General features: G+C 47.5%; 106 protein-coding genes, 12 tRNA genes and 1 other annotated feature. Of the genes, 17 read left to right on the top strand and 101 right to left on the bottom strand.

Going from position 1 to position 115,343, the window contains the following annotated elements:
• Positions 1 to 217 precede the first annotated feature (217 nt).
• The 29 genes from BM184_RS09200 to BM184_RS09060 all read right to left on the bottom strand — a co-directional run bounded on the left by BM184_RS09200 (position 218) and on the right by BM184_RS09060 (position 27,496).
• Positions 218 to 1,162 carry a cell division protein FtsQ/DivIB gene (locus BM184_RS09200; RefSeq protein ID WP_177208610.1) on the bottom strand — a complete coding sequence of 315 codons (945 nt, stop codon included), beginning with the start codon at positions 1,160 to 1,162 and terminating at the stop codon, positions 218 to 220.
• A gap of 17 nt (positions 1,163 to 1,179) precedes the next feature.
• Complete coding sequence (gene murG, locus BM184_RS09195) at positions 1,180 to 2,280, bottom strand: undecaprenyldiphospho-muramoylpentapeptide beta-N-acetylglucosaminyltransferase (RefSeq protein WP_086943372.1); 1,101 nt, start codon at positions 2,278 to 2,280, stop codon at positions 1,180 to 1,182.
• A gap of 15 nt (positions 2,281 to 2,295) precedes the next feature.
• Positions 2,296 to 3,684 carry a UDP-N-acetylmuramoyl-L-alanine--D-glutamate ligase gene (gene murD / locus BM184_RS09190; RefSeq protein WP_086943373.1) on the bottom strand — a complete coding sequence of 463 codons (1,389 nt, stop codon included), beginning with the start codon at positions 3,682 to 3,684 and terminating at the stop codon, positions 2,296 to 2,298.
• A gap of 18 nt (positions 3,685 to 3,702) precedes the next feature.
• On the bottom strand, positions 3,703 to 4,668 hold the full coding sequence (gene mraY, locus BM184_RS09185) for a phospho-N-acetylmuramoyl-pentapeptide-transferase (protein WP_086943374.1): 966 nt from the start codon (positions 4,666 to 4,668) through the stop codon (positions 3,703 to 3,705).
• A 66-nt stretch (positions 4,669 to 4,734) separates the two neighbouring features.
• A complete protein-coding gene (locus BM184_RS09180) occupies positions 4,735 to 6,894 on the bottom strand; it encodes a penicillin-binding protein (RefSeq protein WP_086943375.1) in 2,160 nt (719 codons plus the stop codon).
• Positions 6,891 to 7,271: a septum formation initiator family protein gene (locus BM184_RS09175; RefSeq protein ID WP_086943376.1), complete on the bottom strand. Its 381-nt coding sequence runs from the start codon at positions 7,269 to 7,271 to the stop codon at positions 6,891 to 6,893. Before BM184_RS09175 ends, BM184_RS09180 begins: the two co-directional genes overlap by 4 nt.
• A 95-nt stretch (positions 7,272 to 7,366) precedes the next feature.
• Positions 7,367 to 8,317 carry a 16S rRNA (cytosine(1402)-N(4))-methyltransferase RsmH gene (gene rsmH, locus BM184_RS09170; RefSeq protein WP_086943377.1) on the bottom strand — a complete coding sequence of 317 codons (951 nt, stop codon included), beginning with the start codon at positions 8,315 to 8,317 and terminating at the stop codon, positions 7,367 to 7,369.
• Between the two features lie 8 nt (positions 8,318 to 8,325).
• Complete coding sequence (mraZ, locus tag BM184_RS09165; RefSeq protein WP_086943378.1) at positions 8,326 to 8,757, bottom strand: division/cell wall cluster transcriptional repressor MraZ; 432 nt, start codon at positions 8,755 to 8,757, stop codon at positions 8,326 to 8,328.
• Positions 8,758 to 9,011: 254 nt separating this feature from the next.
• Positions 9,012 to 10,055 carry a glycosyltransferase gene (locus BM184_RS09160; protein ID WP_086943379.1) on the bottom strand — a complete coding sequence of 348 codons (1,044 nt, stop codon included), beginning with the start codon at positions 10,053 to 10,055 and terminating at the stop codon, positions 9,012 to 9,014.
• 33 nt (positions 10,056 to 10,088) lie between these two features.
• A complete protein-coding gene (locus tag BM184_RS09155) occupies positions 10,089 to 10,466 on the bottom strand; it encodes a DUF3397 family protein (protein WP_086943380.1) in 378 nt (125 codons plus the stop codon).
• A gap of 149 nt (positions 10,467 to 10,615) precedes the next feature.
• A complete protein-coding gene (gene rpmF, locus BM184_RS09150; protein WP_086943381.1) occupies positions 10,616 to 10,795 on the bottom strand; it encodes a 50S ribosomal protein L32 in 180 nt (59 codons plus the stop codon).
• Between the two features lie 59 nt (positions 10,796 to 10,854).
• Positions 10,855 to 11,412, bottom strand: coding sequence for a YceD family protein (locus tag BM184_RS09145; RefSeq protein ID WP_177208609.1), 558 nt, complete (start codon positions 11,410 to 11,412; stop codon positions 10,855 to 10,857).
• Positions 11,413 to 11,506: 94 nt separating this feature from the next.
• Complete coding sequence (locus BM184_RS09140; protein ID WP_086943383.1) at positions 11,507 to 12,211, bottom strand: aspartate/glutamate racemase family protein; 705 nt, start codon at positions 12,209 to 12,211, stop codon at positions 11,507 to 11,509.
• Positions 12,212 to 12,252: 41 nt separating this feature from the next.
• Positions 12,253 to 13,470 (bottom strand): carboxylate--amine ligase, encoded by a 1,218-nt coding sequence (locus BM184_RS09135; RefSeq protein ID WP_086943384.1) that lies wholly within the window; start codon positions 13,468 to 13,470, stop codon positions 12,253 to 12,255.
• A gap of 142 nt (positions 13,471 to 13,612) precedes the next feature.
• The gene (locus tag BM184_RS09130; protein WP_086943385.1) at positions 13,613 to 14,830 is read right to left on the bottom strand and encodes a nucleotidyltransferase; all 1,218 of its coding nucleotides are present in this window, start codon (positions 14,828 to 14,830) and stop codon (positions 13,613 to 13,615) included.
• Positions 14,831 to 14,884: 54 nt separating this feature from the next.
• Positions 14,885 to 15,628, bottom strand: a complete 744-nt coding sequence (locus BM184_RS09125) for a class I SAM-dependent DNA methyltransferase (protein WP_086943386.1) — start codon at positions 15,626 to 15,628, stop codon at positions 14,885 to 14,887.
• Positions 15,625 to 15,990, bottom strand: a complete 366-nt coding sequence (rsfS, locus tag BM184_RS09120) for a ribosome silencing factor (RefSeq protein ID WP_086943387.1) — start codon at positions 15,988 to 15,990, stop codon at positions 15,625 to 15,627. The genes BM184_RS09125 and rsfS overlap by 4 nt, the downstream gene beginning before the upstream one ends.
• Positions 15,990 to 16,604, bottom strand: coding sequence for a bis(5'-nucleosyl)-tetraphosphatase (symmetrical) YqeK (yqeK, locus tag BM184_RS09115; RefSeq protein WP_086943388.1), 615 nt, complete (start codon positions 16,602 to 16,604; stop codon positions 15,990 to 15,992). The genes rsfS and yqeK overlap by 1 nt, the downstream gene beginning before the upstream one ends.
• Entirely contained in the window at positions 16,591 to 17,217 is a 627-nt protein-coding gene (locus tag BM184_RS09110) for a nicotinate-nucleotide adenylyltransferase (RefSeq protein WP_086943465.1), read from the bottom strand. Before BM184_RS09110 ends, yqeK begins: the two co-directional genes overlap by 14 nt.
• A gap of 77 nt (positions 17,218 to 17,294) precedes the next feature.
• The gene (gene yhbY / locus BM184_RS09105) at positions 17,295 to 17,606 is read right to left on the bottom strand and encodes a ribosome assembly RNA-binding protein YhbY (RefSeq protein ID WP_086943389.1); all 312 of its coding nucleotides are present in this window, start codon (positions 17,604 to 17,606) and stop codon (positions 17,295 to 17,297) included.
• Positions 17,607 to 17,836: 230 nt separating this feature from the next.
• Complete coding sequence (gene yqeH, locus BM184_RS09100; protein WP_086943390.1) at positions 17,837 to 18,964, bottom strand: ribosome biogenesis GTPase YqeH; 1,128 nt, start codon at positions 18,962 to 18,964, stop codon at positions 17,837 to 17,839.
• On the bottom strand, positions 18,957 to 19,484 hold the full coding sequence (locus tag BM184_RS09095) for a YqeG family HAD IIIA-type phosphatase (protein ID WP_086943391.1): 528 nt from the start codon (positions 19,482 to 19,484) through the stop codon (positions 18,957 to 18,959). Before BM184_RS09095 ends, yqeH begins: the two co-directional genes overlap by 8 nt.
• 739 nt (positions 19,485 to 20,223) lie before the next feature.
• The gene (gene thrB / locus BM184_RS09090; protein WP_086943392.1) at positions 20,224 to 21,093 is read right to left on the bottom strand and encodes a homoserine kinase; all 870 of its coding nucleotides are present in this window, start codon (positions 21,091 to 21,093) and stop codon (positions 20,224 to 20,226) included.
• A gap of 82 nt (positions 21,094 to 21,175) precedes the next feature.
• Positions 21,176 to 22,465: a homoserine dehydrogenase gene (locus BM184_RS09085; protein WP_086943393.1), complete on the bottom strand. Its 1,290-nt coding sequence runs from the start codon at positions 22,463 to 22,465 to the stop codon at positions 21,176 to 21,178.
• A 189-nt stretch (positions 22,466 to 22,654) separates the two neighbouring features.
• Positions 22,655 to 22,885 (bottom strand): YkuJ family protein, encoded by a 231-nt coding sequence (locus BM184_RS09080; RefSeq protein ID WP_068559993.1) that lies wholly within the window; start codon positions 22,883 to 22,885, stop codon positions 22,655 to 22,657.
• A 195-nt stretch (positions 22,886 to 23,080) separates the two neighbouring features.
• A complete protein-coding gene (locus tag BM184_RS09075; RefSeq protein WP_086943394.1) occupies positions 23,081 to 23,947 on the bottom strand; it encodes an NAD(P)-dependent oxidoreductase in 867 nt (288 codons plus the stop codon).
• A 119-nt stretch (positions 23,948 to 24,066) separates the two neighbouring features.
• Positions 24,067 to 25,224: a glycosyltransferase gene (locus BM184_RS09070; RefSeq protein WP_245830750.1), complete on the bottom strand. Its 1,158-nt coding sequence runs from the start codon at positions 25,222 to 25,224 to the stop codon at positions 24,067 to 24,069.
• Positions 25,225 to 25,497: 273 nt separating this feature from the next.
• Positions 25,498 to 27,228 carry a phosphoenolpyruvate--protein phosphotransferase gene (ptsP, locus tag BM184_RS09065; protein WP_086943396.1) on the bottom strand — a complete coding sequence of 577 codons (1,731 nt, stop codon included), beginning with the start codon at positions 27,226 to 27,228 and terminating at the stop codon, positions 25,498 to 25,500.
• A 1-nt stretch (position 27,229) separates the two neighbouring features.
• Positions 27,230 to 27,496, bottom strand: coding sequence for a phosphocarrier protein HPr (locus BM184_RS09060; RefSeq protein WP_068559983.1), 267 nt, complete (start codon positions 27,494 to 27,496; stop codon positions 27,230 to 27,232).
• Between the two features lie 396 nt (positions 27,497 to 27,892).
• Between BM184_RS09060 and BM184_RS09055 the strand changes: the two genes are divergently transcribed.
• Positions 27,893 to 30,097, top strand: coding sequence for an ATP-dependent Clp protease ATP-binding subunit (locus BM184_RS09055; protein ID WP_086943397.1), 2,205 nt, complete (start codon positions 27,893 to 27,895; stop codon positions 30,095 to 30,097).
• Positions 30,098 to 30,258: 161 nt separating this feature from the next.
• Complete coding sequence (locus BM184_RS09050) at positions 30,259 to 30,534, top strand: DUF1827 family protein (protein ID WP_068623254.1); 276 nt, start codon at positions 30,259 to 30,261, stop codon at positions 30,532 to 30,534.
• 96 nt (positions 30,535 to 30,630) lie between these two features.
• Here BM184_RS09050 and BM184_RS09045 read toward each other — a convergent pair whose 3' ends face one another.
• The 5 genes from BM184_RS09045 to BM184_RS09020 all read right to left on the bottom strand — a co-directional run bounded on the left by BM184_RS09045 (position 30,631) and on the right by BM184_RS09020 (position 38,023).
• The gene (locus BM184_RS09045; RefSeq protein ID WP_086943398.1) at positions 30,631 to 32,208 is read right to left on the bottom strand and encodes a peptide chain release factor 3; all 1,578 of its coding nucleotides are present in this window, start codon (positions 32,206 to 32,208) and stop codon (positions 30,631 to 30,633) included.
• 532 nt (positions 32,209 to 32,740) lie between these two features.
• Complete coding sequence (locus BM184_RS09035; protein ID WP_086943400.1) at positions 32,741 to 34,141, bottom strand: hemolysin family protein; 1,401 nt, start codon at positions 34,139 to 34,141, stop codon at positions 32,741 to 32,743.
• Positions 34,142 to 34,316: 175 nt separating this feature from the next.
• On the bottom strand, positions 34,317 to 35,675 hold the full coding sequence (locus BM184_RS09030; protein WP_086943401.1) for an FAD-dependent oxidoreductase: 1,359 nt from the start codon (positions 35,673 to 35,675) through the stop codon (positions 34,317 to 34,319).
• A 180-nt stretch (positions 35,676 to 35,855) separates the two neighbouring features.
• Positions 35,856 to 36,959 (bottom strand): AI-2E family transporter, encoded by a 1,104-nt coding sequence (locus tag BM184_RS09025; RefSeq protein WP_086943402.1) that lies wholly within the window; start codon positions 36,957 to 36,959, stop codon positions 35,856 to 35,858.
• Positions 36,947 to 38,023 (bottom strand): M42 family metallopeptidase, encoded by a 1,077-nt coding sequence (locus tag BM184_RS09020; RefSeq protein WP_086943403.1) that lies wholly within the window; start codon positions 38,021 to 38,023, stop codon positions 36,947 to 36,949. Before BM184_RS09020 ends, BM184_RS09025 begins: the two co-directional genes overlap by 13 nt.
• Positions 38,024 to 38,178: 155 nt before the next feature.
• On the opposite strand from BM184_RS09020, the gene BM184_RS09015 reads away from it, so the two are divergent.
• The gene (locus BM184_RS09015) at positions 38,179 to 38,613 is read left to right on the top strand and encodes a GNAT family N-acetyltransferase (RefSeq protein ID WP_245830752.1); all 435 of its coding nucleotides are present in this window, start codon (positions 38,179 to 38,181) and stop codon (positions 38,611 to 38,613) included.
• Positions 38,614 to 38,683: 70 nt separating this feature from the next.
• On the opposite strand, the gene mgtE is transcribed toward BM184_RS09015, so the two are convergent.
• From mgtE to BM184_RS08985, 6 genes are all read right to left on the bottom strand, one after another.
• A complete protein-coding gene (mgtE, locus tag BM184_RS09010) occupies positions 38,684 to 40,054 on the bottom strand; it encodes a magnesium transporter (RefSeq protein WP_245830754.1) in 1,371 nt (456 codons plus the stop codon).
• The gene (locus BM184_RS09005) at positions 40,035 to 40,922 is read right to left on the bottom strand and encodes an RluA family pseudouridine synthase (RefSeq protein WP_375152991.1); all 888 of its coding nucleotides are present in this window, start codon (positions 40,920 to 40,922) and stop codon (positions 40,035 to 40,037) included. Before BM184_RS09005 ends, mgtE begins: the two co-directional genes overlap by 20 nt.
• A 43-nt stretch (positions 40,923 to 40,965) precedes the next feature.
• A complete protein-coding gene (locus tag BM184_RS15285) occupies positions 40,966 to 41,121 on the bottom strand; it encodes a hypothetical protein (protein WP_177208608.1) in 156 nt (51 codons plus the stop codon).
• Positions 41,122 to 41,225: 104 nt separating this feature from the next.
• Complete coding sequence (locus BM184_RS08995; protein ID WP_086943408.1) at positions 41,226 to 42,179, bottom strand: NAD(P)-dependent oxidoreductase; 954 nt, start codon at positions 42,177 to 42,179, stop codon at positions 41,226 to 41,228.
• A 2-nt stretch (positions 42,180 to 42,181) separates the two neighbouring features.
• The gene (locus BM184_RS08990; protein ID WP_086943409.1) at positions 42,182 to 43,012 is read right to left on the bottom strand and encodes an NAD kinase; all 831 of its coding nucleotides are present in this window, start codon (positions 43,010 to 43,012) and stop codon (positions 42,182 to 42,184) included.
• 23 nt (positions 43,013 to 43,035) lie between these two features.
• On the bottom strand, positions 43,036 to 43,677 hold the full coding sequence (locus BM184_RS08985; protein WP_086943410.1) for a GTP pyrophosphokinase: 642 nt from the start codon (positions 43,675 to 43,677) through the stop codon (positions 43,036 to 43,038).
• 293 nt (positions 43,678 to 43,970) lie between these two features.
• On the opposite strand from BM184_RS08985, the gene BM184_RS08980 reads away from it, so the two are divergent.
• Together BM184_RS08980 and BM184_RS08975 are read left to right on the top strand one after the other, a co-directional pair.
• Positions 43,971 to 44,564: a CYTH domain-containing protein gene (locus tag BM184_RS08980; RefSeq protein WP_177208607.1), complete on the top strand. Its 594-nt coding sequence runs from the start codon at positions 43,971 to 43,973 to the stop codon at positions 44,562 to 44,564.
• Between the two features lie 361 nt (positions 44,565 to 44,925).
• Positions 44,926 to 45,624, top strand: coding sequence for a DsbA family protein (locus tag BM184_RS08975; protein WP_086943412.1), 699 nt, complete (start codon positions 44,926 to 44,928; stop codon positions 45,622 to 45,624).
• A gap of 81 nt (positions 45,625 to 45,705) precedes the next feature.
• Here BM184_RS08975 and pepF read toward each other — a convergent pair whose 3' ends face one another.
• The 4 genes from pepF to spxA all read right to left on the bottom strand — a co-directional run bounded on the left by pepF (position 45,706) and on the right by spxA (position 50,139).
• Positions 45,706 to 47,523 carry an oligoendopeptidase F gene (pepF, locus tag BM184_RS08970; protein WP_086943413.1) on the bottom strand — a complete coding sequence of 606 codons (1,818 nt, stop codon included), beginning with the start codon at positions 47,521 to 47,523 and terminating at the stop codon, positions 45,706 to 45,708.
• An 83-nt stretch (positions 47,524 to 47,606) separates the two neighbouring features.
• Positions 47,607 to 48,773 (bottom strand): competence protein CoiA, encoded by a 1,167-nt coding sequence (locus BM184_RS08965; protein WP_177208606.1) that lies wholly within the window; start codon positions 48,771 to 48,773, stop codon positions 47,607 to 47,609.
• A gap of 87 nt (positions 48,774 to 48,860) precedes the next feature.
• The gene (locus tag BM184_RS08960; RefSeq protein WP_310793420.1) at positions 48,861 to 49,523 is read right to left on the bottom strand and encodes an adaptor protein MecA; all 663 of its coding nucleotides are present in this window, start codon (positions 49,521 to 49,523) and stop codon (positions 48,861 to 48,863) included.
• 217 nt (positions 49,524 to 49,740) lie between these two features.
• A complete protein-coding gene (gene spxA / locus BM184_RS08955; RefSeq protein WP_068559948.1) occupies positions 49,741 to 50,139 on the bottom strand; it encodes a transcriptional regulator SpxA in 399 nt (132 codons plus the stop codon).
• Between the two features lie 389 nt (positions 50,140 to 50,528).
• Between spxA and trpS the strand changes: the two genes are divergently transcribed.
• Positions 50,529 to 51,521 carry a tryptophan--tRNA ligase gene (trpS, locus tag BM184_RS08950; protein WP_086943415.1) on the top strand — a complete coding sequence of 331 codons (993 nt, stop codon included), beginning with the start codon at positions 50,529 to 50,531 and terminating at the stop codon, positions 51,519 to 51,521.
• 332 nt (positions 51,522 to 51,853) lie between these two features.
• Here trpS and BM184_RS08945 read toward each other — a convergent pair whose 3' ends face one another.
• From BM184_RS08945 to pepA, 25 genes are all read right to left on the bottom strand, one after another.
• On the bottom strand, positions 51,854 to 52,861 hold the full coding sequence (locus BM184_RS08945) for a lipoate--protein ligase (protein ID WP_086943416.1): 1,008 nt from the start codon (positions 52,859 to 52,861) through the stop codon (positions 51,854 to 51,856).
• Positions 52,862 to 52,922: 61 nt separating this feature from the next.
• A complete protein-coding gene (locus BM184_RS08940) occupies positions 52,923 to 53,663 on the bottom strand; it encodes an MBL fold metallo-hydrolase (RefSeq protein ID WP_086943417.1) in 741 nt (246 codons plus the stop codon).
• A 238-nt stretch (positions 53,664 to 53,901) separates the two neighbouring features.
• The gene (gene hemG, locus BM184_RS08935; protein WP_086943418.1) at positions 53,902 to 55,332 is read right to left on the bottom strand and encodes a protoporphyrinogen oxidase; all 1,431 of its coding nucleotides are present in this window, start codon (positions 55,330 to 55,332) and stop codon (positions 53,902 to 53,904) included.
• 118 nt (positions 55,333 to 55,450) lie between these two features.
• Complete coding sequence (locus BM184_RS08930) at positions 55,451 to 56,536, bottom strand: M42 family metallopeptidase (RefSeq protein ID WP_086943419.1); 1,086 nt, start codon at positions 56,534 to 56,536, stop codon at positions 55,451 to 55,453.
• Between the two features lie 110 nt (positions 56,537 to 56,646).
• Positions 56,647 to 57,006 carry a 50S ribosomal protein L20 gene (gene rplT / locus BM184_RS08925; protein ID WP_086943420.1) on the bottom strand — a complete coding sequence of 120 codons (360 nt, stop codon included), beginning with the start codon at positions 57,004 to 57,006 and terminating at the stop codon, positions 56,647 to 56,649.
• A 56-nt stretch (positions 57,007 to 57,062) separates the two neighbouring features.
• Positions 57,063 to 57,263: a 50S ribosomal protein L35 gene (gene rpmI / locus BM184_RS08920; RefSeq protein ID WP_068559934.1), complete on the bottom strand. Its 201-nt coding sequence runs from the start codon at positions 57,261 to 57,263 to the stop codon at positions 57,063 to 57,065.
• A 30-nt stretch (positions 57,264 to 57,293) separates the two neighbouring features.
• Positions 57,294 to 57,797: a translation initiation factor IF-3 gene (gene infC / locus BM184_RS08915; RefSeq protein WP_086943421.1), complete on the bottom strand. Its 504-nt coding sequence runs from the start codon at positions 57,795 to 57,797 to the stop codon at positions 57,294 to 57,296.
• Positions 57,798 to 57,841: 44 nt separating this feature from the next.
• Positions 57,842 to 57,973: a sequence feature (ribosomal protein L20 leader region), on the bottom strand.
• An 85-nt stretch (positions 57,974 to 58,058) separates the two neighbouring features.
• Complete coding sequence (folK, locus tag BM184_RS08910) at positions 58,059 to 58,559, bottom strand: 2-amino-4-hydroxy-6-hydroxymethyldihydropteridine diphosphokinase (protein WP_086943422.1); 501 nt, start codon at positions 58,557 to 58,559, stop codon at positions 58,059 to 58,061.
• A gap of 4 nt (positions 58,560 to 58,563) precedes the next feature.
• Complete coding sequence (gene folB, locus BM184_RS08905; protein ID WP_068559928.1) at positions 58,564 to 58,932, bottom strand: dihydroneopterin aldolase; 369 nt, start codon at positions 58,930 to 58,932, stop codon at positions 58,564 to 58,566.
• Positions 58,925 to 59,758, bottom strand: coding sequence for a dihydropteroate synthase (gene folP, locus BM184_RS08900; protein ID WP_245830756.1), 834 nt, complete (start codon positions 59,756 to 59,758; stop codon positions 58,925 to 58,927). The genes folB and folP overlap by 8 nt, the downstream gene beginning before the upstream one ends.
• A 31-nt stretch (positions 59,759 to 59,789) precedes the next feature.
• Positions 59,790 to 60,347: a GTP cyclohydrolase I FolE gene (folE, locus tag BM184_RS08895; protein ID WP_086943423.1), complete on the bottom strand. Its 558-nt coding sequence runs from the start codon at positions 60,345 to 60,347 to the stop codon at positions 59,790 to 59,792.
• An 18-nt stretch (positions 60,348 to 60,365) separates the two neighbouring features.
• Positions 60,366 to 61,556, bottom strand: a complete 1,191-nt coding sequence (locus tag BM184_RS08890; protein ID WP_086943424.1) for an amidohydrolase — start codon at positions 61,554 to 61,556, stop codon at positions 60,366 to 60,368.
• Positions 61,557 to 61,714: 158 nt separating this feature from the next.
• Positions 61,715 to 63,649, bottom strand: a complete 1,935-nt coding sequence (gene thrS, locus BM184_RS08885; protein ID WP_086943425.1) for a threonine--tRNA ligase — start codon at positions 63,647 to 63,649, stop codon at positions 61,715 to 61,717.
• Positions 63,650 to 64,246: 597 nt separating this feature from the next.
• Positions 64,247 to 65,173, bottom strand: coding sequence for a primosomal protein DnaI (gene dnaI, locus BM184_RS08880; RefSeq protein ID WP_086943426.1), 927 nt, complete (start codon positions 65,171 to 65,173; stop codon positions 64,247 to 64,249).
• The gene (locus BM184_RS08875) at positions 65,173 to 66,606 is read right to left on the bottom strand and encodes a replication initiation and membrane attachment family protein (protein ID WP_086943427.1); all 1,434 of its coding nucleotides are present in this window, start codon (positions 66,604 to 66,606) and stop codon (positions 65,173 to 65,175) included. Before BM184_RS08875 ends, dnaI begins: the two co-directional genes overlap by 1 nt.
• On the bottom strand, positions 66,606 to 67,148 hold the full coding sequence (gene nrdR / locus BM184_RS08870) for a transcriptional regulator NrdR (RefSeq protein WP_086943428.1): 543 nt from the start codon (positions 67,146 to 67,148) through the stop codon (positions 66,606 to 66,608). The genes BM184_RS08875 and nrdR overlap by 1 nt, the downstream gene beginning before the upstream one ends.
• A 95-nt stretch (positions 67,149 to 67,243) precedes the next feature.
• Complete coding sequence (gene coaE / locus BM184_RS08865) at positions 67,244 to 67,843, bottom strand: dephospho-CoA kinase (RefSeq protein WP_086943429.1); 600 nt, start codon at positions 67,841 to 67,843, stop codon at positions 67,244 to 67,246.
• A gap of 6 nt (positions 67,844 to 67,849) precedes the next feature.
• The gene (gene mutM, locus BM184_RS08860) at positions 67,850 to 68,734 is read right to left on the bottom strand and encodes a DNA-formamidopyrimidine glycosylase (protein WP_086943430.1); all 885 of its coding nucleotides are present in this window, start codon (positions 68,732 to 68,734) and stop codon (positions 67,850 to 67,852) included.
• Between the two features lie 36 nt (positions 68,735 to 68,770).
• Positions 68,771 to 71,422 (bottom strand): DNA polymerase I, encoded by a 2,652-nt coding sequence (gene polA, locus BM184_RS08855; RefSeq protein WP_086943431.1) that lies wholly within the window; start codon positions 71,420 to 71,422, stop codon positions 68,771 to 68,773.
• Between the two features lie 21 nt (positions 71,423 to 71,443).
• Positions 71,444 to 71,989 (bottom strand): MaoC/PaaZ C-terminal domain-containing protein, encoded by a 546-nt coding sequence (locus BM184_RS08850; RefSeq protein WP_086943432.1) that lies wholly within the window; start codon positions 71,987 to 71,989, stop codon positions 71,444 to 71,446.
• Between the two features lie 414 nt (positions 71,990 to 72,403).
• Entirely contained in the window at positions 72,404 to 73,735 is a 1,332-nt protein-coding gene (gene murC / locus BM184_RS08845) for a UDP-N-acetylmuramate--L-alanine ligase (protein ID WP_086943433.1), read from the bottom strand.
• 238 nt (positions 73,736 to 73,973) lie between these two features.
• Positions 73,974 to 74,669 carry a hypothetical protein gene (locus BM184_RS08840; protein ID WP_086943434.1) on the bottom strand — a complete coding sequence of 232 codons (696 nt, stop codon included), beginning with the start codon at positions 74,667 to 74,669 and terminating at the stop codon, positions 73,974 to 73,976.
• Positions 74,670 to 74,770: 101 nt separating this feature from the next.
• Positions 74,771 to 75,385, bottom strand: coding sequence for a YtpR family tRNA-binding protein (gene ytpR, locus BM184_RS08835; RefSeq protein ID WP_086943435.1), 615 nt, complete (start codon positions 75,383 to 75,385; stop codon positions 74,771 to 74,773).
• Between the two features lie 53 nt (positions 75,386 to 75,438).
• On the bottom strand, positions 75,439 to 75,750 hold the full coding sequence (locus BM184_RS08830; RefSeq protein WP_086943436.1) for a thioredoxin family protein: 312 nt from the start codon (positions 75,748 to 75,750) through the stop codon (positions 75,439 to 75,441).
• Between the two features lie 14 nt (positions 75,751 to 75,764).
• A complete protein-coding gene (pepA, locus tag BM184_RS08825; protein ID WP_086943468.1) occupies positions 75,765 to 76,841 on the bottom strand; it encodes a glutamyl aminopeptidase in 1,077 nt (358 codons plus the stop codon).
• Between the two features lie 255 nt (positions 76,842 to 77,096).
• On the opposite strand from pepA, the gene BM184_RS08820 reads away from it, so the two are divergent.
• Positions 77,097 to 77,447: a PepSY domain-containing protein gene (locus tag BM184_RS08820; protein WP_245830758.1), complete on the top strand. Its 351-nt coding sequence runs from the start codon at positions 77,097 to 77,099 to the stop codon at positions 77,445 to 77,447.
• 450 nt (positions 77,448 to 77,897) lie between these two features.
• On the opposite strand, the gene trmB is transcribed toward BM184_RS08820, so the two are convergent.
• The 4 genes from trmB to BM184_RS08800 form a co-directional block, all read right to left on the bottom strand.
• Positions 77,898 to 78,563: a tRNA (guanosine(46)-N7)-methyltransferase TrmB gene (gene trmB / locus BM184_RS08815; RefSeq protein WP_086943437.1), complete on the bottom strand. Its 666-nt coding sequence runs from the start codon at positions 78,561 to 78,563 to the stop codon at positions 77,898 to 77,900.
• 72 nt (positions 78,564 to 78,635) lie between these two features.
• The gene (locus tag BM184_RS08810) at positions 78,636 to 79,433 is read right to left on the bottom strand and encodes a phosphotransferase family protein (RefSeq protein WP_086943438.1); all 798 of its coding nucleotides are present in this window, start codon (positions 79,431 to 79,433) and stop codon (positions 78,636 to 78,638) included.
• 445 nt (positions 79,434 to 79,878) lie between these two features.
• A complete protein-coding gene (locus BM184_RS08805) occupies positions 79,879 to 81,111 on the bottom strand; it encodes an ABC transporter permease (protein ID WP_086943439.1) in 1,233 nt (410 codons plus the stop codon).
• The gene (locus BM184_RS08800) at positions 81,108 to 81,845 is read right to left on the bottom strand and encodes an ABC transporter ATP-binding protein (protein WP_086943440.1); all 738 of its coding nucleotides are present in this window, start codon (positions 81,843 to 81,845) and stop codon (positions 81,108 to 81,110) included. The genes BM184_RS08805 and BM184_RS08800 overlap by 4 nt, the downstream gene beginning before the upstream one ends.
• Positions 81,846 to 82,018: 173 nt before the next feature.
• Here BM184_RS08800 and BM184_RS08795 point away from each other — a divergent pair, with 173 nt between their 5' ends.
• Positions 82,019 to 82,453, top strand: coding sequence for an HIT family protein (locus tag BM184_RS08795; RefSeq protein WP_086943441.1), 435 nt, complete (start codon positions 82,019 to 82,021; stop codon positions 82,451 to 82,453).
• 2 nt (positions 82,454 to 82,455) lie between these two features.
• Entirely contained in the window at positions 82,456 to 82,836 is a 381-nt protein-coding gene (locus tag BM184_RS08790; RefSeq protein WP_086943442.1) for a YtxH domain-containing protein, read from the top strand.
• Positions 82,837 to 82,940: 104 nt separating this feature from the next.
• Here BM184_RS08790 and BM184_RS08785 read toward each other — a convergent pair whose 3' ends face one another.
• Positions 82,941 to 83,369: a MarR family winged helix-turn-helix transcriptional regulator gene (locus tag BM184_RS08785; RefSeq protein ID WP_218151014.1), complete on the bottom strand. Its 429-nt coding sequence runs from the start codon at positions 83,367 to 83,369 to the stop codon at positions 82,941 to 82,943.
• A gap of 271 nt (positions 83,370 to 83,640) precedes the next feature.
• Here BM184_RS08785 and BM184_RS08780 point away from each other — a divergent pair, with 271 nt between their 5' ends.
• Positions 83,641 to 84,612, top strand: coding sequence for a peptidylprolyl isomerase (locus tag BM184_RS08780; RefSeq protein WP_086943443.1), 972 nt, complete (start codon positions 83,641 to 83,643; stop codon positions 84,610 to 84,612).
• Positions 84,613 to 84,674: 62 nt separating this feature from the next.
• Here BM184_RS08780 and BM184_RS08775 read toward each other — a convergent pair whose 3' ends face one another.
• From BM184_RS08775 to BM184_RS08755, 5 genes are all read right to left on the bottom strand, one after another.
• Positions 84,675 to 85,643: a 3'-5' exoribonuclease YhaM family protein gene (locus BM184_RS08775; RefSeq protein ID WP_086943444.1), complete on the bottom strand. Its 969-nt coding sequence runs from the start codon at positions 85,641 to 85,643 to the stop codon at positions 84,675 to 84,677.
• Between the two features lie 21 nt (positions 85,644 to 85,664).
• Positions 85,665 to 88,487 (bottom strand): ATP-binding protein, encoded by a 2,823-nt coding sequence (locus BM184_RS08770; RefSeq protein WP_177208605.1) that lies wholly within the window; start codon positions 88,485 to 88,487, stop codon positions 85,665 to 85,667.
• On the bottom strand, positions 88,468 to 89,730 hold the full coding sequence (locus BM184_RS08765; protein WP_177208604.1) for a metallophosphoesterase family protein: 1,263 nt from the start codon (positions 89,728 to 89,730) through the stop codon (positions 88,468 to 88,470). The genes BM184_RS08770 and BM184_RS08765 overlap by 20 nt, the downstream gene beginning before the upstream one ends.
• Before the next feature lie 213 nt (positions 89,731 to 89,943).
• On the bottom strand, positions 89,944 to 90,294 hold the full coding sequence (locus BM184_RS08760) for a YlbF family regulator (protein ID WP_086943447.1): 351 nt from the start codon (positions 90,292 to 90,294) through the stop codon (positions 89,944 to 89,946).
• Between the two features lie 636 nt (positions 90,295 to 90,930).
• Positions 90,931 to 93,012 carry a PBP1A family penicillin-binding protein gene (locus BM184_RS08755; protein ID WP_409373511.1) on the bottom strand — a complete coding sequence of 694 codons (2,082 nt, stop codon included), beginning with the start codon at positions 93,010 to 93,012 and terminating at the stop codon, positions 90,931 to 90,933.
• A 476-nt stretch (positions 93,013 to 93,488) separates the two neighbouring features.
• Here BM184_RS08755 and BM184_RS08750 point away from each other — a divergent pair, with 476 nt between their 5' ends.
• The gene (locus BM184_RS08750; RefSeq protein WP_086943449.1) at positions 93,489 to 94,859 is read left to right on the top strand and encodes a hemolysin family protein; all 1,371 of its coding nucleotides are present in this window, start codon (positions 93,489 to 93,491) and stop codon (positions 94,857 to 94,859) included.
• 71 nt (positions 94,860 to 94,930) lie between these two features.
• On the opposite strand, the gene BM184_RS08745 is transcribed toward BM184_RS08750, so the two are convergent.
• The 4 genes from BM184_RS08745 to BM184_RS08730 all read right to left on the bottom strand — a co-directional run bounded on the left by BM184_RS08745 (position 94,931) and on the right by BM184_RS08730 (position 99,395).
• Positions 94,931 to 96,463, bottom strand: a complete 1,533-nt coding sequence (locus tag BM184_RS08745) for a phosphohexomutase domain-containing protein (protein ID WP_375152992.1) — start codon at positions 96,461 to 96,463, stop codon at positions 94,931 to 94,933.
• A 126-nt stretch (positions 96,464 to 96,589) separates the two neighbouring features.
• Positions 96,590 to 97,099, bottom strand: a complete 510-nt coding sequence (gene trmL, locus BM184_RS08740; protein WP_086943451.1) for a tRNA (uridine(34)/cytosine(34)/5-carboxymethylaminomethyluridine(34)-2'-O)-methyltransferase TrmL — start codon at positions 97,097 to 97,099, stop codon at positions 96,590 to 96,592.
• Between the two features lie 26 nt (positions 97,100 to 97,125).
• Positions 97,126 to 98,283: a tRNA epoxyqueuosine(34) reductase QueG gene (gene queG, locus BM184_RS08735; protein ID WP_086943452.1), complete on the bottom strand. Its 1,158-nt coding sequence runs from the start codon at positions 98,281 to 98,283 to the stop codon at positions 97,126 to 97,128.
• 254 nt (positions 98,284 to 98,537) lie between these two features.
• On the bottom strand, positions 98,538 to 99,395 hold the full coding sequence (locus BM184_RS08730) for a methyltransferase domain-containing protein (protein ID WP_086943453.1): 858 nt from the start codon (positions 99,393 to 99,395) through the stop codon (positions 98,538 to 98,540).
• A 226-nt stretch (positions 99,396 to 99,621) separates the two neighbouring features.
• Here BM184_RS08730 and BM184_RS08725 point away from each other — a divergent pair, with 226 nt between their 5' ends.
• The 3 genes from BM184_RS08725 (at position 99,622) to BM184_RS08715 (ending at position 103,315) form a co-directional block, all read left to right on the top strand.
• A complete protein-coding gene (locus BM184_RS08725; protein WP_086943454.1) occupies positions 99,622 to 100,032 on the top strand; it encodes an Hsp20/alpha crystallin family protein in 411 nt (136 codons plus the stop codon).
• A 144-nt stretch (positions 100,033 to 100,176) separates the two neighbouring features.
• Entirely contained in the window at positions 100,177 to 100,656 is a 480-nt protein-coding gene (locus tag BM184_RS08720; protein ID WP_245830760.1) for an RrF2 family transcriptional regulator, read from the top strand.
• Between the two features lie 19 nt (positions 100,657 to 100,675).
• The gene (locus BM184_RS08715) at positions 100,676 to 103,315 is read left to right on the top strand and encodes a YhgE/Pip domain-containing protein (RefSeq protein ID WP_086943456.1); all 2,640 of its coding nucleotides are present in this window, start codon (positions 100,676 to 100,678) and stop codon (positions 103,313 to 103,315) included.
• 283 nt (positions 103,316 to 103,598) lie between these two features.
• Here the strand turns inward: BM184_RS08715 and BM184_RS08710 are convergent, their stop codons facing one another.
• On the bottom strand, positions 103,599 to 105,047 hold the full coding sequence (locus BM184_RS08710; RefSeq protein WP_086943457.1) for a glycoside hydrolase family 1 protein: 1,449 nt from the start codon (positions 105,045 to 105,047) through the stop codon (positions 103,599 to 103,601).
• 176 nt (positions 105,048 to 105,223) lie between these two features.
• Between BM184_RS08710 and BM184_RS08705 the strand changes: the two genes are divergently transcribed.
• Together BM184_RS08705 and BM184_RS08700 are read left to right on the top strand one after the other, a co-directional pair.
• The gene (locus tag BM184_RS08705; protein WP_086943458.1) at positions 105,224 to 105,577 is read left to right on the top strand and encodes a MerR family transcriptional regulator; all 354 of its coding nucleotides are present in this window, start codon (positions 105,224 to 105,226) and stop codon (positions 105,575 to 105,577) included.
• A gap of 35 nt (positions 105,578 to 105,612) precedes the next feature.
• A complete protein-coding gene (locus BM184_RS08700; protein WP_245830762.1) occupies positions 105,613 to 107,379 on the top strand; it encodes a 1-deoxy-D-xylulose-5-phosphate synthase in 1,767 nt (588 codons plus the stop codon).
• Positions 107,380 to 107,550: 171 nt separating this feature from the next.
• On the opposite strand, the gene BM184_RS08695 is transcribed toward BM184_RS08700, so the two are convergent.
• The 4 genes from BM184_RS08695 to BM184_RS08680 form a co-directional block, all read right to left on the bottom strand.
• On the bottom strand, positions 107,551 to 108,288 hold the full coding sequence (locus BM184_RS08695; protein WP_086943459.1) for an SDR family oxidoreductase: 738 nt from the start codon (positions 108,286 to 108,288) through the stop codon (positions 107,551 to 107,553).
• Between the two features lie 154 nt (positions 108,289 to 108,442).
• On the bottom strand, positions 108,443 to 108,820 hold the full coding sequence (locus BM184_RS08690; RefSeq protein ID WP_086943460.1) for a MerR family transcriptional regulator: 378 nt from the start codon (positions 108,818 to 108,820) through the stop codon (positions 108,443 to 108,445).
• A gap of 152 nt (positions 108,821 to 108,972) precedes the next feature.
• Entirely contained in the window at positions 108,973 to 110,442 is a 1,470-nt protein-coding gene (locus tag BM184_RS08685) for a 6-phospho-beta-glucosidase (RefSeq protein ID WP_086943461.1), read from the bottom strand.
• Positions 110,443 to 110,460: 18 nt separating this feature from the next.
• Positions 110,461 to 112,335, bottom strand: a complete 1,875-nt coding sequence (locus BM184_RS08680) for a beta-glucoside-specific PTS transporter subunit IIABC (protein WP_086943462.1) — start codon at positions 112,333 to 112,335, stop codon at positions 110,461 to 110,463.
• 253 nt (positions 112,336 to 112,588) lie between these two features.
• On the opposite strand from BM184_RS08680, the gene BM184_RS08675 reads away from it, so the two are divergent.
• Positions 112,589 to 113,473, top strand: a complete 885-nt coding sequence (locus BM184_RS08675) for a MurR/RpiR family transcriptional regulator (protein ID WP_086943463.1) — start codon at positions 112,589 to 112,591, stop codon at positions 113,471 to 113,473.
• Between the two features lie 115 nt (positions 113,474 to 113,588).
• On the opposite strand, the gene BM184_RS08670 is transcribed toward BM184_RS08675, so the two are convergent.
• The 13 genes from BM184_RS08670 to BM184_RS08610 form a co-directional block, all read right to left on the bottom strand.
• Positions 113,589 to 114,083, bottom strand: coding sequence for a GNAT family N-acetyltransferase (locus tag BM184_RS08670; RefSeq protein WP_086943464.1), 495 nt, complete (start codon positions 114,081 to 114,083; stop codon positions 113,589 to 113,591).
• Between the two features lie 117 nt (positions 114,084 to 114,200).
• Positions 114,201 to 114,284, bottom strand: a tRNA-Leu gene (locus tag BM184_RS08665).
• Between the two features lie 38 nt (positions 114,285 to 114,322).
• Positions 114,323 to 114,393, bottom strand: a tRNA-Cys gene (locus tag BM184_RS08660).
• 22 nt (positions 114,394 to 114,415) lie between these two features.
• Positions 114,416 to 114,487: transfer RNA gene (locus tag BM184_RS08655), tRNA-Gln, on the bottom strand.
• A gap of 8 nt (positions 114,488 to 114,495) precedes the next feature.
• Positions 114,496 to 114,568 (bottom strand) — tRNA-His (locus tag BM184_RS08650).
• 20 nt (positions 114,569 to 114,588) lie between these two features.
• Positions 114,589 to 114,659: transfer RNA gene (locus BM184_RS08645), tRNA-Trp, on the bottom strand.
• 24 nt (positions 114,660 to 114,683) lie between these two features.
• A tRNA-Tyr gene (locus tag BM184_RS08640) sits at positions 114,684 to 114,764 on the bottom strand.
• A gap of 13 nt (positions 114,765 to 114,777) precedes the next feature.
• Positions 114,778 to 114,850, bottom strand: a tRNA-Phe gene (locus BM184_RS08635).
• Between the two features lie 17 nt (positions 114,851 to 114,867).
• A tRNA-Asp gene (locus tag BM184_RS08630) sits at positions 114,868 to 114,940 on the bottom strand.
• A gap of 2 nt (positions 114,941 to 114,942) precedes the next feature.
• Positions 114,943 to 115,015 (bottom strand) — tRNA-Val (locus BM184_RS08625).
• A 16-nt stretch (positions 115,016 to 115,031) separates the two neighbouring features.
• Positions 115,032 to 115,103: transfer RNA gene (locus tag BM184_RS08620), tRNA-Glu, on the bottom strand.
• A 24-nt stretch (positions 115,104 to 115,127) separates the two neighbouring features.
• Positions 115,128 to 115,216, bottom strand: a tRNA-Ser gene (locus BM184_RS08615).
• Between the two features lie 52 nt (positions 115,217 to 115,268).
• Positions 115,269 to 115,342, bottom strand: a tRNA-Asn gene (locus BM184_RS08610).
• Position 115,343: the final 1 nt, after the last annotated feature.

The raw sequence follows: 115,343 nt of genomic DNA, 5'->3' as shown, positions 1-115,343 counted from the left end.
TGTAAACATCCGCATTGTTCCGAAAAAACTGTCGGTTACTGATACGTGATGCCAGAAAGCTATACCTTATCATTTTATCATAATAATTCTTCATTTACGAAGATTTTTACAAATAATTCTATCAGATGGAAGTCTGACAAAAGTTATTCAATCCCTCAACAATGATTGGAATCATTGTTCAAGGATTGACTGCAAGTCAATCCTAATCTCTTTCAACTCATTCGGTTGGAGTGGCGGAATCTGCCGAAGCGGACGTTTCCTCTTCCGTCGCTTGCGCGAAGGGTGTGAAGTAGACACCCACTTCAAGATCGACGGTCCCTTTCGTCTCGCCCAATTGGCTCACGATGTCAGGGTAGTACAGGATCTTCTCGGCAAATGATGGCAAGATCGCCTTCACTTCATTCCCATCATTCATGTATACCGTGATTGCATATGGATTTTCTTCCGTGCCGGTATATTTGATTTCAGAAATGCTGTTCTGGACACTGTCCGTCAATTGCATGTATTGTTCGAGCAGGTCATCCAGATTCTGGTTCATTTCAAAGCTCGTGATGATCGGGTTATTGCCGATCGGGACCTTCAGTTGCGTCTCTGCCACTGTGCCATTCTCCAGAACATTGTAGTAGTAGCCGTCCGAGTAAACATAGGCAATGGTTTCGTGTTCCGTTACATGGATCGTGATATCGTTCATGCCTCGCAGCGTCACTTCCGCTGTTTTGACTTGGGGCAAAGCACTAGTGAGGTACGCATGGATTCTTTCGTCATTCCAGACGACACCCAATGCGGTCAGTTTCCCGGTGATTTGGCTGGCATCGATGATGCTTTGTTCCGGAACAGCTTCGGCGCCTTCCACATAGATGTCCTTGACTTTTCCGTAAGGGGAGATCAAAAAACTGCTGCCGATCACCCCAACCAAGAAAATGCCGTACCAAGCAAAATACCCTGGTTGCTTATCGGTTTTGGTGGATTCAGGAAGATGTTTGCTTGTTTTCAGCTTCGCTTTTTTCTCTACCGGCAAGCCTTGCATGCCTGTGTTTTTTGGGGTTTTCTGCTTTAACTGAGCCTTTTTTTGCCTTTCCAATTCAGCAGTTGCACGCTGCCAGGGAGTCCCTTCCGACGAACTTTTACTCTTCAGCTTCTGCCGGATTTTTCCGAAAACCATCTGGCTCCCCCCCTTTCTCATTTATTCAAAGTCAAGATGACATCGATGATCCGGTCTGATGCATCCGTTATGCCCATCTGTTTGGCTTGGAGAGCCATTTCCTTGCGTACCGTTTCATTGATCATCAGCTTGTCGATGGCTTCAAACAATGATTGTGCCTGCAGGTCTTTCTCGAGAATCATTTCGGCAGCCCCGTTCTTCACTAGGCTTTCGGCATTTTTTTGCTGATGGTTGTTTGTGACATAAGGACTCGGGATCAGGATGCTCGGCAAACCCAAAGCCATCACTTCCGTCAGTGTGGTTGCCCCACTGCGCGATACAATCAAGTCGGTACGCTTGAATAATTTCGGCATATCATGGATGTACGGCACAATCCGGACATTGTCCAAACGGTCCGTCAGCGCGCTGATTTCTTTCTCCACCGCATTGTAGTGGACATCTCCGGTAGCCAGCAGCACTTGATATGGCTTGTTTTTGAAGAACGGGTAGGCGGCCACGAAAGATTCATTCAATTTCCTGGCTCCCCGGCTGCCTCCAAAAATCAAAACGGTCGGCAGCTCTTCCTTCAATCCGTAGTCCTTCAGGTCGGCACTTTCCTTCAATGAGGCTACTTCCTGCGCCCGGGGATTGCCCGTGAACACAATCTTCTCCGGATAGGCGGAGAAGTCACCGCGGGCATCCTCAAAACAAATGCAGATGCGGTCCACGACTCTGCTCAAAAATTTATTTGTGACGCCTGCGACTGAATTTTGCTCGTGGATGATGGTCGGAACGCCCAGTTTGGAGGCCGCATACAGGACGGGGGCGCAAACATAGCCGCCCGTCCCGATTACGACATCCGGCCCGAATTCCTTAATGATTTTCTTCGAGTCAGAAATGCTCTTGATCATCAAGTAGACTGTCTTTAGGTTCTGAAGCGATAGACTCCGGCGCAGCCCTTGGATCTTGACGGATTTGAAGGCGACGCCGGCTTTTGGTACGATTGTGCTTTCCAAACCGCGGTCCGTTCCCACGTAAAGGAATTCACTGTCGGGATATTTTTCTTTGATTCGGTTCATCAGGGCCAACGCCGGGTAGATGTGCCCGCCTGTTCCCCCACCGGATAATACTATTTTCATAAGCACATAGGTTCTCTAGAAAGAACCATCCTCCTCACTCGTGGCTTTGACCAAGGAATGGACAGCATCCGTGAACGTTTTGCCGCGCACTTCAAAATTTTTGTACTGATCCCAGCTCGCGCAGGCCGGAGACAACAGAATCGTGTCACCTTCTTCGCTGTACTGGTAACTGATCGGAACTGCACTTGCGACATTGTCAGTCATCACGATTTCTTTGATGCCGGCTTTCTCGCCTGCATCCTTCAATTTTTCGGCAGTTTCCCCGAAGACGATCAACGTCTTCACATTTTCAAGAAAGGGGACGAGCTCATCGAAGGTATTCCCACGGTCCAGTCCGCCTGCCAACAGGACGACCGGAGTCCGGAAGCTGCTCAGAGCTGTTTTGGTTGCGAGAATATTCGTTGCTTTCGAATCGTTGTAGAATTTCCTTCCGTTCAGATCGGCTACAAATTGGATCCGGTGCTCGACACCGTAAAAGAGATGGAAAGCTGATACGATAGACTCATTGGCTACACTGGACAGTTTCGCTACAGCGATCGCGGCCAGCGCGTTTTCGATATTGTGTTCGCCAGGAACCCTCAAGTCGGAAATATCCATCACTTTTTCGCCCTTGAAATACAGCGAACCTTCTGATGCATAGGCTCCATCCTTCAGAATCTGTGTGCGCGAAAAAGGCACGATTTGTGCTTTTGAATATTGGGACATTTCACGCAATTCCGGCTGATCCCAATTCAAAACGAGATGATCGACGGCTGTTTGGTTCTCGGTTATGCGCCACTTCGCTTTGACATATTCTTCGCGGTCGCCGTGATAATCCAGATGCGCTTCCGTGATGTTCGTGATGACGGCAATGGCAGGTCGCATCGCCTCGATCCCCATCAATTGGAAACTCGACAATTCCATCACGACATCGTCGTCTGCAGTCGCTACACGCGCCACTGCCGATGCAGGTACGCCGATGTTGCCGGCTTTGTAGGCTTTCCCTATTTTTCTGCCCGCATTCAACAGTTCCGTAATCATCGTCGTGGTCGTGGTCTTTCCGTTCGTGCCTGTCACGCCGATCAGTCGGCCTTCGAGGATTTCCGCTGCCAATTCTACCTCGGTCAATACGGGAATGCCTAATTCAAGTGCACGTTTGACCATCGGATTGTTGTACGGGATGCCCGGATTCTTGACCATGAACGAAAAAGATTCGTCCAGCAGCTCAATCGGATGTGAGCCGGCGATCACTTTGATGCCGGATGAAATCAACTCCTTTGCATCCGGATTGTCGTTCAATTCCTTTGCGTCATTGACTGTGACCATTGCGCCGAGTTCCAGGAGCAGTTTGGCCGCATTCATTCCGCTGAGCGCCAAGCCCAGTACCAATACTTTTTTATTTTCGAATCGATTATTTGTTTTCATGTGTTTCTCTCCCTTCACTTAGACGAGCAGCCACAAGGCTAAGATTGCAGAAACCAAACCAACCGCCCAGAAAGTCAGGACGACGCGCCATTCGCTCCACCCGCTCATTTCGAAGTGGTGGTGGATCGGAGACATCTTGAAGATGCGTTTGCCGCGTAACTTGAAGGAACCGACCTGCAGCATGACGCTGGCCGTTTCGATGACGAAAACAAGACCGATCAGCAGCAAGGACCATTCCAGATGCAACGCCAACGAAACAACGGCGAGTCCTGCACCCAACGCCAATGAGCCGACGTCGCCCATAAAGATCTTCGCCGGTTTTTTATTGAAAAAGAAGAAGCCGATAAGACCGCCCACAATCGCGATGCAAAACAGCAATACTTCCAGTTGTCCCTGACGGTATGCCAGTATGCCGTATGCAGTGTAGGCGATGCCTGCCGTGCCGGCGACCAATCCGTCCAATCCATCGGTCAAGTTAACCGCATTCGAAAAACCGGTGATCCAGATGATCGTGAAGGCAGCAAACACCAACCAGTTGTGGATTTGTCCAAAGAAAGGGATCGAGATCAAAGGATCCGAACCCGACAAGAAGAACAGTGCAACGAAGACGAAAGACCCTACCAATTGCGAAATGAACTTTTGCTTGGAGGTCAGTCCTTCATTTTGTTTTTTGAATATTTTCAGGAAATCATCCAAAAAACCGATAGCTGCAAAAAACAACAGCACGAACAGCAACATAGCCAGTTTAACGGTGAGGACATCCTTCCAGATTGCTGTCCCGATAACGGTAAGGATCGCAGCGATGATGAACACGACTCCTCCCATCGTCGGTGTGCCGCTTTTGACTTGATGCCACTTCGGTCCTTCTTCCCTGGTGACCTGTCCGAATTGTTTCACTTTAAAATAGCCGATGAAGATTGGCATCATGCTGATTGTGATGGCGAAGCTGATCGATAAAGGCAACAGCATTTCTGTCCAATGCATATGATTTCCTCCTAATAGGTGTTTTACATTTTTGATTTATTGATTGTGAGTGTTGGATCCGAACGCTTATTCCAAAATGATCTTGACTTCCGTGGCAGCGTTCAGGATGGAGCCCGTCTCGAGACTCTGGAAAACCACATAGCCTTCCCCTTCAAAAGTAAAGTTGATGCCTGCGATTTCTGCTACTTTCATGACATCGTCTTTTGACCAACCGTAGACATCAGGCATCGTCATCGCACCTTCTGTCATGAGGATCGTCTTCTGGTTCGTGATTGTCTGTGTCCCGGCGTATGGGTATTGTTGGACGATCCGGCCGCCGCTGCCGATGATTGCTGTATCATTATAGCCGACAGCAGTCAGGGCCGCCAAAGCCTCATCTTTGGACAAATTTGTAACTTCCGGCATCGAGGTTTGATTGATATCCCCGGTGACTTCCGTATTCAGGTTGTCATATTCGATTGCCCTTGTCATGAATGGGTTGAATATTTCCGACAGGTACTTTGAGCCATTCAGGCTGTCCAAGTTTGCAGGCCGTTTCATTGTCAAATACAGGATGTAGCTGGGATCATCCGCCGGCGCGAATCCGACTACCGAGTAAAGATAATTGGAATAGCCAGTGTAATATTCGCCAGTTGTGGAATTAACCACTTCCGCCGTACCCGTTTTGGCAGCGATCTCTGTTCCTTCGACCTGGTAAGCCTGACCGGATCCATTCTCGTTATAGACGACTTCTTTCAGGTAGGTCAGGACCGTTTGGGCGGTTTCCGCCGTAATCGGAGATCCCGCTTCTTGCGGCTCGACAACGGTGACCTCACCCGTATTCGGATCTTCTGTGCGATCCAGATAGTTCAGTTTCATCATGGTGCCTTCATTTGCGATTGCTGTAAAAGCTTGCATCAGTTGGAAAGGCGTAACCGTCACCCCTTGTCCGAATGCCGTATTCGCCTTTTCCAGCGGATAAGTATAGCTGTAATTCCCCGTTGCTTCATTTTCAAGTCCTGAATCGGTTGATTGGCCGATACCGAATGCCTTCATGTAGGATTCCCACACGTCGTAACCCATCGCTTGCACCAGCTTCACGAAGGCCACGTTACTTGAGCGGGCCAACCCTTCAAGATAGGTGATATTGCCCCAACCATCCTTATTGTAGTCACGGATGGTTCCGCCTTCCACTTCCACACTTCCGGAAGCGTAGGTCGCAAACGGGCTGAATACCCCCTCGTTCACGGCCGCCGCCAAAGTCAAAATTTTGAAAGTGGAACCCGGTTCATAGGTATCCTCCACCAACAGATTCTGCCATTGCGCATCGATGCCCTCTTTGGTCGTGGCGTTGAATGTGGGCCGCTGGGAAGCCGCAAGGATTGCGCCGGTTTCCGGATCGACCAACATCGCTGTCATCGATTCCGGTTCAGCCTCTGCATACACTTGCGACATCAGGCTTTCCAGATAGATCTGCAGGCGACTGTCCAGCGTCAGGTAAAGATCATCGCCTTCGACAGGCTCCTCTTCCTGGATCTGCGTGCCTGGAATCAGGTAGCCGTTGGAGTCCTCTTGATAGGTGACTTCACCATCGCTGCCGTCCAAATCATCATCATACAGGGATTCTATCCCCATCATACCGACCAGTTTCTTTTCTTCGTTTGTGTCTGCTTCCTCATCGCTGGCTGAACTTTGCGCAAAGCCGACAAGATGGGAAGCAAAAATCCCATTCGGATAAAGCCTTGAAGGTGTTTCCTCGAACGTGATCCCCGGAAGTCCCTCCGCTTCAATGCTGGATTTAGTCGCATAATTCAGGTTGGTTCCTGCGCTTCCGAATTCGACTTGCTTCAAATCCTCTTGGTTCAGGATGGTCAGAATCTCTTCTTTGCTCATGCTGATGTATTGCGCCAGAGCTTCAGCTGTTTTTTCCTTGTCGACGATATGATTCGGATTTTCTGTATCCTCACTCCATTCATCGGTCAAAACGGCCACTAACGAATAAGAAGTAGCATCCAAGGCAATGGGATTACCACCTATGTCATAGATGGTACCTCTTTTTGCGGCAAGGATACTACTTCTGGTATATAAGTTATTAACATGCTCGCTTAGATTCTCGCCATTTACCTTCTTGGTGATCATGATCATAGAAAAACGAAAAATAAATACAAGAAATAGTAAACCTGTCAAACCAACCATGATGCGAGTCATTTTTTTTCGGTTATTTTGTGGATTAGCTGTTTTTTTCATCGCGTAACATTCCTAACGTTTGCTTCATTCATTTCCAGACCAAGTTCTTTCGCTATCTCGATGATGCGGTCGTATCTTGAAAGCTCTTGGACTTCTTGCTCCAAGTTTTGATTTTCCAGACCGATCGCAACGCTATCATTTTGTAAGTCCTGCAACGCTCTGTTCTGATTGGAGAGGGTCACTTGTGTAGCCAGAGATAGCAGCAATACGACCAAAGCACTCAAGATAGTGATGGTGATGGCAAATTTTTCAATTTTTACATATTTATCTCTAACGGCTTTGTAGCCTTTCGGTTCAGGCTGGCCTTTTTTAGGTTCTGTCAATTCTTTTGGCAGCGTCGGTTCTGCAATCGCCGCCCTATATTCAGGTAATGCCACTTAATCCTCTCCTTCCCCGCAATAAATTGTGCAGCTACGGCATAATTTATTGGTTCCGACTGATGATCTTTAGTTACAGAGCTGCTGTGCTCCTGTTATTTCTTGACTCTTTCGATGACACGCAATTTTGCACTTTGGGAGCGCGAATTTTCACTCAATTCCGCTTCATTGGGCAAGATTGGTTTTCGGCTGATCAGCTTGTAGTCCGCTTCATATTCCTCGGGAAGAATAGGCAACAAAGGTAAAGTTTCCTCTTTCGAGCTGGCTTCTTTGAAAAGGACTTTAACGATCCGGTCCTCCAAGGACTGGAAGGAAATGACGCTCATGCGCCCTCCTACGTTCAGCATCTTCAAGCCATCCTCTATCGAATCTTCAATAGCGGACAATTCGTCGTTGACGGCGATGCGCAAAGCTTGAAAAATGCGCTTAGCCGGGTGCCCGCCTTTTCTTCTGGCCGGTGCCGGGATGCAGTCTTTGATGATTTCGACCAGTTCACCGGTCGTCTCAATCGGTTGGGTTTCTCTGATGTTTTCGATTTTTCGGGCAATCTGTTTTGAAAATTTCTCTTCACCATAGCGATAAAAAATCTTCACTAATTCAGCAAAAGGCCACTCGTTCACAATGACGCGGGCCGTCAGTTCCTGCTCTTGGTCCATGCGCATGTCGAGAGGTGCATCATAGCGGTAACTGAACCCTCGTTCAGCTTGGTCCAATTGTGGGGAAGACACTCCCAAATCGTACAGGATGCCGTCTACGCCATAAACGCCACGGTTTTCCAGTTCTTCTTTGATATTCCGAAAATTAGCCTTGATGAGTGTCACCATGCCCTTTTCGATATAAGTCCCCAACATCGCTTCAGCATTTTCGATAGCGATACGGTCCTGGTCAAAGGCATACAGATGCCCATTCTCATTTAGTTTTGATAAAATCACGCTGCTATGTCCGGCACCACCTAAAGTGCAATCGACATAGATGCCATCCGGTTTGATGTTCAAACCATCGATGGACTCCTTTAACAACACGCTATAATGTTCAAATTTTTCCATTTCTGCACCTACAATCCAAAGTCAATCATCGTTTCAGCAATATCTTCGAAGTTTTCGGCAGCCTCATCAGCAAATTCTTCCCACTTCTCATTGCTCCATATTTCAATACGGTCGGCTACTCCGACAATACGACATTCTTTTTCAATTTTCGCATAATCCAATAATGTTTGAGGGATATTGATGCGCCCTTGTTTATCCAATTCAGCTTCCATAGCGGCTGAATAGAAGAAACGGGTAAAAGCACGCGCATCTTTTTTGGCAAGGGGCAGCTGTTTTAATTTTTCCTGGAGCAGCTCCCATTGGCTTAACGGATAGCCGAACAAACAGCCGTCCAATCCACGGGTGATGATGAACGTATCGCCTAATTCCTCACGAAATTTTGCGGGCATTATCAATCTGCCTTTAGCATCTATATTGTGTTTGAATTCGCCCATCAACATAAAGACACTCGCCCCCACCTTCAAATATGTTTTCAGTCTACCACATCCCCCCACTTTCTACCACATTTTCCCGAACAATTCATAAAAAAAACAAATTGATTTCGATTATTTATCGAAATCAATTTGTTTTCAGTTATCATCTATCTTTTTGTCTGGCTCAAGGATGGGACATCACAAGCACCAAGCAGAATAAGCTCGGTTCCGATCAGCTGCTTTTGACAAATTTATTGAAAGTGGGGATTTCTCCCAAAAAATCATTTTGTTTGCGGAGCCGAATTCCGCTTGTTTTCGGACTTATGCAACTGGATGGCCGTTTCGTAAGCGCTCCTCAATTCAGAACCGATGCAGCTGAGATCCTTCTGGCGGATACGCTCCTGTCCTGCGGCCTTCAGAGAAGGCAGGTCGCCTTCCAAAATGCCGCTGATCAACCTTCGGAAATCGTCATTCGTCTTGCCTTTGTAGACATGCTTGCCATCGACCAAGTCATCCTCATAAATCGGTATATCCCGGATCAGGATCTCCTGTCCCATGGCGAGTGCCTCCAGAAGAACGATTCCTTCCGTTTCCTCGTAAGTTGGGAAGAAAAACAAATCAGCACCACAGTATGCGTTCCTGAGCTCATCAGGAGTCACATAACCGGCAAATTGCAGATTGGGTAATTTTGTCTCCACGGCTTCACGGATTTCCCGCGGAACTTGGTGGAGGTTCAAGTACCCGAACCAGATGAACTGGTAAGCAGGCATCGCTTTGGCTAAGGCGACAAAATCAAGGATGCCTTTCCGTTTGATGTAAAGGCCTACAGACATGACGACTTTGTCCGCTGCCTTATACCCGTACTTCTGTCGGAAAGACGCACCCATCTCCGCAGTCGCTTGGTAAAACGACAAATCGATTCCGTTCGAAATCGGTATGATCGGCTGTTCCAAACCTGCCTGCTGCAGCAATTGCTTGGAATAAGGGGTAGGCGTCAAGACCACATCGCCATGGCTGTAGCAGTGCAGAATCCACTTGCTGAACAGCGGTGCAACCGCATTGGAGAAGATAAAGGAATTCCGGAAGTCCTCCTTTGTGGAGTGGGCATGATAAACGATTGGTTTCCCCTGCTTTTTGACTTTATGCAACAAACGATAGGACTGCCCGAAGTAGGTATTGATGTGCATCAGATCAAAATCATCTCTGTAGTCTGTCGTAAAAGATATCCCTTCCAGTGCGAGCGCTTTTTTCTGGTGCTCGATTGCTCTGCCTAAACCGGATTTCCCGATGTATTTCATGCCTTCAGAGTACAATAATACTTTCATGATTTCGTGCCACCTCGTTCTTCAATTTTCGGACTATCCTCTTATGAGGAAATAAATGCGCAACAGCACCAACATGTAATAAAAAAGCAGCGCCATCAAAAACAGTATTTTTATGAAATAACGATAAAACCGCTTCGGCTGGTGGACCTTTCTGCGTTTGTCGAAATACAGCGTCTGCAGCAGGCCGACGACGCAGGCCGCCAGCAAAAAATGCGGCAACAGCGAAAAAGTCAGACTGTAGACACTCAGCAGATGGATGCCTACGAACAAAAACGGCAAGACGACATCCGCAACCGTCAGTTGGATAATTTGTTTGTACCTGAGATACGGCCTAAAATATTTATTGATCAGAATGATTTCTAAAATCGGAAAAACATACAAAAGAATTTCAAAATAATGGAAGTTTTGCATTCCAACGCTCCTTTACGAAAATATGGCGTCCATGCCGCATAAACACATTTTACCTCATTCCGGAAAATTATGCCTCCTGAAAAATGAAAACAAAAAAAGCCAGCAGAAAATTCATTCTGCTGACTGGAATTGCGGATGGCATTTCATGATTAGCTTTGTTTTTCGATAATTACTTCTCCATCATATTGTCCGCATGATGCGCAAACGTGGTGGCTCTTTTTCAATTCGCCACAGTTAGGGCATGCGTTCAAGCCTGGAATCGATAACTTGAAGTGCGTACGTCTTTTTGCTTTTCTCGCTTTAGATGTTCTTCTTTTAGGTACTGCCATTTCCTTACACCTCCCTGTATTAATCGCTGTATTTATTTAAAAAATCAGCGTCAAAAATTTCACTCTGTTTTTTCTTCGTCTTCTAACAGGGCCTTCAGACCAGCTAATCGCGGATCGATCTGATCGGTTTTTTCCTCTTGTCTCTTTCTTGCGAAAGATTCTTCGGAAACAACTTCCCATTCAGCGCCACTAGGCATTTCCTCAGACACCATCTCTTCCGGCGTGAAGACTTGTAGAGGCAGATTCAGCAGAATGTTGTCCTCGATAGCGGGGACCAGATTCACTTCATCGCCTTCAAGCGGCAGCACGACTTCCGCAGGTTTATCCTGCTCGAGATAGAGTGATTCACTTTCAGTGTACACTTCTTCGATTGCTATTTGCAAGGGTACATCAACTAATTCCAACGACCTTGACGAAGGCAGGGTAATCGTTAAATCGATTCGGAAATTGGCAAGCACAGAATGATTTTCGTATAATAAGAAACCTTCCGCCTTAATCGGCGACACTGCCTGGATTTCATTATTTCTTTGCATCAATGAACTTTCCCGGTCTATCGTCCGAGAGAAATAGTACGGTTCACCACGATGTTCTTGTAATTCTTTTAATGGCCACTTCATTTCCATCACCCCTAAAATAACAAATTGAATTATACTAGTGAAAAAAACCTTTGTCAATGTATTTTCCTTTACATCCAAAAAGGAAAACGTTTTTTTACGCTTTTAATTCTTTGGCCAACGCAATCGTTTTGTCCAAAAGCACCTTTTCCGCGTCGACGACCGGATAGCGTTGTTCTTCGTCCTCACTGTTCATCAACGAAACTTCCGTGCAACCCAACAGCACAATGTCCGCACCGCAATTTTTGAAATCTTCCAAAATTTCGTAATACAAAGGGAAAAATAAATGCGATCTCTCTTTGATGTAATAATAAATCATTTTATTGATCTTGTCTTGTAATTCTCTGTCCGGCAATACCACTTGGTAGCCTTTCTCAATAAGTCGATTTTCGTAGATGCGGCTCTGATGCGTTCCCTCTGTGGCAAATAATCCGACTTTTTTTGCGCCCTCATAATGTTCCGCAATATAGTCGACCGTAAGATCGATCATATTCAAAATCGGAATATCCGTTTCCTTTTGAATATCATCGAAGAAATAATGGATAGTATTGCAGGGCATGATGATGAATTCCGGCTGAAGAAGATTCAACATATGAACATCTTCTATCACTGCTTCCACTGGATTCGGTTTGGTCGGATCCAAAATATATTCCGTACGATCTGGAATATCAGCGTGATTCATCAGAATGTAATTGAAATAATCCTGGTCGTTTTCGGGGAAATGACGCTTATTCATTTCAACAAGAAAGTTGGTCGTCGCCAGCGTTCCCATTCCTCCAAGAATACCAAAAAATTTTTTCATACTTTCTCATCCCTCGTTTCCCGTTTGTTTCTTGATTCAGCTCATTCCTCTGGCGGATGCTCTCTGAATTTTTTGTAATAATTGAATTTGGAAGCCAACACATAGAATTTTCTTTTTGGGCTGACTTCAAAAGGCGCATCCAAAGGGTGCACTACTTTCCCATCCTTGTACAGCTCTTTTACTTTTTTCCTCAACACGTCGGACTCGATGTATTTCAGCAAAAGATTTTTTGGTGTCATAGTGAATAAGGCTTCATTCGTGTTGATGGTCACCCCAAGTTTTTTCTTGGCGATGTAATCTTCAACATAGTATTTCGCGACATTATTCCCGCTGGCGGTAACATAATAGTTGCTGACGCCAAGACGCCCGTTCAATTCAAAGAAAACATAGTCATCTTTGCGCTTATCGTACTTCACGTCAAAATTGGAGAAACCATAAAACTCGGTTTCCGCAATCAACTTTTGAACGGAAGCAACAATCTTCTGCTCTTCCCTGGCCCAGATCGTCAGGTGGTTTCCGATGGCGGATGGCGTATGGTCTTCCAGGAGGATGTGCCCGAACGCAATCAGCTTGATTTCCTTGTCCCGAGGCGATGTGTAGACCGTTACGACGCCAAGATAAGTATCATCGCCGGGCACGTATTCCTGCAGGATCAGGTTGTCCGTATAGCCGTTGTCACGCACTAAATGGTAGATGCGTTCAAGATCTTTCTCATCCCGTCCGATGAAGACTTTTTCTTTGCCTTCAAAATGAAGCCCCTGGTACATGATGGCATTCGAAGGCTTAATGATGATCGGAAATTCAAACGGCAAATCAAGTGAAAATTCATCCATGACTAGAGTCTTCGGATATGGAACGCCTGCTTTTTCACAGATGGCGTAAAAACTTTCCTTATTGGTCGCCCGCAGGAAAACGGGTTCATCCACGTACGGAATGATCCAATCATCACCGAAGCGGTTTTTCGTTCGGATCAGCAGTTCCGCATAGCGATCGTCTGCCCCGAAGATGATTTTTTTCATATTCGGATAGTCGCGGCCGATTTGTTGGATGGTTTCAAAAAAATGATCCAGGTCATCGATTCCCGGTTGGATGTAATGCTTGATGATGCGGGAATTGCCGATAGGACCTATGATCATCGGGCTGATGATATTCGTTTTAACTTGGTACGCTTCATAGAAAGCTCTCGCCAAACTATAGGCTCCTCTGTTCCCCCCTACGATTACGGGAACGAAACTGACGGAGTTGGCTTCTTCGCTCATTTGATTGTCCTCCTTAGTGCCTAAAACCGAATATTAAAGGCTCTAGCATCTATTAACCTATCCATTATATTTCTTTGGTTGTGGCCCGTCAAACGCTTCTTGCGATTTTTCATTAAAGTTTTCATTAAATTCCGGAAACGTCTTATTTCGGATTCTGCAGACCGTTTCGGATATAAACGGGCGAGCGGGTGAAATTTTGCTCTTCCAAAACCTGTACGGCGCCCAATCGATAGATGCGGTCACTCCGGATTTCCAGTTTCAGATCCGCCGTATGTGGTTCACGCACTTTCGTGACGATCGGGATTTCCGTGTTTTTTTTCAATTGATTCAGATAGCGTCTTCCGGCTTCCGTAAATCCGAGTAACCGGATGGCATCCGCTTTTTCCTGGAAGGAATGCGCTTCTTCCTTGGTAATACCCAACAAAATATAGGTGCAGACACGCTGCAGCCTGGCCCATGTCCAACGCTTGGTCTTCATGCGCTGAATGAAAGCCATAAAATCAGGTGCATCCTCGGCTTCCTTTTTCAGCCTGTATTCCAGGCCCTCTTCAACTTGATAGATGTTCCGGAGTTCCGCATGCGAAAGCAACATAAGCTGATACTGCAGCATCGACCAGTAAGGTTCCCACTCAAGCAGAGGACGCCTCTCCAGCGCCTCTAACGTCTCTTCCGGCACAAACCTGCCCATGCCATTCCCTTCGCTTTGCTTTCCGTGGTGGAGCGCCCATTCGCGAATGGCGGTCCCACTTGCAAATTCTTGTCCGAAAGAATCGCTGTCGTTGTGTCCGGCGCCTCTCCTGAGCACGATGGCCGTTTCCATCGGTTCGGGGAATTGTTCATTTTCTTTGACATAAGCCAACCCGAGCTGATTGTTGGGTGTTGAAAAGGAAATGGCAGAACCTTGTGGGCGCAGGACCTCGGCAATGGCCGTTTCCAATTGCGCAGCATAGGTTCTGCCATCATTTCGGTAAGTCTGAAAAATCCGATCGATTTCCGATCCGTGTTCGCGCAATAAGCGGCTGTGCGAAATGAAATCTTCCGCTGTTCCTTCTTCAGCCCCGAATGCAAAAGCATCGCACTGCATCGCCTGCAACAAGCGGATGCCTGCCTTTGCGAACAGATCCGCGGCCTGCACACTCCCCAATACGGGCATCTCCACAACAATATCCGCGCCGTTCCGCAATGCGATTTCCGCACGCGTCCATTTATCCAACAGAGCGGGCGCACCCCTTTGGACAAAATTGCCGCTCATTGCGACAACCATGACATCGCTTTGGGTCATCCGCTTGGCTTCCGACAATTGATAGCGGTGTCCGTTGTGGAAAGGATTATATTCTGCGATTACTCCACAGGCTTTCATCGAAGCGCCCCCTTTGATTCATTTATGATTGCGCGGATTTTTGCCTCGGCTTGCTTAAGCTTTTTTGCAGGCAAAAAACCAGCGCGGACTGTCATCGCGCACTTCAGACTCACCGAATTCCGCAGTAGCCGTCACATCGACAAATCCGGCCGCTTCAAGCAGCCGCTTATAGACTTCCAACGGATACGTGCGTTCGCGATGGTATTCCGAATAGCGTTCAAACAATTCCGGATTCTTCTGGGATCCAACGAAGAAAGTCAAATCATGCTCGACACTGTTCGTGGCATCGCCGGCAAAACTTTCCCAGAGGAAGGCTCCTTCTTCATCCTGGTAGATGTACTGATATCCCGGAAAAACGTTGTTCACTTGATGCATCGAGTGGACGTCGAACAAAAAAATACCGCCGGGACCGAGATTCCGGATGACGCTTTGAAAGACTTCAGCCACTTCAGCTTCTTCAGACATGTAGCAAAGTGAATCAGAGAAGCACGTCACCACATCAAAATCCCCCATCGGCTCCAAGGAACGCATGTCCCCCACGGCCAAAGAAAGCGTGACGCCTTCTTCCTGCATGCGATTGTAAGCAAGCGAAAGCATTTCGTCGGATAGGTCGACCCCTGTTACCTGATGACCCTTTTTCGCCAACTCCACTGCAATCTTCCCTGTCCCGCAAGCCAGTTCCATGATGTTAAGACCGGATTTCCCGGCTGTATATTTTTCAACATAAAGAAGCCAGCTGTCGTAGACAGACTGGTCCATTATTTCATCATAGTAATGGGCAAAGATGTCGTAGCTCATTGCTCAGTGACCATCCCTGAGATGTCGACCATAGGCGCATCGCTCCATAATTTTTCGATGTTGTAATAGCCGCGTTCCTCATGGTTGAATACATGCACGATGACGTCGTTCAGATCGATCAATGTCCACTTGCCTGAATCTTTGCCTTCAACGTTTTTGATTTCGCCTTTGTTTTTGTGCACGTTCTCCACGATCGCTTCAACGATTGCAGCGACTTGCTTTTCATTACGGCCGTTCATGACGACAAAGTAATCACCGATCGATGTCAACCCGCGTACATCCAATGCCATGATATCCTGAGCCAATTTGTCATCTGCAGCTTTAACCACTACTTCCAATAATTCTTCACTTGTTAATTTCATTATGATTTCCCCACTTTTCTTTGGATCCAACTGTTGTAGACATAGATCGTGCCGGGATAAATCGGCAGTTCTTTCTTCACCAGATGGATGATTGTTTTTTCTATTTTAAAATAAGCTGCCTCATCCAGGCTGATTCCCGCCAGTCTTCTGGCTTCATCAACACCCTTGAACGTGCGGCCTGATTCGATGTAATCGGCTATGAACAGGACTTTCCCGATCAGGCTCATCGTCTCGCCGCCGATTGTATGCTGGCGGATCGCGTCAAGGATAGCCTCATCCGTGATCCCGAATACCGTTTCCGCATAATAAGCGCCGACAGGCCCATGCATGATTTCGCTGCCGTAACCGGTCATTTCACTGTCCATCCCTTGGGACAGGACGATTTCCTTCATGATTTTTGCATCATGCTCTTTGGAAAAGTCGTGTAGGAGAGCGGCCAACGAGCACGCTTCCACGGATGCACCATATTTTTCCGCCAATTCGATGGAACAGGCTTCAACCCGCAGCACATGTTGGAACCGCGATGGCTTCATCTGTTTTTCCACTTCCGCCAAAATCGCTTTCCGCGTCCAATCTGTATAGCTTCCTGTGTATGCAAGATCAGTCTTCGTCATCGAGATAGAGTCCTTCTTTCAAAATGTAATCTTTGACATCCTCTTTAACCAAATAACGGATTGAGCGGCCGGTTTTGACCATCTTGCGGATTTCAGTCGAGCTGATGTCGATCAACGGCGCATCGACCCAGATGATCGGATAGATGCTTTCCCTTCCGTATCCTGGCCTGGCGACGCCTACGAACTGCACAAGTTGCACCAATTCATCGATGTTTTTCCACTTCGGCAAGTATTCAACCATGTCCCCGCCGATGATGAAATAATAATCGGTATCCGGATGCATGGCCGTCAATAATTTCATCGTATCGATCGTAAAGCTTTTGCCGCCCCGCGCCAACTCGATGGTTTCGATATCGAACAACGGATTGCCCGAAATGGACAGCCGCACCATCGTCTCGCGATGCTTCGCCGAAATCGACTCTTTTTCATCGATATGAGGAGGTTCGGCATCGGGCATGAAATATATCTTATCCAAGCCGAGTTGTTCCCCAACCTGCTGCGCGACGATCAGATGGCCTAAATGCGGCGGACTGAAGGTCCCGCCCATGATGCCGATGCGTTTCCGGTCCTGGAATGCGATCTGCGTCTCGACCTCTGTTTCTTCTATAATCATATAATCCGTTTGTCCGATCAAATTTAAAGTTGTGATCAATTTTTTCTCACCTCAATAAAATATGGATTGGCCTGCCTTTAGATTTTTTCAACGACAGTCGAATAACGACGGTTCTTTTCTTTAGAGGACGGTTTGAACAACACCAGCGTGCGGCCGATCTGTTGGACGACGATCGCTTGCAGTTTTTCTTCGATCGTTGCAGCGACATCTTCCGTTTCCTCATCCGTGTTCTGCAGAAGAGCGATCTTCAGCAGTTCCCTTTTTTCCAATGCTTCCCCGATTTGGTAAAGCATCTCTTCGTTCAATCCACCTTTACCAACTTGGAAGAGCGGATTCATATGGTGCGCTTCTTTTTTCAAATATTGTTTTTGTTTGCCTCTTAATTCCATTTGACACCTCAGTCTTATTATTCTAAGAAAATATATTTTTTTCAAAAGTGCATCACCGTTGGTGTTTTATTTATTCCCAAAGTAATTCTGCACCTCATATGATGGCTAGCGATCCAAGCCTGCCTCTCGGAAATTAGATAAATCTGACCCATTGCGCTCTACGATGCTCATTCAGGGGCAGATTTCCTAAATTTCTTTCGAGGCAGAGCGGGCTTGTACCGCTTTTCTACTTAAATGATCGGTTTGCGCATTACTGCATCTACGCCTTGCGGTACCCATGCTGCGACTTTGCCTGGTTTGCGGACAGTGATCCATCCCAATCCGGAAAATACGATATCAGACGGTACTTTGACATTGAATTCACGTCTGACCAACGGCGGGAAATTTTCCGCGTCTTCCGCAGACGGCGGTTGCAGCAAGCCACCCAGATGTTTTTCATAGAATTCATCCGCTTTTTCCAATTTGGTGCGGTGAATTTTCAAGTCATTTGCGAAATAGCAAGTGAAGGACGATTTTTCCCCACTGATGAAATCAAAACGCGATGCCCCGCCCAAGAACAGCGTCTGTTCCGGGTTCAACTGATAAGTGATCGGTTTGATTTCGTGTTGCGGCGCTACGAGCTTCAATTCTTTCGGGCTCAGGACATGCGCCATTTGATGGTGATGGATGATTCCCGGCGTATCGATGAGGAAATGCCCATCGTCCAACGGAATACGGATCTGATCCAAAGTGGTGCCCGGGAATTGGGAAGTCGTGATGACATCTTCCTTGTTGCCAGTAGCGGCCCGGATGATCTGGTTCATGACAGTGGATTTACCTACGTTCGTAACCCCTACGACATAAACATCTTTGCCATCCCGCAGCTCCTCGATGGTTTCCAACAGTTCATCGATGGACGTCGCTTTCTTGCCGCTTACCAGCACGACGTCAACCGGACGCAAGCCTACAGACTGCACTTGCTCCGTCAACCATTGCTTCACACGGGACAATTTGACCGACTTCGGCAAAACATCCACTTTATTTCCGACCACCAACACTTTATTTTTGCCCGCAAAGCGATGCAAGCCGGGGATCATGCTGCCGTATACGTCAAACAAATCGATGACGTTGACGATCAAAGCATCCTCCATCGAGATGGTGTTCAGCATCGCCAAAAATTCATCATCCGTGACGGACACTTTTTCCATCTGATTATAGTGGCGCAATCTGAAACAACGTTGGCAGTATAATTGCCCGGACTCCAATCCCTTTTGCAGAGCGGCCGCCGGGGTATAACCTCGTTCGGTCGGATCCTCGGTCTGGATTTTCGCCCCACAACCGATGCAATAGAGATCTTCTGTTAATTCTTCTTTAGTCAAGTGATTTCCTCCATATCATTCCTGGATCATTTTTTAACAAACGTTTCAGCAGCTTTCTTTCAAAGAATCTGTTTATGCGCGTATTCCATCCGTCCGAATTGATGATCGGCATTACCCACACACTCTTGACTCCCGCTCGATTCGCGCCAAAAACATCCGTAAGCAACTGATCGCCAACCATCAGGCATTGATCCAACGGAAGCTGAAGCTGTTCAGCCGCCTTGATGTACCCACGGCGGGAAGGCTTCATCGACCTTGGCACATAAGCCAATTGCAGCTTATCCGCGATTATCTTGATGCGTTTATCACTATTGTTGGAAATGATGACCACAGGTACCGCATTTTCTTTCATCAAGGCGATCCAATCTTTCAATTCCTGTGTCCCTTCCGGATTATTCCAGGCGATCAAGGTATTGTCCAGATCGGTCAGGACACCTTTGATGTTGTTCTTTTCAAGTTGTTCCGGAGTAATGTGATAGATGGACTCAACCATCCATGTCGGTTTGAATTTATTTAACATAATGTCTCCTCATCAAAAAAATAAGAGGACGGGAAAAAGCAACAACGTCACTTTTCAAGCAGAACCCGAGAGAAATCCCCCAAGTCGCGCCCCAAAACCGAAAAACTGCACGGCACTCAATCCGAAACAAGCATCCTGTACCCCGCAAAAAAGTTTTGACCCAGCCTCACTACTATCCAATTGTATATTATAACCCCATTCCAGTAACATTATAAAGCATAAACCAAAAAATACAAGAGCGCGATGATTCGCGGTTAGACATCCGGACGTTGGAGCAAGCGGATGACGTTCACCTCTTTTGTGGACGACAGCCGCTTGCGAAACGGAAGTGGTGTCTGCGAATCAGAGCGCGTTTAAGAAGGCGCGATGCTATGCGGGAGAGTGTGGGGTAGCACTGTGGTCGCAAGCGCCCAAGTACTCTGATGTCACAGTGCGACATCAGAGGGCCACACTGCGAGCTGTTTAACTAATAAAATGATGCGACACATTATGCGATTGAAATCGCAAGAGCCATGACAAACCCCGGGTAGAAATCGAGCACTAAGAGGACTAACACTAAACGGACGCTTTTTGTCCGTGTGTGGTAGTCAGCTTAGGCACAGATTTCTGGGATTCAGAACACGTTTGATATGGCGCTATTGTGCGCTATGCCCTCGGCAGCTTGAGAGCACTAAGCGGAACCCCCTGCGGGCACCCAGCTAAAAACAAAAAACCCAAGGATTTCTCCTCGGGCCCACTATCATTTGATTACTTGCACACCATTTTTTTCAACATGCAGCAGCTTGACTTCACTGTCTTTTACAGCGGCTTTGGCCGCGGCAACGAACGCCTCTGCCTTTTCAGGATGGATCATCGTGAGGATCGTCGTGCCGGCACCACTCAGGTAAGTACCGTACGCGCCCATCTCATGTCCCAATTCCCGGACTTGGCTCAACTCAGGAACCAACGTGCCCCGATAAGGCTCATGGAAGACATCCTGCTCCATCAATGCGCCCGCTTTTTCGATGTCACCCGAAAAAACAGCCGCCACTAGCATATTCGAGATGCTGCTGCCTTTGACAGCTTCCTTGAACGGAAGCGAGTCCGGCAAAACGGCCCTGCTCTCCTTCGTCAGCAATTCCTTTTCCGGAATCGTCACTACCAAGGCAACCTCTGGGAAACTCGCCTTCGTCCAATACACTTTGGAATCCAGGACGGTCCCGACCGTAAAATCCCCTGTGATTGCAGGCGTCACATTATCGGGATGGCCTTCGATGCGCGTAGCGATTTGAATTTTATCATCAATGCTCAATTGCAGATCTGCGCATTGATTGGCCAACTCGATCCCTGCAACGATGGCAGCCGAACTGCTGCCCAATCCTCTGGCGGCAGGCACTTCACTCGTCATCGTGATTTTCCTCGGTGCCATATTCGGGGCCAAAGACAATGCAGTCTCAATAATCAGATTCGTTTTATCAGTCGGAATCCCCGCTCCTAAATCATGGAGAATTTCCCACTCGTCGGCCTCTTCTTTTACAGTCAAGGTCAAATATAATGATACGGCCAATCCCAGGGAATCGAAGCCTGGTCCCAAATTGGCGGAAGTTGCCGGTACACGGATATCAAACATCCTACTAATCAATCCTTTCCAAAAGAACGATGGTTCATCATTTCTTGATCTTTAATGTATTCGAGATACGAAAGTAGTCCGATCAATGTTCCAATACTTTGAAATGGACCTTCAATTTCATATCATCATTATCTTCCATCGCCTGGATGATTTCATTTTCTTGCGCTTTCGACATCGGATGCGTAACGATAACAATGATCGCTTTACCGTTCGCCAATGGCTCTTGGATGATTTTATCAAAGCTGACTTCTGCAGTGGCAAAGATTTTTGCCAATTCCAAAAACTGGCCTGCACGATCAGTAACTTCCAAACGCATGAATACAGGATTGATGACCTGCTCAGGCTTCGCGATTCGAGTCTCTATCTCATATTCGTTAAAGATGTTCCCAGTTGTTCCCAAAAGGATGTTCTTAGCGATATTCATCACATCGCTGACAACGGCTGTTGCAGTAGGCAACTCACCAGCTCCGGCTCCGTAGAACATCGTCTCCCCAAGAGCTTCCCCGGCGACAAAGACAGCATTCATTTCATTGTTGACGCTGGCCAAAGGATGCGATTCCGGAACAAATACCGGTCCGACTTCCACATTGACGCTGTCGTCGATTTTTTCGGCAGTACCGATCAGCTTGATTTTGTAGCCTAAACGATTCGCCAACTTGATGTCGTTGATGGAAACGTTGCGGATACCCGCCACTGCTACATCATCCAAAGTCACATCGTTCGTTCCGAATGCAAGGCGAGCCAAAATGACCATTTTGCGTGCTGCATCCAATCCATCGACATCGCTTGTCGGATTTTTCTCGGCAAATCCCAATTCCTGAGCCAATGTCAAGGCTTCATCGTAAGAATAGCCTTCTTTGTCCATTTTCGTCATCATGAAGTTGGTCGTACCATTCACGATCCCCATAACTTTTTGGATATTGTCGGAAGCGAAACTTTCCGTGATGGCACGCAAGATCGGAACGCCGCCAGCAACAGCTGCTTCATACAAGAAATCGCATTTGTTCGCTTTCGCCAGAGTGACCAATTCTTTGCCATGCAAAGCCACAAGGTCTTTGTTCGCTGAAACGACATGCTTTCCAGCCGCTAAAGCTTTGGAGATGTAATCTTTTGCCGCCGGAACATATCCGATCAATTCTACGATGATTGAAATTTCTTCGTCATTCAAAATATCATCAAAATTATCTGTGCAATGCACAGACTCGCCAAAGAAAGCTTTGCATTTATCAATATCGCGGTCCAGAACCGTTTTGATGATTACTTCCTGTCCGACGACTTGATTGATTTTATTTTGGTGGCCACCTATGATGCGGGCAACGCCAGTCCCTATCGTTCCTAGTCCTAATAAACCTACGTAAATCTTGTTTGCCATTATTCCACCTCTTCAATTATTTCCTTATTACACAGTATACTGAAAGTTGCGGAATTACTCTACATAAAAATTAAAAACTTTTAATGATTGCCACTTTATTCCCATAAAAATGAAAAGGACAAAAAAAGGCAGCGGAAAAATGAGCCGGCTCATTTTCCCGCTGCCTTAGTTCATGCAAGGATGGATGAATTAATCTTGTAATAATTCGTAAATTTCGATGGCAACTAAATCAAGATCATCAAATTGATAAGTTTGGTTTGAATCGTGTTCTTCCAATTCAAAACTTTCCGTATCGCGATTGTATTTAACGACGCAACGTTCTACGCCTTCTTTTTCAAAACGACGGATTTCGACATCACCATTGTCTTCCATCATTACTTCTAGGCGACGAAGGATCGCTGAGAGCTGTGAAGGTTTCATGATATTTCCCCTTTCAAGACTAACTTCTTATTTATTCTAGCATTTTTTTTCTGAGTGCGCATCAATTTACTGTAATTTATGCAAGAAAAACAATATTTGAGTATTGCGCCACTATGATTGCGGAAAACCTGCCGAAACGATGCATCATATTAAGAGTTTCCAGGAATCTGGTGGCCTCAAGGTCTCAATTTCAGCTTATTCTCCCCACCAAAGCTTCACCAACGCTTGCGTACCATCATCAGCAAAACCTTTGCCCGCTAATTGTTCGTACAGCAGTGCTGCCTGCCTTGTAGCCGGCAAATCAATACCCATCTTATCCGCTTCATCCAGTGCGATCTTCAGGTCTTTGACAAAATGTTTGACGAAGAAACCTGCGCTGTAATCTTCTTTCAGGATTCGAGGGGCATAATTCGTCAAAGACCAGTTCGCGGCACTGCCGGAACCGACTTGTTCGATCACGCGTTCCAAATCCAATCCCGCCGCCTTCGAATAAACGAGCAATTCCGTCATACCGGTCATCGTACCGGCCACCATGATCTGGTTAGCCATTTTTGTGTGCTGGCCGCTGCCGGCTGGACCTTGCAGCATCACCTTGCTCGAAAAAACCGACAAGACTTCTTTTGCGGCATCAAAGGCTTCTTCATCTCCGCCGACCATCGTCGTGAGCGTTCCGTTTCGAGCACCCTTGTCGCCCCCTGATACCGGAGCATCCAGCGCCCGGATCCCTCTCTCTTTCCCGAAAGCATATATTTTTTCTGCCAAAGTCGGCGTACTTGTCGTCATATCAACAAGGATATGGTGGTCATCCGCTTCAGAAAAAATTCCAGTCTCCCCAAAATAGGTTTCTTCAACGTCCGTCGGATAGCCCACCATCGTGATGACGATATCTGATTGCGCCGTCACGTCGCCAGGCGTATCGCACCATTTCGCGCCTTCAGCGATTACCGCATCCGCCCTGCTTTTCGTCCGATTATAGACGTGGACAGCATAACCTGCATTCAAGAGATGTCTGATCATGGATGAGCCCATGACGCCCGTTCCGATAAAACCAATTTTTTCCATTTATAAATCCGCCCCTTCCAAAAGCTATGTTAACAGTATACCGTACGTATTACACAGATAAAAACAAAAAAGCGCCGGGGAACAGATTATCCAAGCAATCTGTTCCCCGGCATTCAAGCTCAACGTTTGATTTTTTCCAAGAGATTCACTCTCAATTTCACTTCTTCGCGCGGCTGCGATTCATAAATGTCGATACTTGTTTGATAATAGCTCAATACTGCCTCCGCAAACGTTTTTGATGAAATTTCCTGCATCAGCCCATCCCATACTTCTTGATTTGTCGCAACATCCGAGCTGTGATAAAAATCCGCATAGGCGATGATGGTCTTGCCGATTTTGCCATCCTCGTCGAACAACATCCCCAGGCTGTCTTCTTTAATCAGACCGGATAAGTAGTCATTCCGTTTAGCGATGACTGGACACCCGTTAACAATCGATTCCAGATAAGTCAAGCCTTGCGTTTCCGAGTCTGAAGCATTGATATAAATGTCTGCCATCTGATAATATTCGCTCACATCTTCATTTCTGACTTCTCCGACAAAAATGACGTTTCCGGCCAAGCCCATTTCCGACACCAGCGTCTCCAACTCGTGGCGCATCGGTCCGTCACCCACGAAAATAAGCTTCGCGGACGGGTAGGCTTCCACGACCTCAGGGAAAGCATGAACGAGTTTATCCAGGTTTTTTTCCGAGGACAGCCTGCTCAGGGAGAGCAACACCAGTTCGGAATCCGAAATGCCCAATTCTTCGCGTTTCTTGGCTTTGATGCCGTCAATCCGATCCGGTATCTGAACACCCGTTGGGATGACGCGAATTTCCTTATAGATGTTGTAGGAGGCCAATTTCTCTTTCATTTGCTGACTCGGAGCAATGATGCCCATCGTTCGGTTGCAGAAGTAGCGGGAAGCAATTTTTACCGCTTTGGGCTTCACCACTCTTCCGTTAGCGATGTAATGCAGATATTTTTCGTACATGGTGTGGTAGGTGTGCACTGTCGGAATCTGCAACATATAACCGACAAATTTGCCCGTCAACCCCAAGCTGAACTCCGTATGTGTATGCACAATATCTATCTTCTGTTTCTTCGCTTCCTTCAGCGCTTTGTTCATTCCTTTGACCGCAATCCTGCGATCTTTGAAAGATAAGAACGGGATACTGGTCAAACGGATTATATTTTTTTCATCTTCATCAGCTTTTGGGTCAGTGGTGGTAAAAATGATGACCTCATGACCTTCTGCCTCCAATTCCTCTTTCAAAGTGCGGATTGATGTTGACACCCCGCTCACTTGAGGAAAATACGAATCTGTAAACATGCCTATTCTCATGACTTCACCTCGAAAAAATCCCATTAAATTTATAATTGCTCAACATATCCAGTATATAGAACATTCTGATATTTGTCACTCATCCCGCAGACCTACTTTCAAAATATATTTTCACGAAGCGGCTTCCACAAATATAGGGGTCTGCAATCATAATTGGCTTGAAATCGCAGGCACGCAAAAAGACCAGGCATGCAAGCATGCCCGGTCTTTTGTGCCTGAATCGGCTTAAACTAACTTAGCTTTCATTTCTTCAACTAATGCAATAACTTCTTCGACAGTCGTGCATTCATTGATCGCTTTGTCCGCTAATGTTTCCATTTCTTTGGAATCCAGACGTTTCATCAAGCTGCGTGTTTTCAGGACGCTGGATGCGCTCATGGAGAACTCATCCAAACCAAGACCTACCAACAACGGAACCGCTGTTTGGTCACCGGCCATCTCGCCACACATGCCAGTCCATTTGCCTTCAGCATGAGAAGCATCGATAACATGCTTGATCAGCGTAAGGATAGCTGGGTTGTATGGTTGATACAAGTAAGAAACTTGTTGGTTCATGCGGTCTGCCGCCATTGTGTATTGGATCAAGTCATTTGTTCCGATACTGAAGAAATCTACTTCTTTAGCGAATTGATGAGCTAATACAGCAGCTGCCGGGATTTCGATCATGATACCTACTTGGATATCATCAGCAACTTCTACGCCATCGGCCAATAGATTCGCTTTTTCTTCATCCAACATCGCTTTTGCTGCTCTGAATTCGTTCAGAGTTGAAATCATCGGGAACATGATGCGTAATTTACCGTAAACGGAAGCACGCAACAATGCACGCAATTGTGTACGGAACATCTCTGGCTCAGCCAAACAAATACGGATTGCACGGTAACCCAAGAATGGGTTCATTTCTTTCGGCAATTCCAAGTAAGGCAGTTCTTTGTCCCCACCGATGTCCATTGTACGAACAACGACAGGTTTGCCTTCCATGCCTTCCAAAACAGCTTTATAAGCATCGAATTGCTCATCTTCTGTCGGGAAGTCCGAAGAATCCATGTACAGAAATTCAGTACGGTACAGACCTACCGCTTCAGCGCCGTTAGCGATAACGCCGTCCAAATCTTTAGGCGTTCCGATGTTGGCTGCCAATTCGATATGTTTACCGTCTGCAGTCACTGTATCTGCATTCTTCAGTTTGTGCCATTCCGCTTGCATAGCAGAAAACTCTTCAGCTTTCTTTTTGTATGCAGCTAATGTCTCTTCATCAGGGTTGATGTAGACGTCGCCGTCCAAACCATCCAAAATGATGATATCGCCGTCTTTGACGATTTGTGTGATCTCTTTTGAACCTACGATTGCAGGAATTTCCAAAGAGCGAGCCATGATTGCGCTGTGGGATGTGCGTCCACCGATATCGGTAACGAATCCTTTTACAAAATCACGGTTCAATTGAGCAGTGTCACTAGGAGTCAAATCTTTGGCAACGACGATCACTTCTTCTGTGATTGTCGATGGGTTAGGGATTTTGACGCCCAACAAGTGGCTCAATACACGCTCCGTAACGTCGCGGATATCCGCTGCGCGCTCTTGCATGTATGGGTTGTCTTCCATCGCTTCGAACATACCGATGAACATGCCGGCAACATCAGAAAGTGCTGATTCAGCATTGACACCGTTGTCACGAATGTTGGCGTTCATTGATCCGATCATTTCTGGATCGGATAATACCATTAAATGTGCATCAAAAACTTGTGCTTCTTCTTCGCCAAGTGATACTGCCGCTTTGTCTCTGATTGCACTTACCTCTGATTTAGCGGTTTCAAAGCTTTCCAAAAGGCGAGCAACTTCGCCTTCTGAATCTTCCACTTTACGCTTCTCAAAGGACAGATCCGGCTCAGTAAGCAAATATGCTTTCGCAATTGCAATACCATCACTAGCTGCTATTCCTTGTAAGTGGTTTTTCATATTACTCTGCTAGCCCTTCTTTTACCATTGTTTCAGTGATTCCAGCCATAGCGTCAGCTTCGTCCGGACCTTCTGCAGTGATGACAACATCAGCGCCTTGGCCTACGCCTAATGACATTACACCCATGATTGATTTTAAGTTAACAGATTTACCTTTGTATTCTAAATTAATATCAGAATTGAATTTGCTTGCAGTTTGCACCAATAAAGTTGCTGGACGTGCGTGAATCCCTGTTTCTGCGATTACGTGATATTCTTTTCTTTCCATAGTCATAAACCCCTTTGAGATGTATTTATTTAAGGTACTTTTGATACGTTTCCATTATAACAGAAAAATGGAAAAACGAATTAAAAATAACCCTTTCATTAAATAAGATTAACATTTTTCGCTTTATACTACAACTGTTTTAAATAGATTCGTTCAAATTTTTGTCATAATTGTTGAAATGCCACTAATTTAATACAACCTTCCATTTGGCTGGATACCGTCCCGGAATAAAAATTTTGCCTCATTCCAAGTCAAACCTCTTGAAAGTCAAAATAGGTCAATGTATAATGGGTCCATAAGGTCAGAGTTGGTCAGTAAACCTTCTCGCGAGTATTCCTTAGCCGTTACTACTATAATATACATGTAGCTATGATCCATATAGAAAGGAAGATTGCCATGCTTTGTCAACATTGCGGAAAAAACCAAGCCTCCATTCATCTGTATGCCAGCGTGAATGGACAAAGACGCCAAATCGACTTATGCCAGAGCTGCTACCAAGAGTTCAAAGCCGCTCAATCGCAACAAAACAATCCGAATCCAAGATCCCAAGGCCCAGTGGACCCATTTTCTTTCGGTAATCTGGATTCCTTCTTCAAACAAATGCAGCAGAACCAAGAACAGAATTATCAACAGCCTCCTGCCCCGGAAGCTGCCCGCGGAGGCAAAGGCGGCGGCAAAGGCGGCTTGCTGGACGAATACGGCATCAACTTGACGCAATTGGCCCGCGATGGCGGTATCGACCCTGTCATCGGAAGGGACAGCGAAATCGCACGCGTCATCGAAATCCTGAATCGCCGCACGAAAAACAACCCTGTGCTCACTGGGGAAGCCGGCGTCGGTAAAACAGCCGTAGTGGAAGGCCTTGCTCAAAAAATCGTGGACGGAGATGTCCCTCAGAAATTACTGGAAAAAGAAGTAATCCGTTTGGACGTCGTCTCGCTCGTTCAAGGAACCGGCATCCGCGGCCAATTCGAAGAACGGATGCAGAAGCTGATGGATGAAATCCGGGCGAACAAACAGATCATCCTCTTCATCGATGAAATCCACGAAATCGTTGGCGCAGGAAATGCTGAGGGAAGCATGGATGCAGGCAACATCCTGAAGCCTGCCCTCGCGAGAGGCGAACTGCAATTGGTCGGCGCCACAACGCTGAATGAGTACCGCAGAATCGAGAAAGACCCTGCATTGGAACGCCGATTCCAGCCCGTGCGCGTGAATGAACCGACACCTGAACAGACGTTGATCATTCTCCAAGGCATCCGGCCGAAGTACGAAGATTACCACCATGTCAAATTTACGGACAAGGCACTGGAAGCGGCAGTCAAATTGTCGCACCGCTATATCCAGGATCGTTTCCTTCCCGACAAGGCCATCGATCTGCTTGATGAGTCCGGATCCAAAAAGAACCTGACCATCAAAGCCATCGATCCGAAACAGATCGAGGAACGCATCGAAACGGCCGAAAAGGAAAAGCAAGCCGCCCTGCATGCTGAGGATTACGAAAAAGCTGCCTACTATCGCGATCAGATCACAAATCTGACTAAGATGAAACAGAATCCGGCCCCAGCTGATGGCGATCCCGTCGTAACGGAACAGGATATCCAAAAGATCATTGAGATCAAAACAAATATCCCGGTCGGTGAGTTGCTTGAAAAAGAACAGACGCAATTGAAGAACCTTGATGCCGATCTGAAGAAAAATGTCATCGGTCAGGACGAAGCCATCGACAAAGTATCCAAAGCAATCCGCAGAAACCGGATCGGATTAAGCCGCAAAAACCGTCCGATCGGTTCTTTCCTGTTCGTGGGACCTACCGGTGTCGGCAAGACCGAATTGGCCAAACAGTTGGCGATCGAAATGTTCGGAACCGAAGACGCGATCATCCGCTTCGATATGAGCGAATACATGGAAAAACATGCCGTCTCCAAATTGATCGGTTCGCCTCCTGGGTACATCGGCTATGACGAAGCCGGCCAATTGACCGAGCGCGTCCGCCGCAGCCCGTACAGCATTTTACTGTTGGATGAAGTCGAAAAAGCCCATCCGGATGTTATGCATCTCTTCCTGCAGATTCTTGACGACGGTCGCCTGACGGACTCCCAAGGCAGGACCGTCAGCTTCAAAGACACCATCATCATCATGACCAGCAATGCCGGCACAGGCGTCCAGGAAGCAAGTGTAGGATTCGGCGCAGCCATGAAAGGCAAGACGCATTCCATCCTGAACCGCTTGAGCGATTATTTCAAGCCTGAATTCATCAACCGCTTCGATGCGATCGTCGAATTCAACCAGCTGTCCAAAGAAAATTTGAGCAGCATCGTCACACTGATGTTGGATGACGTCAACGAATTGTTGAAGGATAAGGAAATCAGCGTTACCGTCTCACAGAAAGCAAAAGATCGACTTATCGATCTGGGATATGACCCAAGCATGGGCGCACGCCCGCTGCGCCGCGTCATTCAGGATCAGATCGAGGACCAAGTAGCCGAATTCTACTTGGATAATCCGAAAATCAAAGATTTGTTTGTCGATGCGGACGAAGAAGGCAACCTGATGGTCGTAAGCAAAGTCGAACGCACAGAAACAACGGCATCTGAATAAGAAACGATTTCGCAAAAGGCAAGAGTCCAAGAAGCGGCTCTTGCCTTTCTCCTTTGAAAGGCCATGAAAATTATTCATTTGTTTGTTTACTCTTTAAATAAATTAACAGTTGTTATATAATTATTCTATAAACAGCCAACCTAAGTTAGGGGTGTTCGTCCATGAAATTGATCGATGTTACAAATAGCCACGCTGATCTTGTACGTGAGCAATTGGCCAACACCGATGCTCAATTTGTCAAAGTTTATTCTTTGGGACAAACTACAGTCATCTTTACCGGTGCCGCAACACATGAGGATGTCATTATCCTCAACAAAAACCGTCGTGTGAAGCAAAGCGAAATCGACTTTGTTCTGACGAAATTGTTGCATCTTACCGTTGACGATGTGGAAGTTATGCCTGGCCATAACTTCGTGGAGCTATCTCATCTTAAATGATTGACATTTTTTGCACTCGAAAAAAACTCTTCTTAACGCAAAACGCACACTGCTTTTCAGCAATGTGCGTTTTTTGTTTTTTTTTGATGGTTCAAATTAAAGCAAAGCTGTCAATTTGACTTCCGGATACTTGTCCTCGAACCAACGCATAGCAAATTGGTTTTCGAAAAGGAATACAGGATTGCCGAAACGGTCGCGGCACAATAAGTTACGGCTGGATGACATATTCGGATCCAAATCTTCCGGATCAATCCATCGCGCAATTTTGGAGCCCATCGGCGTCATTTCGACTTCCGCGTTGTATTCATGCAACAAACGGTACTGGAACACTTCAAACTGCAATTGACCGACCGCACCCAAAATGTAATCTTCTGTGTGGTAGGTTTTGTACAACTGGATCGCCCCTTCTTGAACTAGCTGTTGCACACCTTTATGGAAGGATTTCTGTTTCATGACGTTTTTCGGAGTGACTTTCATGAACAGTTCAGGTGTAAATTGCGGCAAAGCTTCGAACTGAAGTCCTTTTTTGCCTTCATGGATCGTATCGCCGATCTGGAAGTTGCCGGTATCGTAAAGTCCGATGATGTCCCCTGCTACTGCCGTCTGGACTTGTTCGCGGGAATCGGCCATGAACTGCGTTGTATGCGCCAGTTTGATTTTTTTGCCTGTACGGGTCACAAAAACATCCATTCCGGGTTTGAATTCACCAGAGCATACCCGCACGAAAGCAATCCTGTCCCGGTGAGCCGGATTCATATTTGCTTGGATCTTGAAGATGAAGCCGGTGAAATTTTCGTCAGTAGGTTCAACGATCTCGTCCGCTACTGTCACATGCTCACTTGGGCTCGGAGCAAAATCCACAAAGGCATCAAGGAATGTCTGAACGCCGAAGCCAGTCAAAGCTGATCCGAAGAAGACAGGCGTCAGTTTCCCGGCTGCAATCGCTTCTTCAGAAAAGTCGTTGCCCGCCTCTTTCAGCAATTGAACATCTTCAACCGCTTGGGTATAGATGGTTGAATGCGTCACTTGATAATCGCCTTCGATTTCGCCGTCCTCATTCAGCGGCAGAAAATCATTGTCTTCATTCTCTTCTGGATGAGTCAATTCAACGCGATTATTGTAGATGTCATAGAGACCCAACAAATTTTTCCCCATGCCCATCGGCCAGTTCATCGGATAAGCATCAATCCCCAATACTTCTTCCAATTCCGCTATCAGATCCATCGGCTCGCGGCCATCACGGTCCAATTTATTGATGAAGGTGAAGATCGGAATCCCTCGCATACTGCAGACTTTGAATAATTTCTTTGTCTGCGGCTCAATCCCTTTCCCGCTGTCGATGACCATCACCGCGCTGTCCACAGCCATCAGAGTACGGTACGTATCTTCCGAGAAATCCTCATGTCCGGGCGTGTCCAAAATATTGATCTGTTTGCCGTCATAATCAACCTGCATGACCGAACTGGTTACCGAAATACCCCTTTGTTTTTCAATATCCATCCAATCCGATTTGGCGAATTTGCCTGATTTTTTCCCTTTTACCGTCCCGGCTTGGCGGATTGCGCCCCCGAACAACAGCAACTGCTCCGTGATGGTCGTTTTACCGGCATCCGGATGGGAAATGATGGCAAATGTTCTTCTTGCTTTTACTTTATCTGCTAATGTTTGAGTCATGTTGTTCCCCTTTTTTCCAAATATCTCTATCGTGACATCGTGAACGTAAGAAAAGCGGAACGGGTTCGTTCAGCCCTGAATGAATTTTAGGAAATCGTGCCGACTGAGCATCGAAGAGCGCAATTGCTGAGAGACTTCCTGCGTCAGCAGGTTAGTCGAACAGTATCCTTGGCTCGTAGAGACAAGGGATTCCTTCCTAAATTCCGAAGGGCTAACCCGTGAAGCTAGCCAACTTCTTGATTGGATAAAACATTTCGCAAACCCGTGAAGCACCTGTGGTGATGCACTTTTGTTTTCAAAATATTATCTACTTTCCATCACACAAAAAGATAGCATGAGCAATATGCACACGCTAACCCACGACAATACCTTTGTTATTATACAAGAAATCCGAGCATTCCACAAGATTTCCCTTGCGACAGTATGCGGACCCAAAATACGGGTTGGTTATCAGTAGGTATACTATCCCGCATGCAAAAAAGCAGCCTCCCCCTGACCGACTTTTATCGATCCGGGCAAAACTGCTCATCATTCAGTCTCTTCCTTCTGTTTCTTCCGCTTCATCGGCGGTTTCTTCAGCCGCTGCCTCGTCCTCTTTGAAACGTTCTTTTGCGGGCCGGTCGTTCTCATTGATATAAGACACCCCGACTTTCAAAAGACGGCGATTGTCGAACTCCAACGTTTTGATGGTCAATCCGTTCTCTTCGATGGATGCTTGCTCATTTTCTTCCGGAAACTCACCCAACTCGGTCAACAGATAACCGGCGATCGTATCGACATCCGCTGATTCAAGTTGCGTGCCAAAATAATCATTGAAGCGATGCAAAGGCGTAGCCCCATCGGCTTCGTATACATTATCGCCGATCCGCTCGATCAGCACATAGCTCTCATCGTATTCATCCTCGATATCGCCAACGATTTCTTCCAAAATGTCCTCCAAGGTCACAATCCCTACCATGCCTCCGTATTCGTCATGGAGCAACGCCAATTGGTTATGGCTTTTCTTCAGGTAGGACATCAACTCATCCGTAAGAATGGTTTCCGGGACAAACAGAGGCTCATTCATGATTTTCCGCAGATCGATCTGGTCGATCGGCGTGTTCTTGGATTCCTTCAACAGATTTTTCAGATGCAGCACACCGATAATATTATCTTTGTCATCCTCATAGATGGGTATGCGCGTATACGGTGAATCCAAGGCGGCCTCTATGTTTTCCTCGACATCATCGTTCACATTCAGCATGAAGGTGTCCGTCCTCGGCACCATCACCTCCCGGGCCATTTTATTGTCCATGGAGAGCACCCCTTTCAGCATATTGAATTCCATCCGTTCGATGGTCCCTTCATCGCTGCTCTTCTCCAAAAGCTCCCGCACTTCTTCACGCGAAAACATATCGTTGCCGCTTGTGAACGTGATCGGCGTCATTTTTTCAAGGACGCTCGTTGAAAAAGACAAGAACCAAACGAAGGGCCTCATCAGTTTTTGCACGACAGTGATGAAGCCAGCACCAGCGCGCGCCACTTCTTCAGGGCGTTGCAGACCGAGTTGTTTCGGGTACAGTTCACCGAAAACCAAAGAAATGTAGGAGAGCATTAATGTCACGATCAGAATGGCGGCCTGTTCCGCTCCTGGTATATTGCTCAAATAGGGATCGAGTTTGGCTGCGAATGTATTGGCAGCCGAAGCACTGGAAAGGAAGCCCGCGAAAGTGATGGCAACTTGGATAGTCGCCAAAAAGTCATCGGAATGATCCAAAAGCGCCAAAATTTTGCGCGCTTTTTCATCCCCTTTGATGGCTTGGTTCGCCACCCTATTTTTATTCAATGAAACAAATGCGATTTCGGATGCCGCAAAAAATGCGTTCACCAATGTCAATACCGCAATCAGCAGCAGTTGCCAAAGCAAGGTCTGATTACTGGGGTCTGTGGTCATAGATTGTTTCTCCTTCGTTTTTATATCTCTTTGAGAGTGGATTGTTATCTTTCATTATCTAATGACCCGGCAAAAAAAACAAGTGTTTTATCCGGATATACCATTCCCCCCACAAAGAACCCCTCCAATAATCAACGGATCGATTAAAGGAGGGGTTCCAAATTATGGGATTGAATTATTTAGCAGCTAATTCCGCTTCTTGTTCCAAAGCTTTTTGAGCCAACAAGTTCAAGTAGTTCCAAGGACGGTCAAAGTGAGGTTGGAAGAAGAAGTCGACCAGAGCCAAATCTTCGATCGTCATTTTATTTTGGATAGCCAATGACAAGGTGTTGGCTGATTGTGTGATGTCATACTTGGACATCAGCTGTCCACCGACGATGCGGTTCGTGCCTACTTCGTAGACAAGTTTCATCAACACTTTTTCATTTGAAGGCATGAATTCCGGACGGTAGAAGTCTTCCAGAACTACGGAACGTGTTTCAAGTCCGAAAGCTGCAGCACTTGCGTCATTCACACCGGTAGAACCGATAGTGAAGCCGTTCAGGTACAATCCGGAAGTGGATTGGGTTCCGCGGTATTTCATTTTAGGACCGTTGATGTTTTTGCCGACCAATAATCCCATACGCACAGCATTTGTTGCCAACGGAATATATGCATGTCCATCGTTCGGATTGTAGTTTACAGCACAGCTGTCTCCTGCTGCGTATACGTCAGGCAAGCTTGTTTGCATGTAGTCATTCACGATGATGGCACCGTTCTTCATCATATCCACTTGGCCTTTGACAAGGTCAGTGTTCGGTCGGAACCCTACGCATAAGATGACCATTTCAGCTTCGTATTCTCCGCCTGTCGTCACAACGGTTGTGATGTCTCCAGCTTCATTGTCTTTGAAGCCTTTAACCATTTCATTCAATTGTACTTTTACGCCATGTGCGCGCAAGTCATCTTCAAGGATGTCCGTGAATTCAGAATCCAAATATTTGTTCAGAATGCGATCCAAACCATCGACCAATGTAACTTCTTTTCCGTCGTTGGCAAATGCTTCCACCAACTCGATACCGATGTAGCCGCCGCCGACAACGACGATTTTCTTTTTGTCATCTTTGCGTGCGATGATTTCTTTTGCTTGGTTGTAGTTTTTGCAAAGCAAAACATTTTTGCTTTGGATGCCGTCGATTGGAGGGATGATTGGCCACGATCCGATTGTCAAAACCAACTTATCGTAAGTGTCTTGGAATTCTTCTCCGGTAACTAAGTTTTTCACAGAAACAGTTTTTGTAGCTGTATCAATGTTTGTTACATCATGTTGCATGTTTACGTTTGCGCCCAATGAAGCGAGCTCCTCAGGGTTAGAATAGAATAATCCTTGTGGATCTTTCACGACACCGCCGACGTAAAGCGCAATCCCGCATGACAGGAATGAAACGTTGTCGTTTCTTTCGTATACTGTTAATTCAGTACCTGGATTCTCCTTCAAAATTGTCTTCACTGCTGACGTTCCGGCATGTGTACATCCCACTACGATCACTTTCATTATGCTTCCTCCTAAATTTTCCGCATTAATATATTTTGCACAAACCAATTGCCATCATTCTCATAATTCATAATAAAAACTGCACAAATTGATTCGTTATGCTCTTAATACTTTTTACATAATAAAGGATTCCAAAGGTAAAAAGCAATCAATAACCCTTGGAATCCATATTAATTTTTATTATTGTTTATGCAACACTTTTTTTCTTCTGTTTTTAACATAACCGTGGACATATTGGACAATGGTTTTCACTACTGCATACGCGGGAATCGCCAATATCATTCCCAATACACCAAAGATTTTCCCTGCCGCCAAGAGCAGAAACAGGATCGTCAGGGGATGCATATCCAGCGTTTTGCCCAAGACATTCGGTGAAATGATGTTCGATTCCACTTGCTGTACCACCAGCACAACGGCACAGACCAACAAGGCTTTTGCCGGCGAGACAGTCAGCCCGATTATCGCGGCTGGAACTAAGCCGATGTATGGCCCAAGGTAGGGAATGATATTCGTGATGGCTGCCGTGACCCCAAGCAGGAAGGCGTACGGCAATCCGATCAGCAGATACCCGATAAAGGTGAATGTCCCTACGAACAAACAGACAAGCGCCTGCCCGCTGATGTATTTGGCGATTGTTTTGTTGATTTCCTTAAAGAGCGCCAGCACATCTGCTGAATATTCGTGCGGCAGCAATTGGGCAACCGCTTCAGGAAACTTATGGCCATCCTTCAGCATGTAGAAAAAAATCAGCGGAATGATGACGACAAGTAAGGCGATATTGGCTACAGCCGACAGTACGGAACCGATGCTGCCCGTCAAGCCATTCAGGAAGGTGCTGATGCTGCTTTGGACATTTCCGCTCAACTGGGACAATTGGGTCGGAATGTCCAGTCTCTGAACCCATTCCTGTTCAATCACTTGCTGATAGAGTTTGTTCAAGGAACGGACCACGCCAGGTAAATTCGTCAACAGTTCTCCGATTTGGCTTACGAGATTCGGAATGAGCCCCAGAAATGAGAAGATGACGATGCCGATCAGCAGTACCATGACTATTAGGATGCCTACCGGCCGTTTGATGTTGAGCCTATGCTCCAACATTTCGATGAACGGCGTGAAAATATAATACAGAAACCCTGCCACGAGCACTGGCGTGAATATCGTCGAGATGAAGGCGCCGATCGGATAAAAAATAAAATCGATTTTTGTGGATACCCAAACCAGGCACGCCATCACCAAAAGCCAAACACTCCAGTAGAGCAGATTCGTTTTTCTTAATTGTTCCATTCAATATCCCCTTGTTTCCCAGGCTGTTTGCCGATCATCGGAGCGGACAGATACGCTTCCAACAGTCTGGCGCAGGCTTCCAGGGACTTCCGATGGGTCCGCTCATAGGCGTGGCTGGCATCGATTCCCGGTCCGATCAAAGCATGGCGCACGTCCCAACCCGCTTTCATGGCTGCAGAAGCATCGCTTCCATAAAACGGATAAATATCCAGTTTGTAAGGGATCTCTTGCGATTCGCATAGTCCGACCAACTGTTGTCGAAGTCCGAAGTGGTAGGGACCCGACCCATCCTTCACGCAGATGGACACCGTATACTCGTCAGTCTGCTGATCGTCACCCATCGCTCCCATATCGACAGCCAAATATTCCACCGTGTGCGGCGGCATATTCGAGTTGCCTCCGTAGCCGATTTCCTCATTGTTCGAAAAGAAGAAGCAGGTCGTATAAGGCAGCGTCAGGTTTTCGTCCGCGATGCGGTGCAGGAACTGCAGCAGGATAGCCGCACTGGCTTTATCGTCCAGATGCCTTGACTTGATGTAACCGGTCGGGGTAATCTCTGTCCGAGGCGCAAAGCTGATGAAATCCCCTACCCCGATGCCAAGCGAAGTGACATCTTTGGCGGAGTGCACTTCCGCATCCAGACGGATCTCCATATTGTCTTGACTGCGTTCAGCCGTGCGCGCATCTTTGTAGACATGGACACTCGTTTGGTGCAACAATATCGTTCCCGTCCAGTCTTTTCCTGTTGCGGCGCTGTGGACCGTGCAGTATTCACCATCAATCGAATGATAAGTGAATCCGCCGATCAGGTCGATTTTCAACCTTCCATCCGGTTTGATCGCGCGCACCATCGCCCCAAGCGTATCGATATGCGCTGTCACAAAGCGTCGGCTTTGATTTTCGGTACCTCTTACCGTCACCATCAGGCTGCCCTTGTTGTTTTTTTCAGGTTGGTACCCCTTCTGTTTCAGGTTTTCATCCAGAAAATCAATGATTTCTGCGGTATATCCAGTCGGCGACGGGATGTTTGTCAATTGTTGGATCGTTTCGATTATTTCTGGCATAAATTATTTCCTCCTCTTGCTGATTATATAAGTATAGCAAAAGAACCCGGTTAAAAAAGACAAAAGCAATTAATTCAGACAAAAAATGCCGAATCAGGTAAAATAAGAAAAGAGGTTCTGCGAACCCACCAAATTTCGAAAGCGAGGAATACGCGTTGTTGCATTTTGAATGGACACAAAATCTAAAATCCAAAACCTACAAGGATGCCTTGGACATCCGTAAAGAAGTATTCGTGGAGGAGCAACAGGTGCCGGTTTCCATAGAAATCGACGATTTGGAAGACAAAACCCTGCATCTCGTCGGATATGAAGAATCCATCCCTGTTGCCACAGCCCGCATCTATCCGATGGAAAACGGCAAATACAAAGTGCAGCGTGTTGCCATCCGCAAAGCCGCACGGGAAAAGAAATACGGCAGCATCCTCATGCAGGAAATCGAAAGGCACGTCCGTGAACTCGGAGGCAAGCGCCTGTTCCTCGGAGCCCAGAATCATGCCATAGGTTTTTACGAAAAAGTCGGCTACACCATCTGCGGCGAAGAATACGAAGAAGCCGGGATTCTCCACCACGACATGGATAAAATACTATAGCACTGAGCCAAAAAAAACAGGCAATGGACAAACAGCCGCTTTGGCTGTGTCCGTTGCCTTTTTTTTGCACCTACATGAGGGTGCTGATAAAATGTTTTGCGATGTTGAAATAGATCAAGACGGAAGTCAAATCGCTGAATGTCGAGATGAACGGTCCGCTTGCAACGGCAGGATCAAAGCCAAGACGATCCATCAATACCGGAATCAAGCTACCTGCCAGATTCGCCACCGTGATGGCAACCAGCATGGAAATGCCGATGATCCCACCCAAGATGAAATTCTGTTTCCAAACACCGATGACAAGCGCAATCGAGACACCAGTCACTAACCCTGAGATAAATCCTGTCGCCAACTCGGATAAAATGGTACGGAACAAATTTTTCTCCTCATCATCCTGCATGCCGATTTTCCGGACGGCGACGGCAAGTGATTGTGTCCCCGCATTACCGGATGTTCCGGTGATCAAGGTGACAAATACGGAAAGAATCGATGCATCCGAAATCAAACCTTGATATTGACTAATCAAGGTTGACGTTCCCATACCCAAGAATAATAGCGTAATCAACCAAGGCAACCGTTTGGATGCTGCCACAAACGGATTTTCTGATTGCTCCTCAACGTCGACCCCGGCCAAACCGGAGAAGTCACTGATGGCTTCCTCATCGATGACGTCGATGATGTCATCGACGGTGATGATCCCCAACAATACATTGTTTTCGTCGACTACCGGCACAGCCAGGAAGTCATAGTCCCGGATTTTATGGGCAACATCTTCTTGCCCTTCGTTTACGTTCACGGATACGATCCGCTCGCTCATGATATCGCCGATCATCATGTCTTCATCGTTCACGATCAGATCCCTCAAGGAAATGACCCCGACCAGCACATTATCCACATTGACGACGTAGATATAGTAGATTGTTTCCGCATTAGGCGCTTTGCTTTTAAGGATGGCCATCGCCGATCGGACTGTCTGATTGGCGACGATCGAGACGAATTCCGGCGTCATGATGGCCCCGGCAGTCTCATCTTTATAATTCAACAAGGCCCGGATTTCTTTCGCTGATTCCACTGGCATTAAGCGCAGATAAAGCCAAATCCGTTCATCCTTCAGTTGCTTCAGCATATCCACGGCATTATCGGCGTACATGTTGGCCAACATGTCGGCAGCGTATTGATTGTTCATTTCCAAAAGATACGCTTCGATCGACTCGACATCTTCTTCGATGATTTCGAACATGTCGGCCATTTCATTTGCTGAGAGATAATTGTACATCGTGATGCGTTCCTCAGGCGCCAAAGCCAGATAAATCTGGGCCTGATCGTAGAGGTGATAGTCCAAAAAATCGGAACGGAATTTTTCTATATCCTCGCCCTGGAGCGATTCGCGGATTTTCGCCAGCGCTTCGTCCAGGTCAAATTCATATTGTGGTTCCAACACGGATATCAGCCTCCTTTTCTCTCTGTCTGCTTTCCCATTTGATGAAATCATCCGGCAACGGCGCTTCTATCTTTAAGAATTCCCCACTGATCGGATGCACAAATGCCAATGACTCGCAATGCAGGGCTTGCCGCAACATTTCTGGGTCAGCTTTGCCACCATAAAGGTCATCCCCAAGCAGAGGCGCACCAATTGAGGTGAAATGCACCCGAATTTGATGGGTCCTTCCCGTATGCAACTTGATTTTCACAGTCTGCCCATCCGGATAGGACTGATCCAACCAATATTCAGTCAGCGCTTGTTTTCCGTCTTCCCTGACCATTCGCGTCATGATCGAATCCTCTGTCCTGCCGATAGGGGCATCGATGAATCCGTGCGGCTGCGTCAGCACCGGTTCGGATAAAATCGCCCGATACGTTTTGTCGACTTCCTTGTTGCGCAATAGCGTATCCATCAGAGCATGCGCATACCCATGCCTTGCAAAAAGCATGACGCCGGTCGTATCACGATCCAGACGCGTAACAATATGGATGACTTGGTCCACGTAGCCCTGGCGTTGGTAGTAGCCTTTGACGCGATTCGCCATGGAAAGACGCGGGTGCACCTTTGATGGGATGGAAGCAGCGCCAAACGGTTTGTTCACAACCAAAAAGTGGTCGTCCTCAAACAAAATGTCCAAAGGCATATCCACCCCGACAGTCGTTTCATGTTCCCCTTCATCCGGAATCCGGATCATTACTTTATCGCCTTTTTCCAAGGTCGCCAGTACCGTTCTTTCTTTACCGTTCAGCCAGATACTGCCACCATCAAATTTGATGGTAGCCAATAGACTTTTTGATATTCCCTTGGAACGTAAAAAAGTCTTCATCTGTATCGTCTCTTCTTTTTCATATATCCAGCTAAAAATCACTCTACACTACCCCTACTCTATACCAAATCTCTACGTGCGGAACAGCCGCCTTGGTTTGTTCTGTGCTGATCCAGACATTGAACAGATCACCCGGCAATACAATGATCCTGAAACCTTCAGGATCCCGCCCGGCAACATACATTCCTATTCTAACCAAAATGAGGACATTCCACAACTCATGCCCCGTCATCATGCAAAAAAAAATTGACCCACAAAAAGAGCCGCACCATCTGACTCGCTGGTGCAGCCTTGCCTTATCTGTTAATATTTTTTTTCAAAATCGATCAGGTTGCGGCTTGGTTTGCCGTCTTTCTTGTAACTCTTTGCATTTTCCAAGACAACTTCAAACAGATTATCCCGGAAATGCTCAACCACACCCGAAAAATGCGGCGTAATCAGTATCTTTTCATGCTTCCACAATGGACTTTCGGCAGGCAACGGTTCCTCGTCGAACACATCCAAAGCCGCATACGCCACTGTTCCGTTGTCCAATGCCTTGACGAGGCTATCGCTGTCAACCGTGACGCCACGTCCGACATTCACAAAGAGAACACCCTTTTTCATGCGCGAGAAGAGGGCATCATCAAAAACATGGTAGGTTTCATCCGTTTGGGGGAGGACATCCACGACAACATCCGCAAAGTCGATGACAGTGCCGATATTATCCATTTTGACCGTCACATCCAAGCCCGGTAACTCCTTGCCGCTGCGATTGACAGCGATGACTTTCATACCGAATGCTTTAGCCAATTCTCCCAGTCGATTGCCGATGTGGCCTGCCCCTACAATCATCATCGTTTTGCCTTTCAGTTCCTGGAGCTCCGTGGTCTGTTCCCATTTGCGTTGCGGCTGATTCAGGATTGCAGTTTTCAATCCGCGCATATGCGAAAGTAATACGCCGATGACGTATTCAGCAATCGGTTCGGCGTGGATACCGCTCGCGTTCGTCAAATAAATTCCTCGTCTTTCAAAGGTTGCCAACGGTAGGCTGTTCACGCCAGCCGAAATCGCTTGGACCCATCTTAAGGAAGGCAATTGCCCTTCCTCCAACAGGCCGGTCAATCTGTCGTTCCAGCCGACAGTCCACTCGACCTCACCGAATGCTTCTGTTTCCGCATCATCGGTAACCATCTCGTGATCGGGATAAAGTCCCTTCAGCGTTTCGATGTGCTGTTCCTTCAAACGTGTCTTCAGCAGCCACTTTTTGGTTGACATATTCACCGCTCCTTTGTCCGTTCGTTCCTGTCGTTTTTCTTTACGCCGATGAACGCATCTTCGACCCGATCCCAGAAATGCGTGTGACGGTAACGCGCAAAATGCACGCGCTCCTGGGCAATCCGGTAAACCAGTCGTTCGATGCTTCTTTTCTTGAATGTCAAATGATCTACAGACAAAATCAAGCGATCTTCCTTGTGTGGATAAATGACGATCCATTCGTCTTTCGCGATGATCATGGGCGAGCTCAGCGTCCGATAGATGCGGTTATTCACTGAGGCCATCTCAGTCAGCTGGATGGCTTCCGTTCGGGGATGGATTACGGCTCCGCCAAGCGATTTGCTGAACCCAGTCGACCCTGTAGGCGTGGATACACAAAGGCCATCGCCACGGAATGTCTCGAACAGTTCATCCTTTACATAGATATCGCAAACCATCGTTCCGTCCATTTTCTTCAAACTTGCTTCGTTCAGAGCGATGTAGCGGGTTTCTTCCTCCTCATCCGCATACTTGACGCGGACATCGAGCAACGGGTAGCTGACGCTTTCCCCTTTGTCATGCTTCAAGCTTTCCACTAGTTCTGGCAGTTCATAGGTCCGCCAATCCGTATAAAAGCCCAGATGCCCAGTATGGATCCCCACAAAACGCACCTGGCTCAATTGGTCTTCGTATTTATGGAAAGCCGAAAGCAATGTGCCGTCCCCCCCAATCGATACCACTAGATCAGGATAATCCGTGACAATTTCGATTTTTTCAGAGAGGCACATCTCTTTGAACTTCGCCGCGACGGATAAAGTCTCTGGCGTCTGGTTATGGACCAGTGCAATTTTCATATCCGATCTCCTCTCGAACAATTTTATCGTCCATCTTCTTTTTTGTCGGAAAAATAGCGTTGCGCATCCTTGATTTCTTCGCGTATTTCCGACATTTCTTCGTCCAGACGGAAAGCAGCTTCTGCCGCACGTATCAGACGGTCATGCAATTCTTCCGGATATTCGCCCCGATATTTGTAGTTCAACGAATGTTCGATCGTTGCCCAAAAATTCATGGCCAATGTCCTGATCTGAATTTCGACCAGTATTTTCTTCTCTTCATAAATGCGTTGCACCGGATATTCGATCACCATATGGTACGAGCGATAACCGCTCTCTTTTTTATGTGTAATGTAATCCCGTTCTATGATGATCTTAAAGTCTTTTCTTGCGCGCAAAAGGCGCACAACTTCGTGTATGTCCTCTACAAATTGGCACATGATCCGCAAGCCGGCAATATCCTGTACGTCCTGTTCCAGTCTGGTCAGGTCAATGTCCCGGACTTCCGCCTTTTCCAATATGCTTTCCTTTGTTTTGACACGGCCAGTGATGAATTCGATGGGCGCGTGCGCATTCTCATCGCGATATTGCTTACGGATTCCCTTCAGCTTAACTTTTAATTCCTCTACCGCTTGTTCGTACGGTGCTAAAAATGAATCCCAGTTTTCAACTTCCTTATTTTCCATAGAACGACACCCTATCATATAGTATATGCTACTTTATTTTATCACAATTATTTATGATTCTATACAATTCTTGTCGAAAAGGACCGAATTCATTTTTCCTTCAAATATAAACGTTACACTCTGTGCACAAGCATCGCTAAATGATAAACTCCGCAAAACTTATGATACAATAAGAATAAATTTTCGCATCGCCTGCTGGTATATATGCTGATGGACGGACTGTAACGAAGACACGGATTTCCGATCAGCAGTCGCGACCAAACGAACCTCATAACCGAAAGGAAGTAATGATGATGAGCCAAAATATTGAAAAAGAATTCAAAAACCTATTGAATAAAGGAGAATACGAGGCATTGATTACTGCCTTCAACCTTGATGAAACTGAACCGATCAAGCAAACCAACGTCTATTTCGATACACCTGATTATAAACTGAAGGAACTGAACAGCGGATTGCGCATCCGTATGTATGAAGATAAAGGTGAAATCACACTGAAGACGCCTATCCAGGAAAATGAAAAATTGGAAACGAACGATGATCTGACTCTCGAAGAGGCAAAAAAATTGGTTGATGCCCATCGGATGAAAGCATCGGGAAATGTAGCCGATAAACTGAAGGAGTTGGGCATTGCGACAGAGGACCTTGTGATCATCGGCCAGCTCTCAACCATCCGCTATGATTTCCCTGGGGACAAAGGGACTTACTTCTTGGATAAAAGCTTCTACCAAGATCAAATGGATTACGAATTGGAATTCGAGTCCGAATCTTTGGACGAAGGCGCTCTTGCATTCCAAACTTTCCTGAAGCTTCACGACATCAAAGTTCGTAAAACGAAACAAAAAATCGAACGCATGCTGGCTTATCCAAATTCGACGACACACCAATAGTCGGTACCCGAAAACGGCCTATACTGACATACCCATTCTCCGGAAACCAAATCGAGAATGGGTCTTTTTGCTTATCCCAATGCGCGAAAACAGACAAAAACGCGAAATCCTTCTATTTGGGTCGGATTTGAAGCCGTACAAGATAAAAAAATCAGTCGATTTAGTTGCAAAAAAGTTAATTGTCTCGTAAAATACACCTTGACAATAAAACAAGTGATACTGAACAAGAAAAAATGAAGGTTGTACAGAAGAATCATGGCCTGTCTCAAAAGGCAGCTCTTCGAGAAGCCTTATTGCTACTTGTTTAGGCTTTTTTTTGGTAAACTAAAAGTAAGCAAAACAAGAAAGAGGGAGGAATAAAATGTATAGGTCAAAACAGAATACAACTGATTCTATCTCTTCTCCCCAACAGATTTTTGAGCTTTATCTATTTGTGAATCCGATCGGCTACAAATGCTACCGCACGGAACAAGAAGTCCTGAAATTCATGAGTTCGTTGGATGGGCCTAAAGTCCACTTCCGTTTCATAACGTTCCATAATTTCAATACCGTCACTCAGTATATGAAGCGATTAAATTTACCGGAAAAAGATTTAACCTTACGCAATCAAATATATAGTTCAATCTATGATGCCTCTCTGGCTTATAAGGCCGCTTTGATGCAAGGCAAAAAACGCGGCCGCAACTTTTTGCTCCATCTGCAGAAATCACTTGCGGACGGCAAAACCACCTACTCAAATGAATTACTGGCGGAAGTGGCAGCCAAAGCCAAACTGGACGTCGACATGTTCTTTGAGGACAAAGAATCGCCTTTCGTAAAGAACAGCTACGAGGCAGATCAGCATATCGCACAAGAGATGAACATCAAAACGAATCCATCGCTTGTCATCTTTGATAATCTGAATTATCAATACGGCCTTTTGTTGGAGGACAACATCACTGCCGAAGTACTTCATGAAGTGATCAAAGACTGCTCGGTTGCATGCGAACAGAAAAGCGCCAACATGAAAAAAACGAATATTACGACAATCGGAAAAAACTACCTACGCATCACCCACTGATGGGAAAAGCTTCGCGGTCCAGCTAGGACCGCGAAGCTTTTTCATTTTTTATTGCAAAGAAATTAAATGCGCTCCTGCTGACTACTCTTTTTGAGCTGCAATCAATTGTTCCAGTTCATTCAGACGTTCCTCGAACACTTTCATGGCATCCTCGATATAAGCGGACTGGGTCATATCCACGCCTGCTTTTTTCATCACTTCAATCGGATAGTCGCTGTTTCCTGCCTTCAGATAGGAAAGATACTGCTCCAACGCGCCTTCCTCGCCCTCAACGATGCGTTTTGCCAACGCCGTTGCAGCCGAAAAGCCGGTAGCGTATTGGTAAACGTAATAGTTATAGTAGAAATGCGGGATGCGGGTCCATTCGATGCCTATTTCAGGATCTTTTTCTACGCTTGGACCATAATACTTGGCATTCAGTTCTGCATAATAAGAAGTCATGAAATCTTGCGTCAATGGCACGCCAGCCAAAGCTTGTTGATGGATGTAGTGCTCGAATTCAGCAAATTGGGTCTGGCGGAAAATCGTTCCTTTGAAGCCGTCCAGATAATGATTCAAAATATAGATGCGGACCTTTGGATCGGTCTGGGTCTTCAGCAAGTAATCAGTCAAAATATTTTCGTTCGTTGTCGAAGCGATTTCGGCCAGGAAGATCGAATAATCGCCGTACACATAGGGCTGATTCTTCCTCGTCAGATAGCTGTGCACACTATGACCCAGTTCATGAACCAAGGTGTACAGTTGATTCAATGAATCTTGCCAATTCATCAGGATATACGGATTCGTGTCATACGCGCCGGAAGAATAAGCTCCGCTGCGTTTGCCCTCGTTCTCAAGCCAATCGATCCAACGGTTGCCGAATGCTTCCTGGAGGATAGCCAGATAATCTTCTCCCAACGGCTGAAGTCCACGCAAGGTTTCTTCAGTCGCAGCCTCGATGCTGTATTTGATCGGAGCTTCACCTGTCAACGGCGTATACATATCATACATATGCAACTCCTCTACACCCAACAACTCCTTGCGCAAGTCCACATAGCGGTGCAACAAAGGCAAGTGCTCATTGACTACGTGCAGCAATGTATCATAAACCGATTCAGGAATGTGATTATTCGCCAGCGCCGCTGCGCGGGCAGATTCATATTTATGCACTTTGGCTTTGTAATTGTGCGCCTTCACGTTCGTGGATAAGGTAGTCGCAAATGTATTTTTCAGACCATCATATGTTTGATAGAGCGCTTTGAAAGCTCCTTCGCGCACTTCCCGATCCGGACTTTCCATCAATTTCCCGTACAAACCATGAGTCAACTGGACATCTTGACCTTCCTCGTTCTTCACTATCGGGAAGGTGATATCAGCGTTATTGAGAACCGAAAAAGTCTTGCTTGGCGCAGCAAAAATTTCCCCAGCACCCGCCAATAGCTCTTCTTCTCTGGCGGACAGGACATGCTCACGAGCAGAGGTAAGGCTATCCAATAGATGCGCAAACGGCTTCAGCTCTTCATTTTCTGCCAAGTATTTCTCCAGATCATCCTCCGGAATCTCAAGTATTTCCGGCTCGAACCAAGAGGTAGCTTCACTGACGCTCGTCAAGATCGATATCGCCTTGTCGTGCAAGTTTTGATACAGACTGTCCGCCGTATCCTGATCATTCTTCAGATGGGAATAAACATAAACCCTTTCCAACTTTTGATTGATTTTGAGGACTTCTTCAATCCCTTTCAACAAAGCTTGACTGCTCGAGCCGATGGTTCCTTGCAAAGCCCGCACGAACGGCACTGCACCCGCTAATTCATCCAACGCTTTCTCAAAAGCTGCATCTGTCGGAAAGATCGCTGTCAAATCCCATGTGGAAGCCTCAGGGACTTCCGCTCTCTTCAATTGTTTCTCTGTGTTTGTCATCCACTTTCCCCCTCAAATTATTTCAATAGTATAATTTTAGCATACCTTAGGGCTGAAAGGGTACTGGCAAGAACATACAGGTTCTAACCAAAGCACGAATGATGACCTTCCCCATTTCCGTTCAACGGCTCGGACAGCAGGACCCATTCTTCCTTGCCGATGGCTGCGGCATGGCCATCCTCGACCAGCCGCATCATGAATTGGAGCAATGGTTCCCATAAAAGTTCCTTATCGGACTCCATCGACACCCGTGTCCGGATCATATTCGTGCGTATGCATCTTGATAGCCAATCGAGAAGATGTTTTTTTGTGAGAGGCTTTGCCGTTTCCGGATTGCTGAACTCTCTGAGAAGATAGTAACGCCAGATGTATGCCGGCGTGCGGATGCCTAATGTTCGGCAAGGCAATTCGAACAGCATTGCCGGCAAATGATACAGATCCTTCCGATCGAGATAGACCGCCAACAGAAATTTCCGGTGCTCCGGATCGGTGCGATACCGCAACAGATTGATATCCTTCGCCTGCATATGCTTGCGTGACGCAGTTTTCCCATAAGTGTTGGCCACTGAATCGGATGCGCCCGGCAAATGTCCCTTCCTATAGAGATTTTCCAGGCAAGCAAATTTGAGTTCATCCAAAGGAATCAGGGTCTTCACAAAATGGAAACGATCATCCCTGCCCAACTTGAGGTGGTGATGGATGGCCATTTCTTCCGCCTGGGTATCCAGAATGCCGATCCAACTTCCAAGCGCGACGGAATGATTCAAGAATTGATAAACCGACTGCGTCATTTTGATGCTCCCCGGTTGATAATTCATCCCGCAAATCCACCATACTTCGTAGCCGAATCGTTTGTATCCCTGTGTCCGTGCTAGCAGATCGGCAGGCGAAATCGGACTGCACTGGTACTCCACAGCAATTTTTTTCCCATCCCCAAGAACAATCAACAGATCCGGACGTTGCTGCAATTCAGGAAGCCAACACTCCAATGTAACTGCAATTCCTTCCCTCTGGAACTTATCCAGAAGCAACTGTTTTCCCTTCAGATGGGGAAGCGTTTCGCCTTCCGAAAAAACGGCACAATCCGAAAGTTGATGATGGGCAAAATGCGCAATCATGATGTTTCCTTTTTTCAGCACCAACTTCCCCTTGCAGGCTGGACAATAGTACTCCTCAACATTCTTCCCTTTTTCTCTTGAAGCTTGGTAAGCCTGGATCAATTCTCCATTTGCATTTCTAGCGATCAGCATAAGCAACCGCCCTTTCTCTCCGTTTCCCATAATATCCGCAAAAGGGAAAGAAAAAATCCGACCCTTTTCAGGATCGGATCAGATTATTTATTTAAAGTAGTGTCTGGCTGATTCCAATGCATTGTCTTGGATAACCAACTTGCCGTATTCGCCTAATATCTCAACAGCAATATCAGATTCCTCCGCAAATTCCAAGGCCTTCAAAATTTCATTGTCGATATTCGTTTCCGTCATCTCATCTATGAAATAGACAACCGCCAAGTAATATTGATTATCATAATAGTAAAGCGAAGATATGCCGCTCTCCAAAAACATCCGTTTCGCCAACTCCAAAAAGTCATCAAAACTCTGGAATTTAAAGACGACCTCCAAAGGTGCCATATCATCTTCTTCAGATTCAGCATCCGTTTTATCACGTTCATTGAAACTCTTTGTTTGTTTTTTGATGTAATCCACTACATGCTCCAATTGATTGGAGCCATTTGCCATATCGAAGTCGTCTTCGTTATTCATCCCTTTACTGATGAATAACTCTAATCCATTCCCATTAGGCAGCACTTGGAAAGTAATTGCATCTGATTCATGAAATTGATTATCAACATCGACTTCCTCGAGGATGCTGTAGAAAAAGCTCTCGATTTGCTTTTGATTTCCTAATAAATCCAGAAAGGTGATGCCTCTTTCCTCCAAATCAGAATTTTCAATCAAAACGCGAATTGTGTTTTCGTTGATGTTTTCCATTTCCATCATGCTTCACCCCACTTTTCTTTCCCTATTTTTCTTATACCCATTGTAAATCAAATCGCAAAAATGTAAAGACAAAAGCACAAAATCTTTCAACTTCTCATTTGTTTTCTCATCTATGCGTTTCTTTCGGTAAATAAGCCAAATTTTGGCGGTCAAAAAAGACAAGTACAACCGTCTGTCCGGTGCACTTGTCTGTTGATTCCTATTTGGTTGCTTTTGACTAGAAGTTTGCCAATCTTTGCGCTTTTTGTAATTCCAGCGCGCGGACTTCCCTCGGCAAGAAACGACGGATTTCGTCTTCGTTGTATCCCACTTGCAAACGTTTTTCGTCCAGAATGATCGGACGACGCAATAGGCCGGGATTATCCTCGATCAAAGTGAATAATGTATTTAAAGGTAATTCGTCTAAGTCGATGTTCAGTTCTTGGAATGCTTTGGATCGAGTGGAAATAATTTCTTCAGTGCCTTCTTCAGTCATTTTCAGGATGCTTTTGATTTCAATTTCTGTCAAAGGTTCGGAGAATATATTCCTTTCAGTATAAGGGATGTTATTTTCTTCTAGCCATGCACGTGCCTTGCGACATGAGGTACAACTTGGGGAAGTATATAATGTTACCATCTCTGATCTCTCCTTTATTCGTAAGTTTTGTTTGTGAATCACTTACAAGTCTTATTATAAACCAATCCAATCACAATAGCTATCCTTTTTTTAAGGGCACTACAAATTTCTGTCACATTTACGACACATTTACACTTTTTTATAGTCAGTAAAATGTTTGTGAAAACCTTATTTAACGGCGTTTTCAAACCACGTATCTCAATTCCGAAATTTTATAATTTATAATAAATATCGTTTGATAATTATTTTTTTCCGAATTCAGTCTAAATTTTAAAAACGCTTCCATCCCCTTCGCAATCATCCGACTTTGTGCATTCGAATTAAATCGTGAATACAAACCTGATTTGCGTTATAATGAAAAGTGACGTACTTAACCTAGGAGGCTTTTTATGAAAAAGAAAATATTTTCCGGCGTTCAGCCCAGCGGCATCCCGACAATCGGGAACTATATCGGAGCGATGAAACAATTCGTGCAACGTCAAGAAGATTATGACTGCACGTACTGCATCGTAAACCAGCATGCGATCACCGTCCCACAAGATCCAGCCACTCTGACCGAAAGGACACGCGGGTTGGCGGCTCTTTATTTGGCGCTTGGAATCGATCCGAACAAATCGACCATCTTTATCCAATCGGAAGTACCGGCCCATGCTCAAGCTGCGTGGATCGTCCAATGCAACACCTACTTGGGCGAATTGGAGAGAATGACCCAATTCAAAGATAAATCATCCAAACAGGAGACGGTTTCAGCCGGATTGCTGACATACCCTCCATTGATGGTAGCGGATATCGTCCTCTACAATACAGATTTCGTCCCTGTCGGCGAAGACCAGAAGCAACACATGGAATTGACAAGGGATTTTGTGCAACGTTTCAACAACAAGTATGGAAAAGGCAAAAAAATCCTCTCCATGCCCGAGCCTATGATTCCAGAAGATGGCGGACGGATCATGAGCATCCAAGATCCTACCAGCAAAATGAGCAAATCCGACAAGAATACCAAAGGGTACATTTCCTTGCTGGATGAGCCAAAAATCATCCGCAAAAAAATCAAGAGTGCCGTCACCGACTCAAGCGGCATCATCGAATACGATAAAGAAAACAAGCCAGGCATCTCGAATTTGTTGACGATTTTCTCAGCCTTCACCGATAAATCGATCGATGAATTGGTCAAGGAATTTGCCGGTTCAGGATACGGTAATTTCAAAGAAAAATTGGCGGATGCTATCATCGCCGAATTGGAACCGATGCAGAATCGTTATTACGAGCTATTGAGTTCCAAAGAACTGGATGACATTTTGGATGCAGGGGCAAAACAAGCGAATGCCGTTGCCTCAGAAACCCTGAAACGCATGGAAACAGCAATCGGCCTCCACAGATAGAACAGAAATGCTGAACGAGTTGGTTTAGCCCTGATTAAGGAAACACTGTGACCTAAACGGTCAAGTGTATCATGTCTCTAAGCGATTGAAATCGCAAGAGTCATGACAATTTAGGAAATCATACCGTATGAGCATCGTAGAGCGCAATATGCTGAGAGACTTCCTGCGTCAGCAGGTTAGTCGAATAGTATCCTTGGCTCGTAGAGACAAGGGGTTCCTTTGTCCTTTCCGAAGGGCTAACTCGTGAAGCTGGACAAGAAATGCTGAACGGGTTCGTTCAGCCATAATGATGCAAAAGAGAAGCTCCGCATTGCGGGGCTTCTCTTTCTTTATCAGTACAATTCTTCGAGCAATTCTTCCGCTGTAACATTGCCGAAGTATTTCTTGATGTCAAGTTCCTTCAATTTGGCCAGGATGTCCTCTTTGGCGTATTTGACGCCGATAAATGCATCCTCAACATCCTTGATTTCACCCAATCCAAAGAAATCTCCGAAAATCTTCAGCTGTTGGATATGACCCTCTTCAACATTCAAGCGGACTTCAATGGATCCGATCGGAAAACGATGATGTTTTTGGATTTCGAATTTAGGCGACTTACCGTAATTCCAATCCCAGTTACCGAAGTACTCTTCGCGGATTTCATATACGCGTTTCCAATCCTCATCAGTCAAATGGTATTCTTTTACTTCCTCGCGCGTCTCGACATCAAAAATCGAAAGCAACATCAAATCGCGGAATTGTTCAGTCGTCAAATTTTGATATGCCTCATCAACAAATGGTTTGATGTTGGTCACGCGGCTGCGGATCGACTTGATGCCTTTCGATTCGATTTTCTCTTTGCGCGGTTTCAACGCACTGGTTACGGCATCCAAATCAGAGTCGAATAGGATCGTCCCATGGGCCGTCATTCTTCCGTTTGTCGCGTACATGGCATTCCCCGAGAATTTTTTCTCTCCGATGACCAAGTCGTTCCTTCCTTTTAATTCAGCTTCCTTGACGCCTACGCTATGCAAAAAGGAAATGACCGGCTTTGTGAATTTCCCGAAATCGCGGAAAGAATCACCGTCATCCTTCGTGATGAAGCAGAATGAAAAGTTCCCTAGGTCGTGGTATACTGCGCCGCCCCCGGACATACGGCGCACGATATGTATCTTATTCGCTTCGACATAGTCCGCATTGATTTCTTCTATCGTATTCTGATTGCGGCCGATGATGATCGACGGTTCATTGATATAGAACAACAGAATCGGCTCGTCCAAGATTTTTTCCTTCAATAAAAATGTCTCCAACGCAATATTAACGCTGGGATCCAACTGTCCTTGATTATCTACAAAATACATATGCCTATTCCTCTCCCATTCTTCATTTGATTTGTTGTTTCATTCCGTTTGATGGATACGATCAGATGGTGATGATCCGATCCTTTTCGGCCAGCGTTACAGACACGGACGGCGCAGACTCTTTCGCTTGGTCCAACAGCACGGATAGCTCGCCTTTTTGCGGCAAGTGTGTCAGGATCAGCTGTTTAACTGCGGCTTCTTCAGCTATCGTCCCGACTTCACCTGCGGTCATATGCGCATGATGACGCTCGTTGCCGTTGAACAGATTGGCATCAGCCAAGAACAGGTCAGCATCCTTCACAAAAGGCACAAATGCCGGTAAATAGGCTGAATCCGCCCCGAAAACGAAGACTTTTCCGGTGGCTATTTCCTCGATCCGCAACGCATAGCACGGGACCGGATGGATGGTTTTCAAAAAATGGATCCGGAATGGCCCCAATTCCAACATCTCCTCCGGAGCATAGGCAATCCCTTCACTCACCCCCGGCATCTCCAACAAGCGGAAGAATTCCGATTCAGCATGACCGTATATCGGCAATATTTTTTTCGATTTTCCAACTGCAGGCTCTTTCAGCTGAAAAGTATATTGCAGGACACCCAAATCCGCAATATGGTCTGCGTGATAATGCGTCAGGATGACCGCATCCAAATCCAACGGGTCCAGATGATGCTCCAGTGACAACAGCGCATTGCTGCCTGCGTCGATCAACAGTTTGAAATCCTCAGATGTCAGCAGATAAGCTGTCGTCCCGACATCTTTTGTAGGATAGCCGCCCATGCAGCCCAAAATAGTCAATTCCATTCAACGTCCTCCAATCCAATATCTGATAAGCAAAGAATCCTGTTCTGATTATAACACGCCTTCAGCCATCGACAATCGCAAACTATTTCACGGCAACAAAAAGAAACAGTTTTTATATAGATAGATAACAGTTAAACATCAACGGATTCATTATAGCACCAAATAAAAAGAAACACTACCCGAATTCAAAAAACAGTCCACCCTTCTCTGTAACCATACAGATAGGCGGACTGTTTCATCATGCATTCGGACTGTCATTCTTTTCCATTTTTTTCATGTAGCGGATTGCCTCATCTGCTAAGCGTTTCCCCTCTATGATGGCATTTTCCATCCCATAACCAGTGATTCCATTTCCTCCGACAAAAATGCCTCTTTTTGCATACTCGCTATTGACTGGATAATCTTCACCCAACATCTCTTGTCTTTGATGCAGACTGAAATGCGGTACGGCCTTTTCCCAGCGATAAAAAGTGACCTGTAGAGGCTCTTCAGTCAAAGTCAAAATTTCCTTCACTTCTTTCTTGATGATATCCATCACGAGATCATCAGCTAATTCTATCAAGGTTTCTTCCAAACATCTGCCGAATTCCACAAGTACATAATAATGTTCCGCCTGCTCGAGCAGCGGCCATTTGTTGTTCAGAACGACAACTTTGGTGCTATGATAGGAACTTCTTCGCGGAATCACAAACCCTTGCCCTTCAGGCAAGTTTTTGACTGCCCTTTTGTTTATTTTGAAAAAAACTGTGCCCACACTGGTGCTTTGAGCTTTCGGGATAGCAATTTCACTGGTCAGACCTTCCAAAAACCCAAGGGATTCCTGGGGATTTGTTGTGACCACAACACTCCCAGCACGCATGGATTCACGCCCATTCAATTCGATCAACAGCAGGTCCTCCGCCACGCTGTTCAACGACTTCACTTTCTGATTCACGTATAGATGGCCTTCCGTACGCTGGGCCAGGCATTTGGTTAAGGTTGCCAAGCCTTCTTTGAAGGTATACTCCTGGCCGGATCCATCCGCAAAACGCATCAGCTGCTCTTTTTTGTGCTTTCCGATATGCGCCTTTCCGTAGATGGTCACCAAATTTTCATCGAATAACTTCACCGGCATCAATTCCATGGAGCCATAGACGTTATCCGGATAATAGGGCTCAGCCATATAGTCGACCACTTCCCGTCCCAAACGGAATTCCAAAAAGTTGTCGGTTGAATACTCAGGGTTCTCATGCAGGTCCTTGGACAGGAAAATGCTGTTCATGAACGCCCGGAGCTTTGCATCCAAGGTCAATCCATTTGCCTGCCAAATATCATTAGGGAAAAGCGGCATGCCGTGATAAGTCATCATAGTGTCATCCATGACCGCAGTCCCATCGAACAGCACCAGTTTCCCGCCTTTGCTGAATTGAATTTCGGATTCCAAGCTCAATTCCTTCAAAAATCCGGAAATATCCGCCCGTCTCGAATCGAAAGCTGATGCGCCTACATCAAACGCATACCCGTCCATTTCAATCGTATGGATCATGCCGCCCACAGCGGCTCGATCCTCCAGAACGACATACTCAAACGGGAGGTTTTGTTCCCGGATGGCTTTATCGATTTCATAAGCGGCTGTCAATCCCCTAAGTCCGCCGCCGATGATCGCGATACGTCTTTTCATCTTCTCCATCCTTCCATCCCCTCCTTTTTCTTTCTTGACGCCTAATTAATCACTATCTATATCTTACTCTATCCACCACCGAAAATATGTGGATACTTTTCGACAGATATTCATCCCGTTCGCGTTTTTAGACGTTTTCGCGGATCTGTTTGACTGTTTCCGCATCCAAGCGTTTGACTAATTCGGTGACCAATTTGACCGCATTCAGATAATCATCTTCATGGATCATGGAAGTGTGCGAATGCAGATAACGTACCGGCACAGTGATCGCGAAGGAAGGAATGCCATCCAAACTCTGATGTTGGGCGCCTGCATCCGTTCCACCGCCTGTAATGACCGTGTACTGGAACGGAATTTCGCATTCTTCGGCAACACCGACGATGAAATCGCGTAAGCCCCGGTGCGGGATCATCGATGCGTCATAAATCAATAATTGCGGCCCTTTTCCTAATTCGGAATCCGCTTCTTGAGGCGTCATTCCCGGAGTATCCCCGGCAGTTCCTGTATCCAAAGCAAACGCGATGTCCGGACGGATCATATGCGTGGCCGTCTTCGCACCGCGCAGACCTACTTCCTCCTGAACATTCCCGCCGCTGAAGATCACATTCGGATGCCCAGCTTTTGCGACATTTTCCAACACTCTCAGCGCAACGGCCAGTCCGATGCGGTTGTCCCAAGCTTTCGCCAAAAGGAATTTTGAATCGTTCATGCGTTTGAAGGAAATGTACGGCGTAATCATGTCGCCGGGTTTGATGCCCCATTCCGCTGCTTGTTCTTTCGAAGAAGCGCCGATGTCGATGAACATATCTTTGATTTCATACGGCTTTTTGCGCGCTTCCGGCGTCAGCACATGCGGAGGCTTGCAGCCGATGACCCCGTGGCAGCGCTCGCCTTTTGAGTTGGTGATTTCCACCTGCTGGGCCAGCATGACCTGATTCCACCAGCCACCCAAAGTTTGGAATTTGATGAAACCCTTCTCGGTAATGCTCGTGACCATAAAACCCACTTCATCCAAGTGCCCCGCCAACAAAATGGTCGGCCCATCTTCTGTACCCGCATGTTTGGCAAAAAGACCTCCCAATCCGTCCTGCGAAAAGCTTTCGGCGAAAGGTTCCGCGTAGCGTCTGAAGACTTCTCGGACCTCCCCTTCGTTGCCCGGAACGCCTCTCGCATCCGTCAAATCGATCAGCATCTGTAATTCTTTCTTTTCCAAAATGATACCCCCATTGATTTACTGACATAATATCAGTATAGCATTTACTCTATGAAAAACAAAAAAACGCCGCACTTCCGGTCAAAGACCGGAGGGCAGCGATTAGAAAATTATTTAGCCAAAGCAGCTTTAGCTTGTTCAGCTACCGCAGTGAAAGCTGCAGCGTCTGTAACAGCCAAGTCAGCCAACATTTTACGGTTCATTTCGATACCAGCAAGTTTCAATCCGTGGATCAAAGTGCTGTAGCTCATGCCGTTGATGCGAGCAGCCGCGTTGATACGGGCAATCCATAATCTACGGAAGTCACGTTTCTTTTGACGACGGTCTCTGTAAGCATAAGTATAAGATTTCATTACTTGTTCTTTAGCTGTTTTGAATAATGTATGTTTTGAACCGTAATAACCTTTAGATAATTTAATAATCTTTTTGCGGCGTTTACGGGTTACTGTCCCACCTTTAACACGTGGCATAGTGATTTCCTCCTTATTAGAACCATGGTTCTATCTCGTATTGTTGTTGTTTAGAATTATTTCATTTGTGATAATTGTTGGCTGATGCGTTTGATATCAGATGCGCTAACCATTGAAGCTTGACGCAATTGACGTCTTTGTTTCTTCGTTTTTCCGTGGAATCTATGGCTTGTAAAAGCGCTCCAACGTTTTAGTCCGCCGTTACCAGTTCTTTTGAAACGTTTAGCTGAACCACGGTGAGTTTTTTGTTTTGGCATTTGTCTTTCCTCCTAAATTAAGTTACAAATTTATTTATCGGCTTTGGGCGCCAACATCAAGAACATGCTTCTTCCGTCCATTTTAGGATGAGATTCAATCGTCGAAACGTCAGTAAGCTCAGATGCAAGGCGATCAAGGACCCTTTGTCCGATTTCTTTGTGGGTGATGGCACGTCCTTTGAATCGGATCGATGCTTTCACTTTGTCACCTTTTTCCAAGAATTTGCGTGCATTCCGCAATTTCGTTTGAAAATCATTTTCGTCGATGGAAGGACTCAAGCGTACTTCTTTAAGGCTTACCACTTTTTGGTTTTTACGGGCTTCACGTTCACGTTTTTGTTGATCGAAACGGAACTTACCGTAATCCATAATACGGGCAACGGGCGGGTTTGCATTTGGCGATACCAAAACTAAATCTAAATTTGCTGCTTCTGCAATCTGCAATGCATCACTTTTCGATTTGACTCCTAGTTGCTCGCCGTCACTACCGATAATGCGTAGTTCGCGGGCACGGATGCCGTCGTTAACCATCATATCTTTTGCTATGGTCGTTCACCTCCATGATATTTGAGAGAAAGAACGCAGAAAAAAGCCGGCGGGTCATAATAACCCGCCGACAATACTCGCATTGCTGCAAGTTACTTGTACATATCTGGCCCAGGGACGCGATTGTCCACTTAGGCGAGAAGCGGGTGCTTCTGCTTAATTTCTCAACTTTTATAGTATACCTTGTTGAAATGAAAACGTCAAGAGCATTTCTCTAAAAATATTCTTTTACAAGATAGGTTCAGACATTCAGGCTTCCGGTGCGTATTTCCAGATTTCTTCGAGATCCTCTGGGGGCAATTCCGCCACCAGTTCATTGACGGTTTTGTTCCATCCCGGAACGACAAATTCCGGATTCAGTTCCTGCAGCGGCAACAGCACGAAGGAGCGCTCCTGCATCCTCGGATGCGGCACGGTCAGCCGTTCTTCTTCGATACTCTCCACTCCGTACAAAACAATGTCGACATCCAAGGTGCGCGGGCCGAATCGGATGGTCCGCACTCTTCCGAGTTCCTGTTCGATGTTTTGGCAGCTGTCCAGCAAATCCATCGGAAGCAAGTCCGTGTCCGCTTCGAACACCAGGTTCAGGAAATCCGGCTGGTCGAGATAGCCGACCGGTTTCGATTCATAAATGGAGGATACGCGTTTCACTTCCACATCGGGCAAGGAGCGGAAAAGCTCCAAGGCTTTTTCGAGATGGGTTGCACGCGGCTCGAGATTCGTGCCTAAGGCGATGTACACGATAGGCATGCGCTTAGCTCCCTTCCCTTTCGCGGTAGATTTCAACCGCAACGGAATCATAATGACCGACGATCGGAGGATCCGGCTTGATCACTTTCACCTGGCACGCCTGCAAGCCGTCAAAACGCGCAAACAAAGCGATGGCGATATGCTCCGCCAAAGCTTCGATCAGGTTGAAGTTTTCGCCCTCCACTACCGCTTTGACAGCTTTGTAGGCATGGCCATAATGGATCGAATCCTCCATTTTGTCGCTGTAACCGGCTTTTTTTGTATCGGTGTGCAGCACAACATCTACGTTGAAGCGCTGTCCCAACACCTTTTCTTCCGCATTCAATCCATGAAAGGCATAGAACTGCAGATTATTCAAATAGATTTTATCCAATCGGGCTCTCTCCTTTTTTCAACATGATATCCATCATCCGTGCCATTTCCGCATTGGCCTTTACATTGTGCACGCGGAACAGTTGTGCACCGTTTACTATGCCCAATGCAGTCGTTGCGGCAGTCCCCAGATCGCGCCCCTTGAAAGGGACATCCCCCAGTGCCGTTCCGATGAACCGTTTACGGGACGTTCCCAGGAGCAACGGGTAGCCGAGATCCGCAAACCGCTTCAGATGATGGACCACGTTCAGATTGTCTTCATAGGTTTTCCCGAATCCGCAGCCGGGATCGAGGATGATGTTTTCCCTTTTGACGCCTGCCGAAACTGCAATCCGCACACTCTCCGCTAAATCAGCCAGCATATCTTCGATCAAAAAGGCATAATCCGGCTTTTCCCGGTTGTGCATCAAAATGATCGGAACATCAAATGCCGCAGCCACAGCCGCAATCTCCGGATCGTACTTGCAGCCCCAAATGTCGTTGATGATATCAACGCCGGCCTCGCAAGCCGCACGGGCGACCGCCGACTTGTAGGTGTCGATCGAAAGCGGCACATCGACCGCTTTTTTGACAGCTTCAATGACAGGCACAATCCGCGCAATCTCCTCTTCATCAGAAATCTGGGTGTGGCCCGGACGGGTGGATTCTCCGCCGATGTCGATGATGTCAGCACCATCAGCAACCATTTCGAGAGCATGGGCGACGGCTTTTTCGACCGTGTTCCACTCCCCACCGTCAGAAAACGAGTCAGGCGTCACATTCAGGATCCCCATGATATAGCTGCGCTTCGACAGGTCATATACCTTCGTCTTTGTCGTTAATTTCAAGATTCATTCTCCTCATCAGCGTGTACTTCGTCTACAGTTTGATCAATTCCAGCACTTCACTTCTGGATTTGAATGATTGTTTGAATGCGCCACGGACTGCGGATGTCACAGTCTTGCTGCCCGGCTTTTTCACGCCGCGCATGGTCATGCACATATGCTCAGCTTCCAAAACGACCATGACGCCCTGCGGTTCCAGATGCTCCATCAGGATATCCGCAACAGTCGTCGTGATCCGTTCCTGGATCTGCGGCTTTTTGCTGACCTCATCCAGGATACGCGCCAGCTTGCTCAAACCGATTACCTGTCCATCCTTCGGCATATAAGCGATATGTCCTACACCGAAAAAAGGAACCAGATGATGTTCGCAAGTCGAATAGAAAGGAATGTCCTTCACTAATACGATTTCGTCGGTATCTTCATGGAAGACCACCTTAGCGTGATCGGCAGGGTCTTTCTCGACACCGGAAAAAATCTCGGCATACATGCGCGCTACCCGCTTCGGCGTATCCTGCAGTCCTGAGCGGTTCGGATCTTCACCGATCGCCTCCAAAATCATTTGGACGGCGGTTTCTATCTTTTCTAAATCCATTTTTATCCTCCTAAACGCTCATTCCCCGGCTAACGCCGCAAGGGTGATGTCAGCGACTGATTTAGCCGCGACCAATAGAGCTTTTTCATTGATATCGAATTTCGGGTGATGATTATTGAAAACTTCAACTTGGTTCGGGCGGGCGCCGACATTCAGGAATGCGCCGGGGATTTTCAGCAGATACTGACCGAAATCCTCAGCTCCGGTGTTGGCTGAAGTTGCGATGACTTGATTCAAGTAAGACCCGACACCATGCTTCTCAAGGACTGCGGCTGCTTTGGCAGTCTCCTTCGGATGGTTGTACAAGGGCGGATAATCGGAGTTGTAGTCGATTTCCACTTTCACATCATACATCTCCTCAAGGCCGCGGCCGATCCGGTGGAAATGTTCCTCAATGACCTTCCCGACCTCCAGATCCATATAACGGGCATCCCCGCGCAGAACCAGGCTATCCTTGATGACGTTGCTGCTCCCGACCGCCTCGAAGGAACCGATCGTCACGACAGCCATGTCATAAGGATTGATACGGCGGGAAACGATGGTCTGCAGATTCATCACGAAGCTGGAAGCCGCCACGATCGTATCGTTGGAGCGGTGCGGTTGCGAAGCATGCCCACCAGTCCCTTGGATCGTAACTTTGATGTCGCTGCAGCCCGCATAGGCGTAGCCGCTTGTGTAAAAGACGGTGCCGACTTCATGATCCGGATAGAAATGGATGCCATAGATTTCATCGACATCGTCCAACAAGCCGGAGTCCACGATGCTCTTGGCGCCTGCCGGGGCCATTTCTTCGGCATGCTGGTGCACAATTTTGACTGTTCCTTCCCATTGGTCCCGCAGACGGATCAGGCAATCAGCCAAGACCATCAAATAGGCAGTGTGCCCATCATGTCCGCAGGCATGCATGACACCTGGGTTTTTGGATGCAAACGGCAGACCGGTCTGTTCTTCGATCTGAAGCGCATCAAAATCCGCCCGCAGCGCGATGGTCCGGCCTGGTTGTTTTCCGTTGATCGTGACGATGATGCCATAGCCGTTCCCGACGTTCGTCTGCACATCAACCGGTTTATCCTCATAGAAACGGGCGATGAACGCAGCCGTTTCTTTCTCGTCGAATGACAGTTCAGGATGCTCATGGAAATGACGGCGCAAAGCGATCATGTCATCTTCACGGCCATCCAGCATTTTCATCAATTCTTCTCTTAACATAAACCCTTCATCCCCTATCAAGCAAAATATATAAGAAAATGAAGGCCCGGAACACAAACTGCCATGTTCCGGGCCTTCATCAAGCTAACAGAATCAAAGCTACATCACTGAAACTTATTGTATCATGATTTGCTCAGAAAGATGTGGATTTGATAAGATTATTTGAAGTTTTTGATTTCAGATTGAACCTCAGCCAAGAAATCATCCATGCTGAAAGTAACCATTTCTTTCGAGCCGTAGCGGCGGACAGTGACGGTTCCGTTCACCAATTCCTGGTCGCCGATGACAAGTTGGTAAGGGATTTTTTGAGTCTGGGAAGCACGGATCTTGTAACCCATCTTCTCGTTGCGGTCATCGACTTCGACACGCATGCCCAACTGTTCCATTACGGCTTTCAGTTCATAGGCTTGATCGGCATGCAGGTCCAGGTTGACAGGGATGATCGTAGCTTGGACAGGAGCCAACCATACCGGGAATGCTCCTTTGTACTCTTCTATCAGATAAGCCACAAACCGCTCCATTGTGGAGATGACGCCACGGTGGATAACGACCGGACGATGATTGTTTTCGCCGTCTTCGCCGACATAAGTCAGGTCGAAGCGTTCAGGCAACAGGAAGTCCAATTGGATTGTGGACATCGTTTCCTCCAAGCCCATCGCTGTCTTGAACTGCACATCCAACTTAGGGCCGTAGAACGCAGCTTCACCGATAGCTTCGAAGTATTCCAGACCGAATTCATCCATGGCTTCCTTCAGCATCGCTTCCGCTTTGTTCCACATATCGTCGTCGTCAAAGTATTTTACTTTGTCTTCAGGATCGCGGTAGCTCAGACGGAAACGGTAGTCGCTGATCTGGAAGTCTGCGTAAACATCCATGACCAATTGCAGCACGCGTTTGAATTCGTCCTTGATCTGATCCGGACGGACAAATACGTGGGCATCATTCAATGTCATTTCGCGTACGCGCTGCAGTCCGGACAAGGCCCCGCTCTTTTCGTAACGGTGCATCATGCCCAATTCGGCGATGCGGATCGGCAATTCGCGGTAGCTGTGGATGTCGTTTTTGTAGACCATCATGTGGTGCGGACAGTTCATCGGACGCAACACCAGCATTTCGCCATCGCCCATATCCATCGGCGGGAACATATCTTCATGGTAGTGGTCCCAGTGGCCGGAAGTTTTGTACAATTCCACATTCGCCATGATCGGCGTGTAGACGTGCTGGTAACCCAGGCTCACTTCTTTGTCGACGATGTAACGCTCAAGCGTACGACGGATCGTCGCGCCTTTCGGCAACCAGAAAGGCAAACCGGAACCGACTTCAGGAGCGATCATGAACAGATCCAGCTCTTTGCCTAATTTACGGTGATCGCGTTCTTTTGCTTCTTCGCGCATTTTGATGAATTCAGCTAGGGCTTTCTTGTCGAAGAAGGCTGTTCCGTAGACACGTTGCATCATTTTGTTGTTCGAGTTTCCTCTCCAGTAGGCACCCGCCAATGACAACAACTTGAAGACTTGGATTTTGCCTGTTGCCGGCACATGGACACCGCGGCAAAGGTCCGTGAAGTCCTCTTGCGTATAGACGGTGATGACGTCACCCTCAGGCAACGCAGTGATCAATTCGACTTTGTAAGGGTCATTTGCGAAGATTTCCAATGCTTCCGCACGGCTCACTTCACGTCTGACGATCGGATAGTTCGCCTTCACGATGTTCATCATTTCCGCTTCGACTTTCGGCAAGTCCTCTTCGGCAAGCTGCACTTCCATATCGGTATCGTAGTAGAAACCTGCTTCGATCGCTGGTCCGACGCCGAAATGGATTTCCGGGAACAGGCGCGTCAAAGCATGCGCCATCAAATGGGCAGTCGAGTGGCGCAGGATACCCAATCCGTCTGCGTGATCCGGAGTCACGATTTCAAGCGAACCATCCGTCTCCAACTGACGTGTGAAGTCGACCAATTCCCCATTGAATTTTCCGGCCAAAGCTTTTTTGGCCAGGCTGTTGCTGATGCTTTTTGCTACTTCTTCCACTGTTACGCCGGCTTCGAATATTTTTACGGCGCCGTCTGGAAAAGTGATTTTGATTTCTGACATGCTGATTCCTCCAATTAATTAAATTCTGTACGTTGCGGATGGCAAAAAAGGCAATAAAAAAAGCCCATTTCCAGCTTATGCCGGAAATGGGACGTGTCTACGTGGTTCCACCCAAATTCAAAGAGTGCGACAGGCATCCGCCTAAGATTCTGTCTCATCCTTACTTGAACGCGATAACGAGCGTACCGTTTCCCCCTACTGCATGTTCAGGGAATCTCTCGAAAGGGGTCAATACATGATTGATTAGGATGTTCCACCAAGCCATCCCTCGCTGAAAATCAGTTCATCTATCGGTGTCTTTCTCATCGATTTGTCTTTCGTTTCATCTGTAGTCCATTTAAACACAAAAAATAATTGTTTTCAAGTTTAATATAATAAAAGCTAAACGGGTTCGCTTAGCCCTGAAAGAAATTTAGGAAATCGAGCCACGCAACGTTCCCTACGGTCACCTTGTACTGGGACTCTAAGGGATGAATCCCTAAAAGTCCCATGCAACTGAGCATCGTAGAGCGCAATAGGCACGATTTATCTAATTTCCGAAGGGCTTACCCGTGAAGCTAGCCAACTCTTTTGATTGCAGAAAAGCTGAACGTCAGCCTATTGCTCGAAGCGACGGTTTTTTCCGGTCAGAGGAATCTCGCGCGATAAGAAGCGTATCCGCTCCATCAGGCGTTTTGCCTTCATCGGCTCATCGTCGCCCCGGTTGCCCATGCGCAAATGTTCCTCCAACTGCTGCATCGTAAAGTTGGAACTGAAGAATGTCGGCAAGTCCTCCTGCATCCGGTACTGGAGGATGACACCGAGCACTTCATCGCGTATCCAGGTGGAGTTGGCTTCCGCTCCGATATCATCCAGCATCAGGATTTCCGCCTTCTTCACGGCATCGATCTTTTCGTTGACCGTGTTGCTCTGGATCGCCTGCTTCATCTCCATCGTGAAGGTCGGGTAATGCATCAATGTCGTCAGATGGCCGCCCATCGCCAACTCATGCGCGATCGCACCCAACAGATAGGATTTCCCTACTCCGAACGGCCCATAGAAATAAAGCGCTTGGTGGTGCGTTTTCGGATTTGCATTGAAGGCATCGATGAAATTCAACGACTCCAGAATGGCCGGCATCCGCTCGTTCGATTGGACAAACCGATCCAGCGTCGCTGTGCGGACATCCTTCGGCATCGACATCGAATGGACCCGACTCCGCAATTCCTTTTCCCTTTCCCGCGCCATCGTCTCGTCTGTCGGTGTATAGACGACATCTATGTAACCGGCATTCAACACCAGGTTCGGCTCATAGCCGGGATTCTGCGATTCTTTACCCAGCCGGATTTTCTCTTTTTCCTGCACATATTCGTGCAATTTGGAATAACTTCTTTCGACGATTTCCTGTGTCAGTCGCTCTTCGTGTTTCTGGAAGAATTCCTGGACATCGGCATCCTTCATGATTGTGTCGATCATGCCTTTGTAGCGTTGGCTGATTTCGGGATTATTCATATATTTGTAGAATGCTCTTCCGATATGATCCATCACTCATCCCCTGCCTTTCCGCTACTTTTTAATTTTTTGATGCGTTCATTCAATTTTTGTTGCGCTTCCGGCGTCAGCGGTGTTTCAACAACCGGTTTCCGTTCCTCTTTAGCCCAATCAGGCAAGTTTTCTTTCTTGCGCGCCACTGTTTTCCCGTAGTTCTTTGCGGTTGTTCGGCTGGCTGCCCGCTTTTCAGCCTTCGCCTTCATCTCGCCGGCGAATTGCTTCGCTTTCGCCAATGCTTTTTCGGGCGAATCGACACCATCCTGCAGCCAATCATTAGCGATCGCTTCCACATAGGCCTTCGAAAGGTGCGGATTGTTGAGGATGACCAACACGTAGTGCGTCAATACATTGAGCACACTCGGCTTGAAATCGGCCTTCTCCATCAGCGTCCGCAGCAATTGCGTTTCCGAGGCGGTCACGATGCCGCCTTTCTGTTTTTTGATGCTGGTCAAAAACTGATGCGGCGTCAACTGTTCGCACGCCTTGATGAACGCGATTTCTTCACTGGAAAAGCGTGCCTGAACCAATTTTTGTTCCCGGCCTTTTTCAGTATCCTTAGCCAATTGGATGCTCTGGGTGACTTTGTCCTTTACCTCCAAGCGGGTACTGTGCCTCTGTTCATAGGCATCGGATACAATTTTTTTGAGCGCTTCTCCGTCGACTTTGCCCGATTCGATATCAGCGGCCTCCAGGATGAACTGGGCCATCTGCAGTTCGTCGCAACCATACAAGGTGTAGAGGATAGTGATCGTGTGCTCCAATTCCTTTGTGATGGATTCACGTTTGACGAATTGTTTGTTCAACAGCTGCCGGAAAAACGCGAAGTCAAACCCATCGTTCTCGATTACGGGCAGCGTTGCCGCGTCATCACCCAGCAACGCGTTATCGTTCTGCCTCATCCGAGCTTGCTCCGTAAAGGCGGTTTCCGAGAAGGAAAAAACATCCAGAAAAGACTTCGTGATGTTTTCCGCATTTTTTACGTCGCGTACTTGCCGGCTGAACCGTTGTTGCAGTTCGCGGTATTTCCGTTCGCCGACCTTCTCATACAACAGCAACCCCATCAGGTCATCGCTGAAAAAAGCATGACTGGACAGCGGCTGCTGCAATTCGTATAGATACTGCTTCTCAGGTTCGTTCACCAGAAATGTCTTCAGTAAACCGATCCCTTCCAATTTCACGCGGGCTTGATAGAACTCCGGTATCCCGATATTCGATAAAGCCAATAATTCGGCATGCAACAGATCCTTGCTCCAGTAGCTCTCCTGCGGAATTTCCGCAAGCAGCGTCAAATAGAGACTGAACGCTTGCGGCCCGATGATGGGCTGATACAATTGCGTCAGGATTTTGCGGTCCACATCGGAAATCAAGTTCGTCTGGCTTGCCCGGAAAGGATCCTTAGGGCTGATATTTTGCCATGGATAGCTCATTATTCATTGTCTTCCTTTCCGGGGGCTGCCTCGTGGGGAGGAGCATCGGATGGTTGGATGTCTGAAGATTCGGCAGCCGCTTGTTCGGCTTTTTTCTTCTCCATGTTCTTCAATTCATCAAGGAAAGTTTTCCGGTCCGAAAATTGACGGTAAACACTTGCGAAACGGATGTAGGCGACGTCGTCAATTTTGGCCAACTTATCCATGACGTATTCCCCGATGACGATGCTGGATACTTCATTTTCTCCGAGCGCTCGGATTTCGGCTTCCACTTCATTGACGACAGTCTCCAATTGTTCAAGGGCGATCGGCCGTTTTTCGCAGGAGCGGATCAATCCCCGCAACAACTTTTCACGGCTGAATTCTTCGCGCGCGCCATTTTTTTTGATGACAAGCAATGGCGTCTGCTCGATCCTTTCGAATGTAGTGAAGCGGAAATGGCATTGTTCGCATTCGCGACGACGGCGGATGGCTTTCCCGTCATCAGCCGGACGACTATCGACAACACGCGATCCGTGATAGTGACATTTTGGGCATTGCATCGGCTTTCCCCCTTTTCTTTCGTTTATTATCACTTCATTATAACATACTTGTGGCTCAAAAACCTTGAAAAGATGGTCTTTTCGGGACCCTCAGGCTAGACGGATCTGTGTCCGCGCAGCCATTCGCTGACTTGTTTTTCGGTTTCCTCGATTGTCCCGGAATTGTCGATGACAAAGTCCGCCAGCTCTTTTTTCTTCTCGATCGAAAGCTGGCTTTGCATCCTCTGGGCGGCTTCCTTCTCATCCAAATGATTGCGGCTCATCAGCCTTCTCAATTGGAGCTCTTCCGGTACATAGACGACCATCACGGCATCGCAGCTGTCCACATAGCCGCCTTCGTAAAGCAAAGGGATATCCAGCACGATGAGTTCATGCCCTTCCGAAATATAACGCTCCTTTTCGGCATGGATCCAATCCTTGATGCGTTCTTTCAGCAACGCATCAAGCTCCGCCCGCTTTTCTCTGTCCGAAAAGATCAGCGCTCCCAGACGTTTGCGATCCAGCGAGCCGTCCGGCAGCAGATAGTCTTCCCCGAAATGCTTGATGATGTCCGCTAACCCTGGCGCACCCGGCAGAACGACAGCCCTTGCTCCCAAGTCTGCATCCACAACCGGTATGCCCGCAGACAAAAACAGCTTCGCTACAGTCGATTTCCCTGTAGCGATGCTTCCTGTGAGACCCAATATATAACTCATGTTCGCTTATCTCGCCCCTTTGTACGCAATGTCGTTGATGTCTGCTGCCTTCGGACGGAGCTTAGGCAGTTGTTGACAATGCGGACAATAATGCGTTCCTCTTTGTGCAACCCTTATTTTTTCGATCGGATGGCCGCAATTCGGACAAGGTTTCCCGGTCTGTCCATAAACGGCAAGAGAGACTTGGAATTTCCCGGCCTCCCCAAGCGTGTTTTTGTATGTCCGGATGGTCGAACCGCCTGCTTCCACTGATCTGCTGATTACATCTATGATGGCTTCGTGCAGCCTTTTTGCTGCAGCCGGGCCGATTGTGTCAGCAGTTTGCAGCGGATGGATTTTGGCTTGGAAAAGCGACTCATCCGCATAAATATTTCCGACACCGGCAACAATGTTCTGGTCCAGGATGACCGCTTTGATTGCCCGATGCGACTTGGCAAGATCCTTTTTGAATTTGCTCAACTTGAAGAAATCCGCTGTCGGCTCCGGCCCCATTTTTTTGAAAGGTTCATACTCATCCCGCTTTTCGATCGGCAACAACGTGAATTTACCGAATTTGCGCACGTCAAGGTAACGCAACTGGCGGCCATCGGCGAGATAAAAAATGACATGGGTGTGCTTCTTGATCGGCTCACCGGATTCGCTGACCTCATATTTGCCTTCCATCCGCAGATGGGAAATCATCGCCCAGTGGTCCAACAAGAAGATCAGATACTTGCCGCGGCGTTCGATGGTGTGGATCTGTTCCCCCCGCAGGACCGTCTTGAACCGCTCCGTGGAAAAGGGCGGCGTGATCATGCGGTCCCAAAAGACTGCTACGTCTGTGATGACGGCTCCTCCGACAAGGTTGATGAGCCCTTTACGGATGGTTTCTACTTCCGGTAATTCCGGCATAAACAGCCCCCTCTCTTTTATCGTTTTTATCCCTGGTTATTTTGCTTCATACCAACTGTCGCCGAAGTTACTGTCCACTTTGAGCGGCACAGCCAAGGAGACGGCATGCTCCATGATTTCCGGAACCAATTTTTCCAATACCGGAATTTCTTCTTCCGGGCATTCGAAGATCAGTTCATCGTGAACCTGCAAAAGCATGTTCGCTTGAAGGCCTTTTTCCTTAAGGGCTTTATCCATCCGGACCATCGCAACTTTGATGATATCAGCGGCAGTGCCTTGGATCGGCGAATTGATGGCAGTCCGTTCCGCAAAGGAGCGCAGATTGAAATTGCGGTTATGGATGTCAGGCAGGTAGCGGCGTCTGTGGAATAACGTTTCGACATAACCGGTCTCTTTCGCTTCTTTGACGATATCCTCCATAAATTGCTTCACACCTGGATATTTTTCGAAATAACGGTCAATGAACTCTTGAGCGGCTTTTCGGGTGATGTTCAGGTTTTGGGACAAACCATAGTCGCTGATGCCATACACAACCCCAAAATTGACGGCCTTCGCTTGCCGGCGCAGATTGGCAGTGACGTCTTCCGGATTTTCGATGCCAAATACGCGCATCGCGGTCGAGGTATGGATGTCCTGTCCTTCCAGGAAGGCTTCCTGCAGATGCTCATCCCCGGAAATGTGCGCCAGCACACGCAATTCGATCTGTGAATAGTCTGAGGCAAACAGTTTCCAGCCTTCTTGCTGGGGAACGAAGGCTTGCCTGATTTTCCGGCCTTCTTCCATCCGGATCGGAATATTCTGCAGGTTCGGATCGACGGAACTCAATCGGCCGGTCTGCGTCAATGTCTGTTGGTAGCGCGTATGGATCTTTCCGGTTTCCGGTTTGATGAATTTCAGAAGTCCTTCCACGTAGGTCGATTGCAGTTTGGCCAACTGTCGGTAATTCAGGATGTGCTCCACGATCGGCGCTTGCGCCTGCAGTTTTTCCAATACATCCACCGCTGTCGAATAGCCTGTTTTCGTCTTTTTGATGGCTGGCAAGCCCATCTTCTCGAACAGGATGACACCCAATTGCTTCGGTGAGTTGATGTTGAACTCTTCACCCGCTTCCGCGTAGATGGTTTTCTCGATTTCAAGCAAACGGCCGGCAAATTCCTCTTTCATGGTCAAAAGACGTTGCGGTTCCACTTTGATCCCTTGGATTTCCATGTGCGCCAGCACAAACGACAAAGGCAGTTCCATTTCGTAATACAGGTCTTTTTGCACATTGCTTTCAAGCTCCGCGTTCAGTTGGGCAAACAGCGCTTGGATCGCTTTCACTTTGCGTGCCAAATGGTCATGCAGCACAGTGTCCTCTGGAACGGCTGTTTTAGCGCCTTTTCCGTAGATGGCCTCATCAAAGGAGACATCGTTGTAGCCGTATTCCTGGGCGACTTGCGCAAGGTCTTTGCTGTTGTCCTTCGCATTCAGGATGTAGGAGGCCAGCAGGATATCAAAGTCGATGCCCGCCAGCGCGATGCCGGCATAATGCAGCATGACCATCGTCCGTTTGCCGTCGTACACAATTTTGTGGGCTTCGGCATTCTCAGCCCATTCCTTGAAAGCGGGGCTTGCCATAACTGTTTCCAACGAAGCCGTATATATATTTTTTTCCGTTCCCCAGCTGACTGCGAGGATTTTTCCGTCGTGGTAGTTGTCTTCGAGCATCTCCACGTACAGTGCCATACGCTCCGTGAAATGCTCGGGACGGATTTCGGTCAGGACTTCGAAATGGATATCCTCAAAGGATTCGGAGCGGTCTTCGGAAGCCACGCCCAGTTTATCAAGGAAACTGTTGAAATCCATTTCGCGATAGAAATCGGTCAGCTTGTCCATCTGTTTGCCTTCAACCGCAAGTTCATCGAGCTTCAATGTCACGGGAGAATCCAGATCGATCGTAGCCAACGTTTTGCTCATGAACGCATTTTCTTTGTCATTGATGAGGTTTTCTTTCATCTTGCTTTTTTTCAGTTCATCGATATGCTCGTAAAGGTTTTCGATGGAGCCGTATTCAGTCAGGAGCTTCAAAGCAGTCTTCTCGCCGACTTTGGTGACGCCCGGATAATTATCCGACGAATCCCCCATCAGCCCCTTCATGTCGATGATCTGTTTCGGTTCGATGCCGTATTCTTCACGGATGACGTCAGGTGTGTAGGATTTCAATTCCGACACACCTTTGACGGTTATGTCGACCCGGATATTATCCGTCGTCAATTGGATCATATCCTTATCGCCTGAAATGATGACGACATCATAGCCGGCCTGATCGGCCATCCGCGAGTAGGTCCCGATGATGTCATCGGCTTCATAATTGACCAATTCATAAGTCTTGCCTCCGAAAGCATGGACTAAGACGCCGAAATAAGGCCATTGTTCGGACAACTCCGACGGCATGCTGGCACGCCCGCCTTTGTAATCATCATAAAGGGCATTACGGAAAGTCGTTTTCCCGGAATCGAATGCTACCAACAGATGCGTAGGCTCTTCAGTCTGGAAGATGCGTTCCAATATATTATTGAAGGCGTAGAGCGCGTTCGTATGCAATCCGTTCTTGTTGCGGAACCCATCCAGATTCGGCAATCCGAAAAAGGATCTGAAAGCCACACTGCTGCCATCCACCAATAGTAATTTTTTCTTTTTATCAGTCATCTGTTTACATCCTAACTCTGCTTATTCTGAATCGCCATCTGCCATCGATGGAGGATTAACTCCCTTATCGGCATTCTCCTCGACTTCAGTTCGCTCGTTCATGATTACGTTCTCTTCCTCATCAAAGATCAATTTGCGAGGTGTCTCTACGATCAATTCGGCATCCAACACGCGTTCATTTTCCATATTTGTTCCGACAACGCTGATCGTGACTTGTTCACGGCGCTCATCCACGCGCTCCACTTCAAAATTGAACGTGATCGTGCTGTTGTGGTAGATTGGTTCAATCACATTCAAAGAAACGTCCACAATATGTGAACCCGGACCCGGCAAATGTTTGGAAACGTTGCTCGTCAAAATCCCCACCAACAAAACAGTTGGCACTATCGGTTTATGGAACCGAGTCGTCTGCGAATAATCATGTTGAATATAGAGCGGGTTTCCGTCATTCGTCAACCCAAGATAAAGCAAAATATCTTTGTCTTCGATGATTTCCGTGACGGTCAACGAATCCCCCTCTTGAATTTCATCAATCGATTTTCCAAGCTTTATATCTTTCAGACCCATTTTCACTTTTCCTTTCTTTGAACACATATATGTCTATCATATCAAAAACGCCGTTCCGATAAAAGCCGTTTAGCTCTCTGGACCCATTTATTCAGAAAAGCCGCCCAAGCCTGCTCTGCCTTGCATCAAAAAAGCCCAGGAAGTGATCCCCGGACTAATAGTGTGTGATGAATCCTGAGCTCAGAGTTTGAGCACTAACGAGGTTCAGGACCAAGCAGCCCGGTTTTGGCTGAGTGGGCCTGAACAGCGTTAGGCGGAGAACTCTAGGATTCAGAACCGTTCTAAAACAGTGTGTGATGATTCGCGTTTAGATACCCGGACGTTGGAGTGAACAGAGGATGTCCACCTCTTTTGTGGACATCCTCTGTTTGCGAAACGGGAGCGGTATCTGCGAATCAGAACCGTTCTACTGAATTAATTTTTTGTCGGCACGCTATGGCTCAACAGTTCTTCATAAGCCAGTTCAAATTTCTGAACATCCCCCGCGCCCATGAAAATGGCTACAGCATCATGGAACTGCAACAGTGGAGACATATTGTTGACGTTCAATACCGTTGCGCCTTTTTCGATTTTATCGGCCAAATCGCCGATCGAAACCTGTCCGTCCTTTTCGCGTGCAGAGCCGAAGATATCGCAAAGGAAGACCTTGTCGGCCAATTCCAGCGACTCAGCGAACTCGCTAAGCAGGGCAACCGTACGCGTGAAGGTATGCGGTTGGAAAATTGCAATGATTTCTTTAGTAGGGTATTTCTGTCTGGCTGCATCGAGTGTAGCGCGGATTTCGGATGGATGATGGGCATAATCGTCGATGACAACCATATCCGAAATGTATTTTTCGCTGAAGCGACGTTTTACTCCTGAGAATGTCTTGAGCTGGGCAGCAACCTTGTCTTTGTCCAAACCTTCCAACCAGCAGAATGTGATGATGGCCAATGAATTGAGGATGTTGTGCGTGCCGAATGACGGGATTTCAAAATGACCGAACAGCTCGCCATTTATTTCCACATCGAACTGACTGCCGTTTGTGTCTTTCGTGACATTTTTGGCGACAACATCATTGTCTTCAGCGAACCCATAAAACGTGACAGGATATTTTCCTTTCAGCTCACGGACATACGCATCTTCCCCACAAGCGATGATGCCTTTTTTCACTTGGGATGCAAACGTATCAAATGCGCTGTAAACATCATTGATGTCCTGGTAGTAATCCGGGTGATCGAAATCGATGTTCGTGATGATGGCGTAGTCTGGTGAGTAAGCCAAGAAATGACGTCTGTATTCGCAAGCTTCCAACACAAAGTACTCCGCATCTTCCCGGCCGAAACCAGTGCCATCTCCGATCAGATAGCTTGTCGGGGCAATCCCGTCCAACACATGGGACAACAAACCGGTTGTGCTTGTCTTGCCGTGTGAACCGGTAATGGCGACGCTCGTATAGTTCTTGATCAATTCGCCTATGAAATCATGGTAGCGGATAACCGTCAAACCGAGTTCTTTCGCTTTCGCGATTTCCTCATGTGAATCAGGGAAAGCATTCCCTGCGATGACTGTCAGACCCGGTGTGATGTTCGCTTCGCTGAATGGCATGATTGTGATGCCAGCATCATCCAAACCTTTTTGCGTAAAGAAATAAGTTTCGACATCGGAGCCTTGGACTCTGTAGCCTTTTCCATGCAGGATCAATGCCAACGCACTCATCCCAGAACCTTTGATGCCGACAAAATGATAAATCGTTTCCGTTTCCATAATTACCTCCAAATGAATAAGGAAGGTTAGTCTTTCGGCTACCTTCTGATGTTTGTGCCTCAAAACACTCTCTCAGGACATGATGACTTGCTGTCCATTTATTGAATCGGAACCAGTATAGCACGCACGGATTAAGAAAATGCATGAAATTATTTAAACTTTGATGTCAAACATGTCAATAATTTCACTGCAAAATCAACCGCAGCGTACAAATCAAGCTAATGTTACAACGCGATGACTAAAAATAAGAGTGGCTTACCGAATCGGCAGCCTCATGGACGAATTTTCCGGCTACATCGTATGAGCGTTCCTGCTCCATGATGCCCAACAGCGAGCGGTTCATTGCCCGTTTGGATTTGCCTTCCAACGGTTGCAACTCACTTTCCCCCGCGTTGTCTTCTTCCAGAATCGCATCGTCTTCAACAGGTGCCCCCAGTTCGAAAATAAGCAGGTCCGAGCTGCTTTTCTTCAATAATGCCGCAATCGCGCGATAATCGATTTTCTTTTCATTCAGGTTTCCCCAGCCTTTCAACGGTTCCGGTACTTCGGTCAGTTGGAAAGGCCTTCTGCTTTTATAGGATGCGAAAGGATGCATGCCAAGTTCCGTGCGGCGCTCCTTCTGCTTTTCTTCCTTCAGTCTTTTTTTCTCGACCGCAAAAACATCTTCAACAGGCTTCACAGCTTTATCCCTGTAGGATACGAATGCCTCCTTGTTGTGGCGGATGTACGGGACTGTGTCCATCGGATGCAGCAAATCTTGCGAGATATAGGAGGACGGTTGTGCAGAATCGCCTTTTTCTTCCAGCATGCCATGCTCTTCATCCTCTTTTTTCAGGTAATTCGGAAAATCAAACTTATTTGTTGCAGGATGACTTCCATCCATTCCTGAACGATGTTCATGCCGAAAAAAACTTGGTCCATCATAGCGACTCATCCAGTCTGCTCCTCTCTTATTTTGCTTCCGGCAATACTATGCCCGGTTTCAATGGAATTCCTTTATAATAGTACTTCTTTTTCAAGAATAATTCTATAGGATTATTTAGAAAACGCTGCGCCGATTGTATAGCTGTCATCCAAGACAAGTATGCCTTTTTTAGGGCTTGCGTTTTCCAACTGCAATTCTTTGGCTGAACAGATCATGCCATGGCTGGCTACGCCGCGCAATTCACCTGGCCAGATGATCAAACCGCTTGGCATGACAGCGCCTGGTTTGGCTACGACGACGCGTTGCCCTTTTTTGATGTTGGCTGCACCGCAGACGATCTGCAGTACTTCTCCGTTGTCCACTTCCGTTTGCGTAACGGACAGATGGTCGGAGTCTTCATGCGGCACGCATTCCTTGACGTAACCCACAACAAATTTAGGTGAGCGATCGACAACGACAGCGTCACTGAAACCTGCCGCCTGGATCAAAGCATTCACTTTTGCGACTTCTTCATCTGAAAGGAAAACTTGTCCCTTTGCATGCAACGTAAGCGCATCTGAAATCGAAAACAGATTATAGCCCATCGTTTCATTTGTACGGTTGTTGAAAATGCGCGTCACATTCCCTTTCGATTCGCATGATTGTTCTTGGCGGACGGCGATATCCCCTTTTGTCAATAATAATGTATCCCCGACTGCTTCACGATTATAAAAACTTAACCACATGTTTTGTTTGCTCCTTTATGCTTCTTCATTTATTTTTCCCAAACGAAATAGTATCACAATTCGCCCAAAAAGGCTTCAATCTCTTTTTGCGTCTTCCGGTTGCGGGAAACGAAACGCCCCAAAAGTTCTCCTTTATCATAAGCGACAAAGCTCGGTATTCCGGAAATCTGCAAAGCTTCCCCCAGCGGGCCGAAATCGTCGCGGTCTATTTCGACGAAACGAAAATCCGCGAACTTGCTTTCCACCTCGGGCATGAATGGGCGGATGTAATGGCAGTCCGGGCACCAGCCGGTCATGAAGACGAATACCGTTTTTCCCGAATCGCGCAGTTCTTTGAATTGATCCAAATCTTTCAGTTTATCCATAATCCCATTCCTCCTTAATTCATGGCCATGATGGTTTCATAAGTACTCTTGTCCAACGCTTTGATGACTTGTGCGACCATTTCCTTTGCCGCCGCATAATCGTCGATGTGGAACATTGTTTGGTGTGTATGGATGTAGCGGGCGCAGACCCCGATGACCGCGCTAGGCACGCCGTCGTTCATGACATGGGCGGCACCCGCATCCGTTCCGCCTTTGGAAACGAAATACTGATAAGGGATATCATGCGTTTCCGCCGTATCCAACAGAAATTCGCGCATCCCTTTCAAGGTGATCATGCCGGGATCCTGGATCCGCAAAAGGAAACCTTCTCCCAGATGCCCGAACGTATCCTTGGTCGTCGTCAGATCGTCCGCAGCGGAGCAGTCCACCGCGAAGAACAGATCGGGCTTGAATTTGTGAACGGCCCCCTTTGTCCCGCGCAGTCCGACCTCTTCCTGAACATTTGCGCCGGCGATCAATGTGTTCGGCAACTTTTCATTTTTCAATGCTTCCAGCGTTTCCAAAACAACCGTGTTCCCGTAGCGGTTGTCCCACGCTTTTGAAATGATCTTCTTCTTGTTGGCTGTCCAGATCGTTTCCACTTGGGTAACAATCGTATCTCCTGGACGGACTCCGAATGCCAACGCCTCTTCTTTCGTATCGAAACCGGCATCGAACAGGATATCCGTCACTTTGACTTTTTTGCCTTCACCCTCCCCGCGCAATAAATGCGGCGGGACGGAAGAAGAAATCACAGGTATATCGCCTTTGGACGTCTGCAGGGTATAGCGCTGTGCCGAAACGACATAAGCATTCCAACCTCCAAGCGGCACAACCCGGAACAATCCCCGATCCGTGATGCCTGCCACCATGAAGCCAACTTCATCCATATGTGCCGCCACCATGATGCGCGGTGCCGTTTCATTTTCATGCTCTCTGATTCCGAAAATACCGCCCAAGCCATCCGTTTCGATGCGATCCACCAATGGCGCCATTCTCTCGCGCATATAGTTACGGATATTGCGTTCGTTTCCGCTTGTTCCCTGCAATTCCGTCAATTCTTTGATCATAGCAAATGTTTTATCATCCATATTTGAATGGAGCAGCACACAAATTTATCCTTATGCCGCTCCCGATCCCCCTTAAGTGTCTGACTATCCTATCCATTATAGCGCAGCATCCTTGTCATAGCAACGATTCCATTCGTTAAGAAGCATTGTCCAGCACAGGAAACGTTTCCTTTGTGCATCCTGCCGCTTGTGACATTTCCCTATTATTTTTTTCGTATTATTGCTATACTGAAGGGAGAAATTAAGAAAGCGCATTACTTTGAGGAGGAACATAAGATGAACTTTTTGGAAAAATGCATGTGCAAAAAACACAAAGAAGAAATCTTGGGCGGTATTTTATTCGGAGCCGGACTCGTACTTGGTTCAGTCGTGACAGCCCTTTGCTATGAACAGAAACGGACTGTAAACGGCGATAAAATCCTGGAAAACGTCAAAAAGATGTTCTTGGCTGAAGCTCCGATCGAAGGCTCATGGATCGAACTGCATCCTGTCCCGCTCAGCCGTTATTCTTCAAAGACGGATGTGTATTACGGCGGCATTTCCCGCAAAGAAGAAGGCGTATTGGTGCAATATGAATTCATCGCCGATGCCTACACAGGAACCATTTTGGACTTATACAAACTGTAAAAAAAGAAATGCGATACAAGCCCGCTCTGCCTCGATTAAGGAAACACTGTGACCTAAACGGTCAAGTACTCTGATGTCACAGTGCGACATCAGAGGGCCTCACTGCGCGACCGGTTGGATGGCCTTATGACAGGATTAAGCGATTGAAATCGCAAGAGTCATGACAATTTAGGAAATCGTGCCCTGCAACGTTCCCTACGGTCACCTTGTACTGGGACTCTAAGGGATGAATCCCTAAGACTCCCATGCAACTGAGTATCGAAGAGCGCAACATGCTGAGAGATTTCTTGCGTCAGCAGGTTAGTCGATCAGTATCCTTGGCTCGCAGAGACAAGGGGGTCCTTCATCTCTTTCCGAGAGGCAGGCTTGGATCGCTGGACATCATTAGTTGCACAAAAAAAGGAAGGACCAAAGCACTCGCAGCTTTGGTCCTTCCTTTTGTTTTGTGTGCTATTTTTCTGAATCAGCCGTCTCTTTTTTCGGGAACGCTGCTTCGACACGGTAGATGCGGTCTCCTCTTGAAGAGAACTTCGCTTCATACTCCGTCATGATGTTCCCCTCAAAATCGCTCTTGTGCAGATCCAGCCAGACTTGCTTTAAAGTCATGCCGTACTGCGAGAAGCTTGCGAGCGAATACTCGAACAAGCCTTGGTTATCCGTCTTGAAATGGATCTCCCCGCCGGAAACCAGGATCTGTTCATAGTTCCGCAGGAATTTTTTGTAGGTCAAGCGGCGTTTGTCATGCTTGGACTTTGGCCACGGATCGGAAAAGTTCAGGTAGACGCGATCCACTTCGCCCTCCGCAAAGAAATCCGCTACATTCTCTCCGTCCGTATTCAGCAATTGGACATTTTTCAAGCCTGATTCGATCATTTTATCGAGTGTCATGACCGCCACACTCGTCTGACGTTCGATCCCGATATAATTCACTTCCGGATGCATGCGAGCCATCTCGACGATGAACTGGCCCTTGCCGGAGCCGATTTCCACATGGATCGGTTGCTCGTTGCCGAAGCGTTCCTGCCATTTCCCTTTCCAATCCGCTGGTTCCATCACTACATATTGGGTACTCTCAGCCAATTTTTCGGCAGCCCATGGTTTATTTCTTACGCGCATAATTCTCCTCTTTCTTATCTGTTTTTTTTCGAAAAAAGAAATCCTTTCCGTTCGTTTAAGACGAAGAGGATTTCATAAATAACTGTTCAGGCGATTCTGATAAAGCTTTTTCAGCAACAGAATCAATTGGTTCATTTCCATATTACGATCCTGCGAATGACTCTTTTTGATCATGCAGAGGCACACCATCATGCTGTACCACTCCAACCGGCGTTCCATATTGTCATTCATCCGCAAACCGTACTGCTCCAGCCATGTTCCCCATTCCTCGTAGGGAACGTATTGAACCAGCAAGGTGCTGATGTCTGAGAACGGATCAGCTATTTTGACCATTTCCCAATCCACTAGGTACAACCGGTCTTCCTCATCCAACAGGAAGTTTTTGCGATTCACGTCTCCGTGGCAGACCGTCTTTTGCGAGTCGTCGATGCTGGCGATGCTGTTCTTCACATATTCAGTCACCTGTTGCAGGACTGAATTGGATTTCAGGTCATCCGGCAGATCCGCAACGTACAGGTTGTAGAAATTGATCGGGTTGAAGATTTCCCCTTTTACCTTCTGAAGCATCTTCAGGAGATTTTCGGAATGATGGATGCGATGCAGGATGTCCCGCACGGACTTCCCTTTCATCTCATCCGGATTCAATTCCCTGCCGTTAAGCCATTCTTGAGCTGTCAGGACATCCCCATTGCCGACCCGTTTGGTCCAGATCAGTCGCGGCGTGATCCCCTCAACGGAAAGCGCAGCTAAGAAAGGTGAAGAGTTTCTTTTCAAAAAAACTCTTTCCTCGGCTCTGGTGCCCATATAAGCTTGTCCTGTGTCTCCTCCGATGGGATGTAGCCGCCACCCTGAGTCCATTTTATAATCCATCGAGCTCATTCCCTACTCTGTCATTAATTTTGAAAAGCGGTACAAGCCCGCTCTGCCTCGAAAGAAATTTAGGAAATCTGGCCCTGAATGAGCATCGCAGAGCGCAATGGGTCAGATTTATCTAATTTCCGAGAGGCAGGCTTGGACCGCTAGACATCTTTTTAGGTGCATGAAATATTTTGCAAACTTGTGAAGCACCAAAGGTGATGCACTTTTAATTTGATAAATTTATATCATTGAAAAGAAGGAGCCGGGACGAAAGCCCCAGCTATCTCGGTCTGCTCTTCTGTTCATGTGCTACGTGTTCATTTGGCGATGCCGATCATTTTGCTCTGAAAGCGCAGCGACCCGCACTCGCATACAATTATTATTTTAGATTTCTTTACATATTCAGTCAAGAATATTCCATGGGAGTTTCGGAACTGAACCGATTTTAATCCGTAGATCAGTAACTTGCTGCTTCTCTTTTTCCCGTACGCCCGCCCATGTAAAACTGGATGAACAGCCAAACGAACCCGGCGTTTAAGGCGACTGCAGCCAAGCCCGTCTGCCAACTGTTGTTGATGAAGATGATTCCCGCAAAAAGGAATCCTTCCACTCCCAATAGGTAAGCCAGCAAATGCTTGAAGCCGGCAAATTTATCTGCGTGCTGCGTCGGATATAGCCGGTACAGCATATTCTCATTGAAATGGAAATACAGCGGCAACAGCTGGAAGCCTGTCAAATACAGGAACAACAGACTGAGGCCTAAAGAAAATCCGGCTGAAGGCGTGAACAGAAGCAACAGCACCCCGATGGTCAACAGGCGGAAGAACAAGCCGCTGTAATCTGTCCCGCGCAAAAATGCCCGCGCGTATAAATACTGGTAGGAATTGCTGTTGCCTTCGATCCGACGCAACAAGCCGTCGAAATATTTCCTTCTTTTTGCTTTGCTCTTCACTTGAGGAACATCCGTAAAAAGATTGATGACTCGGTTTGTCCGAGCTTTTCGTTGTTCTTCCGAGGCGATCATCTGCTCCCATTGATAGAGCGGATAGCGCGCCTCGTACGCCACTTGTACTTTTTTACGCAGAAACATAGTATACAGCGTTACAAGTACCGGCGCAACCCATGGATTGAAAAATATCGCGATGCTGAACGATAAAATCGCCGCGCAAGCCAGGTACAGATCATTTTTTTGCCGAACTTTCTTGTCGCCTATCTTCAGACCCAACTCCTGAAGATCCAAATCGATGATTTTCAAGAGAATCAAAGTTGCATAAATCGGGAGGAAATCACTCGCCCCGATTGTTCTCCCGGCAAATAGCATCGGCATTGCCGCGGCTGCCAAAAAGAACAACAGGATCGACGGCAGGATCAGGCTGTATTTTTTCGCTTTGCTGAAATAGCTTCCCCATTCCTTTTCCTTAGCCAAAAGGAACACTTGGTCGGCCGGCTCAAGGAAAGTCGCCAGCTTCCCGATAAAGATGCTGCCTGAAAAAACAGCCACTATCAGAAGTTTTCCCCAAAGGAAATCCGGCGTAACAGTTTTCACGAATTCGGAATATTGGTAAGCCAAAGCTCCCAGCAGAAAGAGGAGGACTATGACGAAATGATCATTGAAGATATATTTGCTGTAACGGCTGAATTTTTTCAGGTGCAGTTGTTGCCTTCTTTTCCAGATACTGTCCAGATTCATGGTTGCGCCACTTCTTTCGTCAAGCTGATGTAAAGCTCATCGAGACTCGCTCCCGGCATCCCCATTTCGCGCTGCAGATCCCCCATCGTGCCCTTCACTTTGACCTCTCCATGGTGAAGCAGGACGAAATTATCGCATTCTTTCTCGGCCGAGGCCAGCACATGAGTAGACATGAGAATAGCTGCACCTTGCGCTTTTTTCTCCCTGACCATCTCCAGGAACGAGTGGATGCCCAACGGATCCAGACCCAGGAATGGTTCATCGATGACATAAACCGGCACATCCAACATGAATGCGCAAACGATCATCACCTTTTGTTTCATGCCTTTGGAAAAATAAGCCGGAAACCAGTCCAGCTTGTCCTCCAGACGGAAATCCCGGATGTAGCGCATCGCCTTTTCCATGGCAACTGCTTCCGTGATTCCGTAGGCCATCGCCGTGATTTCCAAGTGTTCCCGTAAAGTGAGCTCTTCATAGAGCACCGGCGTCTCGGGAATAAAAGCGAATGACTTACGATAATGTTCCGTGTCATCGCGCAACGTACGGCCATCGATCTCAATTTTCCCGCTGAAAGGCATCATCAAACCGATGATGTGCTTGATGGTCGTGCTCTTGCCCGCTCCGTTCAATCCGATCAATCCAGTCAATTCACCGGCTTTGACCTCAAAATTTATATTTTTTATGACAGGCAGTTGCGTATAACCGCCTGTGACATTCTCCAATAATAGTGACATTTAACCGTCCCTTTCGCATGCGTTTGTGCCTTATATTATAGCACAGCCTTTCCCTATCCCAAATATCTTGCTGACCGAAGCGTCTTTTTGCCCTCAGGATATCAAAAAAATGGCAAATATGATAAAGTTAAATCATAGAAAAAGTAGATTACGGAAAGAAAGAGGTCAGGCATATGACAGATTGTATTTTTTGCAAAATCGCGAACCACGAAATCCCGAGCAGCATTGTCTATGAAGATGATGTCGTCATAGCGTTTCTGGATTTATCACAAGTGACGAAGGGACATACTTTGCTGGTTCCCAAGAAGCATGTTGCTGATATTTTTGAATACGATGAAGAATTGGCGAAGGAAGTCTTTTCGCGCATCCCTAAAATCGCACGCGCAATCGAACGTTCCAGCGATGACATTTTGGGATTGAACATTCTGAACAACAACCGTTCGATAGCCTATCAATCTGTTTTCCATTCGCATATCCACTTCTTGCCGCGTTACGAAGATTCGGATTCGGATGGATTCGGTTTGAAATGGAAGACGCATGAAGGGAAATATTCGCAGGAAGAATTGGCAAAAGTAGTTGCAGCCATCAAAGAGAGTCTGGAGGAATAGATATGCGCTCATTTATGGAAGGGATCTTATTCGGTACGGTAGTCGGTGGTCTGCTGGGATTGCTGAATAGTCCCCGAAGCGGCAAAGAAAACCGCGAGAAAGCGAAAGCCTACCTAGAGGACAACACCCTTGCGGTCGAGGACCTCAACGAAAGCGTCCAAGGTTTGCGCAAAGCGATCCAATCCTTGACCAACGAAGGTTTGGCTTCCGTCACGGCAGTCACTGAAGATGTGGCAAAATCTGTTGAAAGCTTCACCCAGCAAGCCCAACCAAGAATCAACCGCATCAACGATAAACTTGCCGTATTGACTGAGGATATGGAAAAAGTCGCAGCGAGCATGGAATCGCAGCTGCCGGCAGCGACAGATGCGCCAACTCAATAATGGAAATAAAAAATACGACGCTCCAAATGCAAACCGGTCAAACGGTCATTTGGAGCGTCGTATTTTTCAGTGTTTATGTTAAAAAGAGTTCGATCAAGAACCCGCTATTTATTCTGATTTTCGGCCTGCTTGATGAGCAACTGCACCGGCATTTCCGAAAAAGACTCCGTGAGCACCTGTTCCACTGTCGCAGCCGCTGCAGCCAGTTTTGCTGCTCCTGTTTTCGTCAAGGACGTATGGACGATCCGACGATCCTGCTCGCAGACATTCCGCTCCAAAGCCCCGCAACCTTTAGCCTCAAATTTGCTGACCAATCTGGAAACCGCGCTTTGGCTTAAACCGACCTTCTCCTCCAGATCCTGGAGCTTTAGTTTTTGGTCCGGTTCCTGTGATAAGAAATAAAGGACATAGAACTCTTTCAAAGAAAGATTATGGTTCATCTGCAAACTTTTTTCCAATGTGCTCTCGACTTTCAGATGAAAATTGTTGATCTCCAGCCATTGGCAAAACGCAGAACTCATTTCACATTTCACAAAGTTCCCCCCATTCCTTTCGATTCATCAACTTATGATACCAAATATTGGCATTTTGAGCAATCCGCCCGCACTAGCGGTAATACGGGCTTCTTTTTTGTTCTATGTTGCGGTTTTCGCTTGCTTCCGGATTGGTCTGCAGATATGAATTTTCTGAGAAGTTTGCTAGCGTTTTTAAGGAATATTTTCCATAATCACGGCGTTTATGATATATTTATAGATGGTTATTCATGGGATAAATAAATAGAAATAGATTGGAAGTGCCACATTCATGAAGAAGAAATTAGCATTGACGTCCGTTGCTTTCCTGACGGCCATCACATTAGCAGGCTGCTCGACTGGCGAAACTGTCGCAACGACTCCAGCAGGCGATATCACTAAAGATGAATTATACGACGCAATGAAAGCATCAATCGGCGAAACCGTTTTGCAACGTCTGATCTTGATCGACGTATTGAACGACGCGATCGGCGACAATGAATTGGAAGCTGAGACGGAAGCTGAGCTGTTGACTACCATCGAACAATACGGCGGAGAAGAAACATTCAACTACATCTTGTCACAATCAGGCTTCGCAAATAAAGACGAGTACCAGGATGTATTGTATTTGAACAAACTGATTGAAGCAGCCGTAAGAGCTGAAACGACTTTCACGGATGAGGAAGTGGAAGCCTATTACGAAGCTTACCAACCACAAATCAATGTACAGCATATCTTGGTTGCGGACGAAGCAACAGCTGTAGACCTGATCAACCAAATCAATGCAGGCGCAGATTTCGCGGAATTGGCTAAAGCAAACTCCACCGACACAGCAACTGCTGAAAACGGCGGAGAGACAGGACTGTTCGGAGCAGGCGACATGGTTGCAGCATTCGAAGAAGCAGCTTATGCGCTTGAGGTCGGCGAAGTGACACAAACACCAGTCGCTACCGAATACGGCTACCACGTCATCAAGATGATCGAGAAGACAGAAAAAGGAACATTGGAAGAAGAACGCGAAAACATCGAAACATTGATGATGGACGAAAAACTTGCCGACAATGATTACCTGACATCCGTCATGTCCACAATCGTTCAAGCAGCGAATGTTGAAATCAAGGACGAAGACCTGGCAGCAGCAATCGATCAATTCTTGCCTGCTGAAGAAACAAGTTCATCAGATTCAGCAACATCTGATGAAGCTAGCTCAGAAACTGCAACTTCCGAAGAAGCGGAATCTGCAACTGCTGAATCAGCAAACTAATACTTATAATGTTAAACACGCAAGTCACCAGCCTTTGATGCCGGTAACTTGCGTGTTTTTTGTTATTGCCCTTCTTCAGAAGGTTGGGCAAAGAGCGGTTTATAGAAACTGCGGTTCTCCAACCCAAAAATCCGCTCGCTGAACGTTCCTGGTGTCGTGCGCAGCAAGGCCGTATCGATCATATTGATGGAAGCATCCAAATTATCAAGATGATGGATGATTTCGGCTTCCAAGAGATGCGGCGTCACCGGCGAACCGAATTCCTGTTTGCCGTGATGCGCCAGAACAATGTGTTTCAATAGGATGACTTCTTCGCTGTCCTCATCGATGTTCAGGGACAGACAGGCTTTGGTGATTTCTTCATCTATCAGGACGATGTGTCCGATCAGATTCCCTTTCAGGGTATACTCAGTCGACATGCTGCCGCTCAACTCGATCGTTTTTCCGATATCGTGGAGTATCACTCCCCCGTACAGCAAAGACTTATTGACTGAAGGGTAATGTTGGATGACCGTTTTGGCCATCCGCAAGATCGATACCGTATGGAAACCCAGTCCGCCTACGATAGCGTGATGGTGACGTTTCGCAGCGGGATACTCGAAAAATTCCCGTTGATATTTTTTTAGTATATGCCGGACAATCCGGTTGATTGGTGCGCTCGTGATCTCAAACAGGATTTGGCTGACTTCCTCCACCATTTCCTCCGATTTCAACGGAGCACGCTCCATATAGAGTTCCGGTCGGCTTGGTTCCCCTTCGCGGGCGAGCCTTAGTTTTGTGATGCGCAGTTGGGGATTGTTCTGATACAGTTCCCGTTTACCGGTTACGGCAACAACTTGACCAGCTTGGAACTGCTGGATATCCTCCTCTTTTGCGTCCCAATACTTTCCGTCGATCTGACCGCTGCGGTCCTGAAAAGTAAAGGCGATGAATTTCTTGCCGTTTTTTGCCAGACGGATATCCGCACTTTTGATCAGTACATAAATTTCAAAATTATCATCGATTTCATGTTCATATATTTTTTTGGCCACCCCTATCAGCCCCTTTCACTCCTATTTTAACATGTATACTTGTTTCTGTGAAAATCGTTGAACGCAAGTGTCGTCGAACGTGAAAAAGAGCACCTGCACGTCTTCGCTCAGCTCTTCCAACAACGTAAACATGATATTTTTCCTGTCGTCATCGAAGTTCACAAAACCATCATCGATCAAGACCGGCATGCTGACGATATCGGCAGTATTCTTCACAAACGCAAGCCGCAGCGCAATATACAACTGCTCCACCGTTCCTTGCGATAGTTCATTCGGTAAGAAGGTCGTTCCGTCCTTACGCTGCACCTTCATGCCGTTCTTTTGGAACGCAATCCCGGTATATGCGCCTTCCGTCAACCGACTGAAGAAGGTTATCGTATCATCGAGCATCAGCGGCAGGCGATCCTCTTTCCCGTACCGCAATGCCCCTTCGATCCATTCTCCGGCTGTAACCAAGCCGGCCCACTCGATGGCAAGGTCCCTCAGCTCGGTTTCGGCCAAAGCGAACTCCTGCAGCAAGGCACTGTAAGTACCGCCTTCTTCCAATTGTTCCAGCTGATGCTTCAGTTCAACCTCAGTCCGCTGCAGTATCGACAGCTCGGACTTCAACCGCCGCATTTCCAGTTCATTCTTTTCGTAAAGATCCGCGCTTTTCTTGGCATCGCCATAACGATCCAAGAGTTGCTCGCGGCCACTGACCTGCTCATCCAGCAATTCTTTGCGCTTGAGGTTTTGCTCCTGCTTTTCCTTCAGAGCCAACAACTGGTAAAATTCAGCTTCCGTCTTTGCGTTTGCCTGATCCAATAGCCGCTGTCTCTGTTGATGGGACTCGGCAAGGTCGCGTTGGATCTGCTCCAACTCTTGCTGCAGTTCATTGATTTTATCCTGAACATTCGTAGCCATATTTTCTTCCAAAATGACGGCATTCTGTATCTCGGAGAAGCGTGCGGCCATTTCAGCGACTGTCAGATGTTCAAAATGGAAACGGCTGCGGATGAACGCAGTCTGCTCGTTCCATTTATCCACGGCGAAATTAAGATCGCTCATTTCGGCTTCCTGATTGATGATCAGTGCGGCCTTCTCCGCCAACACGGCACCGGGGTCCAATTGCAGGAGTTCCCTTGCCGTCATGCGGGCTGGATAGCCTTTCTGCTGCAGGAAAGTCGTCCATTCGGTTTGGAGCATGTTTCCGCGCTCTTCCGTTTCTTCCCGGCTGTTCAAAAGTTCCAAAAACTTATCCTGCAACTCTTCGAGCTCTCTTGTTACAGCCGAGATTCTTTCCCTGACAGCGGCCTGCTTCAGAAATTGCTCCATAGCATTTTCGGAGGAGCCTTCTTGGGAGGCAACGTCCTTCGTTTGTGTCTGTTGCTTCCTTCTGGTCAGGATAGCCCCACCGACAGCAAGCACAGCAGACAACGCCCATGCAATTACCCGGAAGTCTGCCAGAACAAAGGACAGGACCAAAAATACAGCCGCAGCCAAAAACAGCATGCCGAGCGGATTTCTTTTCGCTGGGGCGGGTGCAGCAATTCTTTGATTCGGCTGTTGCACATCGCTTTGCAGCGCAGCATACGCTTCATCAGTAAGCTTCTCGTGTTGGAGGCGAGTCTCTTCTTGCTGGAGGGTTTCCAGCTGTTCCTCATGAAAACCGATATTGTGGTCCAAGCGAAGCAGCTGTTCTTCGATCTGTCGGATGTCCTGCGCAAGCTGCTGCAACTGCCCGCGTTCTTCTTCCTTGAGCGGCTCCGGAGCGGGCAGGGCCAGATTCAAACCCAAGGCCATTTTTTGTTTGGCCAAATCAGCCTTGTTGTTGCTGATCTCATTTTCCAAATAAGTGATCTTATTCAGATCCGCTTGCGTTTTGGCTGCACTGTGCTGCAAAGCCGCAAACTCCGATTGATGCCCTTTGTACCATTCCACATGGACATATTCGCCCAACTGTTTCTGCAGCTGCGCTAACCTTTCCTGGAGTTGCGTTTGCGCTTGGATCGACGCGGCCATTTTTTCTTGCTGGTTCTGCCACTGGTAACGGGCATCTTCAGGCACTTCACTGTAGTCGACAGCCGTAATTTCCTTGTTCAGCCGTTTCCACTCCTGATAGCTGTCCGCCAAACGCAAGCTTTCTGCAATTGCGGTTTGTTCCTGCTCCAGTTCCTGTTGACGGGACAAAAGCTCCGCCTGCTGTTTTTGGCTGTCCGATAAATGCAACAGCGAAGTTTCATAGGTCGCATTTTTTGCTTTTGCTTGCTGAAGCTTCCTTTGCAGTTTTTCAGCAGCCTGTATCTTCTTGTTCAATGGCGGAACGCTGCCTGTCGGTTTGAAGCGTTTCGCGGCTTCATCCCGGTATTCTTTGGCTAATTGCAGCAAACGTTCGCTCCCGCTGGTGCCGATGCTCAACAGATAATGGTTGAGGTCGTCTTTTTGGGTTTTTTTCAAGGAAAGCAGACTGTCTATTTTGAATGTGTATAACGACTCAAAAGTCTCCCTGTCCATCCCCAACAGGAAACGCCCGAGATTTTTTGTCGTCTGCTGCACACCATCCGGCAGCGTGACGAGGGCCTGCCCTTTATTGCGGTCCTTCACCCGCTCAACGATGACATCCCCGAACCGCGTGTCCTCCAAAAATAAGCGACCGCCGTATGCTTGCGCTTGTTTCGGGACGTACAGATTCTGATCTTTCTTGCGGGCACTGGGAAACCCGAAGAGGATGCTGTTGATGAAGGATGACAAGGTGCTTTTGCCGGCTTCATTTTTTCCGTGGAATACCTGCAGATCCTGCACACCATCAAAGGTTCGGTTCACCCATTTTCCGTAGCCGTATATTTCAATCTTCCGAATCTTCACTGTCCTCTTCCTCCTCGAACGCAACAGCCTGCACAATCCTCTTCTTGGCGGCTGCCAGCACTTCCTCTTTGAAGCTTCGATCTTTTTTTAAGTCAGGAAACGTAGTCCTGATGAGCGGATGTTGGAAAAAGTTGTCCAGCTGTTGATAGAATACGTCATCGGCACTGATTTCCGTCCAACTTTTCGAAAAACTCTCCTTCATGACCTGATCAAAAGAAAACAGTTCTTTTTCCGTATCAACCGCAATTTTCAACTGGTACAGATAAATGAAAGGCCGGTCCAACCTTTGTCGGACACCGTCCAGTATCTCTTCGTCCTCGATCTTTTTGACAACATCGGGATGAAGCCCCTGGATGTCCGTGAACAGCAGCGACAACAACACGCTCGATTCACTGATAGCGCGATGCTGTTCCATACGTTCCTCGATGCGCGCAAACACATCATTCAGGGTTTTGCATCCATGCAACGACATCGTTTCTTTTTCCCAAACGATCGGCGCCGTCGGGAGAAAAGTCAACGTCGGTACCATCCCTTTCCGGAGCGTCACCAGATACGCGCCTTTTGCTTCGGTTTCGTTCGGATTGCGCCCTTGCGTATTTCCGCAATAGACGACAGGCGGAGCCTCCTGCAGCTGCTGCCTTTTGTGGATGTGTCCCAGAGCCCAATAATCATAGTTTTTCGCGTTCAATTCGCCCAAAGAGAACGGCGCATAGACGCCTTCGGAAGAGTTCAACCCTTCGAGGTAGCCATGCAGCATCCCGATATGGTAATCGACTGTATGATTCCGGTTCGGGTAATCGACGATCATCCGTTCCTCGACCCATCTGGAAGGATAACTGAAGCCGGTGATGGCCACTCGCTCCCCTGTTTTCGTGGTCAACATTTCGGTCGTAACCTCTTTTTCGAAGACCGTGACGTTCTCCGGAAGCTGCAGTTTGAGCGATTCCCTTCCGAGAAAATCATGGTTCCCATGCGACAAATAAACCGGGATGCCGGAACGATCCAGCCGACCCAGTTCATCCCGCAGAAAGGCTTGCGCCTTTACGCTCTGATTCTCCTCATCGTAGATATCCCCGCTGATCAGAAAAAAATCCACTTCAGCCGCAATGGCCTGCGTCACCAATTCCCGAAAGGAATCAAAAGTGGACTGGTAAATGGCATCAAAAAGCTGCGGCTCCAGCTGTTTTATCCCCTTAAAAGGGCTATCCAGATGGAGATCCGCTGTATGGATAAATGTAATCACAAGCTGTCCTTCTTTCCGCATTCTATGCTAAATCTGACAAATCAAATTTCCTTGGAATCGTTCATGAAAAATCAAAAAAACTGCGCCATTTCCTCCAAATATCGGATGAAGAACGTTGGATGGCATTGATCGGCAATGCGTTGAATCCTGTCCTTATCTATCATCCGGCCATTCTTTCGGAAATGGTCACAGCTTATCGTCAAAAATTAAGTACTAATCTTTTGCAGGCGCGTATAATTCTTGCAACGGTTTTGTGATGATGGCATTGACTTCTTCCATCAATTGGCTCAACTGTTGTTCTTTGGCCATCAAAGATTGGATGACTTCGTTGCCGGATGCTCTCTCAGCGATTGCTTGAGCAGATGCCACATCGTCATCAGTGATCGCTTGGCCTGTCATTTGTTTTTGTTGCAGTCCGATTTGGACATTACGGAACTCTTCAAACAATTGAAAAGCCACTTGATCTTCTCTCATAGCTGTATAAGCGGCAGACAACTCTGTAAAAACAGAAGCCTCACGCAGATTTTTTTCCAACTCATAAGCCGTATCATAAATATTACTCATTATCCCATTCCTTCCATTCGCATATTACATAAACTATAACATTATCCGAACAATAAAGCCATCAAAAAACACGAAAATACGTTCGGAAAAAAGAGCGTGATGAATCCCGGGTAGAAATCGAGCACTAAGAGGACTAACACAAAGCGGACGCTCTTTGTCCGTGTGTGGTAGTCAGCTTAGGCACAGATTTCTGGGATTCAGAACGCGTTTACGCAGAGCATGATGATTCGCGGTTAGGGGACGAGCACTAAGAGGATATTACGAGAACGGCCGCTCTTTGGCCGTGACGTAATATCAGCTTAGGCACTCAAACGTCACAGTGCGACGTTTGAGGTCTTTCGCAAACTGTTAAATAAGCCGAACGATTCCCTACAACAATATGCTCTGTTTATCCGATTCTTCCGCCTTATCGGACAACCCGCAAGACATTCGCTCTCCGTTTGTCCGATTCTTCCGCCTTATCGGACAACCCGCAGGGCATTCGCTCTCCGCTTGTCCGATTCTTCCACCTTATCGGACAACCCGCAAGACATTCGCTCTCCGCTTGTCCGATTCCCTACAATTATCGGACATTCCTTCAACAAGCATGTCAAAAAAAGACAAGCCATCGCAGCTTGTCTTTCCTCAAATCAATTTTTATTGCCCGAAAGCCTCATTCGCCCAATCGAACAATTTTTGCGAACCCTCGCCGATGCTTTGGCCGAACGAGCCCATTTCGTTCATGAACTCATCGAGACCATTTTTCAGTCCACTCATGATGCCACTGTCATAGGTTTCTTCGGCAGCAGCGACCGCAAATTCGGTCTGCGGGCTGATAGACAACAATGCGCCCATCTCAGCACTGTACAAATTCGCCATCGTCTTTCCGGCATTGTTCAGATTGTGGGCTTCATTGGTTTCGTCATATCCCAACCAGGTTGCGACGACAAGATCCGGTGTATACCCCACCATCCATTGCGACTTGATGTAGCCTGTTTCCCGGTCAAGCTCTGTCGTGCCGGTCTTGCCGGCGATCACCATGCCGTTCGATGGTTGCGCAGATGCCCCGGTTCCGCCATCTGCATACACACCCATCAGCATGCTCGTCATTTCCTCCGCGACTGCGGCTGTCGTGACCCGGTTCGTTTCCGGATTCGTATTGTCCACAATCACCGCTCCGGTCGCATCCACAATCTTCGTGATGAAACGCGCTTGCGTGCGCACCCCTTCGTTCACGAATGTCGTATAGGCACTGGCCAACTGCACCGGTGTTACCCCGGTACTCATCCCTCCGAGCGCAATCGCGCCCAGATTCTCATCCGCTTCGCCGATGGAGATGCCGAAGTCCTCCAGCTTGGCGATGCCTTTTTGGATGCCCAGCTTGTCCAACAGCCACACTGCGGACGTGTTCTTGCTCTCCGCAAGCGCTTGGTACATCGGCAAAGTGTCATACAGACTGTTTTGGTCATAGTTCCAAACGGAATAATCGTCATCGCCGTAAGTCAAGGAATCATCATCCATCACATCCGCATCGACTTCGAATCCGGCCTCAAGAGCCGGCGTATAGACGGACAACGGTTTGATTGTCGAACCCGGCGCCATGGTCATCTGGGTCGCCCGGTTGAAGGTCCGGAAACCTTCATAGTTCGTTGCTCCGACGACCGCAAGCACATCCCCTGTGGTCGGTTCCAAGGCAACTGAAGCACTCTGCAGCAGGGTTCCGTCATCGGCAGCCGGCAGATAGGCATTCGCATAGGCATCATCCATCTGGTTCTGATAGTCCTGATCCAAGCCGGTGTAAATTTTGTAACCCCTGTTCAGCAAGTCCTCTTCATCCAAGCCATAGGTATTGATGGCCTCATTTATGACCGCATCGAAATAGTAGGGATAGTTATAACCGCTGTCGGCATAATAGTTATCCACCACATTGATATCTTCAGCGATTGCGGCGTCAGCAGTGGCTTGATCGACAAAAGTATTGTCAGCCAGCAACTGCAGGACCGTATTTCTTCTGTCAGTGCTCGCTTCATAATTATCGATCGGGTTGTAGTAGCTCGGCGACTTCAGGATTCCGGCCAGAACGGCCGCTTCCGACAAGCTGACTTCGCTCGCCGATTTTCCGAAGTATTTCTGCGAAGCATCCTCGACGCCCCACACCCCGGAACCGAAGTAGGCGTTATTCAGGTACATCTCAAGGATTTCGTCCTTCGTGTATTTGCTTTCGATTTCGAACGCCAAAAACAGTTCTTTGGCTTTGCGGATCAGCGTCTGATCCAGAGTCAGGTAGGCATTTTTGGCCAGTTGTTGGGTAAGCGTCGAACCCCCACCGACGATATTACCGCCATTCAGCACGAAACCGACAGCGGCACGGCCGATTCCGATTGGGTCAACCCCTGTGTGCGTGTAAAAGCGTTTGTCCTCCGTAGAAACGACGGCAGTCTGGATGTTCGGAGAAATCTGGTCAATCGTCACGAACGTCCCTTTCTGCGAATAGAGTTCCCCGGCTTCATTGCCGTAGCGATCGTAGATGACCGTTGTCTGTTCCAGACCGGCCTTGAGATTTTCGACGTTGGCTGTCTTTGCCAAGAAAACAAGATAGGTACTGCTGATCAAAGTACCAATCAACAAAAACAAGACAATAAATTTGTTTATCCGGTATTTCCGCCAGAGGTTTTTGCGTTTCTCGTTGAAACGGGCCCACCCGGCTTTGAAAATTTCTTTAAATGGTTTATTTTGCATTTTTTCATCCTTCTTCATTTATTACATCCCCCCGGATTGCTGAATGCCTTTGCGGTGCGTATGACAGTGGAGCAACGACATAAGATTGTCACATGAAAGCACATCGCGACAGCAGGATTCCGTATCATAGTAACAGGAATCGCTCAAATAAGAAACCGACTTAAGTCGCAGAAGTGCGCTCGTGTTGCAATTTCTCTATTTTGATTTATAATTTTAGCATAAGTATCGTTTTGAAATAACCGAATTTTGCTTAAATAATTATTAAGGTAGGTGGCACCAGTGGGACAGAACGCATCAGATGGCAATCATCTGTAGACCAAAAGAATTTTCGAAAACGTGTATTTTCAGGGATTCTTTTGGTCGCATTCATTTGTTTCAGCGTGAAACCAGAGATCTCGTGAAGAAATTTCCTATTCAGGATCATTATTTCACAGGAGGTGAAGTCTGCTGTCCTTACAGGAAGCAGGCAATCAATTATGTCAATTGCAACCGGTTTACTATTATTTTTCCTCATCCTCTTCATCGCTTCATTTTTCGTCATGTCGGAATACGTACTGGTAAGGATACGTCCATCCCGACTGGATTTCCTGGTTGAAGAAGGGAATCCGCAAGCAAAATTATTGAAAAATATGACCGTGAAACTGGACAGCTATCTTTCAGCGACGCAACTGGGGGTTACGATAACTTCCCTTGCCCTTGGTTGGTTAGGGGACCCTACCTTTAAACGTCTGTTCGATACGCTTTTCGGCAACCTGCCGATTCCCAAAGCGATCGCGACCATCATGTCCTTCGTTGTTTCCTTCGCTGTTCTGACTTCCATCCAAGTCATCATCGGTGAACTCGTTCCCAAAAACGTTGCCTTGAGCCGTACGGAGAAAATGGGACTGCGCATCGCAAAACCTTTGAACATTTGGTACCGGGTGATGTACCCGCTGATTTTTGTGCTGAACAAAACCGCCAACGGCATTTCCAAAGCGATCGGGATGAAAACGATCGGCGAATCGGATGACAATGTATCCGAGGAAGAACTGCGCCTGATCATGAGCCAAAGCTTGAAGAGCGGGGAAATCAACCGCGAAGAATACCAATTCGTGGAAAATGTCTTCAACTTCGATGAGCGGATGGCGCGCGAAATCATGGTTCCGCGCACAGAAATCGTAGCGGTCGACTTCGACATGTCGCTGAGCGATATCGCAAATGTCGTCCAGCAGGAAAAATATACCCGCTATCCGGTCATGCGCGAGGATAAAGACTCGATAGTAGGCGTCATCAATACCAAAGAAGTCTTCGCCGCCTTTGTCGAAGCTGTCCAGAACAAGGACGAAAGCAAATTCACCGTCACTGACTTCGTTCGTCCGGTCATCACGGTCATCGAGACGATTCCGATCAAGGAACTCCTGGTGAAGATGCAGAAGGAGCATAACCAAGTCGCCGTTTTGATCGACGAATACGGCGGCACAAGCGGCCTCGTTTCGATGGAGGACATCGTGGAGGAAATCGTCGGCGACATCAGCGATGATTTCGAGACGAAAGATCAACCTGAATTCATCATGCTTGGCGAGAACCATTACCGCATCAGTGCCCGCATGTTGATCGATGATGTCAATGACCTGTTCGGCTTGGACATCGACAACGAGAATGTGGATACGATGGGCGGCTGGCTGCTGGACCAAAAATATGACGTCAAGGAAGGCGAAGAAGTTGAATACCACGGCTACCGCTTCAAAGCCATCCAAAAAGAGAAAAATTCGATCCTCGTCATCGATATCTTCACGACAAGGAAGCTGAAAAACCATGTTGAATCTGCCGAATCGGAAGAAAAAGATGAACCCGAAGTAACCGAATAAGCAAATGAAAAAGACTTCGTGGCAGGCATTTGAGCCTACCGCAAAGTCTTTTTTTTGTCCATCAAAATGTATTAATGAAGGTGCCCAGTATCCAACTCCGGACGGCCTTTGAAGAAAGGCAGCACGGTCTTCGCGATCAACGGCAATTTGCCGACTTCATCGCTTTCGATCGTCCATACCAACAACGGCTCATGCAGGCTCAAACGCAGGATGAACCAACCTTCCCCGTACTGTCCGCTCAGATTCACGCGCACGCCCTCAAGATGGTCCGCAACCAACGCCATGTCCTCGGTGGCAGCGATGAAAGCGGCAAAATCTTTGATGATAGCATTGCCCACTTCAAAAATCGGTTCTTTGATGATCGTGAAGCGGTACTCCATCGTTTCAGCCGGTTGGCCTAGTGTTGCGATCAGATCGCCGAGACGCTTTCCTTCCGTTGACAACTGTGCATCGGCAATCAGCAGTTTTGCGATCAGGTAGGCGCCGTCATCCAGGAAATAATTCTCCTTCAGTGCCGCATGCCCGCTCGTTTCGATCGCCAAGACCGCATTGATGCCCGCTTCATTCAATTCGATGCCGCGGTTGATGACATTCCGGTAACCGGTCAGATAGCGGTCCTGGACCCCGCCAAGGCCCGTGATGAACGTCTCCAGATGAGCAGAAGTCGCGGAATTCGTTACGATCGTCGCGCCTGGTTCTTCATTCAACAGCACCGCTGAAATCAGCGCAATCAGATTGTTGCGGTTGAACGCTTTTCCTTCACTGTCGACGATCGCTGAACGGTCCACGTCCGTGTCGAAAATGATTCCAAGATCGGCTTTGTTTGCGATCACAGCGTCCTGGATGCTCTTCATTGCTGCTTTATTGTCAGGGTTTGGGACGTGATTCGGGAAAGTGCCGTCCGGATCCAGGAATTGGCTACCAGAAGTGTCGGCTCCCAAGGGTTGCAGCACCCGATCCACAAAGAATCCGCCCGCTCCGTTGCCGGCATCCACGATGATGTGGCGTCCCGCCAACGGTTTTTCAGGATTTTCCGCTGAAGCGATGCCTTTGCGGATCTTATCCTGGAGATCGGCTGCGTAAGCCGAAAGCAGGTCCATCTCGGTCACAACGGCCGCTTGTTCTTTTTCCGCAAATGCTTCAGGCATTTCATAGGCGTATTCCAAAATTTCTTCGATATCCTCGTGCTCTGCTCCACCCGTTTTGGTGAAGAATTTCAGTCCATTGTACTCAAAAGGAAGATGGCTGGCGGTGATCATGATTGCTGCATTCGTCTCGTAATCTTCGTACTGCGTCGACATGAACATCGCCGGCGTAGTGCAAAGGCCGACATCGATGAGCTCGATGGCATAAGGCGCCATCCCTGCCATAAGTGCAGCTTTGATGTCCCCACCGGATAAGCGGCTGTCCTGTCCGATCGCAATTTTGACTTTCTTTTCGCCGTTCAGGCTGATGTTTTTCCCTTTTTGCAGCCACTCCACAAAACCATATCCGATGCGCGTCACTTTGTCCGCCGTCAGCGTCGCTTCATGTTTTTCTGTCGAAATCGCAATCCCACGAACATCCGATCCATTCTGTAAGGCCAATAATGCAGCTTTTTCCATCATTCCATCCCCTTTTCGATTTTCCGTTACATCCATTATACCTATTCGACTGCAATAAAAAAAGAACGGCCGAAGCTTTTTTGCTTCGGCCATTCTTTTTGTGATGCCCATCAAATGTGGAAGGTCTTACCCTTTCAATTTGTCGTTCTCATAAGTGTGGGTCAATTCCAGATTGGGGAACCCTTGCTGACGCAACGCTTCATAGACGATCATGCAGGCTGTGTTCGAAAGGTTCAGGGAACGCACATGCTCATCATTCATCGGAATGCGCAAACATTTTTCAGCATTTTCCTGCATGAACGATTCAGGCAGGCCGGTCGTTTCCTTTCCGAAGATGAAGAAGACATCCTCGTCCTTCGTGAAGTCGGCTTCGCTGTAGATGCGGTCGGCGAACTTTGTGATCAGATACAGTTGGCGCTCGCCCAAATAGTCAAGGAATGCCGCCAGATCCGCATGATGGATGATATTTACGTCATGCCAGTAGTCGAGCCCGGCACGTTTCAGCTGCTTATCGTCGGTTGAAAAGCCCAATGGTTCGATCAGATGCAACGTTGTGTTGGTTGCTGCGCAAGTGCGCGCGATATTTCCCGTATTCGCAGGGATCTGCGGTTCAAATAGTACGATATGGTTGGTCATAAGTGAGGCTCCTTCATTCTGTCAGATTAATCTTTTTCTTTGATTTCAAGTATTTTCAGATAAGCCTTCTCCATTTCGGCTTTGGTTTCTTCGTCCGTTTCGATTATAAGCCGTTCGGAGAAAAATGCCAACAATTCCGGGTTGGCTTCGCGCACGATTTCCGCGATGGCCCAAGCGGCCGTCCCGCGCAGCACCGGCCGGGGATCCTGTTCGATCATCCGCAGCAGTTCCGGGATCGCCGTCCGGTCACGGTAATTCGCCAAAGCGATGACCGCGTTGCGCTGCAGCGGTTTCTTGCCGCGCCATGAGCCTGCCAGATGTCCGAATTGCTCCTTGAATTCCCGGTTCGAAATCGTCAGCATCGGTTGCAGCACAGGCGTGACGCTTTCCGGTTCCGGCTCCATTTCCGGATGCAGGTGATGATCCATGCCCCGGTTATACGGGCAGACCTGCTGGCAGATATCGCATCCGTAAATGACGTGGCCGATTTTTTGGCGGTACTCTTCCGGCATGTACCCTTTTGTTTGCGTCTGGTAGGACAGGCAGATGTTCGGGTTCAATTGGCCGTTGCCGAGAATCGCCCCGGTCGGACAGAAATCGACACAACGCGTGCATTCCCCGCAGCCGAAGACACCCGGCTCATCCGCAGGGAAAGGGATGTCGGTGATGATTTCCCCCAAATAGACGTAGGACCCGAATTCGCGCGTGATCAACAGTCCGTTGCGGCCGATGAAGCCCAATCCGGCCCGTTGCGCCACCACGGTATCGATCAGCTCGCCAGTGTCCACCATCGGCTTGAAGCGGGCACCCGGAACCTTTTCCTGGATGAAGGCAATCAAGCGGTCCATCCTTTCGCGGAGGATGACATGATAGTCGATCCCCCAGGAAGCGCGCGAGAAATTACCGCGGCGTTCCCCGCGCACCCGCTCAGCCTTTTCGGTCATTTTGCTCGGGTAGGCCAGCGCAATCGAAAGGATCGCTTGCGGATTGTCGAATATCCGGTCCGGATAAATGCGTTCATCCAGAACCGGGTGCTCAAATCCGACCGTATGGCCCTTCGCATGCTGCTCCTTCAAGCTTTCCAACATATGTTCAAAAGGTTCGGCAGTCGTGAAACCTAGTTTATCGATTCCCAGCTTTTTGCTTTCTTCTATTATTTCAGCCTTCAATGCGGCAAAATCCATTTTTCCTGCTCCTGACAGTCAGTATTTTGTGTACCGTTCGGTGCCTTCATCGACTTCCGAAAAAGATTGCGAAAATACGCACAAAAAAACGTATCGTTTCGGTGTCAGGCACGGCGAATGCGATACGTTGGTCAAGGTCATTTTGTGGAACAAAACGATAATAATGGCTACAAAATGATATACGTATTATAGCACATCACACCACAGTGTCAACATTTTTCAGAAAATCGGTCCATATTCCGGTTTTGTGAAAATCAGATCGCTTTAGTTGCGACCAAAAGTGTGACTGCCACAGTGACGGACTTCAAAGGATTTGCCGCCGCGTTTGCCAACGCCGTTTCAGAAGCACCCCAAGACAACGGCGTCATTTCCATCAGCCAGCTGTAGCTTTGTGCATCGAGAGCCACGCTATAGAGCACTTCTTCGCTGACTGCATCCGGATAGATATCGTAGAATCGGTTCACTACCTGTTGATTGTCGTACTCTCTCTTTGTGGCATCCAAAGCATACAACTGTTCCCGCAACTCAATCAGATACTGAGCATTCGGCACAACTTTGATGACCTTGCCCCCCGGCTTCAAAACACGGTCGAATTCCTGATACTGCGATGGTGAAAAGATGTTCAAGATGACATCAAAAGCACTCTCTGCAAAAGGTGAATGCGCCAGATCGGCCACACACCAGAAAGCATCCGGGAAAAAGTTGCTGGCCGCCAATTGGATTGCATCCTTCGAAATATCAAAGCCTATTTTCGCTCCCTTTAAGCCTTTTTCGGTCAAATAATGCAGATGCGACCCTTCCCCGCAACCGACATCCAGAACCGTCGCCGACTCCGGCTTGTCGATATGGGCATATACGTCATCCAGCAACGGGAAAAAGAAACCGGTGTCCGCCAAATTTTTCCGGCTCGAAAGCATCTCCTTGCCGTATTCGTTCTGGCCGCCCTTCATCAGCAAATGCAGGGTCCCCTTTTTTGACACATCAAAATGATGTCCATTCGCGCAGACGACACTATGCCCCTCCACCTTTTCAAAGTCCCCTTTGCAGATTGGACACTGGAAAAGATCCCGATGCTGTTTCAGATAAAGACTGCCCGCTTCAATTTTTTTCATAAATACTACCCTTTCTCGGCCTCTTCCGTTCACACGGTGTCAGGCGTTCACTGTCTCAAAACTCCTTTAACAGTTTACCATAGAACCCGTTTGGAATCAGCTTTTGCTTGATTGTCGCTTCTTTTCCGCCTTTTGGAACCGGCTTCATTTTGGTGGAAATCTGGTCTCCGTAGGTATATACTGAGGGTGAACGAAAGGTTCAACAAAAAGAAAGGAGATTTTTCAAATGTCAAATGAGTTACGCAAAAGCAACAGTTTCTTCGACCTGCTGTCGGACACCGGATCGATGTTCCAAAATCGTTTTTTCCAGGAAATAAAATTGGACGTTCATGAAACCGAGGACAACTATCAAGTGACAGCCGATCTGCCGGGCTACAGCAAAGAGGATATCACTGTGGATTATGACAACGACATTCTCTCCATTTCAGCCGTCCGCAAATCGGAAAAAATCGAAAAAGACGATAAAGGACAAATCATCCGCCAAGAACGTTCTTCGGGTTCCGTCCACAGGGAAATTTATCTGAAAGGCATCAACGAAGAAGACATTACAGCTACTCTGACGGATGGTGTCTTGAACTTAGTGCTTCCGAAAAAAGAACCTACTGTACTTTCCAAACGTAAAATTGAAATATTCTGATACATAAAGAAAAACCGAGCAAACCGCCTTCTTGGCTTGCTCGGCTATTTTTTTACCTCAAATCGAAAAGCTTCACTTGAACAATCGGATATTAAGAGATAAAATACATCCATGGATAAAATATATCTACGAAAGAAGGCGAAAATGATGAAAATGAAAAGCGGCGTGGAACAAGCCATCTGCATACTGATCATGCTGGCGACCCAAATCGATCAGCATCCGATCAAGAGCGCCATCCTGAGCAAGCGTTTGTCCGTCTCCGATTCCTATCTGAAGAAAGTGATGCGTTCCCTTGTCGTTTCTGGATTGGTCGATTCCGAATCCGGCAAAGACGGCGGATTCAAATTAAAACTGACTCCAGAAGAAATCACGATGCTGCACATCTATGAAGCGATCGAAGGAACGCACAGCTTTGTCCGGCCGACTAATCTGGCCGAAAAAGTGTTCCTGCGCGCGGAAAAAATCAAAGACAAAAAAAAGGAAGTCCTCGCAGTATTCTTCGATGCAGAGCAACAATTCAAAGCCCGCTTGCAGAAATACACACTCGATTCGCTCTTGGTCGAAGGCTCTGATAGGGTCGACACCGTAGATTGGGAATCCATCGTCCTGTCTGCAGAAATTTAAATGAAGGAAGTGCACTAGCTTGTTGAAGCAAGAATGGAAGTCAATTTTCAAAACGAAAAAAATGTTAATCATCCTGTTCGGGATCAGTTTGATCCCTTCCCTTTACACCGTGCTGTTCCTCAGTTCCATGTGGGATCCCTACGGCAAATTGGCCGAACTGCCGGTCGCTGTCGTGAATCAGGACAAGGCCGTTTCCTATAATGAGGAAACATTGGCTGTGGGCGACTCGCTTGTTGCCGGCTTAGAGGAATCCGAAGCCTTGGACTTCGATTTCGTCTCTCAGAAAGAAGCGGAAGCCGGACTGGCTGACGGCAGCTACTACATGGCGCTCACCATCCCGGATGATTTTTCTAAAAATGCGACTACCTTGTTGGATGAAACGCCTAAACCGATGGAATTGACCTACCGGACCAGTGCAGGCAGGAGCTACATCGCATCCAAGCTGACAGCTTCTGCAGCAAATGAAATCAAGGACACCATCTCCGATGAGGTGACCGCCATCTATGCGGAAACCGTTTTTGACAAATTGCAGACTGTCGCGGAAGGGATGACGGCAGCCGCTGATGGCAGCGGGCAGCTCAGCGACGGCACTGTACAGATCAAAGAAGGCAACGAAAGCTTGACCGAAAACCTCGAGACGCTTGCGGACAGTGCCCTCACCTTCCGCGACGGTGCCGAGACGCTGGCAGTCGGCCTTCAAACGTATCTGAGCGGAGTCGCCCAGTTGGATGACGGCGCCACGGCATTGAACGATGGCACATCCAAACTGGCAGCTACCATGCCAGCCTTGCAAACAGGCGTCAGTCAATTGAACGATGGCGCGGCAGCAACGGCAGCCGGCAGCGCATCGCTAAGCAACGGGCTTTCCAGCTTGGCCACGAACGGACATACCCTTACGGCAGGTATGGATTCCTTGAACAGCGGCATGGACCAGTTGGCGGAAGGCAGCGAAGCTTTGACTGCTGGCTTGGCGGCACTGAATACGAGTCTCACAAGTGCTGAGCAACAGTCAAAACTGGTTGCATTGCAAAGCGGTCTCGACCAAATGAAAATCGGCATCGAAACGCTCGACAGTCAGCTGCAACAGTCCAATCTATCATCGGATTTGGCGACCGCCCTAGCCCAACTGGACGGCTTATCCACTGCGCTTGCGTCTTTCCAAACCGAACTCAACACCATCACGGCTGCTACGGACCCCGTCAGCAATTCCGCAGCCATCATGGACGCGATTGCCCAAAGCGGCACCCCATTGACCGCTGAACAGGAAGCAGCCGTCAGCCAAGCCGTCTCGGAACAGCTGGAGAGCATCGCGACCGAACAGTCCGGTTCAATCCAAACGATTGCAACCGGCCTCACTTCCCTTTCCGGATTGAGCGGAACCGATGCTTCTGCCATCGGCCAGCAAATAGCCGCACTCCAGTCCAGCATCAGCAGCCTTGCCACCGGCTACGCCGATCTCTATGGCGGAGCTACAGCATTGGTTTCAGGCTTTGGCCAAATCAGCCAAACCAGCACAGCCCTTCTGTCCGGTTCCCAATCATTGCAGGCAGCCATCGGAAGCGCCCAAAGCGGCTCTCAAAAGCTCGCTTCCGGCATGAGTCAGCTCACAGCCGGCTCCGAGCAATTGGCTGAAGGCGGGCAGAGCCTTGCAGAAGGCAATGCACAAGTAAGCGCCGGCCTGAATTCACTGAATAGCCAGACCGGACCCCTCGCAGCAGGCGCAATGGAGCTTCAGGAAGGGACGCAAGCGTTGGCGGATGGGACGCTGCAGCTTGTCAAAAACGGTAGCTTGCTGAGCGATGGCACGAGCCAGCTTGCAAACGGTGCTGTGAAAATAAGTGACGGCTCGGGTCAATTGGCTGAAGGATCAGAACAACTGAATGCCGGACTGACGACATTGTTGAGCGGCACAGATGAACTCGGCGCAAAACTGCTGGATGGCAGCACCGCTCTGAACGAAGTCGATGCCACGGAAAACACCTACGCGATGATGGCCGAACCGGTCATCGCGAACCAGATCGAAACGGCGCCGGTCGTCAACAACGGCACCGGCATGGCTCCCTATATGATGTCGGTCGCCCTCTTCGTCGGCGCAATCAGCCTGAACCTGATGTACGACAGCTTTACCCCTCGGAAATATCCGAAAAACGGAATCAGCTGGTGGGCCAGCAAAATCTCTGTCCTTGCAGTTGTCGGCGTGTGCCAATCTCTCATCATGGTCGCGCTGCTAGTGAACGTGAATGGATTGGCACCAGCTTCGATTGGAAAAACGCTATTGCTCACCATTTTGACCGCGCTCGTCTCGGTCTCGATCGTCATGCTCTTCAATCTGCTGTTTGATAAGGTCGGCTCTTTCTTGATGCTGATCTTCCTTATCCTGCAGTTATCGGGGTCCGGCGGCACTTATCCGATCCAGTTGTCCAACAGCTTCTTCGAGGCGATCCATCCGTATCTGCCGATGACGTATTCGATTGATGCCTACCGCCAGCTGTTCGGCATCGGCGGAAGCATCTCCACGGACCTGGTCGTATTGCTGACAATCCTGATCGCCTTCAATCTGCTGATCATCCTTTTCTACTCCATCAAACGGAAACAGTTGCGGGAGGAAGACTTTGAGCACGAGGAAAAATCGGCCGCTCTGGAAACCCAAACTGCTTAAAAAAGACTCTATGAATGTCAAAACACGCACAACCTCAACAGGATGTGCGTGTTTTCCTTTTTCTTTTCTGGGTGCGTACAGCACCAGTGACGCTACTGTTGCACCTGCTCCGATGAACAGTTGCTTTGCCGAAGTTCAGCCAATATTCTGGTTGCCTGCTCCGATAAGGCGAGCTTCGCCGGAGTTGCTTCTGAAAGTTACCTTCGTACTCCGGTGAACGGCCCCTCACCGGAGCTGAGGAGCATTTGCATCACGTTCCTCGAGTCGGGGCAGTTGTCCAAACTTATTCCGCCAATATGTTTTCCCCGTTTGTGGCAATCACTTCTTTGTACCAGTCGAAGGATTTTTTCTTTGAACGTTCCAAAGTACCGTTGCCCTCGTCATCCAGGTCGACATAGATGAAGCCATAACGTTTGCTCATCTCGCCCGTGGATGCGGACACAAGGTCGATGCAGCCCCAAGGTGTGTAGCCGATCAGGTCCACCCCATCAAGAACGGCTTCATGCATCGCCTTGATGTGTTCCTTCAGATAGTCGATGCGGTAATCATCCTGTACTGAACCGTCTGCTTCCTTGACGTCCTTTGCACCGAGACCGTTTTCGACGATGAACAACGGAACTTGATAACGATCCCAAAGATCATTCATGGAAACACGCAAGCCCATCGGATCGATCTGCCAGCCCCATTCGCTCGCCTTCAGGAATGGATTTCTGACACCATTCATCAGGTTGCCTGAGGCCGCATCACTTTCACCCTGCTCCCCGACTTCATCAGTCGCCATACTCATGTAGTAACTGAAACCGATGTAGTCAACCGTATAATTTTTGATCAGGTCCAGATCGCCTTCCTCCATGACCGGCGCTTTGGCATCGTATTCCTGCAGCAGACGGTTCGTGTAAGTCGGATAAGCTCCCCTTACTTGCACATCGCTTGTGAAATAGTCGAAAGCTCTCTCTTTGAATTGCGAAGAAAACTGGTTTTGCGGATGAGCATTCAATGGATAAAAAGGCGCATAGATCTGCATGCAGCCGATTTGGATGTCTTCGCGCAGCTCATGCCCGATTTTTACAGCGAGAGCACTTGCGACGAATTGATGGTGCCAAGCCTGAAAACGGTTCGTGAAGTCATCGGAACCCGTGCTCGGAATCAGCCCTTGCGACAAGGTCGGAAATTCCAAGGCCGAATTGATTTCATTGAACGTCATCCAATATTTCACTTTTGATGCAAAACGTTCCAGAACGACTTTGGCGTAGCGCTCGAAGAAGCCGACAATCTTGCGGTTTTTCCAGCCACCGTATTCCTTCGCCAGATGCAGCGGCATTTCGTAGTGGGACAAAGTGATGACAGGTTCGATCCCGAATTTCAAGCATTCATCAATCAGCGCTCCGTAGAAATCCAAACCTTTTTCATTCGGTGTCTCCTCATCGCCTAACGGGAAAATCCGGCTCCAAGCGATCGAAAAGCGGTAGGCTTTGAAGCCCATTTCAGCGAATAAGGCGATATCTTCCTTGAAACGATGGTAGTGATCGATCCCGATATGGTTCGGATAACCATATTTTTCCTTGTCGATCGTCCAGTCGAATTCCTGCGAATTCAAAATGGCGAAACGTTGCTTCCCGCCCGGCATCGCATCCGCAACGGACGGCCCTTTCCCGTCTGCATCGAAAGCTCCTTCACACTGATTTGCGGCAGTCGCACCGCCCCAAAGAAAATCCTTTTTGAAACTCATCATAATTGCCCCCTTTTTTTCATTCGTTTAACTGACTCAACTCTACCACTTAACCTTGACTTTAAGTCAACAGGAAACAGGAAATTTTATCCATTTGAAAATTTCGCTTGACTTAACCTTAACTTTAAGTTGTAAGCTTTGCCTATAAAACAAATTATGCCAAGCAGAGGTGAAAAAAAATGAATATTTCAGAAGCAGCAGAAAAATCAGGGCTGACCGCGGTGACCTTGCGTTATTACGAACGAATCGGCTTAATCCCGCCTGTAAAACGCGGCAACGGTGGCGTCCGGTTATATGAAAAATCCGATCTCGGGTGGATCGATTTCATCAAATGCATGCGCAATGCCGGTTTGTCGATCGAATCCTTGATCGAATACACCGCTTTGTTCGATCAGGGAACGGAAACCGTCGTTGCCAGGAAGGAAATCCTCATCGAAGAACAGAAAAAAATGGAAGAACGTTACAACGAACTAGGAAAAACACTGGAAATACTGAACAAGAAAATAGAACACTACGAGCAGGAACATTCTTGAGAACTGCACTTACAACCAAAAGGAGCGATTTTGATTTGCATACACTACAAACAACAATCATAGACAAAGTGAACAGTCCCGCAGACGTGAAGACACTGAACCTCGTTGAGATGGAACAATTGGCTGGAGAAATCAGGTCTCTTGTATTGAACAAAGTCAGCCAGGTCAGCGGCCATGTCGGCCCTAACTTGGGTGTCGCCGAATTGACGATCGCTTTCCATCATGTTTTCGATTCGCCAAAGGATAAAATTGTCTGGGATGTTTCCCACCAGTCCTACCCTCACAAAATTCTGACAGGCCGCAAACATGGCTTCGTCGACAAAGAGAACTTCCATTCCGTCACCGGATACACTTCCCAGTACGAAAGCGAACATGACTTCTTCACTGTGGGGCATACTTCCACATCCATCAGTCTCGCTGTCGGAATGGCGAAAGCGCGGGACCTGAAGAAGGAAACGGGAAATGTCGTTGCCTTGATCGGGGACGGTTCACTGAGCGGCGGGCTCGCCTTCGAAGGGCTGAATAACGCCGCAGAATTAGGATCCAATCTTATTATCATCGTCAATGACAATGAAATGTCGATCGATGAGAATTTTGGCGGTCTTTATCGTTCATTGGCCGAGCTGCGTGCGACAAATGGCGAAGCAGCCAACAATCCGTTCAGAGCATTGGGCTTTGATTACCGCTACCTCGAGGAAGGAAATGATTTGGCGAAAATGATCGAAACCTTCCAGTCTATCAAAGACATCGATCATCCAATCGTGCTCCATGTCCACACCGAAAAAGGCCACGGCTACGAAAAAGCAACTCAGGAAAAAACGAACTACCATTGGCGTTCACCTTTCAACCTGGAAACAGGCGAAAGCCTAGGATCGGCTGGAGGGGAATCCTACAATTCAATCATCATGGATTATCTGATCAAAAAGGTCGATGAGGATGAAATGAAACTGGCTGCAATCAATGCGGCCATCCCGGGCATGTTCGGCCTAAAAGCCTTCCAAGCCGCGCATCCGGAACATTATTTCGATGTCGGCATCGCCGAAGGCCACTCGATTACGTTTGCGGCTGGGTTGGCTTCCCAAGGCGTCAAACCGGTCGTTTTCCACTCGAGCACCTTCCTGCAGAGAGCCTATGACCAGTTATCGCACGATCTGGCCATCAATGAATTGCCGGCCGTACTGATCATCAGCGGTGGGAAGATCTCAAGCGGGGCGGTGACGCATAACGGACTGTTCGACATTCCATTGATCAAGAGCATCCCTAATTTCAACTATCTTGCGCCGACAAGCAAGGAAGAACTGCTTGCGATGCTGGATTGGGCGCTGCAACAGGAAAAAGGGCCGATTGCGATCCGATTGCCGAACGGACCGGTTGTCTCCAGAGAAAATACACTGGCTGACTTCCAATCGCCAACTTATGAAATAATCCGCAAAGGCAAAAAAGTAGCAGTCTTGGCGCTCAGTTCTTTCCTTTCCCTCGGCGAACGAGTCGCTGAGCAAATGAAGGCTGAAACCGGTGAGGACATCACCGTGATCAATCCGCGCTCCATCACCGAGGTCGATGCAGATACGCTGAAGGAACTGGAAGCGACCCATGACTTGGTCGTCACGCTCGAGGACGGTTCATTGGCTGGAGGCTTCGGCGAGCAGATTGCTTCCTTCTATGGGGCCTCAGCTGTCAAAGTTTTGAATTTCGGCGCGAAAAAAGAATTTACCGACAATGTTCCGCTCGAAACGCTTTATGAGCAGTTCCATCTGACGCCTGAATTGATTGTAAAGGATATGTTGGAAGCTCTGGCTTAAACCATTTTACGGCATTACCCTGTCCCGATAATTTCATCACTACATCAAAAAAATCCCTTCCGACGTCAGTTGCACAACGTCGGAAGGGATTTTTTGGTTCGACTGGTCCGCAAGCAGCACTAATCAGCCATTTTTTTGCGCTACCGCGTTCACCGCCTCGATGGCTATATTTTATATCGATTGTGTTGTCGGACGGACAATCATTTCACTGACGGACATGCGATCTGGCGTGTCGATCGCAAATACTACTGCCATAGCGATATCTTCCGACCTCAAGCCTCGTTCTACTTGTGCCTTGTGCACTTCCTCGGCAATCTGGCTGTCGCTGATCGTTTTGTACAATTCTGTTAGCACAGCCCCTGGGGAAATGATGGTCGATTTGATATTATTCTTGCGTTGTTCTTGACGCAATCCTTCCATGATGGCGCGCACGGCAAATTTTGTGCCGCAGTATACCGCTGAATCAGGATAGACAACATGCCCTGCTACCGAATCGGTCGAAATGATGTGACCAAATTTTTGCTCTGCCATCAATGGCAGCACTGCAGAAATGCCATTCAATACACCCATGATATTGATATCCAACATTTGTTGCCACTCGTCACGGCGACCTTCAACCAATGGTGCGGTAGGCATAATCCCGGCATTGTTGAACAGCACATCGACATGGCCGTAAGTTTCGACAGCCAAATCGACCACATTTTTTACATCCTCATAATTGGATACATCCGCTGCCTTGTAAACAAGTTCTGCGTCCGGCAATGAATCTTTGATTTCAACCAGGCGTTCTTCGCGGCGTGCCGCAATCACCAGTTTTGCCCCTTTTTCAGCCAATAGCCGTGCGGTCGCTTCACCGATTCCGCTTGAAGCACCCATGATGATGACCACTTTTTCTGTCAATGATTTCATTTTATGTTCCTCCTCTGATTCTTTGATGGTTTTACCTTAACACTTAACCTAAACATTAAGTCAAGCCGGATGGTCATTTTTTTTGTAGGAACCATAACGGGCTTCATGCTGTTGTATTGGTTTTGTTTTCCAGCTATGAAAACTGGAAATATCTTTAATGCGGGAGACTCTCTTCGGAAGCCTTCAGATTGCCTTCAAAGCTTTTGATTTTTCCGTTCAGCCTCTCGATCGTTTCACCGATTTCCTTCTGTTTGGCAAGCAGTTGATCTCTTTCCCTGATCAAAATATTTTTGCGCGCTTCATCCGACTCTTTCCCGTTTCTGAACAACGTCGTATATTCGATGAGGGACTCGACCGACATCCCCGAGCTGCGCATGCATTTGATGAAATCGATCCAACCAAGATCGTCTTTTTGGTAATCCCGGACCCCGCCGTTTTTGCGGGTAACTGGCGGTATCAGGCCCTCGCTTTCATAATAACGCAACGTTGCAGCAGTGAGCCCGGAAATTTTTGCAGCTTCAGATATATTCATAACTCAATCACCCTTTCTCGCATACAGTATACAACAAATGTATGCATTTGTTGCCAAAAGAAGTCTGAAAGAACTCCCACACATTCTGGGTTCTTTCAGACTTCTTTTTTTTATAATGCATCGAAAATTGTCAATCTGTGCCCCTGAATCAATTACTGAGCAACAGGTGTCAGCTCCTGTATATCCAGGTTATCGCTGGACAATTCCATGCCGTTTGTTTCGATGACTTTTTTGTACCAGTAGAATGATTTTTTCTTGGAGCGTTCTAAAGTGCCGTTGCCTTCGTCATCCCGGTCCACATAGATGAAACCATAACGCTTGCTCATCTGGCCGGTGCTGGCGGCGACCAAGTCCACGCATCCCCAAGTCGTATAGCCCAGCAACTCGACTCCATCGATTTCGACCGCATCCGTGAAAGCTTCGATATGCTTGCGGAGATATTCGATCCGGTATTCGTCATCGACAAATCCGTTTTCATCCGGGATGTCTACCGCGCCCAAACCGTTTTCGACGATGAAAAGCGGCTTTTGGTAACGGTCGTACATCTGGTTCAACGAATTGCGCAGACCCATCGGATCGATTTGCCATCCCCACTCGGAAGATGGCAAGTTCGGATTCTTGATGGTCGCAAAGATATTCCCGGTCGTCTGTTGGTAATCTTCAGCGTAGGCGCTGACTGTACGGGATGAGTAATAAGAGAATGATACGAAATCCACCGGCGCGGAAGCCAGGATGTCTTTGTCTTCCGGCTCCATCTTGATTTCCAAGCCTTCACGCTCAAATTTCTTAAGGGCGTAATTCGGGTATTTCCCGCGCGCTTGCACATCGATGAAGAAGTAGCCTTCGCGGTCGCGGTCGATTGCTTCCTTATAGTCCTCCGGGCGGCACATGTACGGATAGTGGTTCCCGCCGGCCAACATACAGCCCACTTTGTTGTTCGGATCGATTTCATGCGCAATCTTTGTGGCAGCTGCACTCGCGACCAACTGGTGATGGGCAGCCTGATATTTGACCTGTTCCTCGTTTTCACCCTCTTCAAAGATGATGCCGCCACCGACAAATGGTTGGTGGAGCAGAATATTGATTTCATTGATCGTCAGCCAGTAATTCACCAATCCTTGATAACGCGTCAGTACGGTTCTAGCATATTTGACGTAAAAACCGATCAAATCGCGGTTGCGCCATGAGCCGTATTGCTTGATGAGATGCAAAGGCACATCAAAATGGGCAATCGTGACTAAAGGTTCGATGTCGTATTTCCGCAGTTCCTTGAAAATTTCCTCGTAGAAACGCAGCCCTTCCTCATTTGGCTCCCGATCGTCGCCGTTCGGAAAGATCCTCGTCCAGGATAAGGACATCCTGTAGACTTTGAATCCCATCTCTGCGAACAGTTTGATGTCCTCCTTGTAGCGATGGTACATATCGATCGCAGCTTTCGCGGGATAATAATGATCCTCATCCCACTCAAGCATTCTTTGCTTGCCGGCCGCAACCAGCTTGCGATCCGGTCCGGTCGGCATAACATCAACGTTCGACAGCCCTCTTCCGCCTTCAAGCACGCCTCCTTCAGCTTGGTTGGCGGCAGTTGCTCCGCCCCATAGAAAATCTTTAGGTAACGCCATAATTTCTTTTCCTCCCGTTTAAATGTGAACCGTCAGCATCACATTGTTGCTATTTTTAATTCCCAGATCATCGTGTTTTACATCGCTATAGTTCCCTGTATTCGTTACGACTACAGGTGTTTGGGTCACGTAACCGGCTTCGCGGATGCTTTCCAGATCGAACGTCAATAGGGTCTGGCCTTGCTTGATTTGATCCCCTTGCTTGACATGTGCTTCGAAAAATTTTCCGTTTAAGTCAACGGTGTTAAGGCCTACATGAATCAGCAGTTCCACGCCATCATTGGACAGAAGACCGATGGCATGCTTTGTAGGGAACAGACTGACCACATCACCGTCGAAAGGCGCAATGACTTTTCCTTCAACAGGTTCAAAGGCTACCCTTTTGCCCAACATTCCAGCGGAAAAGGCTTCATCCTGCACTTCAGACAGCGGCAACATTTCTCCGTTGATTGGGCTGTTGATGCTGACAGTTGCAACTTGGATAGTTTGAGTCGCTGTCGATTCTTGCGGTTCTTCATTATCAGCAACCACAATCGCTTTCTCATATTTCAAACTCAGCAAGTAAGTTGCGATGGCTGTCGTGACTGCACTGATGGCGATTGCGATGAGAATATTGTAAAGGTTTGAAATATCTTCCCCGATGTACAAAGGAATCGCCGGCAAACCGGATGATCCTGTCGCATATCTCGAAGCACCGCTCAAACCAGCATACAATCCGCCGGCGCCTCCACCGATCATCGTTGCGATCAGCGGATATTTTTTCGGCAAAGCGATACCGTACAACGCCGGTTCCGTAATACCCATCAAAGCAGTGATCCCGCTTGATGTGCCAAGCAGCTTTTCGGACTGTACTTTTGTGACACGGCTTGTAACCAGTGCGGCAACGCCTGTCGCGATATTCGAAACCATCGCGCCCGGTCCAAAAATATTCGCATATCCGACAGAAGTCAATTGGATGACGTCCAAAGGGCCAACGCTTGTATGGATACCGAACATAACCATGATCGGCAAGAACGTTCCGACGATGACTGCCGGTGCCCAAGGAGCAACGCCACGGATGATCTCAAATGCCAAAGCGATGTATTCACCCACATAAGATCCGATCGGTCCGACAGCTACTAAAGCAATGATGCCTGTCAAAAGGATCGTGAACATCGGAACGAAAACGATTTTGACTGCATTCGGAATGACGCGGTTAAAGAATCTTTCGATGTAAGACTGGACGATGACGATCAGCAAAATCGGAATGACGCTGGATCCGTAATTCACCAGGCGCATCGGCATGGCAAAAATTTCCACCGGATTCCCTTCCGTGATCAATCTTCCCATATTTGGATGCAGCAACACGCCGGCCAAAGCCATCGCAAGATAAGGACTGCATTTCAATTTTCTGGCTGCTGTGGAAGCCAACAAGAACGGCAGGAAATAGAAAACGGCATCAGCCATGAAATTGATTACGAAATACGTTTGGCTCTCATTGGAAATAACTTTGAACAATACCAATAATGCAAGTAACGCTCTGATCATACCGGCTCCACTTATCGCAGGGATAATCGGTGTGAATGCTGAAGAAATGAATTCGACTGCCAAAAGGGCAGCATTTTTCTTTTTGTTATCCGAAACGTCGGCTGACTCAGTCATTTCCCCAAGCAATGGTTGAATTTCATCGTATACCTCACTGACATGCGTGCCGATCACAACCTGAAATTGCCCTCCGCTGTTGATGACTCCCGCAACTCCGTTCAATGCTTTCAATTCAGCTGCATTTGCTTTTGATGCCTCATAAAGATCAAAACGAAGTCTGGTCTGACAATGTATCAGATTACGGACATTTTTTTCTCCTCCAACCAATCCAACGATTTCTTTCGCTAACTGTTCGTACTTTTTACTCATCCGGGAAACCCCTCTCCTTTTTTGAATAGCGCGCTTTCGCTTTACATACTGAATATACGTTCCGAGGGGTGCCTTTACAATACATCAGAGCCAAGTCGGAACAGCGTTTCACGGAAACGTTCAACTTCATAGGAATACGCGAAATTTTGCGAAACGTTTTCATTAAATTTCATAACAGAAGAAGCTTTCTGATATAATACATGTTGAAGCATATCGCAGCTGCAGAATACAAATGCGAATCGGAGGTGTATCCATGAAACTGCTGCAAAAAATCGAGGAGTACACAATCCTGTACACAGACTCCCGGTCACAAATAGCCGAGTTCATAATGCAGAACAAAAACAAACTGAACCAATACACGATGAACGACATCTCTCAACAAACCTACTCATCAAAAGCAACGCTTGTGAGGTTCGCCAAATCATTGGGATTCAGCGGTTGGACGGAATTGATCCGGACACTGATCGAAGAAATCCGTTACGAAGAAATTCATTATTCCGACATCAGTCCCAATATTCCTTTCGATAGAAACGATTCCTTCTCCGAAATCATCAAAAAAATCGCTACGATCCAAGTCGAAAGTATCCACGATACCGCCGACCGTTTCGACTCCATTGTCCTTGAAAAAGCAGTCGATAAATTGGTCGGTGCCAACAGAATCGTTGTGCTGGGGATGAGTCCGAACAATTTGCTGGCACAACTGTTCCGCAGAAAGATGATCTCAATCGGAAAAATTGTGGAAGTGGCGGCTCCTGGGGAAACCGGCATGATTGCTTATTCTCTCACCAATAGAGATGCTGCAATCTTGATATCCTACGCGGGAAATGATGTTTCACGCGAACCAATGAAGTTCATTCCAGAAATGAAAGAAAAAGGAGTCAAACTGATCGGCATCACCAGTGACGGGAACAATTACATGAGGAAAGAAATCGATACCGTCCTGACCATCTCCTCCAGGGAGGGCCTCTACAAAAAAATCAGCAGTTTCTCGACCGAGGAATCCATCCTTTTCATTCTGAACGTTCTTTATGCAGGCTATTTCTCAAAAGATTACCTGAATAATTACAGTTACAAATTGAAAAATGCTACAAGACTTGAAGAACCACGCCGTATCCGTCAGTTGGATCTGAAGGAATAAAAGGAACATTCATTTTTGATCACATACAGAAAAAACCATTCGTCGCACTCATTGCGATGAATGGTTTTTATTTGGAAGTGACGGGCACTCCTGCCCATCATTACTTTCGTTCGATCTAGATTCTGGAAAGCTCCAGATAAAACGGAATGATATCCACAAAACTACCATCATCCATTTTGAAGCCTCCCGGAATGGTCCCCAACTCTTTGAAGCCCAACTTCTTATAAAGATGGATCGCTCCTTTGTTGTTGGCAACAACGGCATTGAACTGCATGATGCGGAACCCTGACTCCTTGGCCATCTCCAGCGAATGCACCACAAGTTTTTCGCCGATACGCTTCCCTCTTTGATCAGCTTTGACCGCGTAAGAGGCATTCGCGATATGACCGCAACGTCCGATATTGTTCGGATGAAGAATATACAAACCAACTATTTCGCCATCTTCTTCCGCAACGCCGGAAAACGTCTGATCTGCGAAAAAGGCTGCTGCTTCCTTGTCTGATAGATTATTTTCTTGGGGGAAGTACTGGCCTTCCTTGACGATATGATTCCAAATTTTGGTCATTGCCCCCAAATCAGTGTCGCTATATTTCCTGATAATGATACCCATTGCTCTGCCCACTTTCGCATATAAATTCACTGATTATATTATAACCCAAACTGAGATTCGCTATGCAAAAAAAAGCTCCCAACGATGATGTCATCGTCAGGAGCTTTTTTTGTGTGATACCGGCGGCCGGGGTCGAACCGGCACGCCCTCGCGGGCACTGGATTTTGAGTCCAGCGCGTCTGCCAATTCCGCCACGCCGGCATGATAATAAATTAATTACGATAGATCACCTATCGGAAAGGCGGTAACCGGATTTGAACCGGTGATAGAGGTTTTGCAGACCTGTGCCTTACCACTTGGCTATACCGCCGAGATATTGCTATTTGAAAAAACTGGGCTAGCTGGATTCGAACCAACGAATGACAGAGTCAAAGTCTGTTGCCTTACCGCTTGGCGATAGCCCAATAAAGAGGGCGACCGATGGGAATTGAACCCACGAATGCCGGATCCACAAACCGGTGCGTTAACCACTTCGCCACGATCGCCATGATATTAAGTTAAACAACAGGGGTAGTAGGACTTGAACCCACACTGACGGTTTTGGAGACCGTAGTTCTACCTTTAAACTATACCCCTATGTTAAAAATTTAATCAAAAAAATGGAGGGAGGCAGATTCGAACTGCCGAACCCGAAAGAGCGGATTTACAGTCCGCCGCGTTTAGCCACTTCGCTATCCCTCCATCATATAAAAAATGGTCCGAGACGGATTCGAACCGCCGACACCTTGAGCTTCAATCAAGTGCTCTACCAACTGAGCTATCAGACCAGAATAAAAATTAAAAACGGCTCCGACGGGATTTGAACCCGCGATCTCCTGCGTGACAGGCAGGCATGTTGACCCCTACACCACGGAACCAATGGAGGTTGACGGGATCGAACCGCCGACATCCTGCTTGTAAGGCAGACGCTCTCCCAGCTGAGCTAAACCTCCATAATGCTGGTAATTATGATCCGTACGGGAATCGAACCCGTGTTACCGCCGTGAAAGGGCGGTGTCTTAACCGCTTGACCAACGGACCAAGAAATTAATTATACTGGGAAAACGGAGAGTAAGGGATTCGAACCCTTGAGACAGTTTAACCCGCCTACACGATTTCCAATCGTGCTCCTTCGGCCGCTCGGACAACTCTCCAAGTTCCGATAAAATCTTATTCATATCAAATGCATGAGACTTAACCGAAAAACTCCGCAAGTAGGACTCGAACCTACGACATCATGATTAACAGTCATGCGCTACTACCAACTGAGCTATTGCGGAA

It is taken from the genome of Trichococcus pasteurii (genome assembly GCF_900112935.1).
GTDB lineage: Bacteria > Bacillota > Bacilli > Lactobacillales > Aerococcaceae > Trichococcus > Trichococcus pasteurii.
The sequence above is the reverse complement of the archived record's forward strand: the minus strand, read 5'-3'. Positions and strand labels throughout refer to the sequence as shown.

Coding starts and splice junctions, on each gene's coding strand:
- nrdR (WP_086943428.1), bottom strand. CDS start 67,148: ATGCAATGCCCAAAATGTCACTATCACGGATCGCGTGTTGTCGATAGT.
- ytpR (WP_086943435.1), bottom strand. CDS start 75,385: ATGTGGTTAAGTTTTTATAATCGTGAAGCAGTCGGGGATACATTATTA.
- BM184_RS09055 (WP_086943397.1), top strand. CDS start 27,893: ATGCTTTGTCAACATTGCGGAAAAAACCAAGCCTCCATTCATCTGTAT.
- BM184_RS08685 (WP_086943461.1), bottom strand. CDS start 110,442: ATGGCGTTACCTAAAGATTTTCTATGGGGCGGAGCAACTGCCGCCAAC.
- rsfS (WP_086943387.1), bottom strand. CDS start 15,990: ATGAAATTAACAAGTGAAGAATTATTGGAAGTAGTGGTTAAAGCTGCA.
- BM184_RS08690 (WP_086943460.1), bottom strand. CDS start 108,820: ATGAATATATCTGAAGCTGCAAAAATTTCCGGGCTCACTGCTGCAACG.
- BM184_RS08695 (WP_086943459.1), bottom strand. CDS start 108,288: ATGAAATCATTGACAGAAAAAGTGGTCATCATCATGGGTGCTTCAAGC.
- folK (WP_086943422.1), bottom strand. CDS start 58,559: ATGCCTATCGTGTACATCGCCTTAGGCACGAATCTCGAGCCGCGTGCA.
- trmB (WP_086943437.1), bottom strand. CDS start 78,563: ATGCGCGTAAGAAATAAACCATGGGCTGCCGAAAAATTGGCTGAGAGT.
- BM184_RS09005 (WP_375152991.1), bottom strand. CDS start 40,922: ATGAAGACTTTTTTACGTTCCAAGGGAATATCAAAAAGTCTATTGGCT.
- BM184_RS09050 (WP_068623254.1), top strand. CDS start 30,259: ATGAAATTGATCGATGTTACAAATAGCCACGCTGATCTTGTACGTGAG.
- BM184_RS09080 (WP_068559993.1), bottom strand. CDS start 22,885: ATGAAACCTTCACAGCTCTCAGCGATCCTTCGTCGCCTAGAAGTAATG.
- BM184_RS09020 (WP_086943403.1), bottom strand. CDS start 38,023: ATGCCAGAAATAATCGAAACGATCCAACAATTGACAAACATCCCGTCG.
- coaE (WP_086943429.1), bottom strand. CDS start 67,843: ATGAGTTATATATTGGGTCTCACAGGAAGCATCGCTACAGGGAAATCG.
- BM184_RS08755 (WP_409373511.1), bottom strand. CDS start 93,012: ATGCAAAATAAACCATTTAAAGAAATTTTCAAAGCCGGGTGGGCCCGT.
- BM184_RS08810 (WP_086943438.1), bottom strand. CDS start 79,433: ATGGATTATAAAATGGACTCAGGGTGGCGGCTACATCCCATCGGAGGA.
- rpmF (WP_086943381.1), bottom strand. CDS start 10,795: ATGGCAGTACCTAAAAGAAGAACATCTAAAGCGAGAAAAGCAAAAAGA.
- BM184_RS08720 (WP_245830760.1), top strand. CDS start 100,177: ATGATGAAAATGAAAAGCGGCGTGGAACAAGCCATCTGCATACTGATC.
- BM184_RS09060 (WP_068559983.1), bottom strand. CDS start 27,496: ATGGAAAGAAAAGAATATCACGTAATCGCAGAAACAGGGATTCACGCA.
- infC (WP_086943421.1), bottom strand. CDS start 57,797: ATGATGGTTAACGACGGCATCCGTGCCCGCGAACTACGCATTATCGGT.
- rplT (WP_086943420.1), bottom strand. CDS start 57,006: ATGCCACGTGTTAAAGGTGGGACAGTAACCCGTAAACGCCGCAAAAAG.
- BM184_RS08730 (WP_086943453.1), bottom strand. CDS start 99,395: ATGAAAAAAATTGAAGCGGGCAGTCTTTATCTGAAACAGCATCGGGAT.
- BM184_RS08780 (WP_086943443.1), top strand. CDS start 83,641: ATGAAGAAGAAATTAGCATTGACGTCCGTTGCTTTCCTGACGGCCATC.
- BM184_RS08990 (WP_086943409.1), bottom strand. CDS start 43,012: ATGAAAATTGCACTGGTCCATAACCAGACGCCAGAGACTTTATCCGTC.
- BM184_RS09085 (WP_086943393.1), bottom strand. CDS start 22,465: ATGGCAAACAAGATTTACGTAGGTTTATTAGGACTAGGAACGATAGGG.
- queG (WP_086943452.1), bottom strand. CDS start 98,283: ATGGATTTTGCCGCATTGAAGGCTGAAATAATAGAAGAAAGCAAAAAG.
- BM184_RS08710 (WP_086943457.1), bottom strand. CDS start 105,047: ATGATGAGTTTCAAAAAGGATTTTCTTTGGGGCGGTGCGACTGCCGCA.
- yhbY (WP_086943389.1), bottom strand. CDS start 17,606: ATGGAATTAAGAGGCAAACAAAAACAATATTTGAAAAAAGAAGCGCAC.
- BM184_RS08985 (WP_086943410.1), bottom strand. CDS start 43,677: ATGGAAAATAAGGAAGTTGAAAACTGGGATTCATTTTTAGCACCGTAC.
- BM184_RS09110 (WP_086943465.1), bottom strand. CDS start 17,217: ATGATTATAGAAGAAACAGAGGTCGAGACGCAGATCGCATTCCAGGAC.
- BM184_RS09140 (WP_086943383.1), bottom strand. CDS start 12,211: ATGAAAAAATTTTTTGGTATTCTTGGAGGAATGGGAACGCTGGCGACG.
- BM184_RS09200 (WP_177208610.1), bottom strand. CDS start 1,162: ATGGTTTTCGGAAAAATCCGGCAGAAGCTGAAGAGTAAAAGTTCGTCG.
- spxA (WP_068559948.1), bottom strand. CDS start 50,139: ATGGTAACATTATATACTTCCCCAAGTTGTACCTCATGTCGCAAGGCA.
- murC (WP_086943433.1), bottom strand. CDS start 73,735: ATGGAAACGGAAACGATTTATCATTTTGTCGGCATCAAAGGTTCTGGG.
- BM184_RS08840 (WP_086943434.1), bottom strand. CDS start 74,669: ATGAGTCGCTATGATGGACCAAGTTTTTTTCGGCATGAACATCGTTCA.
- BM184_RS09180 (WP_086943375.1), bottom strand. CDS start 6,894: ATGAAAAAAACAGCTAATCCACAAAATAACCGAAAAAAAATGACTCGC.
- hemG (WP_086943418.1), bottom strand. CDS start 55,332: ATGGAGAAGATGAAAAGACGTATCGCGATCATCGGCGGCGGACTTAGG.
- trmL (WP_086943451.1), bottom strand. CDS start 97,099: ATGACCAACCATATCGTACTATTTGAACCGCAGATCCCTGCGAATACG.
- BM184_RS09030 (WP_086943401.1), bottom strand. CDS start 35,675: ATGAAAGTGATCGTAGTGGGATGTACACATGCCGGAACGTCAGCAGTG.
- BM184_RS08805 (WP_086943439.1), bottom strand. CDS start 81,111: ATGAATCTGGACAGTATCTGGAAAAGAAGGCAACAACTGCACCTGAAA.
- pepA (WP_086943468.1), bottom strand. CDS start 76,841: ATGGATGATAAAACATTTGCTATGATCAAAGAATTGACGGAATTGCAG.
- BM184_RS08850 (WP_086943432.1), bottom strand. CDS start 71,989: ATGGGTCTGAAAGATATAAAGCTTGGAAAATCGATTGATGAAATTCAA.
- murG (WP_086943372.1), bottom strand. CDS start 2,280: ATGAAAATAGTATTATCCGGTGGGGGAACAGGCGGGCACATCTACCCG.
- BM184_RS09095 (WP_086943391.1), bottom strand. CDS start 19,484: ATGTTAAATAAATTCAAACCGACATGGATGGTTGAGTCCATCTATCAC.
- BM184_RS08875 (WP_086943427.1), bottom strand. CDS start 66,606: ATGAGCTATCCATGGCAAAATATCAGCCCTAAGGATCCTTTCCGGGCA.
- yqeK (WP_086943388.1), bottom strand. CDS start 16,604: ATGACGAAGACTGATCTTGCATACACAGGAAGCTATACAGATTGGACG.
- BM184_RS08745 (WP_375152992.1), bottom strand. CDS start 96,463: ATGGAAAAAGCTGCATTATTGGCCTTACAGAATGGATCGGATGTTCGT.
- BM184_RS09160 (WP_086943379.1), bottom strand. CDS start 10,055: ATGAAAGTATTATTGTACTCTGAAGGCATGAAATACATCGGGAAATCC.
- mutM (WP_086943430.1), bottom strand. CDS start 68,734: ATGCCGGAATTACCGGAAGTAGAAACCATCCGTAAAGGGCTCATCAAC.
- BM184_RS08790 (WP_086943442.1), top strand. CDS start 82,456: ATGCGCTCATTTATGGAAGGGATCTTATTCGGTACGGTAGTCGGTGGT.
- dnaI (WP_086943426.1), bottom strand. CDS start 65,173: ATGGATCATATCGGAAGAGCATTCTACAAATATATGAATAATCCCGAA.
- BM184_RS08795 (WP_086943441.1), top strand. CDS start 82,019: ATGACAGATTGTATTTTTTGCAAAATCGCGAACCACGAAATCCCGAGC.
- BM184_RS08820 (WP_245830758.1), top strand. CDS start 77,097: ATGAACTTTTTGGAAAAATGCATGTGCAAAAAACACAAAGAAGAAATC.
- BM184_RS08980 (WP_177208607.1), top strand. CDS start 43,971: ATGAGCCAAAATATTGAAAAAGAATTCAAAAACCTATTGAATAAAGGA.
- BM184_RS09135 (WP_086943384.1), bottom strand. CDS start 13,470: ATGAGCGAAGAAGCCAACTCCGTCAGTTTCGTTCCCGTAATCGTAGGG.
- BM184_RS08705 (WP_086943458.1), top strand. CDS start 105,224: ATGAATATTTCAGAAGCAGCAGAAAAATCAGGGCTGACCGCGGTGACC.
- BM184_RS08945 (WP_086943416.1), bottom strand. CDS start 52,861: ATGTATTTTGTAGATAATCAAGGACAGTTGGATCCCAGCGTTAATATT.
- mraY (WP_086943374.1), bottom strand. CDS start 4,668: ATGCATTGGACAGAAATGCTGTTGCCTTTATCGATCAGCTTCGCCATC.
- murD (WP_086943373.1), bottom strand. CDS start 3,684: ATGAAAACAAATAATCGATTCGAAAATAAAAAAGTATTGGTACTGGGC.
- folE (WP_086943423.1), bottom strand. CDS start 60,347: ATGGATTTAGAAAAGATAGAAACCGCCGTCCAAATGATTTTGGAGGCG.
- BM184_RS08995 (WP_086943408.1), bottom strand. CDS start 42,179: ATGTCAACCAAAAAGTGGCTGCTGAAGACACGTTTGAAGGAACAGCAC.
- BM184_RS09025 (WP_086943402.1), bottom strand. CDS start 36,959: ATGGAACAATTAAGAAAAACGAATCTGCTCTACTGGAGTGTTTGGCTT.
- polA (WP_086943431.1), bottom strand. CDS start 71,422: ATGACTGATAAAAAGAAAAAATTACTATTGGTGGATGGCAGCAGTGTG.
- BM184_RS08725 (WP_086943454.1), top strand. CDS start 99,622: ATGTCAAATGAGTTACGCAAAAGCAACAGTTTCTTCGACCTGCTGTCG.
- BM184_RS08675 (WP_086943463.1), top strand. CDS start 112,589: ATGAAACTGCTGCAAAAAATCGAGGAGTACACAATCCTGTACACAGAC.
- BM184_RS08750 (WP_086943449.1), top strand. CDS start 93,489: ATGTCAATTGCAACCGGTTTACTATTATTTTTCCTCATCCTCTTCATC.
- BM184_RS08800 (WP_086943440.1), bottom strand. CDS start 81,845: ATGTCACTATTATTGGAGAATGTCACAGGCGGTTATACGCAACTGCCT.
- BM184_RS08940 (WP_086943417.1), bottom strand. CDS start 53,663: ATGGAATTGACTATTTTGGGCTGCATGGGCGGCTATCCTACAAAAGAT.
- BM184_RS08830 (WP_086943436.1), bottom strand. CDS start 75,750: ATGGATAAACTGAAAGATTTGGATCAATTCAAAGAACTGCGCGATTCG.
- BM184_RS09130 (WP_086943385.1), bottom strand. CDS start 14,830: ATGAAAGCCTGTGGAGTAATCGCAGAATATAATCCTTTCCACAACGGA.
- BM184_RS08760 (WP_086943447.1), bottom strand. CDS start 90,294: ATGAGTAATATTTATGATACGGCTTATGAGTTGGAAAAAAATCTGCGT.
- thrB (WP_086943392.1), bottom strand. CDS start 21,093: ATGTTTGATATCCGTGTACCGGCAACTTCCGCCAATTTGGGACCAGGC.
- BM184_RS09045 (WP_086943398.1), bottom strand. CDS start 32,208: ATGACTCAAACATTAGCAGATAAAGTAAAAGCAAGAAGAACATTTGCC.
- BM184_RS09155 (WP_086943380.1), bottom strand. CDS start 10,466: ATGCAAAACTTCCATTATTTTGAAATTCTTTTGTATGTTTTTCCGATT.
- pepF (WP_086943413.1), bottom strand. CDS start 47,523: ATGACAAACACAGAGAAACAATTGAAGAGAGCGGAAGTCCCTGAGGCT.
- BM184_RS09125 (WP_086943386.1), bottom strand. CDS start 15,628: ATGAGCTACGACATCTTTGCCCATTACTATGATGAAATAATGGACCAG.
- BM184_RS08890 (WP_086943424.1), bottom strand. CDS start 61,556: ATGTTAAGAGAAGAATTGATGAAAATGCTGGATGGCCGTGAAGATGAC.
- BM184_RS09075 (WP_086943394.1), bottom strand. CDS start 23,947: ATGGAAAAAATTGGTTTTATCGGAACGGGCGTCATGGGCTCATCCATG.
- BM184_RS08965 (WP_177208606.1), bottom strand. CDS start 48,773: ATGCTGATCGCTAGAAATGCAAATGGAGAATTGATCCAGGCTTACCAA.
- BM184_RS09145 (WP_177208609.1), bottom strand. CDS start 11,412: ATGAAGTGGCCATTAAAAGAATTACAAGAACATCGTGGTGAACCGTAC.
- BM184_RS08960 (WP_310793420.1), bottom strand. CDS start 49,523: ATGATGGAAATGGAAAACATCAACGAAAACACAATTCGCGTTTTGATT.
- BM184_RS08975 (WP_086943412.1), top strand. CDS start 44,926: ATGTATAGGTCAAAACAGAATACAACTGATTCTATCTCTTCTCCCCAA.
- ptsP (WP_086943396.1), bottom strand. CDS start 27,228: ATGAAAAACCACTTACAAGGAATAGCAGCTAGTGATGGTATTGCAATT.
- BM184_RS08680 (WP_086943462.1), bottom strand. CDS start 112,335: ATGAGTAAAAAGTACGAACAGTTAGCGAAAGAAATCGTTGGATTGGTT.
- rsmH (WP_086943377.1), bottom strand. CDS start 8,317: ATGGAAAAATTTGAACATTATAGCGTGTTGTTAAAGGAGTCCATCGAT.
- mraZ (WP_086943378.1), bottom strand. CDS start 8,757: ATGTTGATGGGCGAATTCAAACACAATATAGATGCTAAAGGCAGATTG.
- thrS (WP_086943425.1), bottom strand. CDS start 63,649: ATGTCAGAAATCAAAATCACTTTTCCAGACGGCGCCGTAAAAATATTC.
- trpS (WP_086943415.1), top strand. CDS start 50,529: ATGAAAAAGAAAATATTTTCCGGCGTTCAGCCCAGCGGCATCCCGACA.
- BM184_RS08670 (WP_086943464.1), bottom strand. CDS start 114,083: ATGGGTATCATTATCAGGAAATATAGCGACACTGATTTGGGGGCAATG.
- rpmI (WP_068559934.1), bottom strand. CDS start 57,263: ATGCCAAAACAAAAAACTCACCGTGGTTCAGCTAAACGTTTCAAAAGA.
- BM184_RS09035 (WP_086943400.1), bottom strand. CDS start 34,141: ATGACCACAGACCCCAGTAATCAGACCTTGCTTTGGCAACTGCTGCTG.